Raw genomic sequence first — 115,343 nt, 5'->3', positions numbered from 1 at the left:
AGCTAAAATTCCAGCCATAATCATATGTTTTTTATTCATGTTTCATTTCCTCCTTCTTTTGTGCTCCCCTATTGTAAACACAAAATAGAATGAAATTTTCACATAAAATATTCCAACAAAACCAATTGAATCTTTTTATCTTTAAAATCTATAAATCTAGCAAAGAATTTTGGATAACATAACCACTTTGCTAAAATATTAGCTTTTATCTTCGGTTGACAGTTTTATTAATTCCTCTTTATATAGTTCAACCATCGCTTGCTGCTGCTTGTTGGATAGCTTACTATTTTCAATCCGTTCTAATGCCATACTATATTTTTTTTGAATCGACAATCTAGCTCTTGGGTGAGTATATTCATCTAATAACTCAGAATGAATGATGGCTCTGAGCTCTTCTTCTGTCTTTATTGAACTAACTGACTGACGGTTTTGATAAAGTAATTGAAACGCTTTAATCATTTTGAGCGCTTCCTATGATAGTGATAGATTCTACTTGATCACCTATAATAACAATCTGTGGATGCATTTTAATGTATTCAGGAAGCCACTGCACCATCCCGTATGCATATTGAAATAGAAAAGGATTTTTATGACCTTTTAACGGTACATAGCCCTTCATACGATAAATAGTATCTGGAAGTTCCTTTACCCACTTTTCAAATTCATCCTTGTTTACTAGCTCTGTAAATGTGTGTAATCGCGAAGACAAGGATAGCTGTTTCCCTATTGCCGCTTGTTGTATTTCTTGACTAAAATATGTGGCTTCTAGGTTTGTAATCATTTTTAAAGGTAATTTGGCATTAGATGTCTGAATAATAGGAGCGTGACTATTTAACCCCTGAATTTGCAATGTCACCAAAGCTATTTCGTTGTCAGAAAGAAGATCAACCTTATTTGCTACTATTAAATGCGCATGTTTAATTTGCTCCATAAATAACATGCGTGTTTGAGGGGTCATTTTATCTCTATCTATCCATCTTTTACAATCTGCTACTGTAATAATACCCTTCATATTCAGCCTACTTGCAAAATATGGGGATAAAACTGCATCCATAGCTTCTACAGGATGAGCCGCACCAGTTGTTTCGATTAATAGTACATCGAATTCTTCACCTTCTAATAACATTTGTAATTGTGCTTCCATTTTTTCAGCACCAGTGCAGCAAATACAGCCTTCTAGCATTTCTTTAATAGGTACGTCTTCATCCACGGATTTACTATCAAAAGGTAATTTCCCTAATTCATTCATAATAACAGCAGGTTTTAGTCCTTCTGCTTTCAGTTGTTCTATTAAATGAGATAATAAAGAAGTTTTCCCACTCCCTAAAAAGCCACTTAGTAAATATACATCTTTCATATTCTTTAACTCCCTTAATATCGTTGAAAAAGCTGACCGTAAAGGTCAGCTCTTATTCAACGATTTATTTGTTTATCAAATCTGTTGCAATTTCCTGCGCTTTTATTAACTGTGGATCCTCTTCTAAGATTTTCGCTCTTAGCTGATCCATCAATAGGAAAGATGTTTCTCCATCTATATCACCTGATACAGCAAGTTTGTTGTCTGATTGGAACTTCTTCACAGCAGTATTCATCTGTTCGTCAAAGTTCCCGTCAACTACTCCTACATCATATCCTACTGCTTTTAACATTTCCTCTGCAGTTTGAACAGCTTCGGACGATTGGTTTTTTTTCAACGTTATAGCTGTATCTAAAGGAGGTAACATTGCATAAGATGGATATTCAACTACATGATCAGGAAGAATCCCTACGTCATGAATCCAGTTTCCATCAGGTGTTAACCATTTAGCAGTTGTAATTTTAATATTGGAACCGTCTGGTAAATCATTTACTGTTTGAACAGTCCCTTTACCAAAGGAATTTAAACCTACTAACGGTACATTTGCTGATTCACTTAATGCACCAGCAAGAATTTCTGATGCAGATGCACTACCCTCATCAATGATTAGTGTAACAGGAACTTTAACACGTGACCCAGGCGTAGCAACTGTAACTTCTTTATCGCCCTGAATTTCAATTTGCAGTAGGTTTTTACCTTCTTCTACAAATAGATTAGAAATATCAATAGCAGAAGATAGTAAGCCACCAGGATTTTGACGAACATCAAGTACTAGTGCTTTCATGCCCTCTTCCTCCATGGAGTCAATTGCTGTCAGCAATTCATCATATGTGTTTGTAGAAAAGCTGGATATAATAATATGTGCCACTTGATCATCTAACATTTCTGCATAAACAGTTTCAATCGGAATATCGTCACGTACAATTGTTACTTCCATTTGAGCATTAGTACCTCTTTGTATAGACAATGTTACTTCTGTTCCCTTACTACCTCGAATAAGCAATACTGCCTCCGACGCACTATATCCTTTAATATCTTTACCATCTACCGCCAAGACTTTATCATTTGGCATCAAACCAGCTTTTTCAGCAGGTGAGTTTTTGATAGGTGACACAATGTTAATATAACCATCTTTTTCTTGTATCTCTGCACCTATACCTTGAAAACTAGACGAAATATTTTCATTGAACTGTGATGCCTCGTCTCGATTCATATAATCAGAATATGGATCTTCTAGTGCATCGATCATCCCGTTAATTGCGCCATTGATCACCGCATCTTCATCCACTTCTTTATAGTATTCTTCCTCTAATTTATCATAGGCCAAATACAATTTAGAAAACTCAGAACGCTCAGCTTGATTAGCTGTATTGATGTTAACGACTTTTTCGTCTCCCCATGTTAAAACAATCATAGTAATTGTTGCTGTTGCTACTATTAGGGCAAAAATACTCAATAGGAAAACAAATGGTTTCATTTTTATATATTTGGATGCTGGTTTTACCTCAGTAATGTCTTCTTCATTATTTTGTTTTTGATCGTCCAAATTCTTTCACCCTTTTCAGAAAAAACTTTCCTTAATATGATATGTAGTATTTAATACTTTAAGACATAGTTTCATTTTAAAAATAGACTGTCATATATATGACAGTCTATTTTTAATTGTTATCATATTCTTAGTCTTGAATTGCTGCTTCTAATGCAACAACAATCATATCATTAAACGTTGTTTGACGTTCCTCAGAAGAAGTTGCTTCTCCTGTGATTATATGATCACTAACTGTTAAAACAGCTAATGCTTGACGACCGAATTTCGCAGCAAGTGTATATAGAGCTGCTGATTCCATTTCTACAGCAAGGACACCATAGTCAGCCCATTTCTCATTTTGAGCGTTTTCATTGTAGAATAAATCTGCTGTAAATACGTTACCTACTTTTAAGTTTAGACCAGCTTCTTTACCTGCATTATACGCTTTGTATAAAAGGTCAAAGTCAGCTGTTGGTGCATAACTAATATCATCCAACAACACTTTATTTAATGTAGAGTCAGTTGATGCACTTTGAGCAAGAATTACGTCACGAACTTTTACATCTTTTTGGATTGCTCCACAAGTTCCTACACGGATTAATTTTTGTACATCGTAGTCATTCATTAATTCATGAACATAAATAGATATAGAAGGTACACCCATTCCCGTACCTTGTACAGAAATTCTTTTTCCTTTATATGTCCCTGTATATCCGAACATATTACGAACCTCATTATATTGAACTACATCCTCTAAAAATGTTTCAGCAATATACTTTGCGCGTAATGGATCTCCTGGAAGTAAGATTGTGTCTGCAATTTCACCTTTTTTTGCACTAATATGAATACTCATTTAAATAACCTCATTTCTTATACGTTTCGGCTTAATGATACCGTTTTTTTCCTTCAATTGCAATGAACTACCTACTTTGAATCTTCTATATAATACTCCCATATTTCATCAAAGACCGTTGCAGGCATATTCGGGTCAGCAAGCTCCTCAATATATAACGATATTTTATCAAAAGAAGTTTCCGCCTTTGGAAAATCGTGATGGTTAAACATACTATTGGCGAATTTTACCTTTTCATCTTCCTTTTGACCTCCCCGGAATTTTAAAGTAAACAAATAAAACGATTGTCGCATAAAAATAACCCTCCTTTAGTCATGAAGACTTATAAAAATCAAAAAAGTGTAGATAATTCAAACTAAAACAAGTAAACTTAAAAATGTTAATAGTTTGACATATTGAAAGGATTGATATGGTTGAGAAAAAACTTTGCAAGAAACTTAAAATCAATGAATTTCCCAAAAATAAAGACCCGTAAAAAGAACGAAGGAAAAACTAAAAGAAGCAAACCTATCTTCCTATTTAAGAAGTCTAAGAAGGAGGATAAAAAGCTAAATCTAAACCGTACCGCCAAGGCAAATTTTCTGCATTCGATTCGTGGTCGAGTTCTTATAATTTTTACAGTTCTTATTGTTGTTTTAATATCGATGCTCGTCCTAACGTCTACAAAAATGTTTTCTGCTCAACAAGCATTAGAGAAGTTCACTAATGTGGACATTAAAGAACAGATGATGGTAAATCAAATTGCAACTGAGATTGCACAGCTTGCTAATGCAGAACAAAGTTATATTATAACTGGTAAGAGTAATTATATGGCAAGCTATAGAAAATATAAAGATTCAACTATTACAAACATAAAAGAACTATACAAAACATACGAAAATCGTCCAGAAGAGTTACAGAAAATACAATCTATTGACCAATTTTTTACAACTTATTTACAATATTCTGACCGAGTTATCAGCATTCGTGATGAAAAAGGTATAGAGTCAGCACAAAAGTTAGTGAATACTGGCAACGGTAAAACTGCCATGAATTATGTTGATGTACATATCGCTGCAATGAATGAACTTCTTGAAAAGAATAATGCAAATCAGATTGCTTTATTGAAAAAAGAGAATAACACATCTCTAATGATATTTATAGCACTAACTGTTTTCTCTGTAGTTCTAACCTTATCTTTCGGTATTTTCTTGTTCTTTTCGATTAAACGCAGTACGAATGCTATTAACCGATCCATCTTAGATATCGCACAAGCTGGTGGTGATCTGACGAGACGAGTGAAAGTAAGATCTAAAGATGAATTTTCAGAGATTGCGAATAGTACAAATATCCTGATAACATCAATTGCCGATCTTGTAAGAAGAGTCAGAGAACTTACAGTGAATGTTTCTGCCAGTGGTCAAGAATTGATGGCATCATCAGATGAAACAGCTTTAACAATACAATCTATCGCTGATTCTACGAATGAAATTGCTGCTGGAAGTGATCAAACATTACGAAGCATGACAGAAGCAATACAAAAAATGAATTCATTAGAAGAAGCAACAAGATACTTAAACAATGACGCACAATCAGTGAAAGAAGCTACGGACCATATGATTGAGGCAGCCCAAAAAGGTGGAGAATCTGTACAGCATTCTTCAAATGTCATGATGAGTATCGAAGAAACAATGGCAAATACTACTCAAACTGTTGAATCACTTGGGACCAAATCAACTGAAATTACCTCAATCATCAAAACAATTACAGCTATTGCAGAGCAAACGAATTTACTAGCTTTAAATGCTGCTATCGAAGCTGCTCGTGCTGGTGAACATGGTAGAGGTTTTGCAGTAGTTGCAGATGAGGTAAGAAAACTGGCAGAACAATCCCAGAAAGCAGCAAAAGAAGTTACAGGGATTGTTACTTCAATACAGTCAGAAGTTACTTCAATTGTTAAACAAAATCACGAGGGTGTCGAAAGTGTAATACGAGGAGTGGAAGTTGCAAATGAAACGAATGCTTCTCTTGACCAAATCATGAATCAAACAAATGAAACGATTTCTATTATTGATAAGATGGTGAAACAGATTGAAGAAACGCTAAACTTTAGTCAGGAAGTTGCCGCATCGTTTATAGAAGTAACTCAAATTGCAGAGAATACAGCTTCTAACACCGAAACTTCTGCTGCTGCTGCAGAACAAGGATCTGCTGCAATGCAAGAAATTAATGCGTCTGCTGTAGAATTATCCCACCAAGCGGATGAATTAAGTAAGGTAGTAAATGAGTTTAAACTATAAAATCTATCATCATAAAATGGTTGGTTATGACTTTCGTCATGACCAACCATTTTTTATCGCATATTTAACAAGTACTTTTGAAGACTCTCGCACGAAGATCCAAGGAAATACATCCTTTAAAATTATGTTTTTCGCATGAATTTTGAGTGAATTACAATAATTGATGGATAATTTTCCCGATTCGCAAGTAAATTGCCCTTAAGAGCAAGTAAAGTAAGTGTGAGGGCAAGTATACGAAGAGTACAGCAAGTAAATTCACTTAAAGCGCAAGTATTCGTTATGCCAAAGCAAGTAACGTAACATAATCACAAAGGAATTTTTCAATTGAAAAGCTCTATAATATTTTACAAAATAAAAAATCGGCAAGCGCCCTTTCGATCAGTACTTCCATCTATCGTTTCCGAGAGATGGTGGTAATTTTATAGGAGTTGTTTGTCCGACGCACTTCTACATCTTTAGTAACTGAATTATTACATTTTGTATAATGAAAGAATTGATAGAGAAAGCTCACGAATATACAATTTCGTGAGCTACTTCTTTTATTAATTTAGTGATTTCTCTTTATATCCACAGATATAAAAGAAAATATACTTTCTTTCGTGGTGCTCTAAACCCATTGTTCGCTCGATTAGCTATTAGAACATTTTGATATACTCTTCATAGCCTTCTTCTTCCAATTTATCTTTAGGTACAAAACGTAGTGCCGCGGAATTGATACAATAGCGCAGTCCTGTTTCTTCCTTAGGTCCATCTGGGAATACGTGGCCTAGATGAGAGTCCGCTGTTTTGCTTCGTACTTCAACACGTCTCATACCATGGCTATCATCAAATTTTTCTAAAACCTCATGCTCCTCAATTGGACGAGTAAAACTTGGCCAACCGCAACCAGCATCATATTTATCTTTTGAATGAAATAAAGGTTTACCAGATACTACATCTACGTATATTCCCTCATCAAAATGCTTATCATACTCACCTTGGAACGGTGGTTCTGTACCATTTTGTTGTGTAACATAAAATTGCATTTCAGTTAAGTTCTCTTTCATTTATTGCCCCTCCTTCATTCTTTCAACAAACGCAGCTCTACCAGATCCCGTGAAATAACGATTATAGTGGCCTGGGTTTTTCTTATAATAATCTTGATGATAATCCTCCGCAGGATAAAACTCAGCGGCCGGTAGTATTTTCACAGCAATTTTAACATTAAATCTGCCAGATGCATCTAAAGCATCCTTTGAGGCGATTGCTTTTTCTTTTTGCTCTTCTGTATGATAAAAAATGGCCGTTTGATAAGAAGAACCACGGTCAAAAAATTGGCCATTATCATCTGTTGGATCTATATTGAGCCAAAAAATTTCTAATAAACGATCATATGAAAATACAGCTGGATCAAAAGTGATTTGTACTGCTTCGTAATGTCCCGTTGCATTGGAGCAAACCTGTTCGTATGTTGGATTAGGTACATGTCCACCCGTATATCCAGAAACCACTTTTTCAATTCCACCGTACGAATCAAAAGGCTTTACCATACACCAAAAACAGCCGCCTGCAAAAGTTGCTTTTTCCATTGTTTCGCCCCCTATTCTGTTGGTATTACAATTTCAAGCGTAATGATATCCTCTGCTAAATTCAACTCTTTTGCTCGGACATGAACACCTGAGGTCATCGGAATATCTGACAACTGAATAAGGACCTCTTCTTCTGCTGGGTTTACAACCATCCATTTTGGAAGTTCAACTGAATCTCTCAATAGCTTTAAAATCATTTCAGGCTCCATTTTTTGTGGTCCAATTTCAACGGATGATTGCTCTAATCGAATATTCCCGTTCTCTTCTACATATGGTTCAAAAAACATTTTTACTGGCAAATTTATAGAAAAAACAGTAAACTCTGACGATAAAACAATTTGATCATCAACTGTAAGTTGAAGTGGGAGAGGCTTTCCACCTATCTCTTTTTTTATATAAGAATTTGCAATAGCTTGAAAATCCTCTTTTGTTGCATTTACAGTTAACACATTCCCTTCTGGAGGCGTGTTAGCTTCCTCTATCCAAACGGATTCTACAGGAGTTGTTATCCAATAAACGAAGGTTCCAATACTACCGATAATAATTATTACTAATATAAAAAATGCAATTTTCCATTTATTCAATCCATCAACTCCTTAAAACAACAATTCCCTACTATCCGCATCTATTAAACCACATTCTTGCATAGAACTAATTATTTCTTCAATCACAAGTTGATAACCTTTACTGTTTGGATGGAAGAAATCAGTGTGGTAAACCAAATTAGTATTAGTTACGAAAAGATGGTCGATCGGCACATAACAAGCATTGCTATCACTATAAGCAATCTCCTGTATGGTTTCATTCCAATCATTTAAAATGAAGTCAAACTCACTTTTTTCATCTGTGACAATTGTAATAGGATTATATAAACCCATTATGATAATCGGAGCAGTACTATTAATCTCCCGAATCTCCTGAATAATTTGATCATAGTTCCTTTCAAATTTACCTAATTCTTTTTCAAAAGCCTCTACTTTAAGATTAAACAAGTCTTTCTTAACAACTTTCATAATGTCATTCCCACCAATAGTTAAGGTAATGATATGGGCTTTTCGAATTTGGTGGTCAATTTCTCCATCCTTTAACATCTTTAAAAGTTGATCGCTTCTACGTCCTCTTTTTGCAGTATTGGTTAATGGAACGTCTTCTATTCCTTTATATTGTGAAAAATGTTGCTGCAGACGTCCTAAATAACCTTCTCTCTTTAATTCATCTCCTACTCCTTGTGTCAAAGAATCCCCAAGTCCAACAACTTCTATTGTTCTTGGAAAAAACTTAAAAGGAATGACATAATCCTCAAAAAGAACCTCCTGTTTTTCCGAAAAACTAACTTCCACCAGGTCATTGGAATTACATCCAACTAGAAAAATAACGCTAATAACTATTAATAAATATTTCATCAGAAACCCCTTTTTTAAAAAAGTGAAACTTCAACCAGTTGGAGATCCTTCATCCCACTGATTGTTAGGTTAGCCTATCTGGATAAAACAAAAGCAGGGATAAGTATTCCTCCCTGCCTGCCTTTTGTCTATTCAGTCGTATACATAAATCCAATAGCTCCAGGTCCTGTGTGCGTACTTATAACAGGTGATGTAAATGAAACTTGGATGTCAAGAAAACCCGATTCCTTAATAAGGTTCATCAAAGGTTTAGCCATTGAAAATCCATTTGCATGAGAAATACCAACCGCTTTGACAACCTTTCCTTTTGTATCTGCTATATATCGGTCAAATAAGTAATTGACAACTTGTTTATGGCTTCTTACTTTTGCAATTGGTGTATACTCTCCACCTGCTAAACTTGCGATTGGTTTAATAGAGAGTAAAGAACCAAGCATTGCTTTACCTTTACCAATTCTACCACCTTTAACGAGATTATCCAAAGTATCTACAACGACAAACAAATCAGTCTTTTGGCGAATATCTTCTACTTTTTGAATGATTGCTTCTTTTGTCTCGCCATTTGAAGCCATTTTAGCTGCTTCCTCAACTTGGAAAGATAACGCGAAGGAAATAAATTTGGAATCAATTACTGTAACATCTGATTCTGTCATCTCGGCAGCAGCCTGTGCCGATTTTACGGTTCCACTCATACCACCAGTCATATGTATAGAAATAACTTGATCACCATCTTTTCCAAGCTCGTCGTATAATTCTTTAAAGACCCCGGATGATGGTTGTGATGATTTTGGTAATTCTTTAGCCATCGACATTTTTTCTAAAAATTCTTCTGCTTTTATATCCACCCCATCAATAAATGATTCGCCATCAATTTGAATGGTTAAAGGTATGACATTTATATTGTATTGTTCAATCAATTCTGTTGTTAAGTCCGCTGTGGAGTCAGTTACAATGTGAACTTTCGGCATATGCTATCCCTTCCTTCCTACTTACTACTATTATAAGAAGAATACTGTTGTTCTGTAAACTATTTGCTAGTGGTTCTAATCATTTCAATTTTTCTAGCAATAGAAGTATGTAAATCCTCTATAATTTTCTTTGTATCATTTTGGTCAATACTCTCTATAGTGTATGTAGGTAAAATGCTAATTTGAACGTTTGCAGGACAGATTTTATTATTATTTTTTTCCATAATTTTTGAAGTCCCATATATCGCTATTGGAACAATAGGAACTCTCGCCTGTTTTGCGATTCGGACAAATCCAGATTTAAAAATACCTATTTCTTTTCCCTTACTTCTTGTACCTTCTGGAAAAATTAAAATAGAATGCCCATTCTGTAAATGGGTAGCTGTATCTTCAATGGATTTATAAGCGCTCTTTCTATTTGACCTATCTATGAACACACAATTCATTTCTTCCATCCATTTCGAAATAATCGGTAGTTTTTTCACTTCTATCTTTGAAATAAACCCAAATGGCTTGGGAATATAAGCTAGTAAGCTTGGAATATCGAAATTACCTTCATGATTGGCAATAAAAAGCACAGGTCCACTTGGAAGATATTCCTCTCCTTCTAAAGTAAACTGGCTTTTAGTTCTTTTTAAAATTCCACTTGCCCATAATTTTGGTACATTATGGACAAGTAGATCGTATTGCTCAGTTGAAAGTATATTCTTTTGTTCCTTTATTTTTTTATATTTAAGTAAAGAAACTGGTAAATATCCAAATAAAAAACCAAAAGTTCTTAGAGAAGAAAACAACTTATTCACTAACCTTTCTTTCATAAACCAAATAAACATACGTAGTACCATCTGGAGTTTGCATATCTGCAGTTGTGTCTACTAACACCCATTCATCATAACTGTATGATGGGAAATAGGTATCTCCTTCAAAGGTTTGTTGAATAAACGTTATATAAAGTCTATCCGCTTTTGGCAAAATCGCACGAAAAATTTGTTCACCGCCAATTACCATTACTTCCTCATGGTGGGCTGTAGCTATTTCAATGGCTTTCGCTAAATCTGTCACTACCTCCGCGCCTTCTACTTGATAATCTGCATTCCTTGTTACAATAATATTTTTACGGCCAGGTAATACTCTTCCAATTGATTCGAAAGTTTTTCTCCCCATTACCATCGCCTTGTCCATAGTCTGTGCTTTAAAATAAGCAAGGTCCCCTGGTATATGCCAAGGCATTTTGTTTTCAAACCCGATAACTCTGTTAGGATCATGTGCAACAATAAGTGATATCATATGCTTCCTCCTTTAACTTATTTAAACAGCAATTGGTGCCTTAATTCGAGGATGTGGATCATATCCTTCTAATTTAATGTCATCTATTTCCAAATCAAAAATAGATTCTTTTTGGTCATTTAATAACAATTGTGGCAATGCACGTGGGTCTCTTTCTAATTGCGTTGTAACCTGGTCCATGTGATTTATATATAAATGAGCGTCCCCTAAAGTATGGACAAATTCTCCGACTTCTAATTGGCATTCTTTTGCTATTAAATGAGTTAATAAAGCATAAGAGGCAATGTTAAAGGGAACACCCAAAAATACATCCGCACTCCGTTGATAAAGCTGACAGGATAGCTTCCCATTTGCCACGTAAAATTGCATAAAGGAGTGACATGGAGGTAAAGCCATTTCATCTACTTCTGCTGGGTTCCATGCAGTGATTATATGTCTTCTAGAGTCAGGATTTTTCTGTATTTGCTCAATGACATTTCGTAATTGATCGATTGTTTGTCCATCCTTTGACGGCCAGGATCTCCATTGACGCCCGTAAACGGGACCTAAGTCACCGAACTTATCTGCAAATACATCATCAGTTAAGATTTTTTCACAAAATATATCCATTTGTTTCTGCACAACATCCTTAAAATCAGGGTCTTTTGCTGCCCGCACTCCAAAATTCGTCATATCAGGACCTGTATATTCTTCACTGTTTACCCATTTTTCAAATGCCCACTCATCCCAAATATGATTATTTGCCTGAATAAGAGTTTTCACATTTGTATCACCTTTTATAAACCATAGTAGCTCGGTTGCCACTAAACGGAATGCCGTTTTTTTCGTTGTAAGTAGGGGAAAACCTTCTGATAAGTCAAACCGCATTTGATAGCCGAAGACACTTTTCGTACCAGTTCCAGTTCGATCTCCTTTTTCAACGCCATTTTTAATAATATGTTTGCACAAAGTAAGGTACTGCTCCATGTCATATCCCTCTTTTCATTTTTCATACAAAAAGGCTCTCACTAAGAGAGCCATTTTGGTGGTGTGTTTATTGACCAAAACACAATCCGTTTAGCGATATATATAATTTTAATAACTAGACATAGAAAAATCAACGTTTTCTATCTATTACATTTTTAACTACTTAATAACTTTAGTATATTATAACATATTGTTTTGGGTATGTTTGCGGTAAAAGTAAATTGTACTTTATCAAATGAAAAACTACGTAGTATCAAATTGGTTCTTCTTCAGGATTTGTCGATGTTTTGTGCACTAAATCTTAATTCAATCCGTACTGGAACTTAAACTCGTTATTTCCATATACTGCGTGACTTAAGTAGCTTTATGTCGACCACTACGAACTGTTATATCAATTAACCCTTTATACGCTAACTGGAATTGAACATTCTTTCTCGTAAGGTATTAATAAGCTTGTCCAAGATCTGTATTTGGTTCTACACCCAGCTGAGGAGATTGCATGATTGCTGCAAAAAAGATGTTTGGTCACATCTAATAGCTTAGGTGTAGTACCGCTGTGAGTGCGATACGTGCGATTCTGACTGCTTCCATATGTTTTAACAATAGCACGTTGGATTTTTGGACCCATGCACTTTAAAAACGCATTTAATGTTTGCTCTGGAGGAACTGGTTTTTGTCCTCCACCGTTAACCCTAGTTGCTAATTGTTTCACTTGTGTATTTTTTGCCAGTACCGTTTTCCACCTATTTGATTAAGAATCTTCGTTCTGAAGTAGTATTCGAATATTTTTTAAATTCTGGTTCCTCTTCTTTTAAGCGTTTCGAATCAAAGCGTGTAACATCACTTGACTTCCAAGACACTTTCCGAGTAGCTGTAAAAGCTTTTTCGTTCACACCCATAAACGCTTTGATTTTATTTTTATATTCCTTCTCTTTTGTTTGAAGTTCAGTCAAATCAACTTTGATTTGATCTAATGAATCAATAAGTGTTTCCACTTCAGAAGGTAGATGAATTTCTGTGTCATAATCCGATTCAGGATAAAGCGCTTTTAGCAAATCTACAGATGCTTCAGTACCATCAAATGGAGGCGGAATTTGTTTCAACACGTTGTTTTCCCAAAAATCTTTTTCTATATTGATGAGGTATGTGATTAATGCCTCATCACGGTCTATTTTTTTATGGACAAATTTATTTCCTCCAACAAGTACTGCTATGTGCCACGCCGTAAAACCTGTAACCGCCATGTAATGCTGACATTGGAGTTTATAAGCTGTTGGTATTTCTTCACAATCCCACTCACCTTTTAGGTATTCAGAAGTTGTTTTACACAGCAAACCTTCTCGTTTACCAATTATCAAACGATCCACATTAGCTAACATGAAAGGATAATCTGGGTGTTTCAATATTGCATTTCTCCTCCGAACCTTTAAACCAGTTCGTACAGTAAATTCTTTAGCAACTATGTCTTTCATAACATTGCCCCAGTATGCAGCTTCCCCAGCCAAATCCTCATGAGGTGTTTGACCGAGCTTATCTAAATAAACTCCAACCAGAGATTTCCACTTGCTTAAACCTGCAATTGCTGAAACATCACTACCACCAATACCAAGCCGTCTTGCTTCTAACCACTCTTCACGGCTCAAATCAACTGTTTGTATTAACGTTTTCGCTTGCAAAATACTCCTCCTTGAATTTCTGAATCCTACCGATAAAATACAATTATAAATTTAGTTCCAGAGTCCTTTATCAATCAAGAATAGTGGATTTTCTTATTTACTTAGATCGGTTGCCTCGCCTACTTCGATAAGATGCTCACCCATGCATCCTGTAGAGCAATATAAGTTACCATGAAGTTCGTATCCTTCACCTTCGTACAGTTCTTCTCTACAATGTTTGTAGATGCATTGACCAACCTTACTAGGTTGTTGTAATGGTTCTTCGTATCCATAGCCTGCTACCATTCCATTTTCCAACATGTTTCCACCTCTTTGTAATGGTTAAATCCCCTCAAGAAATCTTAGACTTCTTGATGAGAGCAAATGCACTCATGCTATAATATTCATAAGTATTCACTTTTGCTATTTGACTTTGCCGAGTCATTTAGCTTTTTTGTGCCTGAAAACTCTCTTCCACGTATAAATAAACTGATGTTATTATCGTAATAACATTTACCATTACACCTTCTGGACTACTAATCATGTCTTCTCACTGCCATCACTCTGACCCCAGCTGCAACTAACTGAACTAACAAACATAAGACTTTCTTTAAAGTCACCTATTTTCCAAACTCACAATGCTACGGGAAAGAAGTAAGCAACAATAATGAACTAAATAATTTTAACCCTTCTAGAAATTTGGTACATTTATAGAATTCAATGATAACTAAACAGAATTAGCAAAATCCAAGTGAATTTTTTAGAAAATAGAATTCTAACTTCTACAATTACAGTGATATCGTTGATTTTGAATTATTGGAAGATGCCGAATTTATCAGTTATGGTGGCTAGTAGAGTGTTAGCTAATGATGTTTTTATTCTGGGGGTAAATATAGTTAGGTGGGGTAACCGGTAAAAAGACAAATGTAATTCGATGAAATACAAAATTACTTTAAATTATACGAACAATCCTGTTGTCTATGTAGATTTGAATATTTCTGCCACAAACCTTTCCTGCCATTTGGAGTGATTTTGTTTTATATTAAAAATAGGACGCACGTTTCGAAATTGAAAAACAATAGCTTGCCGGTTAGGTGCGACAATTATTTTATTCACCTTATGAATCTGTGGTGGTCCATGTGCTAATCCTGATACATGATAGACTCACTGAATGTGAACAATGGCAAGATTTTATTATGAACTGTGCCATATCGAGTGTCTTCTTCGGAACATCAAGATGGAAAGCTGATAATTTTGCATATTATGACTAGGTACCGTCTTTTATGCTTAATCGAATGGATTTACCTTCTTCCGAAAGAAAAGGCTGTGTGATCGATCCAAGAGACGTTTTTTGTAGAACTTGAGTTTGCTGAAAAAAGGTTGCACCGATATGTAAAAATTTGTAAACAGCACAATCACCAACTTGTAAAGCTCAGTTTACAGAAAGTACAAATACACAACTAAAGGAGACCATCACAGAATTCTATCCTTGTGACAATAAAAAGGGTATTACAATCAGAAGTTTCGAGAATGTAACAGCATATGTGAAAGTAGAGTGGAGATGGCTCGCGAAAAAAATGTCTAAAATATATAAGTTAGCATTTAAACATGAAAACAATATGAAGTTTGCATATCGCTATAAGTAGTACGAGTAGAAAAGACTAATAAGACTTTGATACGAATGAAACGGATAAGCGTATCCTGATTGAGATCGAGGCCGCTGTATTAGATTGAAATGTTAGTTTAGTATAAATAAATAATTTAATAGTGATAAATTTAATCATATTTATGTCGATCCTATGAAATCGAACTGGAAACCTAAAACTGCTCGAGAAACCATGAGTATATTATGGAAAAGTATAATTAAAAGTTGTTCGGTAATAATAAGATCTAGAACGTCACTACACAACATATATGAAATTTAGAAACCTCGAAGAATAAGCGATTTTGAGGTACAGTGTCTTATTCATAATTTCTATATATGCTTAACTAAAATTTAGAATACAAACTTACCTATTAGAAACACTGATATATCAACGTTTGCAAACAAAAAAACACTCATTTTTATATGAGTGTTTTGCCTTTTTTAGGATAACCATTTTGGTGGTGTGTTTTTTGACCAATATATGTCACCCAACACATAATGTTTAGAATACTTATCTTCCGCCAAGTGATAATGGAAATTGAAATAATATCCTTCTTGTGGCTTTTTGTCCGTTCTTACATGAAAACGGATTAAATCTTTTTTAGTAGAATCATTATAAATATTAAAAATCTTTTCATGATAATCACCAGATGGCTGCTCTGAAATAGATAAAAGCGGTATTTCTTGATCGGATGTTTTGGCAATAGTCAGATCAATTGCTTCTTGCATTTTTGGAAATATAACATCGTCAAACTCATGCTGAATCACTGGTCCTATTCGATTCCCAAATTTTATGTATGCTTGTTCTCTGGCTGCATTCGCCATATGCTCATAAATGGAGGAGTCATCTGTAATTGATACTTGATCATAATCTTGTACATCAGAAGAAATAGCCCTAGAAGGACTTTTAATATCTAATATTTGTTCCCAAATGAAATGGCTAGGAGATATTAGACCAAATGTTAGTAATGCAACAGTTATAATTATTGACTTTTGGAACCACTTTTTCATCCTATTCACCTTCAATATTGGACAATTTTAGTAAAACTCTTCATTCTATTAAACGTTTTGATTAAGTAAAGGTTTCATCTTCTTACTATTCATTGTACAATAAAATGTGTAAACATACCACAGAGCTTTTTGAACAAAGGAGGAAAATCACGATGGACGCAGGATTAGTTATAGGGATCGGATTTTTATTTTTATTAGCATATTTAACATCACTTAACTTTACTGATTGATTTAAATTATTAACAAAGTTTTAGGGAGGGTCGTGGCTATCGTCATGGCTCTCTTTTCCTTATTACCTCTTTGTCATACTATAAATCAATAATTCCATAATGAAACTTAGAAGACAACCTAATTTCTCGTTTAAAACCATATTCTTCAAATAGAGTTGAACGGAAATGCGCTTTTAATACTACTCTCTTTCTTGCGAGTCTTCTTGCCTCTGACACCCACTCATCGCTCAAAGAATCATGGGCACCTGCCTCTCTTAATACATGAAAATTGGAGGCCTCCTCAATTATTTCTTCGAACATTGGATCTATATAAACTACATCATAGGTATTTGACGGTACTGTTTTCATATAAGCCACTGAATCGTGATTAATAAGACGTATATTCCGTAAGCTTTTTAGCATCGCCTGATTGTTTGTTTTGTAATTTTTTAGCCCTTCATCTACCACGTACGCTATAATTGGTTCCTTTTCACAAGCATGTACAACCCCTTCAACTCCTACCGCATAAGAGGCAATAATACTATCTGAGCACAGGCCAGCTGTGGTATCTAAAAAATGATCCCCCGCTTCTAGACTAGTTGCTTCCAAAAATGAATCTTGCTCCCCTTTTAATAGTCTCTTCATACGAAACGCAGCAGAATTAGGATGAAAGAAAAAAGGAGAAGTGGAACCGTAAGTATACAGTTCCAATCTCTCATTGCTCACAACAAGTACATTTGCTTGCTGTTCTTTTTGTATAGTAGAAACTGATTTCTTTTGCCGTTTAAAATAAGGTAAATTTAAAAGTTTAGAAATCTCTTTTGCTTTTAAAATATATTCCTCTTTTGTTCTTCCCGCTGTTGTTACTACGGTATTCATGAAGAAACAACTTGTGAAAGAACACCAGATAGATGGTCTTTAATTGTCTCCATTGAGTTGCTCTCAATTTGCTCACGTGGAATGAAATACGCTAACTGATCATCCTTCCAAATGGCAATAGATGGTGAACTTGGCGGTACTTCTTCAAAATACCCTCGCATTGTTGCAGTAGCCTCTTGATCTTGTCCAGCGAATACTGTCACTAAGTTTTCAGGTTTTACTTCTAATTCATTTAGTGCATTAACAACAGCAGGTCTTGCAAGTCCAGCAGCACATCCACATACTGAATTTATCACGATTAAGGATACTCCACTAGCAGTTGACATATGTTCTTGGACATCCTCAGGTGTTATAAGCTCTTTAAATCCAGCCCCTGTTAATTCACTTCGCATTGGTCCAACAATACCTTTCATATGCTCATCGTATGCATTCATGACTTCGCCTTCTTTCATTTAGTTTCACATAACCTATTATAACAACATTTTCACAACATAAGCTAATACCTTGTTTTCATATTTTTACATACTTTTTTAGGATTTTAACGACTTTTTCGTGAATTTTTTCTTCTTAATTACGACGTTTGCACGACTTTTGCTTATATTACCATCAAAATACGTATACTTTATTTAATCCAATAGATTACGCTCCATACCATTCATTAAAATTATACGAAAATCTATAATCCAGTTTTTTGTTTATGAATGAACAACCAATTGTTCTTACAACAAGTTAATTTTGTATAGAATTCATATAAATACTAATTAATATAAATTTCATTCAAATTTCACAATTTTTTTATAACATGTAATTTGTATTAGGAAATCAAATTTATTAACAATTAACAAGGATTAATATTAGACAATGATCCTAATTGCAATTTTGAAGTATATATAGGTTGTGAGAATCATTAAATTATGGGGGAAAAAATTTGAATAATAACAAGAGATTCTATAATATTTTTTGGCGTTGGCACTTTTATGCGGGGGTATTTATTGCTCCATTATTAATAACACTAACATTAAGTGGGATTGGTTATTTATTTTATACTAATGTTGAAAACCAAATGTATGACGATTTATTTTTTGGTGAGGCAACTATTAATGAAAGTATATCAATTGATGAAGCGATAAAAAATTCTGAAAACCAATATCATGGTTTCAATGTTACAAAAGTTATAGTTTTAAAAGAAGATTATAATACAAGATTTACAATGACCGACGCAACTGGCGAACAGAAGTATGTATTCATAGATAATAATAACCAAATAATAGGTAGTCAAAATGCCGCATCTACCTTCTCAAACGTAATGAGAAGTTTGCATAGTTCTTTGTTTGTAGGTGGAACAGTTGTAAACTATTTGGTTGAATTAGCTGCATGTTGGGCTATATTTTTACTGATTTCGGGAGTTTATATGTCATTGAAAGGGAAAGTCTTTAAAAGACATAAAGGTACTCTAAATAAAAGACAGAGACATAAAAAACTTCATGCTATAACTGGCACTATAATAGCTATACCTATGGTCATTTTGATATTTACAGGTTTACCTTGGTCCGCTCTAATGGGTAATTTCATACATTCTGTAGCCCAATCTCAACCCTCTATCGGTATTCCAGAATTACAACTAGTTCCGCCAACATCTGATATCAACGAAATTCCATGGGCTATTCGTAAAAATCAGACACCTAAATCTGAGGATCCTCATGCTCACCATAAGATGATTACGATTACTATAGATAATGATAATATGGTTAGTATGCAAAAACTGATGAAAGAGGTTGAAGAATCCCAAATCTCCGAACCGTATTCTATCATCTTTCCAATGAGTGAAGAGGATGTATATACAGTATCGAAAGGAAGCAACACTGGGGTTACTGGCTTAGATGTTAGCCCATATGAGGAAGTGACTGCTTATTTTGATCAATATAGTGGCAATTTCATCTCAAAAGTTGGTTACGAGGAATATGGTATTTTAGGGAAATGGTTTACATGGGGGATTCCATTACATGAGGGGCATTTATTTGGTTGGCCAAATAAAATTATAAATCTACTCGTTTGTTTAGCCTTTCTAGCAGTAATTTTTTGGGGCTTCAAAACATGGCTAGATAGAAAAGTAAAACATCAAATATCAGCTCCACCAAAAACCCCGGTTGGAAAGAGTTTTGCCGGATTCATAGTTCTATTAATAACTTTAGGTATAATTATGCCGCTTTTTGGTCTTTCTCTGGTGGTAATAGCTTTAATTGAATTAACTATATATGTATTAAAAAAAGATAAAAGTAGAAACATTAACGAACTTCTTTAAGAATTTTAGAACTATAAAAGATTTTTATAATGCGGGCTTACGATATCAACTGTAAGCCGCTTTTTTATTGTTTTATTGCCTCAATTGTTAAGTGAAATATTTTTTTGTTTTTTCACACTAAAACACCATATTAATTGAACAATATTTTCCAAACGTATTTTACAAGAGAAAGAAATAAAAAAGCCCCACTCAAATTAATTGCTTAATGAGAAGGTCGCTTTTTATGAAGAGAAAATAAATCTGAATTTTTTACTAACCAATTGCCCTGAAAGAACTTGGTACAGTAGACAAATTATATCCCATGAACAAAACGGATGTTGGCAAAATTAAAAACACCCTTTTAATTTACAACAGATTTGTTTAGTAATTCATAAAACTTGCTCCTACGATAATAAGTAAGATAAATAATACTACAATTAATACAAAAGTAGACCCGCTATTACCATAGTCGTTATTACATTCGCCTCCACCATATCCAAACATCTTATTCCCCCTCCTTTCCAATTACTACTTTTTATAGATTATGCAGTGTTTAAAAATGGTTAAGGTAATTTATCTCGTATGAAGAATTTATTTTTATCTTTCTTTGGTATTCCGTTCAACAAAGAATTTTTCACACAAAAAAAACCACTCAAATGAGCAGGAAATAGTGCTAGTTATATTACTTTTTTCTTGAACTTTTTTATCCCTATAGTTACCGGATTCGCCCACAAAACGTTCAATTATTTTCCTATAGGCTCACATGCCCAACCATCTTTGTCCCCATCATATTTAGATGCATATGCAGGATGCCCTTTTTCTACTCCATCTGGATAGTACTCTTTCAATGCATACAATTCTTATAATCGGTAGGTGCTCCTGAAATAACCGCTAATCCATCTTCGACATTTGAAATGTTTAGGTATTTGTGTAGGTTCTGGATATTCACTAATCTCTTTTAATAAAGCTAATTTCGATTTGGAAATAGTGAAGTCTATAGTATTAGAAGCAAAATAAAAAGCCCCACTTCTTCAACAGTGGGGCTCCAATCTAATTAAGATTGTCTGAGAATCACGAAGGGAGAACTTCAGCTTCTCATAGACTTAAATTACCCGAAACGCTCAAGAAATAACCTGGTAATTATATCTAAATAACTTTCACTATTTTCATACACCGTTTTTTCTAAATCTCTTACCATGGTAGCTTGAATTATAATTGCGCGAACATTTCTCCACTATACACCTTAAAATATTTCGACATAGTGCTCCGTCAAACTCAAACATCTTTGTTTTTTAGTTGATAGAGCTCCAAAGAATTTGCATATACCTTGTACGTGTTCCTTAACTACTTTCTTTTGAAAATATTTGTCTAACATTTGTCTTGACTCACTCGGACTATCCATGAAACATTTTCGGAAGGTATGGAATGCATCTTGTTTTTCTAAGAACCTGGAAATTTTGCTCTTTAATACCCTATCATTTAGTCTCCCACTATACATTCGGCTTTTACTATATGAGTATTTTATTATTAGTATCAGATACCACTTCTACAGCAAGCTAGACTAACATAAAACATACCCATAGTTATTGTATGCAGCAAAATCAATTAGTCTTATATTATTAACTTTTATTCTAAATTTCCCGAAGCCCCCTAATTCATACGGTTATATAGAAAGAGCATCCATGTGGATGCTCTCTTAGAGTGTATTATTCACCTAAACTAAAATCCATATTAATACTACTTGATTATAAATGTCTGAATTAAGCACTGTTCATCATCTACTACATTCTGTGTTTCTTCAAATTGAATATTCATTTCACTATAAATTCTTTTCCAAAACGAAACAGCAGGACTATTCTCCATTAATTCAATTACAAAATAATTCCCTTTCTTAACTTGGAATAATTCTCTTATGGCCTGTCTGCCTAATCCCATACCTTTGTATTTATTTAATATAAATAGGTCATTTACGCCAAAGTCATAATCTTTTTTTAAGAACGGTCGTTCCAATAGTAGTATAAAACCGATGATGTTTTTATCTAAAATGATGAAATATGGAGAAAGCCCTTCTGTTTCCCAAAATTCATCTATTTCCTCATATTCAAAACAACCGTCTTCTCCAATATCAATTAGGGAAGTATATTTTGAAAGGTCATGAAGATATAAAGAATAGAAGTTTCTTAAGATAATTTTTTCAGTTTCTAATACTTCCTTCAGAATAATATTCATTTGAATTTTCTCCTTTTCAAGCTATCATTTATACAATTCCTTATAAGCTAATACTTTTAAAGCGAGCATTTCTTCCTCAGTTAAGTTACTTTCTAACTTATTAAAAATCTCCTGTTTTTCTTCTTCAGTCATTCCATTTTGAGCTTTTGATTGAATTTCTTGGATTTCACCTAGGCCAAACTTTGTAACCAATGCTCTTGTAGCTTCTTCTTTTGTTTGAAAAGGTAGTTTGCTACTATCCACATCTTTACCCTCAGCTATAAATTCCTGAAGCTCAGGATCATTTTCAATTTCCTCTTTTATCGTTTCTAGCTGTCCGCTATCCTGTAACTCTATTGAAACCTTTTCCATCACTTGATCGGCAACTAGCTTTGGTCCAAAATAATAAGCGGCTACCACAAGAATACCTATAAAAATGATAATCCCAAACAGTACTTTGATAAACTTCACCGTTATTCCTCCCAGATTTTGATTAGTCATATCATACTACAATCTCAAAAATAAAAAACTAATGCGTATGACATGAACATCCTCAAAGGCTTAAGCATTGCGTGCGACATTAGCAAGTCAATATAGAATATCTTTTGTTGGTCTTTGTATAATTTCTTCATAATAGTGCAAAAAACGCAAGAATATTGTTCATATATATATATCGAACAGCATTCTTGCGTTTACAATAGAGGTTATTTTCTCTTCATGGTACTATTATTTAGTTCTATTTTCTTGCATCACTCATTTGTTTCCAAACGGATCCTTTAGCTTCTTCTCCGCCCTCAATACGAGAAATCGCCATTAACACCTGAAGTTTTACCTCATATTCTTTATCATTCATTGCTTCTTTAAGGGCTATAAGTGAATCTGTTTCGCCAACTTCGTAAAAATACATTGCTGCTCTCCAGCGAACTAATTTGTTTTTATCAAACAAAGCAATCTTCATCGCATCTGCAAATTGTATAAATCCTAAGTCACTCATTGCATCACCTGCTGTTCTCCTAACTGCTGAACTCTTGTCTTTTAGAGCCATTTCTAAATAAGGAATAACTGCTTCGTCTTCTATTAAACCAAGGTAAACTGTTGCTAGTCGTCTAATAGATACTTGCTCATCTTGCACTGCTCTTTCCAATATTGGTAGGTCTTCTATTTCTGGATTTATCAAGTTATTTAGTAATTGAAAACGTTCCTCCCATTTACTAACCTGAAATTCTTCTAATGTAAATGGAACTCTTATAGCTTTTTTATCTTCTTCATTTATATCCTTATCTGCGATAAGTTGCGCGAGTTTGCTTTCTGGAAAAGTTGCTTCTAGCTCTTTTACTAACTGTTCCCCTATTTCTTTCTGATCACCATAACGAACGCCATAATCCACCCATTTGCGCAACAAGATATAATTTTCTTTATCGCCTTCCATAGCCTCATCTAGTGCTTTAATAAAACGTTCGGATAGTCCATATCTCGATTCTGATTCACTATCGAATACCTTTACCTGAAGAGGAATTCCTTTATACTGCTGAACGTGAACGTATACTTCCCCGTAATGTTCTAATGGTTTGTCTGTGTCATTTACTTCATCGTTTTCAGCACCGAACACATTTTCAACACTAGCTAGAATTGTTTCCCAAGCGAACTTCGCGATACGTTCAATTGCAAGGAAGTCTGCCACATGGTAAACACCCTTAACGCCTTCTATACCAAAGATAGCTTGAATTTCCTTTGGAGCATCAGTTATATTTTCTTTTTTATAGTTATGGCTTTTGCCAAAAGGAAGCTCCTGATCGATTACAACTTTCATCGTATTGGGACTTGGCGTCGGTTCAATTGTTACTATTTTCATTTTATATACCCCCTGTAAGTGAAGTTAAGAAGATGCTATTTCATCTAAATAGGACCATCTTTCAATTAGTTGTTCATATTTGGTGTTAGCTTCTGCTAACTCATTCGTTATAGTTTGAAGTAATGTAAAATCAGAACCCGCAGTTTGCATCTTACCTTCTAATTCTTCGATTAACTGTTCCGTTTGTTCAATTTGTTGTCCAATTGTTTCCCATTCTCTTTGCTCTTTGTAGGAGAATTTTTTCTTTTCTTTCGTTACTTTTTCAGGAATTTCAACTTTAATTTGTTCTACTAATTCCTTTGGTGTTTCCTTTGGTGCCTCAAGCATATCTGAATAAACTCCAAGCCATTCAGTTACTGTACCATCACCATTTAATAGCCAGAGCTTTTTAGCAATGCGATCTAGGAAGAAACGATCATGGGAAATTGTAATAATTACACCAGGAAAAGATTCCATGAAATCTTCAAGTACCGATAATGTTTGAATATCTAAATCATTTGTAGGCTCATCTAAGAATAGAACATTCGGCTGCTCCATCAGCATTTTTAAGAGCACTAAACGTTTCTTTTCCCCACCAGAAAGTTTCCCAATTTGAGTACCATGTGTGTTTAACGGAAACAAGAAACGCTCCAACATTTGAGCAGCAGAGAATTTTTCTCCTGAACCAGTCTCTATTAGATCGGAGGATTCACGTACATATTCAATCATTCTTGTTTGTGGATTCAATTCTGGTAACTGTTGAGTAAAGTGCATTAACTTTACGGTGGAACCTTTTACTATCTCACCCGAATCCATCGGAACTTCGCCTGCAAGCATTTTAAGAAGCGTACTTTTTCCTACACCATTTGGTCCTACGATACCAATGCGATCTCCCGCTTGTAGCAAGAACGAAAAATCCTCCACAATGTTTTTAGTATCAAATCTTTTAGAGATACTTTTTCCTTCTAACACTTGCTTACCAAGTCTAGTAGTAACCATTTCCAACTCTAAGTTTAAGGCTGAATTGTCACGATCTATACTTGCATCTATCTCTTCGAATCGATCTTTTCTTGCTTTCTGTTTTGTAGATCTTGCCTTCGCACCTCTGCGAATCCACTTTAATTCATTACGATATAAATTTTGTAGTTTTTGCTGAGATGCAGCATTCATTTCTTCGCGTAATGCTTTTGACTCTAAATAGTCTGCGTAATTTCCTGTATGCGTATATAAGGTTTTATCTGCTAGCTCATAAATATGTGTTGCAACTGTATCTAAAAAGTACCGATCATGAGTTACAAAAATGATAGAACCTTCCACTCTTTGTAACATGTCCTGTAACCAATCCGTTGACTCTTTATCCAAATGGTTTGTAGGCTCATCTAATAATAAAAGATCAGCTGGTTCGATTAACACTTTTGCAAGTGCTACTCTTTTTTGTTGACCTCCAGATAGATGCAAGATAGATTCTTCAAACTGTGTTATACCTAATTTAGTTAAAGCAGTCTTAGCTAATGAATTAACGTCCCATGCTTGCAAATCATCCATTTTCTGCTGTAGATCCATCAATTTATTTTGAAGTTCCGTTGAATCTGAGTTTTCCATTAATGCTAATAAGGCTTCCTCGTATTCTCTATTAATCTTTAGTATTGGGGAATCTCCACCAAATACAGTTTGTATAACGGTTTCTTCCTTTTCAAAAATCGGTTGCTGTTCCAAATAGGCAATGCGATATTTGTTCGGGTGATCTCGTTCAATTGAATCTGCTTCTAGTTCACCAGCAATAATTGATAGAAACGTAGACTTACCCGTACCATTTATACCGATTAAACCCGCTCTATTTTGGTTATTAATAGTAAAAGATATATTTTTAAATAAGGTTTTTTCCCCTACCGTCTTTGTTAAATCAGAAATGATTAAATGACTCACAGTTGTTCACCTGTTTCTTTACGTAAATTTTCTAGAAAAAGCTCCATAAATTCATGTCTTTCTTTAGCTAGTTCTTTTCCTTTTTTTGTTTGCATACCATCAGAGAGTTTCAATAATTTTTCATAAAAGTGTGTTACGGATGCCGTTTTTTTTGTTCGATACTCTTCAACAGTCATATTATCTCTAGGTGTTTCATCACTGTCGTAAAGTAATCTTCCTTTTGCTCCTCCATAAGCAAATGTTCGAGCAATACCAACAGCTCCAATTGCGTCTAATCTATCCGCATCTCGAACTATTTTAGCTTCTAAAGTCTCTGCTTCCAATTCGTGGCCACCATTGAACGAAATGGCTTTAATTACTGCTTTTACTTGTTCAATTTTATAATCCGGTAAACTCAATTGTTGAATGATTCTATCTTCCTCTTGCTTTTCTACTGTAGAATATTTTGGATCACTAACATCATGAAGTAAAACAGCAAGCTCAATAATCTCTCTATTAGCTGAAGGTTCTGTATCTGCTATATCAAAAGCATTTTTACGTACTCTCTCTATATGCTGAAAATCGTGACTAGCATCAAAATGCATATATACTAATTTTACTAATTGTTCGCACTTCTGAATCGTATTCATATTTTACTCTCCTTACCTGACACTCTTATCTATTATAACGAAAAACAAGGAAAAAGACTGCTTATGCGGTTCGTTTCTCCTTTTTTGAAACATTTGGTTTTTTAAGGAATAAAAATTGCTAAAATTCGACATATTATTGACGAAGACTGACAATTCAAGTATAGTTTATGTATCCATTTATAGAATATTTAGTGGATTAAGGGAGGAACGTTTATGCAACAGGGGAAAGTAAAATGGTTTAATAATGAAAAAGGGTATGGTTTCATCGAATACAACGATGGAGAAGATGTATTTGTCCATTTTACAGGAATTCAAGGTGATGGATTTCGAGCATTAGATGAAGGACAACAAGTAACGTTCGAAATAGTTGAAGGAAACCGTGGACCTCAAGCTGCAAACGTGATAAAAAACGAATAGAAACGCTTCTTCCCGCGGCAAACTAGTCGTGGGACTTTTTTATTTTGAACCCTTTAGTTTACTACCAATTTGTTTAATACTCTCACCAACAGTGCATTGTTCAATACAAAATCTATATGCAGTTGTTTTGCCACTCTCTTTCCTTAATTGCTTTCGAACAAAGCATCCGTCACAATAAGTATCTGATAAATAATCAATTTCATTTATTAACTGTGTGTTTTTCATAACTTACTACTCCTCACTATTTCATAATTGTACTATTATGTTTCTTTTGTTTGCAACTATCCCTCAAATCATTCAAACTAGCTATATCCATTATTTTATTAAAAAGGGGATTATAATGTTAGAAGTATATATTGACGGTTCGACCACTGGTAATCCAGGACCAAGCGGTATCGGTGTGTTTATAAAAGGAGAAGGACACCATGTAAAAGTAAGTGAGTTTATTGGAGAATACTCCAATCACACAACGGAATTTATCGCATTACAAAGAGGTTTAGAAGAAGCAAAAAAACTATCACCTTCCCTCGTTTCAGCACGTACTGATTCACAAATCGTTTGCGCTGCAGTAGAAAAAAGATATGCGAAGAATCCTGAATTTTCGGCTATACTAGAGAACATTCTAGCCATCATAGATTCATTTGACCTGTTTTTCATTAAATGGATTCCAGACGATCAAAATAAAGCGGCCCATGCCCTTGCACGAGAGGCTGTATTAAAACAACTGCCTAAAAAGTAAAAGGCAGTTGTTTTTAGCTATATTCTACTAATTCGTTTTGTTCTTCTTTAAATCATTGTACTTCCTTGTTCTGAGAGTGTTCAAAATCTAATTCAATTGCCACCTTGGCTTTATTCAAAAAGTTCACAATAACCTCGTCACTGCCAAATAATTGAAAAATCGACAGCAGTGGATTTTTCGGTTTATTTATAGAAGTATAGATGAATTTTGTTATATTGTCACTTTGACTTACTAATTCGTATTCTGTCGTCATTTTAAAGCGATTATTAAGAAGGAAACTTTCTTGTATTGCTTTGTAGTTAGAATCATTGGTATATTTTTTTATCGTAATTTCATACTGCTCGATCAAAGATCCATTTTGATAGCTTTGATTTATAATTGTACCTATAATTGTTTCTGTTTGTTTAATTACTTCTTCATCTACTACTTTCGGAAATATCCTTTTCTTTTTTGAAATGTCTCCATAGAAGTAAAGCCATGCAAATTCTATAGGTACATTAAGCAGAATTTCTTTTTTCCATTTTTTCATTGGTTTTTCATCCTATCCTATCTTCGATAACATCTTTTCAAGTTTGACTCTCCATTCATCTGCTAGCTCATCTACTTTGAGAATATTTTCAATTCCTTCTTTTGAATCTTTTTGATAAAAATAAATTGAATGAGCGTAAGAAACAGTTACTTTTTCTGGGTGTTCAAAAATTCGTTCGATACGATCAGTGTTAGTAATTCTTCCTTCTTTAATAACACGACATAGATAACCAGTATGTCCAGTTTCTATCATACGTTTCATCAAAGGTTTTATACCAGTTCTTTGGTTGATAGTATTGCACGGTATTCTGCCTTGTGTTACCTCTATAATTGCCTCGCCGATGGAAAATCGATCTCCTATATGTATGTTCTCTTCTAGCATATTTTCTACTAGTAAATTTTCTCCAATTGCACTTACTGGAAAATCCATTCGAAATTCTTTTGACCAACTTCTGTAATGTTCCATGCTATACACGCAAACGGCTCTGTCAAGACCACCGTGATGCTTTAAATCTGCAACTCCGTCGTTATCAAAGCCATCATTTGCCAAATATGCTTCAGTCACCTGAGTTTTGAAAATTCCTGATCGAAGTTCTTCTCCTAACTCATTCTTCACAGTTTTAGGTTTCCCTACTGATATTGCAATTAGTTTCATTTTCTCCAATTTTCAAACACCTCCAAAATATTACTATAATCATAGCATATTAGTTGAAACAAACGGCTGATTTATATGCAAAAAAACAGACTCTCTGATGAGAGCCTGTTAAAGTTAAGTTTTAGGTTTAAAATTAAGCTTTAACTACGTTAGTAGCTTGAAGGCCACGTTGACCTTGCTCGATTTCAAAAGTTACTTCTTGACCTTCGTCAAGAGATTTGAAACCTTCGCTTTGAATAGCTGAGAAATGTACGAATACGTCGTCTCCGCCTTCACGTTCGATAAATCCGAATCCTTTTTCTGAGTTAAACCATTTTACTTTACCTTGTTCCATGTGTATTTCCTCCTCGTATGCAGCAGCTGCACACATTGTGTTACTATCCTTGCTCAACACTGTTAAGTAAAAGTGTTGCCACCTACTAACTAACCGAACAAAAATAATCCTCTTTAAATATAACACGCATTTTCTGATAATGCAACAATTATACCTAATATTTTTTAGTGTTTTCTAATAATGCTCCTATTGCTCCGCTATAGCCATGCTTAGCTAAAAAGGTCGGTTTTTTTAGCTTTAATACTGTATAGGATTCAATGATTTGCTGGAGTAATTCATTGTCCTCCAATGTTGTACCTATGTATATTATATCTTCCACTTGATGAGCATCTGCAACTTGAATACAAAGAGAAGCAACTACTTCACCAATTATCCCTTGGACACCAGCTAACAAGTCGGAAGAGCTTCTATTGTTGCTATTATTTAATGAAATACCGCCAAAATTACTCGCTGTTAAAGTACCTTTTATTGGAAGCTTATTGTTCTTATATATATCGCTTACTAAGACATCAATCTCAGTCCTGCTTCCTTCTCGAGATTGTTTTATGATTTCCTCAAAATCGGATATACCTGTTAAAGCCATTCCCAAGCCAAGAAGGGTTCCACCGCCGATTCCAGTACCACCTAATCGTTTATGTATATTATTTTGCATAATATGTATAGAGGTGCCAGTACCTATATTCGCTATAATTGCTGCTTTAGGTTCGATTGACCCTTGCTTCATTTGATACATGACACCATTCATAGTTGCATCAAATTCAACTATGTATGGTATGTCCTCTTTAGAGCTTAAATGAACTTTTAATTGCTCAGCACGACCACCAGTGACGCAGATAGAAGCATTTGGATGATTAGATTCAATCCACTCCTTAACCTTTTGGAAATCTGATGAAAGAAATCGTTCAAAGACCATTTCATTATTTTCATTCCAATAAGCTATTTTTGTTAATGTTCCACCTGCATCAATACCGATTCTAGTAGTCATTCTAATTCCCCTTTATGTTATGACACCTACTTTATCCATGACCCTACAATAGGATAGTTAAATGTGTCTCCCGTAATCGCTTTAACAATTCCAATAATCGGAACTACAAATGCCATTATACCAAAAATAATGAGCATCGGAATACCAATTAGAATTAAAATTAAAAATGCAGATATAGTCAGCAATACCGCCATAATTAATTGAAACAGTACAGCTTGAATGGAAAGCTTTTTAATTTCTTCATCATTTACTACTAGAAATAAAATAAATGGCACTAGAAAAGGAGCAAACCATGTACTTGCATGTAGCAAGATTTTTAAACCTGTGTTTTCCATTTCTTTTCCCTCCTCTCTTAATATTTATACGTTGAAACTAGATGAATAGTTTCACTTTTCCTTCTGATACACAATTTCCCCTGCTACAACTGTCTTTACTACCGAAGTAGAAAGAATGTTATCTTTTTCAAGTTTATTATCTAAAATAGTAAAATCCGCATCAAAACCAGGTAATATCAATCCTCTCTTGCATTCCCTCCCAATAGCTTTCGCACTACCGGATGTATAAAGCGATACAGCTTCAAAAACAGTTAACTCCTGTTCTGGTAAGTAGGAATTATTAACTGCTGCATCTATCCCAATTAATGGGTCTGCAAGTTCTATTGGCGAGTCAGACCCTCCTGAACAATCGAATCCTTGCTCCAGTAATGATTTCCAAGCGTATGCCCATTGTAGTCTTGAAGGTCCGAGTCTTTCTTTTACCCAAGGGAAATCGGATGCGACAAATATTGGTTGTAAATCTAGGACGACGGGGAGCTTTTTCATTCGCTTAACAAGATCAGGACGCAATACATTCACATGAATTAACCGATCCTTTTTCCCATCTGTTACAGGATACTCTTCTATTAAATCTAAAATCTTTTCAACTGCAAGATCACCTATTACATGGACTGCAATATTCTCATTATAGCTACGAGCCAATTTCACTAAGTTCACTAGCTTTTCCGAACTATGGACCTCCACGCCTTTATTCCCTGGTTCATCAGTGTAGTCTTCCCCTAGTAATGCTGTTCTGCCACCCAAAGAACCATCTACAAATATTTTCATCGCTCCAAATTCGATAAAAGAGGAAGATTCTTCTCCTTGCATTTGTTCAAAAACATCATGATGCCTTAGAAGGTGAACTCTAAAATCATTTTGAACAACCTCACGATATGCTTGTAATGGAACTTCATAGTGTCCGTAATAAGCCATATCCTCAGAATGGACACCAGTTATCCCTTTGGACTTTAAATCCTTCAAACTAGAGCTAATAATGTTCTTCAAATATGATGTAGTTGGTAATGGTATATGCTCTGTTATTAGACTTTGTGCTTCATCGTAGAACAGTCCATTAAGCTCACCCTTTTCATCTCTACCTATTACTCCTCCTACTGGGTTAGGGGTTTCTTTTGATATGCCAGCTAATTTCATTGCGGCTGTATTTGCTACTAAAACATGTCGGCATACTCTTTTTAGCACTACCGCTGTTTCGGTTATGAAGTCGATATCAGTACAAGTTAATGGTCTGCCTTCTTCTAATTTATTGTCGTCCCAACCTTCTGTCATATACCATTCTTCATTAGTTATATGAGAAGCTATCGTTTCTTTTATTTGTTTTATAGAAGAGAAAGTAGATAAATCTAAATAAGATAGTTTCTCACCATGACCAATCAAGTGAATATGGCTATCTACAAAACCCGGATACATGACACATCCATCAAGTGATTCCACGTTATTTGCTAATGGTAGTAGATCTTTTTCCAATCCAGTATGCAAAATTAACCCATCTTCTACCAATATTGCTTCGACGAATTTGTCTTCAGCTTCCATCGTGAAAATCTTTCCATTTGTCCATAGCGTCCTCACTACTTTGTCCCCTTTCTTAGTTCCGTTAATTCATCTACCAGCAATTCTGCCGCTTTTCGATAAGCATTACTCATATTCGAAAGAGAAGCTATAAGTAAAATTAGCTTATCAATTTCTTCAGTTTCCTGATTTTCAACTTCTACTTCATGAGCCTTCATTTCATTAAGGAAATTTTGAGCATTTTTTTGTTGCAGTTTAACCCAGGAATTATAAAAATTTGCTAGCGGAAAATCTTCTACATCCATTTTTTCATTTATCGGCTCTAATACAGATTTAATATCTTTAATAGTTAGTGCCCCTTTTAACTGATATATCAAGCTAATCAGCATTATATGGCTTTTGGAATATTTTTTATTTTTAATGGGTATAAACAATTTTCCCTTGGCATAATTATTGATCATCGTTTTAGTCAATACTTTTTCATCTTCATTACGTAAAGACTCATTATAAGTTGCATCAAATAACTGAATCACTTGGTCCATATACAGATCAATAGCGGGTATATCCTCTTCATGTATTGTGGACTCCAAACTCAACTTTTTTGTAATTTCTTCTGATTTACTCACTAATATACCTCCAGTTTGTGCATTACGTTTATCATAACTTATAAAACACCCAAGGTAAACCTTGACTAAGTGTTGTAATAGTAATACATTTATATGTAGTTATAAAAACCATATGGAGAGGTTGAGGTATTTACATGAATAAATATATAAGAGAGCCGTTTAATAGTCTTTCGCATTTGTTAGGAGCAATATTAGGTCTATTAGGACTAATTCTAATGTTAATAAAAGGAATAGTAATCGATAGTTCCTCATTAACTTTAACAGCAGTTATTATTTTTGGTATTAGCATGATTTTACTTTATACTGCATCCGCTACTTATCACTGGTTGATAGGGAATGTTCACCATATACAATTCTTAAGACGCTTAGATCATTCAATGATTTATATTTTAATCGCAGGCACCTATGCACCATTTTGCCTTATCACGTTAAATAACACTGCTGGATATATCTTATTTACTATTATTCTATTCCTAGCAGCTAGTGGAATTTGTTTTAAAATGATTTGGTTTGCTAGTCCGAGATGGGTTTCTACTGCTATTTATATCGGCATGGGATGGATGATTATCTTCTTGGCACCTACACTAGCTGACTCTCTAGGGTCTGCAGGATTATTTTATCTAATTTTGGGTGGAGTTTCCTATACTATTGGAGGAATTATATACGGGATAAAACCAAACCTTCCATTTATTAAGAAGTTAGGATTTCATGAAATATTTCATATTTTTATATTGTTGGGGACTGTATTTCACTTCATCTGTGTTTATAGATATGTATTGTAAGAGAACAGGGCATTGCTTGGTCCATTAAGTTTAAAAACTGTTTCTATCGTTATAGAAGTGCTTAGGGCAGACGTTTTACTTAAGGAATACCAGGGTGAATTTTTAGCGAGTATTGGTGGTGCCAGATGTTACAACCAATACTTATCTTTTTCGTTAATCTTATGGTAGCATCCTGAGCATCACTCTCCTACAACATTGAGAAATAGGTCTGTACGTTTTAAGATAACTAGAAAACTAATAATCCCTAATTATAGAGAAAGCTCACGAAGAGGTAATTTCGTGAGCTACTCCCTTCACTATTCAACTTTTCAACTATTTTTCTTTATTCCACTAGGTAAAGAGAACTCTCAGCATTCCTCTGTAATTGAATTACAGCTTTCACATTCATCCGCGATTACAAATGATTTGTAACTAAATAAAACTCGGCTAATCATTTCATCAAATCGATATGCTCTTCCAAATTTTATAGTCGAGTATGCTTGTTGTGACCTCAGATACAGAAAATAGCTATTCCCTCTTTCTTATAGCGTTTTAACTCCCACTAGAAGTGTAGGCTCAAGCACTATTTCTACATTACCTTTGAGAGCTTTACTAATCATACAAGTATCTTCAGCCTTCAATAGTAATCGTGTAGCCATTTTGAAATCTTTTTCATTTACTATTACTAACGTTGGTCGATGTATTATTTTTTTATATGTAAAAATACCATCCGTCACATCTACTACAGCAGATGACTCAACAACTAGAGATACTTTTTCTATCTTACTTCTCTCTAGCATGGCAGCAAGTGTGATAATATAGCATGTTGTGGCAGCACCAAGCAGCATTTCGTCTGGATTTGTACCTACTCCTGGTCCATCCATTTCTTCTGGAATCGAAATTTTAGTTTGGAGATTTTGAGCATGTATAGATCCTATATCATTGCGATTACCTGGCCAATTAGCTTTTAAATGAAAATAATGTTCCGTCATAAATATCATTCCTCTCGTTTTTTTTATATTCTAATGGAAATATTGTCATGTTCTTAGTATGATTAGGTAGTGAAAGTAGGCGAATTAATTGTTTAAAAATTATGGTAAAGTTGCAATTTCAATTATATTTATTTCAATGTTTTTACTTATTTTAGGAGTTAAATATGTACTAGGTCAAGATTTAGTTATTATGAACTTGCTTGCATTTGCTGCATTTTCAGTAGTAATTGGCGTTTTAGCAGGTGCCATGTTATTGTATAATTTACAAAAAGCGTTTTATATGTTTGCCATCGGTTTAATAATTGGTTTTTTTGAAATGTACCGCTCCTTTATTACTGGACCCGAGGAATTTGGAGACTTAGCTGGTATCCTCTCCTTATTTATCTTCACTGCTTTTGGTTTTGTTATAGGGTTAATCGTTGAAGCCATATATTATTTACTAAGAAAGAACGAGCAAAAGGACTAGCTGTCAGAATCCTTTCTGCTCGTCTTTTTAGTTCTGTGCTTATTCTAATTTTGCAATCACTGTATTATTACGTCCATTTGCTTTTGCTTCGTAGAGAGCCAAGTCAATTCTGTTCATAAATTGTGTTTGTGTTTCACCGCATCTATACTCACCAACACCTAAGGAAACAGTAAGTTTTGTTTGAATAGGTGGAACCGAATTTTCTATAGTCATTCTTATATGTTCCCCCAGAATATATGCTGCTTGAATATCCTTTTTTGAAAGTAGTACGAGAAATTCCTCGCCTCCAAGTCTAATACACTCTCCTTGTTCAGAACATAAATCTTTCAAAATAATGGAGATAAACTTAAGAACGTCATCACCAGCAATATGCCCATATTTATCATTAACTTGTTTAAAATGATCAATATCTAGCATGATTATAGAAAAATTAGTCTGTTGATCGAATAATTTACCGAATAATATATCTGCATATCTTCTATTCTTCAATCCTGTCAATGGATCTGTGACGGATATTTCCTTAATATTTTCAACTGTTTCCCGCTGACGTTTCCTATAGTTTTCAATAGTCATAGTTAGTTGTTTCGCCTCGAAATACCAAGTTGGTACATCGATTACCTCTTCTTGATCATCCACATCTCTTAGCGTGTAAATAGCGAGCTTTCTTAAAGGTGAGGCCAACTTAGTTGAGACATAAAACGCGGAAACTAAAAAGATAATAATAAACGGCAATGAAAATATAAATATTGTTAACATTATTCCTGATAATGGTTTTAATGCGCTAGTAAATGGTGTTTGTGATACTACTCCCCACTTACTTTTTTCTATGTATGTATAACCTGCTAAAAAGTTAGTCCCAAGTGTATTGTCTAGTTGTAAAGCGCCACTTTTTTCTTCTAATAACTTTTGTACAACTAAGTTACTTTCAACTGATTCGCCTATTCTAGTTTTATTAGGATGATAAATTAGAGTTCCATCTCGATCAACCACATAAACATAGGATCCGTCCTTAGAGTAATGTTCGGCAAGAATATCTCTGATAAAATTGTCTTCCTCCAAATACACAGTACCATTTAGCATACCTAAATATTCACCACTATCTCCAAACAAAGGAGTGGTTATTAGTATTAAGAGTCTACCAGTTTGTGCATAATATGGCTTAGAAATAAACGCTTCTTTCCTTGAAAAGGCTTCTTTTACACCATATGAGGAGATTTTACTACCTACGATTCCAATATTCGGGGTAGTTGCGATTGCAATTCCTTGGTCATTTATAACCGATAAAGAGTTAAAATTTTCACCGCTTATATTAAGCTGTTGTAATATGTTAGTTACTGTTTTAGGATCATTCAGATGTTTTACCACATCAGATTTTCGAGCTTCCAGGTTGCTTTGCATATATGAAAACACCTCATCCGTCATATGAGCTAATTTCATAGAATAAACTCTATTTTGCTCTAAAGAGTTTTCAACCAATATTTTTTTCGTCACAAAATAACTTGAAGAAAGAGTACTAACAATTATCCCAAACATAATAAAACAGATCAATGACAGAATCCAGAATCTTAAAGTTTTCAATAAAACCCTCCTAAACAAAGGAACTGCAATGTAATTCCGAAAAATATTTGTTTCTAATCATATAACATTAACACAAAAAAACTACGACTAATATAGTCGTAGTTTACTATTAATGTCCACCAAGGTAGGCAAGTTTAACTTCTTCACTATTTTGTAATTCCGCAGCTGAACCAGATAGTACAACCCTTCCCGTTTCAATAACATACCCCCTACTTGCTATAGATAGAGCCATATTGGCATTTTGTTCAACCAATAAAACAGTTGTACCTTCACGGTTAATATCCTCAATTACTTGGAATATTGTTTTGACCATCAATGGAGCAAGTCCCATAGAAGGTTCATCTAATAACACCAGTTTAGGCTTTGCCATAATAGCTCTTCCCATAGCTAACATCTGTTGCTCCCCACCTGAAAGAGTTCCAGAATGCTGTTTTTTACGCTCTAATAATCTCGGAAAGATTTCATATACTTTTTGCATATCTTGATGAATTCCTTGTTTATCTTTTCTAAGAAAAGCTCCTAACTCCAAGTTTTCTTCAACAGTTAAATTCGCAAAAACACGTCTTCCTTCCGGCACATGAGATATCCCTGCCTTTACTATCGTTTGTGCCTGTTTACCTGAGATTGACTTATCCAAAAACTCTATTTTACCTTTTTTGGGTTTCAACAGCCCAGAGAGAGTTTTAAGTAATGTACTTTTCCCTGCTCCATTAGCACCAATCAACGAAACAATTTCTCCTTCATTAACAGTAGCAGAAACATCACGAAGCGCTTGAATATTCCCGTAAAACACATCTATATTTTCTACTTTAAGCATTGTCATCGTGAACTTCCTCCCCTAAATAAGCCTCAATAACCTTAGGATGGTTACGGATCTCTTCTGGTGATCCTTCCGCAAGAAGTTGACCATGATCGAGTACATATATTCTTTCACAAACTCCCATTACTAAGTTCATGTCATGTTCTATCAACAATATAGTCAAATCGAATTTTTCACGAACAAAAGCAATTAAATTCATTAAATCCTTTGTTTCCTGTGGATTCATACCAGCAGCAGGCTCATCAAGTAAAAGTAATTTTGGTCCTGCAGCTAGAGCTCTTGCAATTTCCAACCTTCTTTGCTGACCATATGGTAGATTTTTCGCTAGTTCATCTTTGTACTTTTCAAGCTTGAAAATCTTTAGAAATTCTAATGATTTTTCTTCCATCTCTTTTTCACCTTTGAAATGAGATGGTAAACGAAGTATAGAGCTTAACATTGTATGTTTAGCAAGAGAATGGTAAGCAACTTTAACATTTTCTAATACAGATAATTCATTAAAGAGTCTAATATTTTGGAAAGTACGACTTATACCTTTTCTAGTTACTTTAAAAGGTTGCAAACCATTTATTCTCTCACCATTAAATAATATATCCCCTTCTGTAGGAACATAGACACCTGTCAATAAGTTAAAGCTTGTAGTTTTACCGGCACCATTAGGACCAATTAAACCAACAAGTTCTCCCTGATTCAATTTTAAGTTTAAGTTCTGTACAGCCTTTAAACCACCAAACTGAATGCCAGCATTTTTAACTTCAAGTAAAGGTTTATTTTCCATGCTGATCGCCTCCTTTTGGCGTTCTCCAGAGCTTGAAATAATCTGTAATTTCCATCGTACCCATTAATCCTTTCGGACGATATAACATTACTAGAATTAATACAAGACTATAAATTATCATTCGAGTTTCTGGATATCCTTGAAGATAAGTAGAAACTACAGTTAATAAAATTGCAGAAAGTACGGCACCAGAAAGACTTCCTAAACCGCCTAGAACAACAAATATTAATATATCAAATGATTTTAAAAATCCGAATTGACTCGGTTGAATGATATAAAAGTTATGAGAATACAAAGCACCGGCAACCCCAGCGAAAAAGGAACCAATCGCAAATGCAGCTACTTTATAATAAGTAGTATTAATCCCCATCGCATCTGATGCAATTTCATTTTCCCTAACAGAAATAGAAGCAATCCCATGTCTTGAATTAGTAAAGTTCACTATTACTATAATGGTAATGACAAGGCAAACAAACGCATATGTCCAAGTCGTTAGATGAGAAACCTGCATTCCAGCAGCCCCACCAACATAGTCAATATTTAGAAAAACAATACGTATAATTTCAGCAAAACCAAGCGTCGCAATTGCCAAGTAATCCCCTTTTAATCTTAAACTTGGAATACCGACAATCAGTCCCGCTAACGCAGCAACAATTCCACCGACAATAATACCAACGATAAAGGGAAGATCCAATTTCATAGTCACTATTGCCGACATATATGCTCCTACAGCTAAGAAACCAGCATGACCAATAGAAAATTGTCCCGTAATACCAATTACTAGATGTAGGCTGACTGCTAAAATTATGTTGATAGCTATAAATATAAGTGTATTAGAATAAAATTGATTCATCATTCCATTTGCTATAAAAATTTGAACCACTGTGTATACTAATACTGCAGCTATAATAAATAGCCAAAACTGTTTTGACTTTTTCATAATTATGTATCACCTACACTTTCTCTCGTGTATTTTTTCCAAAGATTCCCGATGGTCTAAAGATAAGAATTAATATTAAAATGACGAATGCTGCAGCATCTCTCCATAAAGAGAATCCTAAAGCACTAACGATCGTTTCAACAACTCCAAGTACCAATCCACCAACCATTGCTCCAGGAATTATACCAATTCCTCCAAGAACAGCAGCAACGAACGCTTTTACTCCTGGGATAACACCCATCAGTGGGTCAATCTTTGTATAATATATACCGAATATAACACCAGCTGCTCCAGCTAAAGCTGAACCAATTGCGAAAGTTGCAGATATTGTATTATCAACGTTTATTCCCATCAACTTAGCAGCTTCTGTATCATGAGAAACGGCTCTCATGGCTTTTCCTGTTTTGGTTTTGTGCACAATGAACTGTAACAGGATCATTAATACAACAGAAACAGAAAGAATAAGAATAGATTGAATGCTAATTTGTGCCCCTAAAAATGCAAACGAACGATTGGAGAAAACATCTGGATATGCTTCTGGTTGTGCCCCTCTAATATAAATTACTCCATATTCGATTAATAACGATACACCGATTGCAGTAATAAGTGCAGCTATTCTTGTTGCATTTCTTAAACGTTTATATGCAATTCGTTCAATTATTACACCGAATAAGGCACAAGCTGCCATCGATAGAATAAGCGCTGGAAAAAACCCTAATCCGAAAACGGTAATAGAATAAAATCCAATGAACGAACCTACCATGAACACATCCCCGTGCGCAAAGTTGATCAGTTTAATAATCCCATAAACCATCGTGTAACCGAGGGCTATTAAGGCATATATACTCCCGAGTGAAATACCGTTTATCAATTGTTGTATCCATTCCATAAATTTTCACTCCTATTACTTAAGATTTCAAATATTTTAGAATTAGAAAAGGAGGGATATCAATCCCCCCTATAATCATAAGAATCTTAAGGATTAACTTTCGTTTTAAATACTTGTGCACCATCAACATATTCAATAATTACAGCTGATTTGATTGGATGATGATTTTCATCAACGGAATATAAACCAGTTACTAATTCCAATTGATCTGTAGCTTCTATTGCTTCTTTAATTTTCGTACCGTCAGTTGAACCAGCACGTTCAATCGCGTCTTTTAATAGATAAACCGTATCGTATCCAAGTGCATTGAATGAGTTAGGGTCTTTTCCATACTTTTCTTTAAACTTTTCAGAGAAATCTTTCGCTTTACCGTCTGGATCTTCAGATGAAAAAGCAGTAATGATGAATGAATTATTCAAAGCATCTGCTCCAGCTAAGTCAACAAGTGTAGGTGAATCCCAACCATCAGCACCCATTAATGGAACAGTAATTCCTAATTCACGTGCTTGCTTAACAATAAGACCCACTTCTTCATAATATCCTGGGATAAAGATAAATTCCGGATTAGAAGATTTAATATTTGTTAAGGTTGAACGGAAGTCAGTATCTTTAGCAACATATGATTCTTCTGCAACGATTTTACCTCCAGCTGCTTCAAAATCTTTAATAAACGAAGCAGCAAGACCTTTTGCGTAATCACTCGCATTGTCAGCATACACTGCAGCAGTTTTAACTTTTAACTCATTAGCAGCGAAATTTGCTGCTACAGTTCCTTGGAATGGATCGATAAACGCTGTGCGGAATGTGAATGGATTAACCTTTCCATCATCTCCTACAGTAACTGTTGTACTTGTTCCTGAAGGTGAAATCATTGGTGTTTTTGTGTCTGTTGCTATTTGAACTTGAGCAACGGAGTTACCACTAGTTGCTGCGCCAATAATAGCTGTTACTTTGTCTTGACTTGTTAATTTAATAGCAGCATTTGTCGCTTCAGCTGCATCAGATTTATTGTCTACTTTGATAAGTTCGATTTTTTTCCCGTCAATACCTCCAGCATCATTGATCTCCTCAACAGCTAAATCAATTGCATCTGCTTCTGATGTACCATAAGATGCCGTCGCTCCAGAAAGCTCAAGATTTGCTCCAATTTTAATCGTGTCTCCGCCTTCTGAACTACTTCCTTCTTCTGCTCCGCACCCCGCTAAGATTCCGATCAATAAAGAAGATGACAGGAAAAGTGAAGCAAATTTCGATTTCTTCATAAAATAACCCCCATTTTGTTTGATAATTCTGAATTTATAAGTTATACTACTTGCCCTTCTCTTTTTAGCAAGCATAAACTCAAAATCTATCATTTTGTAAGAACAACCCTATTGTAAAACAAACTTTTAATTCAGTCTACACTAATTTTTCGGTATTATTAGAAAATTTATAATATTACACTAGTATAATTTTTATTTACAGTCGATAAGTCCTTATTAAATAAGGATTTATAGGCAAAATTCCCCTCCCGACATTCCCACTATTTACATAAAATAATTTTGATTTAAGATTATGCAATATATTTTATTATTTATACTAATATTTCTTACAATTCATCAATTTCTACGAAATAATTAATTGTTTTTACTTTTCTATTAACTTTATATATACTATTCAATAGTTCGAAATCCGTAATAATAAGGAGAGATAAAATGGTAAAAGAAATGCCAAGTCGTGATCAAGTACAAGTAGAAGAAACGTGGAATTTAGTAGATTTATTTAAAACTGAAGACGATTTTGAAGTTGCATTAAAAGAAATCGAAGTTTCTTCATCAGATTTTAACAAACGTTTTAAGGGGTCCATCCAAACCGCGTCTGATGTTGGTGAAGCACTTCACGAATATACGAAATTATACGAAAAAATTGTACCAGCTGGAGCATTTGCTAGTCTTTCCTTAAGTACAGATCAAACAAATACAGACGCTCAGATGAGAGCAAGTAAATTTGGTTCTCTTTCCGCAAAAGTTAGCAGTCAATTGTCGTTTTTAAATAGTGAGCTAGTGGAATTACCTGATATTATAATTGAAGAAGCAATTTCTAAATTCCCTCCCCATCAGCTTTACTTAGAAAAGTTATTAAAGAAGAAAAAGTATCAATTACATCCAGAAGTAGAAAAAACACTTGCTGCCTACTCTGCTTCGTTTGGTGCTCCTTATAAATTATATGATACGACTAAAATGCTCGATATTTCGTTTGATAACTTTGAGGTAAATGGTCAAGAGTATCCTCTTAGCTATGTGTCATTTGAAAATGACTGGGAAGCCGAATCAGATCCAGAAAAAAGAAGAGCAGCCTTTGATGCATTTTCCAAAAAATTAAGAGAATATCAACATACAACCGCTAAAACCTATGATATGCACTTGCAAATGGAAAAAACAACTTCAGATTTACGAGGTTATAGCTCTATATACGATTACTTATTATTCAACCAAGACGTGGACCGTTCCTTATATAATAGACAAATTGATTTAATTTCTAAAGAACTTGCACCTCATATGCGTAGGTATGCAAAATTACTTCAAAAAGAACATGGGTTGGACAAAATGACGTTCGCGGATTTAAAAGTATCTTTAGATCCTGAGTTTGAACCTAAGATTTCTGTAGCAGAGTCAAAAAAGTATATAGATGATGCTCTTTCAGTGATGGGTGAAGAATATATAGATATGGTCAACCGCGCTTATGATGAACGCTGGATTGATTTCCCCCAAAATGTCGGAAAATCAACGGGCGCTTTTTGTTCTAGTCCGTACGGAAGTCACCCGTATATTCTAATTTCATGGTCTAGTCGGATGAATGAAGTGTTTGTTCTTGCACATGAATTAGGTCATGCTGGTCACTTCTATTATGCAAATAAAGAGCAGAACATCTTTAACGCTCGCCCTTCTCTTTATTTCATCGAAGCTCCTTCCACAATGAATGAAATGCTAGTGGCCAACCATTTACTGAAGAATTCGGATGATCCTAAATTTAAACGATGGGTGATTTCTTCTATAGTAGCTCGAACGTATTATCATAATTTTGTAACTCATCTATTGGAGGCAGCATATCAGCGTAAGGTTTATGACCGTATTGATAAAGGCTTAAATGTTAATGCACAAATTCTAAACGATTATAAACGCACTGTATTAGAAGAATTCTGGGGAGATACGGTAGAGATTACGGAGGGAGCAGAACTCACTTGGATGCGCCAACCACATTATTATATGGGTTTATACCCGTACACATATAGCGCAGGATTAACTATCTCCACTCAGGTATCTAAGCGAATATTGAAGGAAGGTCAGACTGCAGTAGATGAATGGACGGAAGTATTGAAAGCTGGTGGTACCAAATCACCGGTAGAACTAGCACAAATGGCTGGTGTTGATATTACAACTGATGAGCCTTTAAAAGATACAATTGCTTATATTGGTTCGTTGATAGATGAGTTAGAATCGTTAACAGAAGAAATAAATCAAAACGCCTAAGAAAAAACGGTCAAAAGACGCCCGGTCCTTTAAGAACTAACCTGTTTCTAAAGTTTTCGATGTGCTTTGGAAAGCCGTTTTGAAATATTATTACCGAGTGAATTTTTAGTGATATTGGTAGTGACGTCCGTCGCAACCAATATCACTTTTTTTTGCAATCTTAGGGTGTTTGTCTGTCCCTCACCCTCCTGCAACTCCTAGAAACAGGTAAGTGCGTTTTTGGATAACTAAGATAAGTTACTTTCCAATAAATAGAGTAAGCTCTCGAAGATACAATTTTGTTGGCTATTTTACCTCTTTTTTAGTAAACACTTACTATTTCACTTATTAGTAAAATAAAATCTACTTCCATCCTCTATTATTGGGTAGACTTATTTCTAATTCAAATCGATTACAAATCATTTATTACTCTCTAAAATTCTACCTAACCTTATCATCTTGGCCATAAGCTCTGCGGAAGTACTACACACTAATGGATTGTAGTGGAAGTTGGCGACTCCAGCAGGATCAGTGAGACAGATGAAACATCACAACGTACCCGAAGGGGCGGTGATGGTTCATCGCTCCCCCTGCGGAACGCGTCCACCTAGAACGAAAATCGCTGTACTATCCCTAGCATAAAACAAAATATGCTTACCTACTCTATCATTGAATAAACTTATTTTTAATACAAAAGCGATTACAAAAAATTTATCACTCGCTAAAATTCTATTCAATCTTATCATCTAAGCGATAAGCTCTGCGGAAGTACTACACACTAATGGATTGTAGTGGAAGTTGGCGACTCCAGCAGGATCAGTGAGACAGATGAAACATCACAACGTACCCGAAGGGGCGGTGATGGTTTATCGCTCACCCTGCGGAACGCGTCCACCTGGAACGAAAATCGCTGTACTATCCCTAGCATAAAACAAAATATGCTTACCTACTCTATCATTGAATAAACTTATTTTTAATACAAAAGCGATTACAAAAAATTTATCACTCGCTAAAATTCTATCCAATCTTATCATCTAAGCGATAAGCTCTGCGGAAGTACTACACACTAATGGATTGTAGTGGAAGGTGGCGACTCCAGCTGGATCAGTGAGACAGATGAAACATCACAACGTACCCGAAGGGGCGGTGATAGTTCATCGCTCCCCCTGCGGAACGCGTCCACCTGAAACGGAAATCAGCTGTACTATACCTAGATAATACAAAACCAGCTTCCCTAACCTATCATTGGATAAACTTATATTTAGTTCAAAAGCGTTAAAAATTATTTTCCTAAACACAAAAAAGCACTTGCTTACGCAAGCGCTTTTTCATGTTTATTTTACGTTAGTTGGTTTTTTAGAAACATCCACTCTTTTTACAAATAGCGATAACACTAATGCAAGAACCGTAACAAGCGTAGCAATAAAGAAAGTGAAATTAATCCCTTCTAACATTGCTTGACCACTAATTTGCAATTTAAATTGCTCTAATGCATCTGCAGCTGTTGGAACATTCCCTGCTTTCGCTGCCTCCGCAAACAAACTAGCTCCTTTGGATTCCATTCTTGCATTCATAATTGTGATGAATATTGCAGAACCTATAGCACCCGATACTTGTTGTAACGTATTATTGACAGCAGTTCCATGCGGATTCATCTTCATTGGCAATTCATTAAGACCATTTGTCATGATAGGCATCATTACCATAGACATACCAAACATTCGTATTGTGTAAACAATCATGATGTAGTAATAATCTGAGTCCGCAGCTAAATTACTCATCATATATGTCGCGACCGCTGTTATTGTTAACCCGATAATTGCTAACGAGCGAGCACCGTATTTATCAAACAACTTCCCTGTAACTGGAGACATTAACCCCATAGCTAAAGCACCTGGAAGCATTAATAGACCAGAATCTAAGGGTGAAATACCTCGAATTGTTTGCACATACAGTGGGGTTAGAATCATACCTGAAAACATTGCAGCTGAAACAACTACAGAAATAACGGATGATAAAGCAAACATTGGGTACTTGTAAATACGTAAATCTAACAATGGTTCATCTAGTTTTAATTGTCTAAGGACAAAAATTACTAGAGCAATTACTCCAATTGCAATTGTACTATATACAATTGGTGCATCCCAGCCTTTATCTCCAGCTGTACTAAATCCATATAGAAGACCACCAAAACCTATGGTCGATAAACCTAAAGAGAAAACATCTAGTTTCATATCTTTGTTCGGTGTAATATTTTTTAGTTTAAAAATGGATAGTAACAATACTATTACAGCCAATGGTAATATTAGCTCAAACAATACTCTCCAAGTATAATGCTCAATGATGAAACCAGAAAGTGTGGGTCCGATAGCTGGAGCCATAATCATTACTAAACCAAATAACCCCATCGCTGTCCCTCTTCGTTCAATAGGGAATGCAGTTAACATAACATTCATTAGTAATGGCATCATTACCGCTGAGCCCGCTGCTTGAATCATACGAGCTAAAATTAGCACCCAAAACTCTGGTGCTATAGCTGCTAATAATGTACCTAATGAAAATAATGACATTGCAGTAATAAATAATTTTCTATTTGAGAACTTAGTTACAAAATACGCACTTGCCGGTATTAATATACCGTTTATAAGCATATATCCAGTTGTTAACCATTGAACAACAGAAGCTTTGACTGCAAACTCTGTCATAATAGTAGGTAAAGCTACGTTTAATAGCGTATTATTTAAAAAAGCTATGAATGCCCCTACAAAAAGGATTGCAATCATGGCATATGGTGGTTTTTGTTGCGTTTCGTTCATTCTTTTTTTTCCTCGTAATATTTCGGAACTATATTTGCACGAGTTGTACACTACTTTGAACATTTTATACCCTTGGTCCAAAAAATGCAATATCGAAAAACGCTTACATTTAAAATTTATTGATTTAACAGCTATTATTTTGTATTATATTATTTAGACTTGTAGTATAAAGGTGAGTGAATATGAAGAATAGGAAGCATCAAGTATTATTGACTGCTCAAAAATTATTTATAGAAAAAGGTTTTGCAGCCACTTCTGTTCAAGACATTATAAATGAGAGTAAAATATCGAAAGGTACATTTTATAATTATTTTTCATCAAAAAATGAATGTATTATTTCTATTATAGATAACGCTAAGGAAGAAACTGTTCTTAAACGTAGAGAATTATTAATTCATCAAGACATATCCAATAAAGATATACTTATAAAACAATTAATAGTACGCATGGAAGTATACAAAGAACGAAATTTGGTTCCCATTTTCTTGGTCATCTTCCACTCTCAAGATTCAGAGCTGAGGGATATTATTAAGAATAATCATTACGAAGAAGTAAAATGGTTATCCAAACGAATAGTTGATATTTATGGGGCAAAATCAAGGAAATATTCAGTAGATAGTGCAATTTTGTTATTGGGAATGATTCAACAGATGCAGCACCCTTGGACAGTTAAGTCTAAAGAGGTTTCTTCTATTGAATTGGTAAATTATGTTATAAATCGATTGGATTCATTAATGACAGATTTAGTAGAGTCTGATGAAGTTATTATAGACACATTTGTTTTTAATCACTTTTATGATGAAGTACGAATAACCAAAGATCATGTAATTCAGCTAATTCAAACATTTAAAGAAACAAATTTAAAAGAGTTGAAGGCACAAGAAATTGAGTTAATAAACTTTATTATAGAGGAACTAAAAAGCAACCATCCTAGGAAATTTCTACTGGAAACTGTAGTAAATAGCTTCTCAAATACAATGATTAATACTGCTCAATCTATAGAAATAAAAGAAATATCCTCGAATATATGGCAAGTAATCGATTCTCTATAACGGGAGGTATAAAATGAAAAATAAAGTAATTGAACAATATGAAGCAGATGAAAATATGATGATACAAATCTATGTACAATGGTGTGTTAATCATGATATTAATCCCGTAGATCTTTATAGTAGAGCATACCCTAACCAAGCTTCAAATGAGGTTATTTTAGAACTAATGGACAGCACAGAGAAAAATTCTACCTTAATCGACATAGGGACCGTTTTATATGTACTTCAATTATTTGGAAATGACGATCTTGCTTTTGTAGTTTCAGAAGTGGAAAAAAGTAATTTACATTAATAAATACTAATATTTCTTTCAAAATAAAGGAGCTGAAACCAATGGATTCAGCTCCTTTACCTATTCTTCTGGTATATACTTTAGTGACCTTTCTAACAAAATTTGCTGACTATCTAATTTGCATTTAGTTTTGTCTTTATAATGATATTTGCCACTTTGATCTTGGAATCTGGCTTTAACAGTATCTCGCAATTCTAAATCTAGAATTTCCATCACTCTCTTTTTTATAGGAGGAGATAAAACAGGAAATAATATCTCTACACGTTTCACCATATTTCGAGTCATCATATCCGCTGAGGAAAGGTATAATTTAGAATCACCATTTCGATGGAACCAATAAATTCTAGAGTGCTCTAAAAACCTACCGACAATACTCGATACTGTTATATTTTCACTTACTCCTGGGATTTTAGGTAGTAAGCAACATGTCCCCCTTACTATTAGATCCACTTTTACTCCCACAGATGAAGCTTCGTAAAGCTTCAATATCAAATCTTTATCTGTAAGAGAATTCATCTTTAGTTTAATATGACCGTTATGAAATGCCTGATGGCACTCAATTTCTTCATCTATCAAACTAATAAATTTATCTCGTATATCATATGGCGAAACGACTAATTTATCATAATTTGGTTTATCCGTATATCCGCTAAGAAAATTAAAAAATTGCGTTGCATCTGAACCAATATTTTTATCTGCCGTAATAATTCCCATATCAGTATACGTTCTCGCAGTTTGGTCATTATAATTTCCTGTCCCAAGATGGACATATTGTTCGATTCTGTTATTCCTTCTTCGAACAACTAATGTTATTTTGGAATGAGTTTTTAAATTATGCATCCCGTAAATTACAAGACAGCCAGCTTTCTCTAACTCTTTTGCCCACTGCACGTTATTTTCCTCATCAAAACGAGCTTTTAACTCAACCAAAACGGTTACCTGTTTTCCATTCTCAGCAGCACGCTTTAAAGCTAGTATAACAGGAGAATTCCCACTAACTCGGTACAAGGTTTGCTTAATAGCCAAAACAGATGGGTCTTCAGCTGCTTTTTCGATAAAATCTATTATTGGTTGAAAGGATTCATAAGGATGATGAAAAAACAAATCTTGCTTTTGAACTTTCGCAAAAATTTCCTCATCACTTGATATATCTAATGGAGGTTGCGGTATAAAAGGTTCATAGAATAAATTTATATACTTTCCTTCAAAAGATTTAATAAAGGAAAATAGGAAAGTCACATCTAAGGGACCATCTAATTTATAAACATCTTCTGGCATAATTTCTAACTCATCCAGTAAAAAGTTTAACAGTTTCGGTTTGATTTCACTTACTTTTACTTCTAATCTGCTTACCGCTCCCCACTTACGCTTTTTCAACTCTTTTTCAATTTCAATTAGTAAATCTCGAGCTCCCTCTTCATGAATTGTTAAATCGGCATTACGGGTAATTCTGAAGGGGTTTGCATGTTTTACATGATACCCGTGAAATAGATTGGAAATATGTTCAACGATGACATCCTCCAAAAGAACAGCTACGAACGAACCATCCTCTGTCGAAACTTGGATAAACCGTTTTAAAACCGACGGCACCTGAACTATAGCAATCTTATTTTGTTCGGTGTTTGCATCTTGGTTGTCTTCTATCATTACTAAAATATTCATTGTTTTACTTAATAAAATTGGAAATGGTCGATATGTATCAACTGCAATTGGTGTTAAAACGGGAAAAATTTCTTCCTCAAACAGCTTCTGCAATTCCTGTTTTTGAGGAATTGATAAATCAGCATACTTTACTAAAGAAATACCATGCATAGGAAGTTGTTTTTCAATCAGCTCTTTATAAATTTTCATTTGTCTGCTTACTAATTCTTTCGTAATTAAAGCTATTTGATTTAACTGCTCTTTTGGTGTTAATCCTGCTTTATTTTCAGGTTTATTGAATCCAGCTCTAACCTGATCCTGTAAACCTGCTACACGTACCATAAAAAATTCATCTAAATTGGAACTAAAAATAGCTAAAAATTTCAATCGTTCCAACAGGGGATTCGTTTCATCTTCAGCTTCCTCTAGTACTCGCTCATTAAAGGCGAGCCAGCTTATTTCTCTATTATTATAATAGGCATAGTTGTTAAAAGGATGTTTTTGTACCGCTCCGTCATTCATTCCTGAATTTCCTCCATGTCTACAAACTTCAACTTAACTTCCATATCAACTATTTTTTCAAGATGTCTTTTTAATTTTTCCGCTTGGTATTGTTCTAACATGTATTTTTCAGAAACTAAAAATATAAATTCGATAGTATTTGCAGCAGTTTTTGTGAGGAATACATCTTTTATAGGAGATCTTCCTAGTACATTTATTCCTTTTATAAAGCGAATTAATGCTCCAACATCTCGAAGCTTTTTACTTTCCATAGTACTAATAATATGTTGATAGGGTTCAATATATTGTTTAAATGTACCCTTATTTTTATATGAGGCAATTAAGGCAATTTTTAAACGATCTTCATTAGATATACCATCTATTGTTAAGTTGGTTATAATATGAAAAGTTTGCTGACTATACGCATCTTGCTCAATTTCCTTACCAATATGAAATAGTTGGAATGCATGTAGATGTAACTTCTTATTGTCAAGTGGTGCTATAAAACCCCACTGCATGAATTTATCATATATAGAAGAAAATATTCCAAACAAATGAAGTGATTCATTTTCATTCATATTAAACTTTCCTAACACATGACGGATAGCATTCTTAATCACATCATTTACTTTAAAATCATCAGGAAATTGATCGATAAGATGAGCTAAAATAATTCCTTCCCGTAAACCCTTTTTGCTATAAATAAAAGCTGAACTTTTTACTACCTCCATAAATATCCGAAAGGTTTCTAGTGCAGGCACAATAATATCCGCTCGATCTGCGGAAAGACCGTCTAATTTCTTTAAACGTTCGAAGGAAAATTGAGCAAATTCATAGCTAATCTCCTGTAAATCCGATGCACTTAACTCATATTGATGTATCCCATTTAGTGCAAAGTTCTTGCGTTGCTGATCCACCTGCGCTAAATTTCGTGCACTACCACCGATAGCAACCACAGGTGCTTGTAAGTTATGTAACCAAGGTAATCCTTGAAATTGTTCCCACACATAAGCAATAAGATTTTCCTTTTCTTCCAATGTAATTGAACTACCCTGTATAAATTTCTTTTTTAAAGAGACAGCTCCGAATGAAAAACTGTGTGAAAATTTTATCTTTTTGTTTTCAAAATATGTAACTTCCGTACTTCCTCCACCCATATCTATCGTTACACCTGTAGTTATATTAGTTGAATGAATAACAGCTAAATAACCATAATAAGCTTCCTGTTCTCCAGATAATAAAGAAATTTGAATCCCCGTATGTTTCTCGGCCACAAGTAAGACCATTTCACAATTGTTTGCTTCTCTTATAGCAGCCGTAGCAGCTGCAAACACGTTCGTCACAGAAATATCGTTTAATATGTCCTTAAATTTTAATAAATTTTCGATTAAAATATGTATACCTTCAGAACTTAAGTTTCCTTCTTCATCAATATGCATACTTAATCGTGCTACAGTTTTAATATTTAGATGCTCTATTAAACCCTTGACTCTACTATAGCTAAATACCACTAAGCGGATGGAATTGGACCCAATGTCTATTATTGCTTTCTGCTCATTTTTAGTTTCCATATTTTCTACTCCTCCAAATATAGTTTATTCCTAATTTCACCCGTCGAATGTTAAAAGTATGTAAATTTTGATTGGAAGGTGACAATGTTCATGTAATTATTTTTAACTTTCTTTGTAAAATTTAGGTTATTTTTCTGAATTATTCTACTAAGCCTGTTTTGTTTGATGTACAATAATTTATAACAATGATTGGAGGGATGAATATATTGAAAAAATTCACAAAAGAAGAGAATAGTTGGTCTCTTTATGATTGGGGCTCTTCCGCCTATTCAATCATCATTACTACAGCTGTTTTCCCTATCTTTTATAAAGAATCTGCTACAGCAGGCGGGGTAAATGCAGCAGATTCCACAGCTTATCTTGGATATACGATTGCAATTTTCACTTTTATATTAGCCATGATAGGCCCAATTCTAGGAACAATCGCAGACTATCGTGGGATGAAAAAAAAGTTTTTTACTTTTTTCTTTGTATTAGGTGTTACGTTTACTACAATGCTAGCATTCGTACCTTTTGATAATTGGCTATTATTATTAATCTTTTATACACTTGCAGCACTTGGTGCAACAGGAGCGAATGTCTTCTACGATGGCTTTATCGTAGATGTAACTAATAATGAACGTATGCATAAAGTATCTTCACGTGGTTATAGTTTTGGCTATATAGGGTCCACTATTCCCTTTTTACTTAGTATCATTATTATTTTGCTAGCCGGAAAGGAAATTATCCCTATTTCAACAACGAATGCTAGCCGACTAGCATTCGTTATAACAGCAGCTTGGTGGGTAATATTCTCTATTCCGATGTTCAAAAACGTGAAACAAATTCACTTTGTCGAAAAAGAAGGAAATATCATCTTAGAAAGTTTCAAACGATTAGGAAATACCTTTAAAGAAATACGACAATACCGGGCTCTTTTTTTGTTTTTACTTGCTTACTTTTTTTATATTGATGGCGTAGGTACTATCATCTCCATGTCTACTGCATATGGTTCTGATTTAGGTTTGGAATCTACTAGGTTGCTTATAGTTTTATTTGCCACACAAGTTGTTGCTGCACCATTTGCTATACTATATGGAAAATTAGCTACTAAATTTTCTGAAAAGAAAATGCTTTATGTTGGAATAATAGTTTATATAATTATATGTACATATGCATTTTTCTTAGATACTATTGTAGATTTCTGGATTTTAGCAATGCTCGTAGCAACTTCTCAAGGCGGTATTCAAGCGCTAAGTAGATCCTACTTTGGTAAATTAGTTCCAAAAGAGAATTCAAACGAGTTTTTTGGATTTTATAATATTTTCGGAAAGTTTGCCTCTATCATTGGACCATTATTAGTAGGAATCACTGCCCAGTTAACCGGAAACTCAGCATATGGGGTATTTAGTCTAGTAATCTTGTTCATCATCGGATTTATCATTTTAACAAAAGTTCCAGAACCGAAAGAAGCAGTTCCTATCGATCAAATTGTAAAAGCATGATTTTTTTAAGACATACTAAAATTTAGTATGTCTTTTATATTGAAACTATTTAACATTTAGCTCATTTGTTATAAAACGTCTCTTAGTCCATATCAAAGTAAATATCAAAAATAATTCAAATGCATTCGTCACTGCTCCACTTTCTACATCTATAGGTATTGCACTTCCAAAAGTCATAACTACGGCACCTACAAAGAAAACTGGCCATTTGGTTTTTTTCCACAAGATTGCACTTGCTACAATGAGAATGATAGTAACTAATAACACCATTACAGGGGGACCAGTTGATTCTTTAACATTTGAATAGCTTATTACCCCGTATTCTTTCACTACTTCAATGTCTAATCCAACAACCTCTTTAGAAAATTCTAATATCATTAAACCAATCGTATATATAATACCTGAAATAAATAACCACTTTTTCTTTGCCCATTTGATACCACTTTCCTGCAATGTCCCTAAAGAATACATAACAAGTAATGGTGTGATTAAAGCATGTAAGCAAAAACGAGAAAAGTTTAAGCTTTCCAATAACTCCCCTTCTCCAATCCACTTACCTGTAGCAAGTATTGCGTTATCATAGATCAATGGTAGGATCACTAAATAGATGACACTTGTCCATTTTGCTAAATCCTGCTTTCTTATGCCATATAACCCCCAAATTAATAGCGCAGTATATAAAACTACATAAAGAAAATATAATAATGTATCCATTAAAATCAACCTCCTATTCCTTTCATTCCCAAATTTTGAATGTTTTAATCTTAAGGATTAGCTTGATAATAAATAGAAAATCAAATGAAACGTACTTAATTTCGAACTATTTATTTCAATTTCATAATGAAGTGATTATCAGTAAATTACGTGCCCCATTTAAATAATTCAACTTTAAATAAACAATATTATGGCCGACCAACTATGGTACCGTAGAGCACATTGTTAGTCTAACTCCAACGACCACGGCACATCACAGACTGGCGCACTCTATACCAGGAGCACTCATGAGTGATTAATCCTACTCTGATTATGGCACCAGTCCAATCTCATTTTTATTATGTAATTTTATAGATCTTGAAAGCTTTTTAATTTTAACTCTGTTCCTCAAGAACTTCATAATTTACGACAAAAAAGCTAACACCATGTGCTAGCTTCCTCAATCGTATAATGTAAGTTACTTTGTCTTTAGGATAAATTAATTCATTGAACTTTCATCCATGAAAAAAAGCTCCCAAAGATGCCCGTCAATATCCTCAAAACTCCACCCATACATAAAACCATGGTCTTGTGGTTCCATTGAAGGTTTTCCACCTGCTTCTAAAGCCTTGTTTACAATCTCAACGACTTTTTCTTTACTATCAACAGATAATGCCAATATTGCTTCGTTACTTGTTGTAGAATCGGAGATTTCTTTTTTCGTAAAAGTCTTAAAATGTTCTTCAACTAACAACATAGCAAATATATTATCATTAATAATCATGCTTGCTGCAAGCTCATTGGTAAACTGAGCATTGAATTCAAACCCCAATTTAGAGAAAAACGCCTTAGACTTATTTAAATCTTTTACTGCTAAATTTACGAATATCTTATCAGCCTGAAACCCCATGTTACTCACCTCTACTATAGTATTGTCATTCACTTTATAATTCTCTATTCCACAAATGAATTCCTTCCAAGAATAAAAATATTTTATAGAATCCGTAATGCGACATAAGTGGCTAGCTTTTCTTCTTCAATTAATCTGCTGTGCTTGTTAAAGTGAATATTTCAATACCACCTCACGGAAAATCAACACTTTCTTTTTAACATAGCCAAAATAAAAAAGAACCTGCTAATAAAAACAATTTGTTTATTAGCAGGTTCTATATAATTTATTGTTTCCCAAAAGATGCAGGCATTAGAACAGCGATCACTTCACCACGAGCGCAGAGAACTTCTCCTGCAAATACTTCTGTAGTAACTTTGAATTTTTTAGGATGAATTTCTTCTACCTGGCCAATTGCTTTTAGAACAATTTTCTGCGGAGTTGGTTTTAGGAAATCTACATGCAAGGAACCAGTAACAAAGCGAGGTGGTGTTTCTCCACTACCTGGTTCAAATCCATTCTTTCGATGTAGAGCAAGCGATGCAGAACCTGTACCATGACAGTCGACTAATGCCCCAATTAGCCCGCCATATACGAAACCAGGTATCGCTATATGCCCTTCCTTCGGTTCATAAATAGTTACTGTTTGCTCTCCATCCCATACTGTACGAAAGTGATGCCCTTCTTTGTTCATTCTCCCACAACCATAGCACCAAGCAAAATCCTCCGGGTACTCATCTTGAATCGCGCGAATTATTTCTACCATTTTAATTCCCCCTTTAGAAAACCATACAAAAAAGCTATCTGTACGTCAATACAGATAGCACTATATCTTTTAATATAGGTCCACTCTACGGTCTTTAAAAACCGGAATCCTTTTTCTTACTTCTTCCACATCATCCATGTTTACATCTACTAAACCTATTGTTTCTTCATCAGCTCCAACCCAAAGAACCTCGCCCCATGGTGCGATTACCATCGAATTTCCGTTAAATGAATTGTTAGGATCTTCTCCGACCCGGTTTACTGCAACGATGAAACATTGATTTTCAATCGCCCGAGCTTGTAATAATATTTTCCAATGATCAACTCTAGTAGCCGGCCATTGAGCAGGTACAAAAATAATTTTCGCTCCTGCCAATGAATGGGCACGGAACCACTCTGGAAAACGCAAATCATAACAGATAACGCCACCCATTTCGACATCATTCAGCGTGAAGATATTTTTGCTTGTTCCTGCCTCTAAGTATAGATGCTCATCCATTAATTTAAACAAATGCGCTTTATCATATTCAGCAATCAGCTCTCCAATATTATTTACTACGTACATCGTATTAAAGAAATGATTGTTTTTTTTTGTTGAAACGGAGCCTCCAATAATATGAATATGTAACTCACTAGCTAACCGAGTTAGGAGATTTTTAGTTTCTTCTCCGTTTATATCAGCTGTTACTTCAAGGTTTGTTAAGTCATAACCAGTATTCCACATTTCAGGCAGTACGACGATTTCTGCATTTAACATCGCTGCTTTCCGAATCTTTTCTTCTACTTTTCTAAAATTTTCTTTTGGGTTACCAAAAGCTATATTTAATTGGACACATGCAATTCTCATTTTTGACACCCCTATAGACATAATAATAAAAAGGTTATAAGATTTGACTAACAAATGCAACTTATTAGAAAACGAGGTTACGAACATGGAATTTTCAAACCGTTTAAAAAATCTACCTTCACAGTTTTTTGCTACACTAGTAAAAAAAGTTGGAGACGCAGTTTTAGAAGGTAGAGATGTGATTAATCTTGGACAAGGTAATCCTGATCAGCCTACTCCTGAGCATATTGTACAAGCACTGCAGGAAGCGGCAGCCAATCCATTAAACCACAAGTATAGTCCATTTCGTGGAACTGGAGAATTTAAAAAAGCGGCAGCCAATTTCTATAAACGAGAATATAATGTTGACATTGACCCTGAAACTGAAGTAGCGATATTATTTGGCACTAAAATTGGCTTAGTAGAGCTCCCGTTGGCACTGATGAATGAAAATGATTTAATGCTACTTCCTGACCCAGGCTATCCTGATTATTTATCTGGGGTAGGACTTGCTAATGTAGCGTTTGACACGATGCCATTACTCAAGGAAAATAATTTCCTTCCTGATTACAGTTCCTTAACAGAGGAGCAAAAACAAAAAGCTAAACTTATGTACTTAAATTATCCAAATAACCCCACTGGCGCTATCGCTAATTTAGACTTTTTCCAAGAAACTGTTTCGTTGGCAAAAGAAAAGGACATTGCCATTGTCCATGATTTTGCATATGGTGGAATAGGTTTTGATGGAGAGAAGCCAATTAGTTTCTTACAAGCTGATGGTGCAAAAGACGTAGGTATTGAAATGTACACATTGTCCAAAACGTATAATATGGCTGGCTGGAGAGTTGGTTTTGCTGTTGGGAACGCTAAAATTATTGAAGCTATAAATATAATTCAAGACCACTTATTTGTTAGTCTCTTCCCTGCCGTACAGGATGCTGCAACGGTTGCACTCAATAATAGTCAAGAATGTGTAAAGGAATTAGTGGATTTATATGAGGGCAGACGAAATGCTCTTATTGAATCTTGTAACAGTATTGGTTGGCAGGTGAATGCACCAAAAGGTTCCTTTTTCGCATGGTTACCTGTTCCCGATAATTTTACAAGTGAAGCTTTTGCTGATTTACTTTTGAACGAAGCCGATGTAGCAGTTGCTGCTGGTAATGGGTTTGGTGGATACGGCGAAGGGTATGTTCGCGTGGGTTTATTAGTGGATGAAGTTCGATTAAGAGAAGCAATTACACGCATTGGAAAGCTTAATTTATTTTAAAAAAGTGCAGCCCATTAATATAGGGCTGCAATTTTCATTTATGTAGATGATTAGGTTTTTCTTTATTCGTTTCTACAGGATAAAACTGATTAGCTCCTGTTTCTTCGTCAAACTGTCTCTTAAACTCCATATCAACAGTTTCTGCCAACACTAGGTCTACTGTAATAACAGGATTTTCACCTTTAATAAAATGACCACCAAAAATATTGCCATTTTGGTCACATATTGTACCGTGGAAATGCGTTTCAAATTGATCATCTCTTTGGCATACAACTCCTGTACCCTGCAAGAACTCAATTGGCCCCTCTTTCACAACAAGATTATTGTATCCTACACCTATAGGGGAATCTTCATTTGGTACTAAATACACAAATCCACATCTTTGAAAACTACCAAAACAACTAAGAATTGTAGCGGATTGAATTCCATTTACTTTACACAATTCCTCTATCCCTTCCAGCAGATCAGTTCCATAAACTAAACGTGCGCTCACTATCTTCCCTAGCTGCCCTACAGCATAATTTGCTCTAATTTTTGACAACGCTTACACACTCCCTATGTATAATTATTTATTGTTATTAAACATAAACTAATTCGAATGATATATGCAACTATAAAAAAAGTCTGTTGACTTTAATAATTTGATGTAGTAAATTATATTTTATGAACTGTTGGAAAACTTAATAGCTGATATCTCTTATCAAGAGTAGCTGAGGGACTGGCCCTATGAAGCTCGGCAACCATCCATATATTTTTTGTATATGGAAAGGTGCTAAATCCTGCAAAACATTTTGTTTTGATAGATAAGAGAGGACAAACGTATGTATGCGCCTCTCTTTCTACTGGAAGAGAGGCTTTTATATTTATACAACGTTCTTAATAATTATTCGGAGGAATGACAAATGAAAAAGATTGGTTTTTTATTATCAACGGTATTATTAACTGGAACTCTTGCAGCTTGTGGGTCTGACGCTGCGTCAGAAGCTAAAGCAATCAATGAAGACAAAATAGTAGTAGGAGTAACTGCCGGACCACATGAACAAATTGTAGAAGTAGCTGCAGAAGTGGCAGCTAAAGATGGTTTAGAAGTAGAACTTAAAGTATTCTCTGATTATATTCTACCTAACACTGCATTATCAGAAGGTGATTTAGATGCGAATAGCTATCAACACGAACCTTTCCTAGACACGTTTAACGAGGATCACAGTACTGACTTAGTACCAGTAGGAAAAACAATTTTAAATCCAATGGGTGTATATTCAGAAAAATATAAGTCAATTGATGATCTACCAGACGGTGCAACTTTTGGTTTGCCAAATGATCCAACGAATGGCGCGCGTGCACTATACATTTTAGAAGAACATGGCTACATCAAAATTAAAGAAGACAAAAGAGAAACAGCTAGTATTTATGACATTGAAGAAAATCCAAAAAACCTGGAATTTATTGAACTAGAAGCTGCTCAAATACCAAAACAATTAAGTGAAGTAGATGCAGCTGCCATTAATACGAACTTTGCACTTGAAGCAGGAATTAGCCCAAAAGAGGACTCTATATTATTAGAATCTTCTAACTCACCTTATGTAAACTTTGTGGTTGTTCGTGCGGAAAATAAAGATGATCCAACGATTCAAAAATTTGTAAAAGCATATCAATCGGAAGAAGTACGAAAGTTTATCGAAGAAGAGTTTAAAGGTTCTGTATTAGCTAGCTGGGACGAATAATGGACTTGAAAACGTTACCGACTTCGGTAGCGTTTTCTTTAGAAAGGAAGATAGTAAATGATTGAGTTAGAAAATGTATCGAAAGAATTTAAAAGCAAGAGTGGAATAGTAAAGGCAGTAAACCAAGTAAATATTCAGGTAAATAAAGGAGAAATTCATGGAGTCATTGGATATAGCGGTGCTGGTAAAAGTACACTGATTCGATGCGTAAATTTACTCGAACAGCCAACGGAAGGCAAAGTTTTTATTAACGGTGTTGAACTTACTTCCCTTCCCCTCCCTAAATTGCGTGAAACCCGCAATAAAATTGGCATGATATTTCAAGGATTTAATCTATTAAAAACAGCAACTGTTTATGATAATATCGCCATTCCACTTAAGCTACTTGGATATAATAAAGCGCAAGTAAAAAAACGAGTGGATCAATATTTAGAAATAGTTGGATTAACTGACAAGCATACAAACTATCCAAACCAGTTATCTGGTGGCCAAAAGCAGCGTGTTGCAATTGCCCGTGCACTAGCGCAGGAACCCGAAGTATTGCTTAGTGATGAAGCAACAAGCGCACTGGACCCAGAAACTACTGATTCCATATTAGATTTGCTTCTAAAGATAAATCGAGAATTAGGTATTACTATACTTTTAATCACGCATGAAATGAATGTCATTCAAAAAATTTGTGATCATGTATATGTCATGGAAAATGGAGAAATTGTTGAACAAAATACAGCTATTAATCTATTTACTAACCCTACACACCCTACAACTAAAAAGTTTTTAAATACAATAAGTCAGCGTAATTTATCCACTTCTTTAATTTCTCAGTTAAATGTTACGGGTGCAGTCACTCGCTTAACATTTGTCGGAGAAAGCACTGGAAAACCTTTATTAGCTGAAGTAAGTCAAAAATTTAATGTCCAACCGAACATATTAACTGCCAATATTATCGAACTTAAAAATGGCATTGTCGGAAATATAGTGGTCCATTTAATTGGCGACAAGGACCAGGTTAGAAATGCTATACACTATTTAGATTCTCAAGGTGTAGCAACGGAAGAACTGGAGGGACAGTCTCATGAGTAGAATCGATCAATTTATAGAACAATGGCTACCGATTATTGGTGAGTCTGTTGTACAAACATTTCAAATGGTGGGTATCTCCCTATTTTTCTCTGTATTAATCGGGATTCCATTAGGTATTTTAATCGTCCTGACTAGACCTGGCCAGGCATTAGAAAACAAATTTATATATCAAATTACTAATTTAATCATAAATATTGTACGTTCTGTTCCCTTTATCATTTTACTATTTTTCATAATTCCTTTTACAAGATTAATAGTTGGAACAACTATTGGAGTTCAAGGCGTTATCGTGCCATTAGTAATTTATACAGCACCATATATTGCTAGACTAATGGAATCTGCTCTTTTGGAAGTGGAAAATGGTGTCATTGAGGCTTATACCGCTATGGGTATTAGTACACGCGCAATCATTTGGAATGTCTTACTTCGAGAAGCTCGACCTTCTATCGTTTTAGGATTAACCATTTCAACGGTCAGCTTAATCGGTGCTACAGCAATGGCAGGTATGGTTGGTGCAGGTGGTTTAGGTGACTTGGCATATCGTTTCGGACATTTACGTTATGAAGTTGATGTAATGTATGCAACAGTAGTAATTTTAATCATCCTAGTACAAAGTATTCAATCTATCGGAAATCGTATTGCAGCAAATATTAAAAAAGACTAGCAGGAGGCGAACTTATGACGAATCTTTTATATGTGGAACGAAGTGGATCAATCGCAACACTTGTATTTAACAGAGTGGATAAGAAAAACTCTTTCTCCCTTGCTATGTTCAAAAAGCTCGGTGAAACATTAAATGATTTAGAGAATGATCAGCAAGTTAAATTGTTAATCCTTAAAGGTGCAGATGAAACTGCTTTCTCCTCTGGTGCAGATATAACAGAGTTTCTAGAAAATCGCTTTTCTGCCCAAAAAGCAAAGGATTATAATGATGCAACACTTGAATCAATTGAAAAATTATATCGTTTCCCCAAACCTACTATTGCCCTTATTAAGACATTAGCAATTGGGGGTGGATTAGAACTTGCTAATTCCTGTGACTTCCGATTCGCATCTTCTGGTAGTAAGCTTGGTATAACCGCTGCAAACATCGGCATTATTTATAACCTTGTAAGTACAAAACGATTAGTTAACCTTATCGGAATTACAAAAACAAAGGAATTATTGTATACTGCAAAACTAATCACAGCAGAAGAAGGAAAAGAAATTGGCTTAGTTGACTATATTTATCCGATGGAAGAGATAGAGGAAAAGTGTCATGAGTTCGCTCATCAAATTATCCATAAGTCTTCCGTTGCAAATAACGGTATTAAACAAGTAATTCAAGCAATTATTGATGGTGATAAGGAAGAAACAAAACAAATTGAAGAACTTATCTTAGATTCTTTCAGCTCCGATGACTATAAAGAAGGCATCCAAGCATTCTTAGAAAAAAGAAAACCAAATTTTACATAAGAGGTGTTTCATATGTCCACGAATGATCTATTATTAAAAAATATTGGAGCAAACTCCCATTATCCTATTAACTTTGCAGAATTAGAAGAAGGAGCAAAACAAATATTAGAACCCGGTCCATTCGGATACATTCGTTCCTCTGCTGGTGGTGAAGAAACATATAAAAAAAATACAGAATCTTTTTTTAAGTATTCTATCATCCCACGTTTTTTAACGGATGTATCTACTTTAAATACAGAAGTCACGATTCTAGGCCATACATATCCCCACCCCCTTCTCATTGCTCCCGTCGGGGTGAATAAAATTGCACATGAAGATGGCGAATTAGCGGTATCTAAAGCTGCAGCAAAATTCGGATTTTCTTATATTCAAAGTACGGTATCCAGCTATTCTATTGAAGAAATTGCAGCCGAAACAAATGGTAGTTCTAAATGGTTCCAATTATATTGGTCTTCTCAAAATAAAGAAGTTTCCTTTAATATGGTAAAAAGAGCAGAAGCAGCGGGCTATGAAGCAATTGTATTAACAATAGATACTACGATGCTTGGCTGGCGAGAGGAAGATATTCGCAATCAATACTCTCCGTTGAAACACGGATTCGGACAAGGAAATTATGCATCAGATCCAGTATTCATGGCTTCACTTAGCGATCATTCTCAAGAGACTATCGTAAATAATATTCTAGAAAATATCTACCACCCTACTTTAAATTGGATGAATATTTCTGAGTTACGCGAGCATACAACTCTACCAATTCTAATAAAAGGAATACTTCACCCAGAGGACGCTAAACTTGCTGTTGAAAAAGGGATGGATGGAATAATCGTCTCGAATCATGGAGGACGCCAATTAGATGGTGTTATTGCTAGCATAGATGCCCTCCCAGAAGTCATCCGAGTAGTAAACGGGAGAATTCCTGTTTTATTTGATAGTGGAATTAGAAGAGGATCAGATGCAGTAAAGGCTTTAGCACTTGGAGCCACTGCAGTCTGTATTGGTCGCCCCGTCATATGGGGATTAGCTACTGGGGGCCAAATCGGTGTGGAACGTGTATTAGAGAACTTCCTACAGGAGTTTAGAGTTTCGATTTCGTTAAGTGGTGCTCGTAATTTAGAGGAAGTTAAAAATCTTCAGCTATTAAAAGATTAACGGAAAATATAAGGTGGTAGATAGACGATGGAACAAGCATTAAAAGGTATGAAGGTACTCGATTTATCGCAGGTTCTCGCTGGACCCTATTGCACAATGGTTTTAGCGGATATGGGTGCTGAAGTTATTAAAGTGGAAAAATTTCCAAGTGGTGACGACACTAGAAGTATGGGACCATATATAAACGAAGAAAGCTATATGTATATGATGGTAAATCGTAACAAACGCGGGATATGTCTTAATTTAAAAACAAAACAAGGACTAGAAGTATTATATAGACTTATTAAAAATGCGGATGTTTTTATCGAAAATTATCGACCTGGTGTTACGAAGAAACTTGGAATTGATTATGATACGCTGAAAGCTATAAACCCGGCGTTGATATATTGTTCTATTTCCGGCTATGGCCAAACAGGGCCTTATAAAGACAAAGGTGGCTATGATATTATGGCCCAAGGACTTTCAGGGCTGATCGATATGACTGGAGAAAAAGCTGGAAAACCTGTCAAAGTAGGCATTGCAATACACGACATTGCAGCTGCACAAACCGCCATCCAATCTATTTTATCCGCCTATATTTATCGGTTAAAAAAAGGTGTTGGACAATATATCGACGTCTCCCTAGTAGATTCTGGTCTCGCATGGACTGTGTGGGAAGCAGCAGCATATTTTGGCAAAGGTGAAGTACCACAAAGAAATGGTACAGCACATCGTGTTTCTGCTCCATATCAAGGCTATAAAACACAAGATGGATTTATACTTATTGGAGCAGGTAATCAGAAACTGTGGGAAAAATTTTGTTTACACGTCGTTCATAAACCGGAATGGCTCACGGACGAACGATTTTTAACAAATAGTATTCGAGCAGAAAATGCTAGCCAACTAGAAATAGAAATAGAGGAAGTTTTAAGCGAACACCACTCCTCCTACTGGCTAGATTTACTAGATTCAAGTGGCGTCCCTTCTGGACCTATCTATTCGTATGACCAAACATTGAATGATGAACATATTCTATCAAGAGAAATGATAGTAGATTATGTACATCCGATAGCAGGTCCAATGAAAACACTAGGTTTTCCAGCTAAATTTTCCGAGACACCAGGACAATTCAGAACTGCAGCTCCCCTACTTGGTCAGCATAACAAAGAAATACTTTCGGAGCTTGGATACACAGAAGATGAAGTAAGAACACTATTGTCCGATAAAGTTATGAATGAGTAATTGTTGTTATCGGTCGTTGTATTGCTTTAATGGGCTATGCGCTATAGTTTAAGAGCTATTTCCAAATTTTTATGGGCTATTAGGACGCTCTCAAAGTCTATAGAGACTTTTATGGGCTATCTCCAGCATTTTATGGGTTATATCAAAAGCGCAAGCTCCTATGTCAGCCCCGACAAGGGCTGGAAGAATAGCAATAAAGGCGTTCTTTGCCTTTATTCGCTAGTCTGAAGCGACTCGAGCGGCTATGCGCTGGAGTCTGGACAGAGATTCACTTGTAGAAAGTTATCTACATGTCAAAAATTCCATAATTTCCTAAAGTATAAAAAAAGACCGATTGCAACGTGCAATCGGTCTAAATAATTGGCTGCAATAGTGTCCAAATTACTTTTCCCTCTTCTGGACTATCGGGAGTGATAGCCCTAGAATGTGGATAGGCTAAAGCGGGAAGTTTTAAACGATAATAATTTGCCACGTAAGCATTATCTTCGCTTGCCAAATCATACGCGTCCTGTGTTTCTTTAGAAAAAAAGCTTTTCTTTTTCTCTATTGCCCAGCGGAACCAGCTAAAAAATGCATTATCTGAATCCTGGTAGTGACTCATTAAACTTTCCGCTTCCTCTAATCTATTTAAAGCGATTAGTGTGGCAACTGAGGGATAGCGAACCCCTTGATTGTCCGATGGATTTAATTGTAAAATTTTATTGAATAGATTAAAAGCTTCTTTAAACATTTTCTGCTCAAAACACCATAATCCGTATTTAAACAGGGCTCTCAAATAAGGTCTGTTCGGTAAATATCCCCATACGGACTCAAAATTCGGATCAAACTGTTTTTCTCCAATGCTAATCGCTTCTTCAAAAAATACAGACCGTTCCTTTTCATTATCTACTTTTAACAAGATTGCATCAATATTTTGAGGATCGAGCTCAAAAGCAAGTGAAGTTAGTCGTTCCCGTTCAATCAAATCCCTAGAAATATACGCCTCATATGCATACTTTTGTGAAGCTTCTTTATCATTTACAGGGTTAAATTCTTTATCTTTATAAATATCTATATATCTACTCATCTCTTTCTCATTTTTAATAGAAACCTTGCTAAGATGCATACCCATTTTCCAGTTTGAAAATTCTACTAGATTTGCATCTGTTCCTACTTCAAAGGCAAATACAGTATTCTGAGTTAGTTCTTCTTTTGAAATTTCATGCTCATAAAACTCCTTGAATAATTCTTCATATTTGTTAGCCGTAGTAGTTGAAACTTCTAAAAACGATGAGATTTCTTTCTTTGTCCAGATATAAGAAATGATAGAATTTAGCATACCAAACTGCAAGGCCCCTGCCACTAACGCAGTAGGTTTTTTAATCCCCTTAGGAATACCTTTTCTTTGAATATATTCGATAAAGATGTACATTAGCTTATCACTCTTGATATCCATTTCTACTAGACTACTATGTAAAATAGAAATTAGCTCCAGCTCTTCTTCACTAAATAGCTCCTCGATGGAAGTTTCTTTATCTCCTAAAATTACATAGCATTCAATAATATACTTATTATAAAAATCAAGTACTGATTCACTCTTGCTGTTGGTATATAAAGCCTTTACACGTTCAACAAGTGCTTCATCTTTCGCAGGGAATACGATTAAAGAATTTAATAATTTATAGTATCGTTCTTGTTGCCTGGAATCTAATAGAAAATGCCCAAAAATAAAATCTCCCACTCCTCCTTCGAATGGATTTGGAATTTCTATCATTACCTTTTCTTCAGAAAATACATCCACAACTTCCGCACTATTATTACTTATTTGCAAGATAGTTCCAAGGATTATATTAGGATTCATCCAACCTTCTAAAACAGTTTGAACTCTTGGTCTTTTCGATTTGGCTGATTCTCTTTCTAAATGCATTTGCCAAATATCTACACGATGATTGAAGTAATAACAATCTCCCATAATAGCACTCACTTTATCATTATCGAATCGATCTGATAAATATTCTTCTCTGTCACCAATCCACTCATAAATTTCGTTTGTTTCCTTTTTAGTCGGGTGAGCATGAAAAAAGTTTAGTAGCACTTGTTCTAAATCTTTATTTAGTTCTTCATCTATTGAAATAATATTTTCTTTCTTTAAACAACAAGCTTTATATTTTTTCCCACTATTACAGGGACAAGGGTCATTTCTACGAGTCATTTGTTAAACTCCTTTTCATCGAACCATACTTTCATATCGTTCCAATTTCTATTAGAATAAAAGACGTTCTTCGTCTCTACTATGAATTTCGTTGACTGTTAGAAGTGCATAAAATCGTTGGATTACAGCCTCATTTAAACCGTGCTCGTTTCGAATTTCCTTAATGTCTTTAGAGATAATCCGGAGTAAATCATGATCTCTTTCAAGTTTTATAACAACATCTCTTAAAGCCGGATTCTCCTCCACTTTTTCTTGGTAGAATCCTGATTCCTCAGCATCTGCATGGCTAATAACTCTTGTTTCCCAGTAATCTAATAGGTCGTCCGCAGCTAAATTTGCTGCTTCTAGCTCACGTGATCTCAATAATTCTAAAAAGTTATTCGTTTTTTGTATGGCACCTGACAATCCTCCTTCATGTATAGCATGGTGTGAATGCAACTGTTTCAATGCTGGTCCGGGTTTAGTCATTTTCATGCTCCTTTCTTATCCACCAATATAAGACATATTTATTTTTGTACGGTTTTTAGCAGTTTCTTCTGTTCTTTCATCTGAATACCGATCCGTTCTAAGCTCCCACACATTCTTGATAGCATCTGATAACTCATCATCTGTTGCTCCATTTCGTATGAGTTCTCGTAAGTCAAATCCATTTGTAGCGAATAAGCATGTGTAAAACTTTCCATCAGATGATAGTCGTGCTCTCGTACAAGACGAGCAGAAAGATTCCGATACTGATGTGATAAAGCCTACTTGAGATTCAGTTCCTACATATCGATAACGTTCAGCAACTTCACCAAAATAATCTTTATCTACGGGCTCTAAATCAAATTCTTGTTGTAGCATCGTTAAAATTTGTTTTTTTGTTATTACTTTTTCAAAACTCCAGGCGTTATCATTTCCAACATCCATAAATTCAATAAAGCGAAGAGTAATTCCTTGTTCTTTAAAATACTTAGCCATTGGAATAATCTCTTGATCGTTCTCATTTTTTTGGACGACCATATTTACTTTAACTTCAAAGCCAAGATTCTGTGCAAATTGTATATTTTCTAAAATGAAAGAAGATTTAATCCCTCTTCCATTGAGATTTCCAAATAAGTTTTCATCTAATGCATCAAGACTTATATTGAGTCTTGTTAATCCAGCATCTTTCAATTTTTGACCATATTGCTTCAATAATACTCCATTTGTAGTTAGACCTACGTCTTTAATATTGTCCAAAGTGAGCAGTTTTTTAACCAGTTCATCTATATTTCTTCGCATTAACGGCTCTCCGCCAGTTAATCGAATTTTTCTAACACCAAAACTTTCAAAGATCTTTGCTAATCTTTCCATTTCTTCAAACGTTAATAGTTCCTCTCGAGGTAAAAACACATAATCATCACCGAAAATTTCTTTAGGCATGCAATATGAACAACGGAAATTACAGCGATCGGTTACTGAAATTCGCAGATCTTTCATTGGTCTATATAATCGATCTTGCAATATATTCACCGACATACATTTCACTTCCTTTTCATAGTGGTTTATTTATATTTTGGAACACAGAAGCTGGATTATCACTAATCTGATCTGCAAGAATCCACATTGTACTTACAGTTGACATAAACTGCATTACACTAAAATTTTTGTTCATTAAACTTTGATATATTTTTTCTTTCAAACTTCCACTCCATATGCTTACAAGCGGATGAAATATTTCTCCTTGTTTTACGGCTTTAATGTCTCCAGTAGAACGATAAAGCATTAACCGTTTTAACTCTTCACTTGTTATAAATGGCATATCACACGGAAGCACTACAAATTGATCAGCTTTTATGTTGTTCATACCCGTAAAGATACCAGCTAATGGTCCATCCCCAGAAAACCTATGATCATCAATAAGTAGGGAAAGATCCTTTGGAAATAAAGGCAATAACTCTTCTCTAGTAATAATAATCACTTCATCACATACTTTATCTAATGCAGCATAAGACAAGTTATAAAAAAACTGATTGTTCCATGTTGCGAACGCTTTGGGAGAACCAAATCTCCTAGACATTCCCCCAGCAAGTAAAATCCCAACTGTTTTCATCAGCCACCACTAACCGGAGGAATCAATGCAATTATGTCTTTTTCTTCAATAATATCTTCTGGTAAAGCATATTCCTCATTGATAGCTACCTGGATTATTCCATCTGATAGTCCTTCATATTTACGTTGAAGTTCCTCTAATAATTGTTTTACAGTTTTTCCCGAAAATATAAACTCTTCTTTATCTAATCCAGTCTTTTCCTTCAAACCTGCAAAATACAATACAGTAATCATTTTAGCTCTCCTTCCACTATTGGCTTCTGTTTTTGTTCTCCTATCCATTCCTGACCATTTTCCCAAATTTCTTTCTTCCATATTGGTACAATTTCTTTTATGCGTTCAATTGCATATTCATTTGCCTCATAGGCGACCTTACGATGAGGAGATGAGACGGCGATAACAACTGCAATATCCGATATTTCCAATTTTCCAATTCGATGGGCTATAGCAACTTTAGTGTTGGGCCATTGTTCTTCAATTTCTTTCCCAATTTGAGCAAGTTTTTTTTCCGCCATCGGTATATATGCCTCATATGCCAAATAAATAGTTCTTATTCCCTTAGTCCATTCCCGAACATGACCCGTAAATACTGTTACTGCTCCAGCAGATGCATGTATCACCGCTTTTCTATAAGGTTCTGGGTCAATCACTGTTTCTACGATTTCAAATAATTTCAAGCTTATCTCCACCAATCCAATCTATTAACCATTCTTTTAATAGAACTGTATTTTCAATATGTATCATTGGATAATTTTCTATTTTCAGGTCACCGTGTACAATTACACAAACGATATTCGTCAGATACTGAAGTGTCTCCCAATCCTTTGAATCTCTCAAAATAACTACTTTCTCATAATGTTCCTGTTTGTATCCTTCTATGAAGATAACCTCGGGTTCACTGATTTTTGCTATTTGTACTAATTGCTGAAGCGTCCAATTATTCTTTGCTTGATGCATTTGAATCGTTTGATCATCTACAGCAATCGAGCATGTGGCTCCAGAAAGGAAAAACTTCATACTATCTGTTTCGCTATTAGGAAGATTTAGACCATTTGCATGTCCATGGTGCTTGATAACGGAAACTACTTTATCAGTTGAAATAAGTTCTTTAACCCAATTATCTATTAAAGTAGTCTTTCTACTATTTTTATACCCTACAACTTGTAAAATACTCACGACATCCATGAAGAAACACCATTTTCATTTCCCAATAATAGAACATCTACTATGTCACCTGCTACAAAATTTCTGGTGCCACCTGGGAGCACCATCAACGCATTACCTCTTGCAATCGACGACACTGCGTTAGATTTGTTAAAACCTGCGGGAGTAATAATTGCTTCATTCCCCTCAAACCTATACACACTTCGAACAAATCGAGTGAATGGATTAGGCTTTAAAAAGTCCTCTGTCAATTTTGCCTTTATATGAGGAGTATAGGGACAATTATTTAGCATCATATTTTCAATAGCTGGTTTTACAAACAATTCATAGCCCGTAAAACAAGCGGATGGATTACCAGACAGTCCAAACAGTAACTTACCATCTGCAAATGCTGCAGTTGTCACACTACCAGGACGCATAGCTACTTTGTTAAATAGTACCTCAGCCTGAAGTCTACGATAGATTTCTGGTAAATGATCGAAATCACCTACTGAAACTCCACCAGTAGTTATGACACAGTCAGTCTCCTCCAACACTTTTTTTACAAGTTGGAAACAGCTTTCTAAATCATCCGAGAGAGTTCCATAGTAACGAGATTCAATACCCCTTCTCTTTAACTGTGCTTCTATCATTGGTCCATTGCTATTACGAATTTTTCCTGGTGCTAATTCATCTTCTACCTTTAAAAGCTCTGTCCCAGTGCAAAGAATACCGACAATCGGTTTTTTTCTAACCTTCACCTTTGCATATCCAAAAGTTGCTAAAAGCGCTATAGTTCCAGGATGGATAAAAGTACCTAATGGAATCAATATTTCTCCCTTTTTCGAATCTTCACCCTGTAAAGAAATGTTTTCAAGCTGTTTAAATGGCTTGCGAATAGTAAAAATGTTTTCACTTTCTACTGTTTGCTCTAACATGACAACTGCATCTGCACCTTCTGGAATAGGAGCGCCAGTCATAATTCGTACTGCCTCATACCTTCCAAGAGCATGTTTAGAAACTTGTCCAGCACCTATATGATCTATCACTCTAAAATGAATTCGATTATCTCCACTGGCACCAATCGAATCCTCTGAACGGATCGCAAAACCATCATATGGCGAATTATTAAATGAAGGCACATCATGCATTGCAATAATTGGTTCTGCCAAAATGTATCCATAACTTTCTTCAAGAGTAATTTCTATTATTGGCAATGCATTCGCTTTGTCCATTACACGTTTTATAGCATCTCTTACCGCAATTGGTTTTCTGATTTCTACCATTTTTAACAACTCCTTCTACTACACATGCTATAATTTGTTTATCCCACTTGAAAGGATGTAAATAATGTCAGAACTTACACACTTTAATGAACAAGGTCGAGCAAAGATGGTAGATATTTCGGATAAAAACGAAACTACTAGAACTGCCGTTGCCGTTTCCTCTATCACTGTAAATGATACTATTAAAAGCCAAATCACCGATGGAACTAACAAAAAAGGAGATGTATTTGCCGTCGCACAAGTTGCGGGTATAATGGCTGCAAAAAATACTTCTACTATAATACCAATGTGTCATCCAATTCTCTTATCAGGAATAAATATTACATTCGAATGGTCTAGTAATGAAGAAAATGTAATTAATATCCGATCCGAAGTGAAAACTATCGGTTCAACAGGTGTCGAAATGGAAGCCCTTGTAGCGGCATCTGCTGCTGCCCTAACTATTTACGATATGTGTAAAGCGGGTGGCAAAGATATGGTTATCGGATCTACTATGCTAGTATCCAAAACTGGTGGCAAAAATGGCGATTATCAACGGGAAACTAGTGTCTAGTTTCTCGTTTTTATTTCGTCAATTCGAATACAATATGTTCAAGCTCCGGAACAATTAGCTTATTTACCGCTAACTTAATAGCTCCGACAGATCCTGGAAGAACAAACACAGCTTTTTCATTTACTACTCCAGCAACCGCACGACTAAGCATTGCTTTCGTTCCAACATCCTCCGTAAAACTTAGAAAACGAAAAAGTTCTCCAAAACCAGTAATCTCTTTAGTAAAGCTTGGTAATATCGCTTCAATAGTACAATCTCTTTTTGCAATACCTGTCCCACCAGTTGTAATTATGGCATCTATATTGTCATTACTTGTCCAAATTTTGAGTATAGCCTGAATTTCATTTATTTCATCCTTACATATTAACTTCTCTACCACATGTACAGATGCCTGCTCCAATAATTGAGAAATTAGTAATCCACCTTTATCCGTTTTCTCTGTTCTAGTGTCGCTTACTGTTAATATTGCAATGTTTAAAGTACGATTTAATGCAAATTGAGTTGACAATTGACTAGTCCCCCATCATTTATCCGAAAATTTCTGTATATAGTCTTCTACCTAGGTTTATATCTTTTATACCGTGTATTAGCAATCTTCCATCTGCGAATAGTACCATTCTATGTTGTTCTCGTTGGAATTCTACAAAGTAAGGGGTTCTTCTCTTGAATGCTTTAATACTTTTTGTTAATTTTTCTGCGTCTTGTAACGTAACTTTCCTACCTGGACTTGGTAAAACTTGAACCGCATCTCTTCCACATAACACAGCATATTGTGATTGCTGTTCTCTATCTAGAGATGGATATGTAGCATGTTCACCACATGTTTCACAAGTTTCTTTTTTAAGCTTCGAAATACCAATATCTAAAAACGTGTTATTCCAACAGTCAAAATGATGCACCTTTGAACGAATAGCTCCATCATTTCCAGTCAATAGTTTAAGAGCTTCTGTACATTGTGTAGCTGCAGTAATTTGAACTGCAGGAGAGATTATTCCAACGGTATCACAGGTTTCGTTGACAGTTGGCAAGACTGGTAGCAGACATCTGAAACACGCTGTTTGTTTCGGTATAAAGGGAAATATAACACCAGAGCTACCAACGCACGCTCCATAAATCCAAGGTATATTATGTTTGTATGCTGCATCATTGATCAGCTGTCTTGTTTCAAAGTTATCGGTGGCGTCCATAATTACATCTACTCTAGCAGCTAAATACTCTATTTGCGTATAATCTACGTTTTGTAAGTAAGTGTGCAAAACTATATTGGAGTTAATCGATTTTAATCTTTTCTCAGCCGCAACTACTTTTGGAAGCATTTCCACAGCATCTTCCTCTGTAAAAAGTTGTTGTCTTTGAATATTTGATAACTCTACATAATCACGATCAACTATATAAATTGTACCAACTCCTGCTCTCACCAATGTTTCAGCAATTGCAGAACCAAGTGCTCCACAACCAATAACCGCCACTTTTGCATCACTTAAATGTTTTTGACCAGATGCTCCTATATGTTTAAATAATAGTTGTCTTGAATATCGCGATTCCATTAAAACACTTCCTTTTAAGAAAAGCGCAAGCGTCAATGTTAGCCCCGACTATCGCTGGAAGGACTTTACGCAAAGGCGTTCTTTGCCTTTTCTAAAATCCTAAAGCGACTCGAGGGGCTAGGCGCTGGAGCTAGACATATACTGAGTAAAAAGCATATTTAAAATAGGGGAAGGCCCCCTATCTTTACGATTGGTTGCCCTCGTTGGTCCGGTGTTCAGTTATATCAGTAAAGGTTCCAACATATCTAACATCTTCTCCTGTTTCATCTTTAACTGCACTAATATTTAACCATTCCAAAAATACTTCCCCATTTTTTTTGGTATTCCAAATCTCACCTTGCCACATCCCATCTTTTTGAATACACTTCCACATTTCATCATAAAATGCTTTTTCTTGACGATTAGATTTTAAGATTCTAGGAGTTTTCCCAATAGCTTCTTCCTCACTAAATCCTGTCAATTGTGTAAACGATGGGTTAACTGTAACAATTGTACCAGCTGTGTTTGTTACCATAATTCCTTGACCAGTTGATTTGAAAACTTCCTGAGCTAATTTTAATCTATCTTGATAATACATAAATACTACTAAAACTAAACTTGCCAAAGATACAGAAGATAGTAGCATAAATCCTATTGAGTACTGTCCAGTTATTGAGAAAATCGTCGCTAATAATAGTGGTGGGAAAAATCCACCTAAACCACCCATCATCGAAACAATACCATTGGCAATACCAGCTTGTTTATTGAAATAAAATGGTACTAATTTAAATATTACACCATTTCCTATTCCTGCACTAATTCCTATAACAATACATCCAATTGTATATAGCATTATAGATGGAGAGAAAGCTAATAATATTGCAGCTATTGTATAAACAGAGAATACCCCCATCAATAGGAATAGCGGTTGAAATTTATCACCTAACCACCCACCAACTGGTCTAAAAACTGTGGCTACTGCGATAAATCCAGCAGTTCTTAAACCTGCATCGACTTTATCTAATTCAAAGTTACTCACTAGGAAATTCGGTAGATAAACAGTAAATGCCACAAACGAACCAAAAGTTATGAAATAGAATAAAGAGAAAAACCAAAGCTTATCATTTTTCCAAACACCTTTAATCTGTTCGATTATAGGTGTTTTTACTTTCACCTCATGTTTATCTCCAAGAAAAATATTAATAACTATAAATACTAATAGTAATATTAAATATAATTTAACTGTCAAAGACCAACCAATTTGAGTCGCAATCATTGGAGCTGCAAAAGTAGAAATAGCAGTACCTATATTTCCTGCTCCGTAAATACCATTTACAAAACCATGTTTTTCTTTCGGAAAATATTTAGGTAATGATGTAACACCTACAGAGAAAACTGCTCCCCCAACCCCTAAAAATAGACCCCCGATTATTAAATCTATATAACTTGAAGCTTCACTTATATAAAACACGGGGAACATTAGTAGTACAAAGCTAATAAGAAATACAAGTCTTGCACCAATTACATTTGCATAATAACCAAGCGGTATACGTAATATAGATCCCAGTACTACAGGTATAGCAGTCAATATTGCTATTTTATCAGCTGGTATATCAATATCTTCTTTAATAAATGGAAGTAATGAAGAAATGATTACCCAAATCATAAAGCCTAAAACTAAGTTCATTGTCTGTAACGGCAATTGGACTTTCTTTATCATTCATATCACCTTTTCTAATTTGGTATTGAATGATTCACGTATTGATTCCCTACTATTATTTTAACTAAAATATGAAAAGTTTCTAATAGGGGACTCCCCTTAACGGCCAAGGGTATTCCCTAAAAAGATTATATTAATGTAGTTTCTTGATTTTACGGTAATTACTGAATGCTCATTCTTTGAAAATGACTCCTGTTTTAAAGTTTAAAGTATGTATTCATACGATTGTTTGTTTACTTAACACCATCATTTTAACAATAGTAACCAGGAAAAATGAGGTCGGTCCATTAAGTTCAAAACCTGTTTCTAGCGTTTTCAATATCATTGGCAGGAACTAAAAAGTAATTCGCATCCACACTCAGTAATTATTTTCTTATATTTTAAGAATAATTGAATCATATTTTATCTTTACTTGCTCTCACCTTTTAATTACTTACTCCCATCTGTGGATTACTTGCGGTCGTATAGAATTTACTTGCTCAAAGCCTATATTTACTTGCGGACTATTACCTTTTACTTGCGGAATGGATAATTTCACCAAATTACTTTCCCATTTCACAGACTGAATGTGTAGAATTGAATTACTTTTGTTTTGTTCTCTATTCACGTGGGAGAATGCAAAGGATAGTGTTTACTTGTATTTCATCGTGTTTACCATTAAGCACAAGGGATTGAACCCGTGTCCATGGAAATCGATGTGTATTTTAGTTTTCATCACTCTGTGGTGAATTTAATACAAATAGAAAAAAATAACCCATAGAGTGAAATGAGTTATTTTAAACAATTAAAGTATTCAGTTGTTCTAATAATTTATCTTGGTCCACTGCTTTCATCACTCGATCAGTCATAGGAAACAATACAGATTCTTCTTTTACAAAATGAACCATTAACACTTCGAAGGCTTCACCTGCGTCCTTCGCTATTCGTTTCATATCATCTAGGCTTAAATGATCTATACCTGCTCTAGTATGATGTAAAAAATGACCTATATATGCATCTATTTCTTCATGCTCTGCTTCGATAGTTACTATTGGACCTTGTTCTGTTCCAATATAATGCCCTAATAACGGGAAAAAGAACTTTTCTTCCTTATCAGTATGATTTTTAAGAGGCTCTAAGAAATCGATTAACAGCTTACGTAGCGCCGAGAACTCTGCACGAGCTTCAATTTCCTCATATACATCGTTTTCAAAGTTTAAAACGATCGCATGCCATTCATTCATTAAGTGCATTAAATATTGATGTTCGTTTTCTAATATTCTCATAGCTGGAACGGGACTTTGGAAATTAGCATTAGCCATTATTAAAGACCTCACTTTTTAAAATTCTAATAATTTCTTTTTCAGTGCATACTCAACTAGCTCTGGACGACTTTTTAAATCTAATTTTTCCATTATTTTTGCTTTGTGTGCTTCTACCGTTTTTACTGATATAAATAGTTTTGCAGCAATATCTTTATTGCCATAGCCTTTTGCAACTAACGGTAGAATCTCTATTTCTCTTTTGGAAAGTACTCTAAATGGATCGTCGTCTACTATATTTTGATCTTTTTTTATGAATTCTTTTACGAGAGAAGTTGCCATTTTGGGATGTATATATGTTCCCCCTTTATAAACCATGCGTATAGCGCTCAAAAGTTCCTCATCTGGTGCATTCTTTAATATGTATCCCGAAGCACCATTTTTCAATACATGGAACATATACTCCTGATCGTCATACATTGTTAAAATAAGAATTTTTGTATCCGGAAAGTCTTCACTAATTTTCCCAGTCGCTATTAACCCACTCTCTCCAGGTGGCATACTCAAGTCTAGAAGAAGAATGTCGGGTTGATGCTTTGCGACCATCAAATGTGCTTCTATTCCGTCGGCAGCAGTTGCAACAACTTCCATATCCTCTTGATAGTTTAGTATCATTGAAAATCCACTTCGTACAACTGCATGGTCATCTGCAATAACAATTTTCATTCGTTTAGCGCTCCTTTAGTGGGATGTATAGTAGAACTTCTGTCCCTTTACCCATAGATGACATAATAGACAATTTACCACCTACTAGTTCAGCTCTTTCCTTCATGCCAAACAATCCTAGGCCAGTACCCTTAAATACTCTCTGTGAAGTGTCAAAGCCAATACCGTCATCAACAATTTTCAATATTAAATTATCATCTTTCTCATATAGTTCGACGTTAACCTCGTCCACATCAGCATATTTTAGTGCATTTAAAATTGATTCCTGGCATATTCGATAGACAACCGTTTCAATTTCATTAAGGAAACGTTTCCCTTTGATTTCAGATGTATAATGGACAACTAATCCATAGTTTTTTTCAATCCATTTAATATGTGATCTTAGTGCTGCTTCAATGCCTAGATCATCTAATGACGAAGGTCGTAATTCTACAGCCATATTCCTTATTTCATCTAGCAGTCTTGTTAAAGATGCTTCCATATGCTGAACTTTCTGGGAGACTTCCTCAGGACTTTTCAAATATTTCATAAGTCTTAAATCTACTAATGAACTCAATATTTCCTGTGCTACACTATCATGAAGTTCTCTTGAAATTCTTTTGCGTTCGTCTTCTTGTGCTTTAATTATTTGCTTAATCGTTGTATTTTTAAATAGTAATTCTCTTGTTTCAAGTAACTTTGTTAAATTTCTCAAAATAAGTACTTTTGTTCCTTTTTCACTATCAATAGTATGAAAACTTGCTACATAGGGAAGAACCCCTTTATCTTTCGTATCTAGATATACTTGAAATGAACTGAAATCTTGTTTTGGATCGGAGAAATAACAGTTTTCACAGGAAATTAACTCTGTTGTATTCGTATAGCCTTTACATGTTTGACAAATAGACCTTTCTTGACCTTCCAACATAGCATCTAATGCATCTGTATCTACTATTTCTCTCGCAATCGGATTCAAATGTAATAATTTATTATCTTTATTAAAAAAGAAAAAGGCTTCAGAACTGTTTTCGTACATTCCTATTAAGCTATCAACTAACTCTGAATGTGCATTATTTGTCAATTCTTAGCCATCTCCTTACCGTAATATTTTGGAAAATCAATATGGATATTATAAATTATTTTTTCAAATAATTCATACGTCATCTTATCCTCTTCCCTATATCCCAACAATAATACTCCTTGAACTTTATTTTTTTTATAAAGTGGCAGAGCACAAAAGCTTTTAATCTTTTCAGAAACAATTATTGGGTAATTAAACAAATCTCTATCAGGATACTCAGTCACAACATTTGGTACATGCATAGGCTTTCCAGATTTAAAAACTTGACCTGCAATACCTTTGCCGGATTGTAGAACAATTCTTTTCAAACGATTATTAATATTTCCAATAGCGTACTGCCATGTTAGCACATATTCAAGCTGTGCTGGTTGGATAAAGGCTAATGCCACTAAATCTACTTCATACTTGTCTTTAAAAGCGGTTATCACTTTTTGAAAATCAATATCATTTTTCATATAAATACCCCTTATGGATAAAAAAGAAGACCGAAGTCTCCTTTTTCTTTATTCTGATCGATTCTTTCTATATAAGATATAGCTTCTACCTACGTAGTTTAATGGTACACTCCATACGTGAACTAATCTAGTAAATGGCCATAATGCAAATATTAAAAACCCTGTTACTACATGGATTTTAAAAGACATAGGCACATTTAACATATAGGATGCATCTGGCTGTAAGATAAATAAGTTTCTAAACCAGACCGAAATGGAGGTTCTATAGTCAAAATCAGGTTGAACTGCATTTGTAACCAGCGTTGCATACATCCCCATAAAAACGATAAATAATAAAATCACATTTACTATTAAATCTGACGTACTACTCAATTTACGAACAGTTGACTTTGTGAATCTACGAGATGTCAAAATGATCATCCCTGCCAATGTCACAAATCCAAAGAATCCACCAATGTAAATTGCTCCAATATGGTATAAGTGATCATTTACACCAACTGCATGAAGCCATGATTTCGGTATTGCTAGCCCAGATACATGCCCCATTATTACGGGAATAATACCAATATGGAACAGTAAGCTTCCAATCATTAATTGTTTTTTCTCTATAAATTCACTCGATTTTGCCGTCCAGCTAAATTGATCTGTTCTATATCGAAAAATATGACCTACAATAAAAACTGCTATACAAATATACGGAAATATAACCCATAAAAACTGATCAATCATGTTCATGATTTACAGCCTCCCTTTCTATACAGGCTTTGAAGGTTTCTCGTAAGCCTCTGACAAGCCGGAGATATGGGCTATTAAACTTTTCCAATGCTTCAATTAAATTATATGTCCCATCTTCCAGTACAGCAAATAGAATATTAAAACTATCTTTCGCTCTAGAATCACCTATCCATTCTGCGGCGTATAAAAATTCACAGATAAGTGGTAGATAATCGGAAAGCTCCTCTGCTGGCATGTCTAAACCAAACATCTCATACATTACTTTTAACTTTGCAAGCATTTGACCTCTCTCTTTTGCATCCTCAAATTTAAAATAAGTCATATATAAAGTTGCACTTTTTTGAAAGTCAAATGTCTGAACATATAGTTCCTGTATATCATCCAAACTATACGTATGAATTTCATCCCAGTACGCTTTCACTAATTCGTACGCAGGATCATTTGGTGAAAATGATTCTTCGATTAGGGTAGGGTGAAAGGTTAGTTTTTCTGGATAAGTTAATTGCTGCGCAAAAAAGCCGAAAGCCGGTTTATGTTTATATAGCTTATCTAAATCAATCACGCCAAATCCCTCCGTAGAAGTTCTCTTCATAAATTTCCTTACCCGTTTTAGTTGCTGTCTGGTTAGGAGAAGCTGGTCCACATCCGTCGCAGCCCATATCATAACCCATTGATCCTTGTGCACGATAAGGATCCATATATCCTTCTCGATGAGAAGTAGGAACGACGAAACGATCTTCGTATTTAGCAATTGCCAATAATCTATACATTTGTTGTGTTTGATGTGCTGTTAATCCTACACGTTCTAAACGACTTTCATCAAATTCTTTACCAGAAGAAATTGCACGCATATAAGAGCGCATCATGGCCATTCGTTGAAGAGCACCTTTTACCGCTGGTGCATCACCTGCTGTTAACATATTTGCTAAATATTGAATTGGTGTACGCATCTCTTCAATTGCAGGGAAAATCATATCCGGATTTTTGATGGAATCTTTCCCTTCAAAATAGTTCATGATAGGGCTTAAAGGTGGAACATACCATACCATTGGTAATGTTCTATATTCCGGATGTAATGGGAATGCTAACTGGTATTCTATTGCTAGTTTATAAACCGGAGAGTTTTGTGCACCTTCAATCCACTCTTCTGCTATTCCATCTTTCCTTGCCTGTTCAATGACTTCAGGATCATTTGGATTTAAGAAAATTCCACACTGTGCTTTATACAAATCTTTCTCATCTGGGGTTGAGGCTACTTCTAGTACACGGTCTGCATCATATAATAGTACCCCTAAATAACGAATACGCCCTGTACAAGTTTCAGAACAAACCGTCGGAAGTCCTGATTCAATACGAGGATAACAGAACGTACATTTCTCTGCTTTGTTTGTTTTCCAGTTAAAGTATACTTTTTTATACGGACAACCAGTCATACAATAGCGCCAACCACGACATGCTTCCTGGTCAACTAGAACGATCCCATCTTCTTCGCGTTTATACATAGCTCCTGATGGACAAGATGCTACACAACTTGGATTTAAGCAGTGTTCACACAATCTTGGTAGATACATCATAAATGACTGTTCAAAATTGAACTTAATCTCTTCCTCAATTTTTTGGATGTTTGGATCAGTAGGTCCCGTAATATGAGCCCCTGCCAAATCATCCTCCCAGTTTGGTCCCCATTCTAAATCCATATATTCACCAGTAACTACTGATTTTGGACGAGCAACAGGGGAATGCTTCACCTCAGGTGAATTTGTTAACTTTTCATAGTCATATGTCCAAGGTTCATAGTAATCTTTCATTTCTGGCATATCGGGATTGTAGAAAATTTTTCCTAATGCTATTTTAGAAAGCTTTGAACCGGATTTCAGTTCCAACTTTCCATTTCGCATTTGCCATCCACCTTTGTATACTTCTTGGTCTTCCCAGCGTTTAGGATAACCAATACCAGGTTTAGTTTCTACGTTGTTAAACCACATGTATTCGGCACCCTCACGATTTGTCCAAGTACTTTTGCAGGTAACACTACATGTATGACACCCTATACACTTATCAAGGTTCATCACCATTGCTATTTGCGCTTTAATCTTCAAGCCAATTTACCTCCTTCATCTTACGAACAGCTACGTATCCATCTCTTTGGTTACCTATTGGACCATAATAGTTAAACCCATAGCTTAATTGTGCGTAACCACCGACCATTTGAGTTGGTTTAACATGAATTTTAGTAGGTGCGTTATGACTTCCCCCTCGTTCTTCTGTTATTTCAGAACCAGGTACATTAATATGCTTATCCTGTGCATGGTACATGAACATAGTTCCTTTTGGCATACGATGACTAACAACTGCTCTAGCTGTTACTACACCATTTCGGTTATAAACTTCTAACCAAGCGTTATCTTCAATGTCATGCTCCGCTGCATCGTCATTATTAATCCAAACAACTGGTCCACCTCTAAATAATGTGAGCATATGCAAATTATCCTGATAAGTACTATGAATATTCCACTTTCCATGTGGTGTTAAATAACGTAAAACTAGTGCATCTTTCCCGCCGACAATAGGTTTATCCTTAGTACCAAAGACCATTGGCGGCAATGTTGGTTTGTAAACTGGTAGCGATTCACCATATTGCAAGAATATTTCATGATCAATATAGAAATGTTGGCGACCCGTTAAAGTTCTAAAAGGAACTAATCGTTCTATATTTGTTGTAAATGGTGAATATCGTCGACCTAATTTATTCGAACCACTAAACACAGGTGTTGGAATTACTTCTCTTGGTTGAACGGTTATATTTTGGAACGTAATTTTTTCAGCTGCACGATCTGCAGAAATATCCTTCAGCTGCACACCTGTATCTTTTTCTGCTGATTCAAATGCTTTTTGAGATACCTTACCATTTGTTGCTGATGATAAGTGAAGTACAGCGTTTACTGCCTGTCTTGCTGAGTGAATCATTGGAAGACCGTTTTTAATAGTGTCATCAAAATGAGTCCCGTTTATTTTTTTCATATCCTCGTATTCTTCTGCTACAGAGAAACTTACACCATGAGCTCCGATTTTTCCTTTTTCAGTTAAAGGCCCAAGCGAAACAAACTTATCATAAACCTTTGTATAATCTCTTTCCACGACTATAAAGTTAGGCATAGTTTTACCAATGACTGGTTCAACCTCACCTTTTTTCCAATCCTTCACTAATCCCATTGGTTGAGAAATTTCACTCTTCGAATCATGTGCTAGCGGAGACGTAACTACGTCTTTATAAACTCCTGGTAAATGTGATTCCGCCATTTTAGAAAATGTTTGAGCTAATGAGCGGTATACATCCCAGTCGGAACGTGATTCCCATAGTGGGTCTACTGCCGGATTGAACGGATGAACAAATGGATGCATATCAGTAGATGAAATATCTGTTTTCTCATACCAAGTTGCAGCAGGTAATACAATATCTGAGTACAATGGAGTAGTTGTCATTCTAAAATCAATAGAAACTAACAGATCCAACTTACCTTCTACATCATCTCTCCACTTTATTTCTTCAGGTTTTTCATCTTCATTTGGAGTCGCTAATAATCCATCACTTGCACCTAGTAAATGCTTCATAAAATATTCTTGTCCTTTGGCAGAACTAGAAATTAAGTTTGATCTCCAAACAAATAAGGATTTTGGGAAGTTTTCAGGTGAGTCTGGATCTTCGATTGCACCTTTTACTTCGCCTGAAACTATTTGGTCATATGCCGTTTTTATTATTTCTTCATTTGTTGTTTTCCCTTTTGCCGCTGCTTCTTCAGCAAAAAATAAACTATTTTTGTTAAACTGTGGATAAGATGGCAACCAACCAAGTCTTGCAGCTAATACATTATAATCTGCAGGATGTTGGTACTTAAGCTCCCCAGCTAGAGGAGATTTTAGTGAGTCATTACCCATTTCTTCATACTTCCATTGGTCCGTAGCAAAGTAGAAGAAGGAAGTAGCATTTTGAAGCCGCGGTTGTGCTTGCCAGTCTTTAGCAAATGCAATAGTGCTCCAGCCTTCAATAGGACGAACTTTCTCTTGACCAACATAATGGGCCCATCCTCCACCGTTAACTCCTTGAGACGCTGTCAGTATAACTAGGTTTAAAATAGATCGATAGATTGTATCACTATTGAACCAATGGTTAATACCCGCCCCCATAATAATCATTGATCTACCTTCTGTATCAATAGCATTTTGAGCAAATTCTCTAGCTACTTGTACAACTACCGATGCTTTTACGCCAGTGACCTTTTCTTGCCAAGCTGGTGTGTAAAATGATTCGGCATCATCATATCCTTTTGCGTTAAATTCACTTTCCGCGCGATTGATACCATACTGACTTAGCATTAAATCATATACAGTAACTGCTAGACGAGTACTTCCATCAGCCAAAGTAACTTGTTTAGCTGGGATATGTCTATTAAATGTTCCATTTGCAACATTATCAAAGAACGGGAAAACTATTTCTGTTTGACTTGATTCATAATTTTCAACACTCATTGCTGGATCAATTCTAGTTCCATCTTCATTTTCTAAAATAAGATTCCAGTTTTTATCTTGTTCCCAGCGTTGCCCCATTGTCCCATTAGGTACAATTATTTTAGATGTAATTTCATCAATAATTACAGGTTTCCACTCAGAATTCTCTGTTGTATCTCCAAAGTCACTTGCGCGTAAGAACCGTCCAGCTTTGTGAATACCTTCATGTTCATCCAATAAAATTAAAAATGGCATATCTGTATATTGTTTTGCATAGTTAATGAACATTTCTTCTTTACGTTGAACGTAAAACTCATCCAAAATAACATGTGTCATCGCTTGAGCTACAGCAGCATCTGTTCCAGGATGTGGAGCTAGCCAGTTATCTGCAAATTTCACGTTTTCTGCATGGTCAGGAGCAACCGAAACAACTTTTGTTCCTTTATAACGAACCTCAGTCATAAAGTGGGCATCTGGTGTACGAGTTAATGGGACATTTGAGCCCCACATGATTAAATAACCCGAATTGTACCAATCAGATGATTCCGGTACATCTGTTTGCTCTCCCCAAATTTGTGGTGAAGCTGGTGGTAAATCAGCATACCAATCATAGAAACTTAACATTTCCCCACCAAGTAAACTGATAAATCTCGAACCAGCAGCATAGCTGATCATTGACATTGCCGGAATTGGTGTAAATCCAGCTATTCTATCAGGACCATACTTACGAATCGTATAGATCAATTGTGCACATATCAATTCCATTGCATCCTGCCAGGAAACTCGGACATGTCCACCCTTACCTCTGGCTCTTTTATAAGTAAATGCTTTCTCTGGATCTTCAACAATACTTCCCCAAGCATCCACTGGATTTGTATGTTCATGTAAAGCAGTTTTCCAAAGTCTCCATAGTCGACCTCGCATATATGGATATTTCACACGTAATGGGCTATATTCATACCATGAAAATGATGCTCCACGAGGACATCCTCTAGGTTCAAATTCTGGCATTTCAGGACCACATGATGGATAATCTATTTGCTGATTTTCCCATGTAATAATTCCGTTTTTCACAAATACTTTCCAACTACAAGAACCAGTACAGTTAACTCCGTGTGTTGTCCGAACTACTTTGTCATGTGACCAACGTTCACGGTACATATTTTCCCAGTCTCGGTTTTTTTGCTCAAGAATCGACCAGCTTCCTGAATATTTTTCTGTAGGCTTAAAATACTTCAATCCAAATTTACGTTTCATTAGTATCGATCACCCTTCCTATTCGAATGACTAGCATGACGGGAATCAATTACTTGCTCATTCTTATACTATTATTATGAAAGACTATGACAATATTCGACATTAGGGAAAGTCCTAAACACTACCGGGTTTTCCCTAGAGCACAAAATTCTAAGTGGAGAACACAGAAAATGAGAGCACATTCCAGACGATATTTGATAATTTATGGGTTTAATCCCCGTCTTGACTATGGGCTACATTCGTAGCATCCTTTTTGGCGACTTTAAGTCGTTAATGAGTCATTTACACAGAGTATTGGCTGTATTAGTATCCTTATGAGCTATCATCTCAGAGTAGAAATCAATAGTATTTTTATTCAAAAAAAGACTTAAGCAATTAAGCTTAAGTCTAAAATAGTATTCAATAATTCTGGTTACGCTGTATAATCATCAACATGATAAAGGATATAAATATAATAGAAGTAACCCAGAGCCAAGCTAATTCCATATTTCCAGAATCTATCGCAGTATAAATTGCTGTAGGTAGAGTTTGGGTTTGACCTGGGATATTACCTGCAAACATTAATGTGGCACCAAATTCACCAAGCGCGCGTGCAAAACTTAAAATTGCCCCTGACATAAGTGATTTAGATGCAAGCGGTATAGATAAGTAATACAAAATCTTCCACTCACTAGCGCCATCAACTCTAGCAGCCTCTTCAATGTTAGTATCGATTGCTTGAAATCCGGACTTTGCAGATTGATACATTAGAGGGAAAGCTACTACTACCGAAGCGATCACCGCCGCCCACCAGGTGAAGATTACCGGCTGGTTGAACAACCTTTCGATCACTTGCCCAAAAATACTATTTCGACCAAATATAACAATTAACAAAAATCCGACAACAGTAGGGGAAAGCACCAATGGTAGTAATAGCAATGTTTCCACTATCGATTTTCCCTTGAAAGAATTTCTCGCTAGAAGTCTTCCTACTAATATTCCTGAAATAATCACAATAACGCTGGCTATGATAGTAATTTTTAGGGATAACCAAATAGGATTAAAAAACTCGTATAATGTAATGTTAGTTAATAGTAAATCCATAATCTTCAAAAACCTTTAAACCTTTCTCACTCTGAAGATAATCATAAAAATCTTTCGCTTCTTCATAGTGTTTGGTATCTTTAATGATCCCAAGTGGGTAAATAATTGGAGTATGCATTTGCTCTTCCACTGAAGCAATTACCTTAATTTTTTTAGAAGAAATTACATCTGTTTTATAGACGATTCCAGCTACAACATTCCCCGTCTCAACATATGATAGTACCTGTCTAACATCTTTAGCAAACACTATTTTATAATCTATATCATTCCAAATCCCTAAGTTTTGTAACGACTCTTTTGCATATTTCCCAGCAGGTACTGTTTCAGGCATTCCAATAGAAATTTTCTCTACTTCTTGCTTGTTTAAATCTTGAAAGCTTTTTAAAGTTGTTTTCCTACCATTTTGAACGATTAATACTAACTCATTTCCTAATAAATCTGTAACATCATTTTTATCCATTAAGCCCTCTTTCACTAATAAATCAAGTTTGTCCTCCGCAGCAGAAAAAAAAAGATCTACTGGAGCACCCTGAGAAATTTGTTGCTGCAGGGAACCGGAAGCTCCAAAGTTAAATCGTAGTTTAATATGAGGGTTTTCTTCTTCATATGTATGTTGTATATCCTCCATCGCTTCCTTTAGACTAGAAGCGGTTGAAATGACTAATTCTGTTTTTGCTTCTTCTCCAGCTGTATTTGAACAGGCTGCTAAAAATGGGACAATTAATAAGAAAACTATGATTATTTTGATAAATTTGTTCATAATATCCTCTCCTACCTTACCTACATATCTATCATTATAGCTTCTATACATCTAAATAAAAATAGTCGCTATATTTGTCAATGTATCTTCGACTAAATAGCGACCTTTCTATTAAATTGCTGTCCTTACATTTTCAAACAATATATTATTCTCCAAATGAATATGTTCAAATGTATCTTTTTCGAGTTGTTCCAGACGTTGGTATACCAATCTAAATGTACCGCAAGCACTTTCTGGAGGTGTGAAATTATCGGTAATTACTCGGAGTTCTTTCAGTAAATTACCTGCATTTTCGTGTTCTTCTTCCAATTCTAGTACATGTGGTTGTAATTGTTTTGCGTGTTCTTCCGTTGGGTTTTCTATAAATTGATTTATTAGTGGAAAAACAACATGATCTTCATCGTCGGTATGATCGATTAACTCACGTTTTAAAACGGTGAAAATCTCTTTAACTCTCAAAAGATGAGGATGATTTTCCCCATGCACTTTTGATACTTTAGTTATATACGGTGTTAAAGAAGGTAATTCTTCACGTAAATATGCATGATGTTTTGTTTGTATATGTTCGATCAACGCTTTCTCGTCTAAAGAAGTTGGTAGCAATTGTTTATATTCTGTTTGTTTCGATTGAATGCCTTTCACTTTTTCAAAAACCTCATATGGATCTAAATGTTGATCTATTGCGGCAGTTCTAAGAGGTATTTTCCCTCCACAACAAAAATCTATACGTAGTTTTCTAAACAAATCACCGGTCTGTGGTACTTCTTTTACAATCTCTGAAACATTTGTTTCTACGGATAACTCAGTCATTTTACTTCATTCCCTTCTTAGTTAGCTACAAACTAATTGTAAATTGTTAAAGAAAAATAAATATTAGGGAGTTCCCTCTTCCTACAATAATTTTCTCTATCGTTTTTAAAGTCATACGAGATAAGATTTTATATGGGTAAAGGAACATGCTATGATAAGTAGGGTGATATAATGATTAAAAGATTGTTAATAACAGGTTATAAAGCACATGAATTAGGCATATTTAATGATTCTCATAAAGGAATTCCTATTATTAAAAGAGCTATAGAAAATCAACTACGTGTTTTATTGGACGAAGGATTAGAATGGATTATATTAGGTGGCGTCCAAGGTGTGGAAACTTGGAGTGCTGAACTAATTCTAGAACTAAAAGCCGAATACCCAGATGTGAAATTCGCCATTATTACCCCTTTTTTAGAGCAAGAGAAAAATTGGAATGAACAAAAGAAAGAAAAGTATGAACGCCTATTAATGGAAGCTGATTATCATACTAGTGTGACTAAGAAACCGTATGAAGCTCCCTGGCAGTTTATCGAGAGAAATAAGTTCGTTGTCCGAAATTCGGATGGCATGTTACTAGTTTATGATGAAGAAAATGAAGGATCACCGAAGTTCATTAAAAAATTAGCTGAGCAATATGCTGAAAAAAATGATTATCGAATAATCGTTATAGATGCATACGACCTTCAAGTAATGGCAGAAGAAATAGCAGAAGAAGAGAGGAATCAATTTCTATGATTAAAAATAAACTCACTAAAAAAATTGAAGAAACAACAGACCAGGAATTAATACTGACGGAGGAGGAAAAAGATTTTGCAGAGAAAAATCAATTACTTCCTGCAGGATTAAATGTCATCCAACAAAACTTATTTAGCGAGGCAATTATTGAACGATACAACAAAGAAACAGATGAACTGATATCTAAAGAATCAATAGCATTTTTACAATCACCTATTTCATATTTTAAGGACAATATTCAAGAGTATACTTTTTTAGAAACTAAAGTATTGGACATTGTTAGTGTTGATGCAATTGCAGTTGAATACGATGAAGTATTTGAAGTATATACTGCAATGTTCGGGCTATATATTCAAAAAAAATATTCAGCTGAAATAAGAGCTTTTCTAGATGAGCATTATAATTCAGAGAAAATGCAATATAGTATGATGTTTGCAGCTAATGAAGGTTTATGGGAAATAAATTTACCTATCAATTATTTAAATGGATTTAATGACTCCTCTTCAATCGAAGAAACGTATCAATTTTTATATTCCCTAATATTTAGGTTAGCAGCGACTATCGAATAGTTTTAGACAATTAAAGAATTTTAGTCACATAGACAAAGCCACATGTGACGCTTTCTGTCTAAGTACTTGGCTGTTTTACGTACAATTGTCACACACTTATGCTTTTTTTACTTCGTCCAAGCCTTGATCGGAGTATTACTACTCGTTAATGCGAGCTAAATTCAAATCGACAGACAATCCCAAAGAAACTTAGGTGGGATTGTCTTTTTATTTTTTTTGCCCTGCATATTATGTATCATTTTGTTCAATCTATAAAGGATGTTTCATCACATTTTCTAAAAGGAGGAAAAATTGGAATGACACAAAACCCATTTGGACAAGGTCAAGGGCAAACTCATCAAAATATGCAAACAGGTAGCATACCGCAGAATATGAATCATGGTGGTCATGAGGTTTTTGACGTTCATGAAGTACTTTCAACAGCTATTTCTGGTTTGAATTTAAAAACGCTTCTACGTCCACATGTCAAAGATCAAGAATTGCTCAATATTTTAGACCGACAATACGCATTCGCAGTAGATGAGTATAATATTACTGTAGAATGTTTTAAAACCGGTAAAGATCCGTCACATCCTACAACTAGCTATAAAATGCAAACAGAAAATGATTTTATATATGGCATCAAACCTTCACAGCCCAAAAAACCTATCCAATCTGCAAATGAGCTTTCGGATGAGATAATCTCAGGTTATCTTCTTGATGCTGCTAAAGCCTCTGCCACTGCTAAAACTACCGCAGCATTAGAAACAACCAATCCAGTTGTCCGCCGTGTACTTGCAGACTCAATTCCAAACTGTATTGAAATGGCTTATGAGCTTTCCATTTATCAAAATAAACATCATTATTATCAAGTTCCACAACTAGACGAGCAAAGTATGCAGGCAATCTTGAACGCTTATGCTCCAGCACAAGGCAAAATGATGAGCTAAATTATAAATCTCGCCCCGTTAGTTTGGGGCGATTTTTTAATTATTCATGTGAGTCAATTCATAATTACTTACGTAATATCGAAATTTGGGAATAGTGAGAGCTAAAAGCCCCCTAGAAACGTAGTAATGAGGGGATTGAAACCGTGCCCGCAGAAAGCGCCCTTCCAGAGTAAAAATCATCGTTGTTCGGATCTCACTATTTTATATCCTTTTATGAAATTGATTCATGTATAATAATTTTATAAATTATTATTTGAGAAAAGGGTGGAACTTATGCGAGTAGCTATATTTGATTTTGATGGAACTCTCTACGAAGAAGAAACATTTACAATACTAATGAAACATCTAAAAGAACACCCTATCTATCAATCTTCATATAAAAGCTTTTATCGTGCAATTGTTCCGCCATACATAGCAAATAAACTTAAACTATATCCAGCTAGCAGGATGAAAAGACGTTCTATGCAATTATATTTAGAAGCTTTCGAAGGTCTTTCAAAACAGGAAATGGATGCATATTTCGAGGAAATCAAAGGTGTCATGCAACAGGATTTTAACCAAAAAGTGTTGGATAGACTAAAACTTCATCAAGAAGAGAATCTTCACATATTACTAGTATCTGGAGCTTACACACAATTTTTAGAGCGGGTAACAGACGGACTTGTGTTCAACCAGATAATAGGAACTGATATTTTGTATAAGGATGAAAAAGTTTATACCAAAAATATTATTAACCATATAAATGGCGAACAAAAAACATTGAAGGTCCATGAAGTATTGAGTGGTCATCAGATAGACTGGGAAAATAGTTATGCATATGGCGATAGTTTTTCAGACTTGCCTGTTTTAAAGTTAGTGGGTAATCCTGTAGCAGTTAAACCTGAGGAGAAACTACGGAAACTGGCTACTGAACGTGGATGGGAGATAATCGAATAAGATAGCCTTCAGAATCTGCAGGACTTATTGATCGATTCTTAAACCTAGACTAGTGATTCTTTCAAACATTCGAGCGATTCTTAAACACATTCTAGTGATTCTCCCAAACATTCTAGCGATTCTCATACACATTCTAGTGATTCTCCCAAACATTCTAGTGATTCTCTCAAACATTCGAGCGATTCTCAAACACATTCTAGTGATTCTCCCAAACATTCGAGCGATTCAACATTTCCCCACCAACATTCATCTAAAAATTCAAGCCAGAAGAAATGACTTAGTCTCAGTAAAGACTAAGTCATTTCTTCTATTAAGTAAGTCGTACATTCACATTTTTAGTTTGCAAATAAGATTTGATCTCTCCAATTGTATAATCACCGTAATGAATCATAGATGCAACTAAAGCCGCATCTGCTTTCCCCTCAGAGAAGACTTCCTCAATATGTTCGATCTTTCCTGCTCCACCTGAAGCGATTATTGGGATATTTACTTTTTCAGATAATAACTTTATTAGTTCTACATCATAGCCGTTTTTCATGCCGTCTTTGTGGATACTCGTACAAATTATTTCTCCAGCACCTAAGTCAGCGGCTTGCTGTGCCCACTCAACAACATCCAATCCGGTTTTCTCATGGCCAGAATGAGTGTAAACTTCCCACCTAACAATCTCCCCTTCATCATTATAAATTGGCATGGCATCTAAGCCTAATACGACACATTGTTTGCCGTAAATATCTGCTGCTTCTTTAAGTAACTCAGGACGCATTACTGCAGCAGAGTTTACCCCTACCTTATCTGCCCCAGCTCGTAGTAAATTTTTGAAATCTTCTACCGTACGCACACCACCGATTACGGAAAATGGAATATTTACTTGTTCAGCGACACGCTGTATCCATTCCAGTTTTAAATCTTGGTTTTTCAAGGATGCCGTAGTATCAAGATAGATTAATTCATCTGCACCATCTTCGGTATATTTTTTTCCAAGCTCTGCGGGGTCCCCTATAATAGTAGGGTTTCTAAATTGAACATACTTAACTGCTTGATCATTTAATACATCAATGGCTGGTACAATTCGTTTTCTAAGCATATTATTTACCTCCTTGCTTGCAGAAATTATCTAAAAGCTGAATACCATACTTACCACTTTTTTCAGGATGAAATTGTACACCCATCACTTGTGAATTACCAATAACCGAAGCAAAATTAATACCATAATTTGTTTCACCTAATATTTCTTCTTGTAACTCTGGTTTCGCAAAATAGGAATGAACAAAGTAAAAGTCCGTTTCATCTGGAATATTTTCAAATAGAAAATGACTTTGAATATCTTTCACTTGATTCCAACCCATATGTGGAATTTTCTCCGATTCGTCGGTAAATTCAGGTACTGCTCCTTTGAGTAATCCTAGACAAGGAACATTCCCTTCTTCGCTCGTTTCTAATAAAAGTTGCATACCAAGACAAATACCCAATAATGGAATCCCTTTAGAAACCCTCTCTTTTAGATAATCACTTAGGCCTGTACTATTTAAAACATCCATAGCCACTTTTGCGTTTCCAACACCAGGGAGTATAATCTTTGTAATATCATCAGTATGATCACTATCACTCGTAATGAGTTTCGTTTCATATCCAAGTTGTTTTGTTGCTTTTAATACACTATGTAAATTTCCTGCACCATAATCTATTATACCAATCATGTTATTGCCTCCATATTCGTTATGTAACTATTATGACATCTTATGGGCAAAAACGGAACAAAAACTTTAGTTCACTAGCACAGTAAAAACCGGTCATGAGACTATGACCGGTTTTTTACTAACATATTCATTTACTCGTTTAGCTACTTCCTGGCCTTCCTTAATAGCCCAAACAATTAGGCTTTGTCCTCTTCTAGCATCGCCAGCTGTAAAGATTCCCTCCATATTTGTTTGATAATCTTTTGAAGATGCAGCAATCTTTTTATTGGTAATTCGTACACCTAATTGTTCGGCCAAAGTAGTTTCTGCTCCTTCAAAGCCAATAGCGATAAATACAAACTGAGCAGGCCATACTTTTTCTGTACCTGGCACTTCTTTAAAAAAGTAGAACCCATCTTCACCAAGAATTTTCTCCATTTGTATAGTATGCAATTCTTTTAAATTACCATTTGCATCCGCGATGATTTTCTTCGTTTGAATTAAATACTCTCTTGGATCTTTTCCAAACTTTGCATCAGCTTCTTCGTAAGCATATTCTAGTTTAAAAATAGTTGGGTCAGTTGGCCATTGATTATCTTCCGCACGTGTTAATGGGAGTTGTGGATGCTTACCAAATTGAACTACACTACGGCACTTTTGCCGAAGGGCTGTCGCCACACAATCAGAACCCGTATCTCCTCCACCAATAACTATGACATCTTTACCTTTTGTATTGATAAACTGGTCGTCCTTAAAATTTGAATCTAACAAACTTTTAGTAGTCGTAGTAAGATAATCCATCGCAAGATGTATTCCTTTAGATTCGTTACCCTCCATATGAAGAACACGTTGTTTTTGAGCTCCAATACACAAGATTACTGCATCGTACTGTTCCTTTAAATAGTCTGCTGAGATATCCACCCCAACTTCTGTATTAAGTACAAAATCAATTCCTTCTTGCTGGAGCAATTGAATTCGACGTTCAACAATATCTTTTTCCAGTTTCATATTTGGAATCCCATACATGAGAAGTCCTCCCGCTCGGTCTGCACGTTCGAAAACTGTAACAGAATGACCTGCCTGATTGAGGTCATCTGCACTTGCAAGACCAGCAGGGCCAGAGCCGATAATAGCGATCTTCTTACCAGTTCTCGATATAGGAATTCTAGGGACTATCCATCCATTCTCAAATCCTTTATCGATAATAGTGCGCTCAATATTTTTTATGGAAACTGCTGGATCTGAAATAGCCAAAGTACACGAACCTTCGCATGGTGCAGGACAGACTCTTCCAGTAAACTCCGGGAAATTATTTGTCATTTGTAAACGCTCAAGCGCTTCTCTCCATTGTCCTTTGTATACTAAATCATTCCATTCGGGAATCAAGTTATTAATAGGACAACCTGAAGTCGCACCCCTTACCTCTATTCCCATATGACAAAACGGAGTCCCGCAGTCCATACATCTTGCGCCTTGCTTTTGTAGAGACTCATCAGTTAATTTAGCTGAGTATTCCTTCCAGTTATTAATACGTTTGAGAGGGGCCACCTCTTTACCTTTTTCACGCTTATATTCCATAAATCCTGTAGGTTTTCCCATTAGTATCTCCCCTCTCCTTATTTTTTTGCTAGAACTTTCGTTTCTTGTTTCATCACATTTGAAGTTGCCAAAAATGCTTGCATGGCAGCAGCATCATCTGTTAAGCCTTGAATTTTAAATGACTGAATCCTATCCACCATTTTTTTATAGTCATTTGGTACAACCTTCACAAATTTACTAGCTGCGTCATCCCAGTTATCTAATAAATTCATCGCTTTTGTACTCTTCGTGTAATAATAATGATCCATTATTAATTGTCGTAAAGCATGTAGTTCATCAGAAGTTTGAATTTGTTCAAATCCAATCATTTCTGTATTACATTTTTCTTTAAACCCGCTCACATCATCGACAAGAACATATGCTATTCCTCCAGACATTCCTGCTCCGAAATTCTTTCCTACATCTCCTAAAATGACAGCACGACCACCTGTCATGTATTCACATCCGTGGTCACCAATACCCTCTACGACTACATCTACCCCACTGTTACGAACTGCAAAGCGCTCCCCAGCACGTCCATTTATAAATACAGTTCCACTTGTTGCCCCATAAAGTGCGACATTTCCAGCAATTACATTTTGTTCAGCCTTACCTTGTATAGGTGCTGTCACAATTAGTTTTCCACCTGATAATCCTTTTCCAAAATAGTCATTTACATCGCCTGTAATATACATCGACATTCCTTTTGGTATAAATGCACCAAAGCTTTGCCCTGCTGCTCCAGTAAATCTTAAAACGATGGAATCATCCGGTAACCCTTGTGCACCATATTTTTTAGAAATTTCACTTCCAATTACTGTTCCTACAACACGCTCTCTGTTAGTTATAGGGAAATATAGCTCCGCCTTCGATTGAGTTTCTATTACTTTTTTCAATTTAGGCAGTAAAACTCTCATGTCAAATGATTCATTAATTTTATGATCTTGCTGTGTCTTCCAAGTTCTTGTTCCTTCTGGTTGGAATAATAGGGCATCTAAATTTAGTTGTTTTGCTTTCCAGTGCGATTTGGCACGCTCACTAATCTCTAATACATCTGTTCGACCTACCATTTCTTCCACTGTTCTAAATCCTAATAATGCCATGTATTCTCTAACTTCTTCCGCTACAAATTTCATAAAGTTAACTACATAATCTGCTGTTCCTGTAAATTTATCACGTAACTCTGGATTTTGTGTTGCTATCCCAACTGGACAAGTATCTAAATGACATGCACGCATCATAATACAACCCATTACAATAAGAGGTGCTGTTGCGAATCCATACTCTTCTGCACCAAGTAGAGCTGCCATTACAACATCTTTACCGGTCATTAATTTCCCGTCAGTTTCTAACACTACACGATCGCGTAAACCATTTAACATTAACGTTTGATGTGCTTCAGCAAGTCCCAGTTCCCAAGGAAGCCCGGTATGCTTAATGCTTGTTTTAGGTGATGCACCTGTTCCACCATCATATCCACTAATTACAATTACATCAGCCGCTCCTTTTGCTACACCAGCAGCAATAGTACCTACTCCCGATTTTGCTACAAGTTTAACACTAATCCTTGCTGCTCTATTTGAATTTTTTAAATCATGGATTAGTTGGGCCATATCTTCAATGGAGTAAATATCATGATGAGGCGGTGGGGAGATTAAGCCAACCCCAGTTGTAGAACCACGGACATCTGCAACCCAAGGATATACTTTGTTGCCTGGTAATTGACCACCTTCTCCTGGTTTTGCACCTTGTGCCATTTTAATCTGTAATTCATTTGCTTGAACAAGATAATGACTTTTTACACCAAATCGTCCTGATGCAATTTGTTTAATAGCGCTTCTTCGGCTATCACCATTAGCATCTAGCTTATAACGGCTTGGATGCTCTCCCCCTTCTCCACTATTGCTTTTCCCACCGATTCGATTCATCGCAATAGCCAATGTTTCGTGTGCCTCTTGGCTTAATGATCCATAAGACATGGCACCTGTTTTAAAGCGTTTAACTATTTTATCAACAGATTCCACTTCCTCAAGAGGAATACTTTTAATTTCTTTATCGAAAGTGAAAAGATTTCTTAAAAATCCAATTCGTTCCTCATTGGCCATCTCTGCATATTGTCTATATAATCCATAATCTCCTCTTCTAGTTGCCCATTGAAGTGTATGAATTGTTTTAGGATTGAATGCGTGGTGTTCTCCAGTACTTCTCCACTGAAAATCACTACCTGATTCTAAAGATTTATCTGAAGCAATAACTGCTTGTTCATGCCTATTAACAGTTTCCATTGCAATAGTTGATAAATCGATTCCACCAAGTTGTGATACTGTACCTGTAAAATAACGCTCAATAACGTCTTTACTTATACCAACAGCTTCAAATATTTGTGCGCCTCGATAACTTTGGACAGTAGAAATCCCCATTTTGGACATGACCTTAACTACACCATCTGCAATTCCTTTACTATATTTAGCGACAGCCTCTGAATAACTACTCGTTAAATGTCCATCTTGGATAGCCTCTCCAATCGTCGCATAAGCAAGATAAGGATTGATAGCATCTACACCAAATCCGATAAGTGCAGCAAACTGATGTACCTCTCGCACTTCCCCAGATTCCACAATTATACTTACTTTCGTGCGATTTCCATTACGTAATAAATGTTGGTGTACATGACTTGCTGCTAATAATACAGGAATTGTTTGCTGCTGTTCTGAGATAGATCTATCCGAAAGTATAAATAGGCAGGATCCTTCTTCTACCAACTCATCCACTTTTTTTGTTAGAAGATTTAAATCTAATTCTAAATCTTCTGACATATCAAGTGAAAGAACAGCACTTGTAAATGTTTTTATTTTATTCTCTTTTAAGTGTGCTAATTGACTATTTGTTAATATAGGTGTATCTAAGAAAATCCTTTTCGCATTATTGGCGTTCGGATGTAATAAATCCCCTTCCGCTCCAAGCAGTGTCATCGTTGAAGTTACAATATGTTCTCTAATAGAGTCAATTGGAGGATTAGTAACCTGGGCAAAAAGCTGTTTAAAATAATTGAACAATGACTGAGGTCGATCAGATAATACCGCTAATGGTGTGTCGTTCCCCATCGACCCGATTGGATCCTTACCATCCATTGCAATAGGAATTATATACTTATGCACATCTTCAAATGTATAACCAAATGCTTTTTGTCGAAATAACAAATCATCTATTTGTTCAACTTTTTCCTTAGTTACTGGAAGCTTATACATATTTTCTGTTAACCATTGTTGATAAGGCTGAGTTTGCGCCATTTCTGTTTTTATTTGTTCGTCAGAAATTATCCTACCTTCTTCCAGATCAACTAACAGCATTCTACCAGGGCTTAGACGTTCTTTATATAGAATTTTTTCTTCGTCTATGTCCACTACTCCAACTTCAGATGAGAACACAATATAATCATCTTTCGTAACTAGGTAACGAGCAGGTCGCAATCCATTTCGATCTAAAATGGCTCCTATTTGTTTTCCGTTAGTGAAGGAAATTGCTGTTGGACCATCCCACGGTTCCATTAAACTGCTATGATATGCATAGAAAGCTTTTTTTTCCTCTGTAATATGTGGATTCTCAGTCCAAGGCTCTGGAATAAGCATCATAGCAGTATGGGCTGGTGTTCTGCCAGCTAAAACAAATAATTCAAATGCATTGTCTAGCATGGAAGAATCACTCCCATTTGTATCAATAATGGGTAATAATTTTGCTAAATCATCACCAAAAGCTTTTGATACAAATTGTTTTTCTCGAGCTTTCATCCAGTTGATATTTCCATGTAATGTGTTGATTTCACCGTTGTGGACAATATATCGATTAGGATGTGCACGCTCCCAGCTTGGAAACGTATTAGTACTATAGCGAGAATGCACAAGTGAAAATGCAGAAGTGAATAATTCGTCCTGTAAATCGATATAAAATGAATCGACTTCTTCTGGAGTAAGCAATCCTTTATATACGATCGTTTGACTAGAAAGACTCGCACAATAGAATTTTAGACCTTGACGTTCAGCCCAATGCTCAGCTTGTTTGCGAATAAGATATAATTTACGTTCAAAAGCTAAAGATTCCATTTCGTCATTCGATTGTATAAAAACTTGTCGAATAAAGGGTGCCGTCTCCTTCGATTTATCACTTAACTCACTTGCATCAATTGGTACAGTTCTCCAACCAATGAGAACTTGACCTTCCGCAACTATCAATTCGTTTATTTTTTGTTCGATTAATTTGCGTTCATCAGAATCGTTTGTGAAAAATAACATACCTACTCCGTACTTCCCTTTTTCGGGTAAGACCCATTCGTTACAAACAACCCGAAAGAAAATATCAGGTATTTGAACCATTAATCCAGCTCCGTCACCTGTTTTACCATCGCCACCTCTCCCAGCGCGATGCTCTAAACGACATAACATCTCAAGTCCTTTTTTTACGATATCGTGTGTTGCATTACCTTTTATATTTGCGTATAAACCTATCCCACATGCGTCATGTTCAAAAGACGGGTCATACATACCTTGTGCTTGTGGTAGTTGGTGAAATGTCATGTTTATACCTCCCTTTAAACTGAAAAAGTGTCTTAGGAATATTGTATGTTTTCAAAATAATATAAACAATATATAATTTGGATATAAATCATCTAATATTGAGATAGATAAGGAGAATACGATGGAACTACGCCAATTGAGATACTTTATAGAAGTTGCAGAAAGAGAACATATTTCGGAGGCAGCGATCCATTTACATGTTGCACAGTCTGCTGTCAGTAGACAGATAGCTAATTTAGAAGATGAACTTGAGGTCCAATTATTTGAGCGAATTGGTAGAAATGTAAAATTAACACCAATCGGCAAGATTTTCTTGGAGCATAGTGTCTCTGCAATTAAGGCAATTGACTTTGCAAAGAAACAAATTGATGAATACTTAGACCCAGAAAAAGGTACTATTAAAATAGGTTTTCCTACTAGTTTAGCTGGTCACTTATTGCCAACAGTAATTTCTGCTTTCAAAAGAGAGCATCCAAATGTGGCTTTTCATTTGCGCCAAGGATCATACACTTACTTAATAGAAGCAGTTAAGAACCGAGAGATTAACTTGGCATTTTTAGGCCCTCTACCTGCTAAAGATAGTATCCTAAATAACACGATTCTATTTACCGAGAACTTCTCTGTTCTTTTGAATGCAAACCATCCGTTTGCTAAAAAAGATAAGATTCCTCTCATTGATTTACGAAACGAGGATTTTGTACTATTCCCTGAGGGATACATTATGCAGAAGTTAGTGGTCGAGGCATGTAATTCTGTTGGTTTCACACCAAAAGTTTCTTCTGAAGGTGAAGATATGGATGCTATCAAAGGATTAGTTGCCGCAGGAATAGGACTAACACTACTACCTGAAAGCACCTTTTATGACTCTACACCGAGATTCACAAAAAAAATACCAATTGAATTGCCTAATATACGAAGAACGGTAGGAATTATAAGCCCAGCTACCCGGAATCTCTCCCCTTCTGAAAAGGTTTTTCATGATTTTGTAGTACAATTTTTCTCGCTTCTGGGCCAATATCAATAGATTATCAATTCTTTTAACTAATAGCACACAACCAGTTCGTACGATAAACGAAAAAGAGCGATGCGTTTTAAAGCATCGCAACTAATCTTGATAAATATAGGCCTGGAAGTTACAGAATGCTAACAATCATAATTCAATGGTACTCCATTCACGAAAGTTTACATATTCTCTACGTTTGAGGATTCTGCCACCTTGGTTAAATAATATTTTTCCTCTCTTGCCATATGATCAGCCATCGATACGGTAAAAGTCCCAAGCACTTCTGCACTTAGTTCCATTTCTTCTAGTTCATTTAAAAAAGTTAAAAATAGATCCATTTCTACTTCTACATTATCATTAAATCTACTTAATGCTGGAAACTTGTTAATATTTGTGCGTAGGTAACCAGTCAATTCAACCGCTTTTATATAAAACTGATCAAAATGCTTGGCAAAGGTTCGACTTTTTTCCTTTAGTCTTTTTTCTACATCATCCATTCGAGCATCGATTGCTCCAGCATGACCGGAAGCGTCCATGAGCCAAATTAAATGATGGTGCAGTTCGTGAAAAATTGGCGGTACTTCACCTTTTTCCAGGTAGCTTAATACCAGTTGATACTCTTCTAATTCATTAACCATATGACTCAAGAAAGTAGGCGTGAGGTGGATACCCATGTCCCCTAGTAAATGTCTTTTAATAATAGACAGTTTAAATGATTTTAGTTGTTCCACATACTCTGCGGCAATACTCGCGAAGGAAATGGCATTTGTTTCATTCAAAGAATTTACTTGAGGAAGAAGTTGATCGAACTGCTGGATAAAATAAGTTGCCTTTGCAATGTCCTCCTTCTGCGAAGGATAAAGAGAATCATGAATAAAGCGAGAATGGTCTCCTAGCACCCGTAGCCAAAACTGATGTTCAAAGACAGCACTTTTCAAATAGTTTTCCAATCCGAATACATCTCCTTTAATTTTACCTCTACTACACTTTATTCATTTCAAATAGTATTATTAATGAAATTATGTGTAACCCAAAATGTCCTTTAGCCTCTATATAATAAATTTGCATAAAGAGGCAGGGACAGAAGTAGAAATTTTATTGGATAAGGAGAAACCTTTACTAAATAATGGATATTTAATCAAATTGATTGGAATGGAGGGGCGACTCCTACGGGAATAGCGTGACGCCTGAGACTACAAGCTCAGGCCACGCCCGTGGAAAGCGTCCCTGGAATGGAAATCAATTTCGTGTATAGCAAAAAAACAGCATTTTTCTCAGAAAGAAAAATGCTGTTTTGGGGGTTCTGTCCCAGCCTCTTAACACACTTATTTAACTTTGTTATAGAATTCCACAAAATTATTTACGACTTGATCTAAGAAATCACTTGTCGCTTTGTCTGAGATTTCATTTTGTTCATTTATCTTTGTATGAATAGCTCCAATATACACTTCATTGCCTGGCAGTAATTTTGGTTGGAGAGTTGGGTTGGAGATAATTTCTCTTAAATGCATTTGCGCACGCACACTACCTAGAACACCCATAGAAGATCCTACGATAAATGTTGGCTTGTCTTTAAGGTCATGTCCACTGCGTGACATCCAGTCAATCGCATTTTTCAATGCGCCCGGAATAGAGAAGTTATACTCTGGAACTGCAAATAGCACAGCTTCTGAATTACGAACTTTCATCTTAAATTCCATTGCTCCTTTTGGAGGATTCTCTTCTATATCTGCACTAAACATTTCTACATCATTAATGGAAACTATTTGAATATCCAATTGCTCGGAATAACGTTTTTTTATGTACTCCACTAGTTTTAAATTGTATGAACCTTTTCTATTACTTCCTATAATAGCCGCTACTTTAATTGTCATTTGAACATCTCCTCTTTCTCAGTTGTTTAAGGAATTGGTAATGTTAACTTACGGTTGTTAGTATATCACTATAATTCAAAATTATGCTGAGATTTACTCATTCACATCCATAAAAATAAGATCGCTAATATTTTAGCGATCTTATTCCAATAGTAATATTTTTAACCCACGATAGCATTAGCGGTTACTAACATGATTAATGCAGTTAACCAAGCTAACGTTGTAGGAACCGACCAAACTAAAACCTGTTCCTTCAATTTAGTAATACCAAGCATACGGTTAACAACCCAGAACATGGAATCGTTAAAGTATGAGAATAGCATTGCACCTAATGCGGCTGCTTGAGCAGCAAGAGCTAAGTTGACATCTAAATTCGCTAAAATTGGTGCGGAGATTGAAGCAGCAGTAATCATTGCAACTGTCCCACTACCTTGTATTAATCGTACAATAGAAGCAATGAAGAATGGAATTAATATTGCTGGAAGCGGCAATCCTGCAATAATTTCTGCAAGATAGTCACCAGTGCCACTCTCACGTAAAACAGTACCTAAAGCACCACCGGCACCAGTAACTAGCAAGATAATACCTGCTGTTGTCATACCTTCTTCCATTCTGTCCAACGCTTCTTCACGCTTCATGTAATTAGCCAAGCCGTAAATAGCTGCTACTAATCCTAGAGCTAAAGCGATAATTGGTTGACCTAAGAACAATACGTAATCCCAAGCTCCACCTGTAAATTCTAAAGCAGACAAAGTTGTGTTTAAGAATATTAAAATAATTGGTAATAAAATTGGGAAAAACGATTTAAATAAAGAAGGAAGTTCTTTCTCACGATCATGCGATGCTGCTAAGAAATCATGATACACTACTTCAGATGAATCTTTACGAACAAATCCTTCTCCATCTTCTTCTGGTAATTGATAGATTCGTTTCCCAAGCCACTTTGCATATAATACTCCTACAATGATAATAGGCACTGCAAAAATGAGACCCCAAAATATCATTTCCCCAATATCTACACCAAAAATACCCGCAACTCCTAATGGTCCTGGAGTTGGTGGAACTGCATGGTGAGTTGCCACCAATCCAATTGCAAGTGCAACTCCAAGTGTAACTACTGATTTACCAGTTTTACGCGATAAAGATTTAACTAAAGGATTTAAAATAACAAACGCTGAATCTACAAAAATTGGAATCGAAACGATATAACCAGCAATTGCCATTGCCCATTCTTCTTTTTTCTTACCAACTAGTCGTATTAATGAATATGCAAGTTTTTCTGCTGCACCAGTAACTTCTAAAATACGGCCCATCATTACCCCTAAACCTACTACTATACCTATAGAGGCTAACGTATTTCCAAAACCAGAGGTGATTGAGTTTACAACTTTAAGCGGCTCCATTCCTCCTATTAATCCGGTAATTGACGCAGCAATTATTAAAGCTAAGAAAGCATGAATTTTAGTTTTTAATACAAGTAATATAAGAACTGTAATACCAATTGCTAAACCAAGTAACATTTGCATTTCTAAAGTCATTCCCATGTAACCCCTTTCAAAACTCTATTTTTAAAATAGAAGGAAAGTAAATTACTTTCCTTCTATTATATTACTTACAATGATTCACGAGTAAATTTCGGCGCATACTCTGCAGCAAGTTTGATACACTCGTACATACTTACTTCAGAAGCAATGTTTTTCCAAGCAATATCAAATGCTGTACCATGATCAACAGATGTACGCAGGAAAGGAAGCCCATTTGTAATAGATATCGTACGGTGGAAATCCGTCATCTTCGCAGCAATATGACCTTGATCGTGATATAGAGAAAGAACCGCATCATATTTTCCATGAAGTGCTTGGAAGAAAACTGAATCCGCGGGTACCGGACCATAGGCATCGATTCCATCTGCTTTCGCAAGCTCAACTCCCGGTTTAATTTCTTCTACTTCTTCCATTCCAAATAGACCGCCTTCACCTGCATGAGGATTTAATCCTGCAACTGCAAGCTTACGATTTTCAACTCCAAGACGTTGCAGAGCTTTGTCACATCTATTTAAATAATCACGAACTCTTTCTTTTGTCATTTGTGTGATTGCTTCTGCTACTGACACATGACGAGTTAAGAAGAAAATTCGCATTCCATTTACTTGGAACATTGTTAGTGGATCAGGTGCACCACCTAAATCTTCTAACATTTCTGTATGTCCGATATAAGGAACTTTTGCTGCTTTTAATGATTCTTTATTGATCGGAGTAGTAGCAATTGCTTTAACTTCTCCAGCCATTGCAAGTTCTACTGAACGTTTGATAAATTCAAATGCTGCTTGACCATTTTGTGCCGAAACTTGCCCAGGCTCGAATTCTTTCATATTAATATTAGCTAAATCCATTACATCAATTGTTCCATATTCATAAGAACCTTCAGAAGGAGATGTAACAACACTAACTCTTAACTTTACTCCTGTTACCTCGATTGCTTTACGAAGTATGTTCGCATCCCCAACTACTAATGGTTTACACATAGTATAAAGTTCTTCTTTTGCTAAAGATTTCACTGTTATTTCAGGACCAATACCGGCCGCATCTCCCATAGGAATCGCAATAATTTCTCTTACTGTAGTCATTTCCTAAACACTTCCTTCTTCTTTTTTGTTTGTTAAAAATCTTACGCATTTATAAATAGAGTATTTATCCCCTACCATGCCACCTTTAGTGATTACAGGAATACCATCAAAAATTCCTCCTATAAAATGACCATATGCCGCTAAAGGAAGTACTTCATCCTGCAAACCGATAGCCTGCGCTTCGCTAACAGAACATAATGCTGCTGTTACATCTCCACCACTGGAAAACATTCCATCAATTGTGTGCTCTGTTTGGTCAATAACACTATGAGTAACCCTTGCCAAGCCTTCCGTTAACCGTTTGGCAAGCATTTCTTCCGTTACCCCTTCCCTAACGGCAATTTCTTTTAAGTTTAATTTCCCCGCACCGGGTGCATAAGTAGTGATGATTAGAACTTCTTGCTCTTCAAGTTTAATAACCGCTTCCTTCATTGCGCGCTCAATTTCATCTTCCCACGTACTACTGGTAGAAGCTAAGGCAGCAGTATTTACGTAAACCGGATCAGCGTTTTTCTTTTCAATTAAGTAATTAAGCTGTCTTCCAGTTAAAGGAGTTATACTACCTACTGTCACAATAAATTTGTTAGTCAAGACATGTTGATGCGCTTTCAAACGACTATAAGATGCGGATAATGGACCTGGATCCACTGGTACGAAAATCACACCCTCAATTGCAGCCATCGATTCTGCTATATGATCAATTTCCTCATTGGTTACAGCATCTACAACTATAATCCGATTACCTGCCTCTATTTGTCTCATCATTTCTAAATGTATACTATTTTTCCCTTTTAAAACTCTTCCTAATCCTATATGAGAAACCGGATATTGACTTTGCTCACTCATAATAGTTGGCACATGGGATATTGTAATTGGATTCATAGGATCTTTTGCAACATCAGTAGACTCCACAGGTACGCCATCTACTAATAGATAACCTCCAGATAAGATACGTCCCGAATCTGGATAAGAAGTAACTACTACTGCCACACTGTTTTCTCCTAATGCATCCAATAATGTGTCTGTTTCTACTCCAAGGTTTCCACGTACAGTACTGTCGATGCGCTTACAAAACACACTTGCTCCCCATGTTGAAAGCTGTTCGTACGCTTTTAAAACTCTTGTTTGTGCAGAACCCGGAGCGCAGTATCTGCTATCTGTATCTACACTAATAGAGGTAAATCCACCAATTGTTGGTACCTCTCCTCCAAATACTACGGTAGCGCTATTAAATCCGTTTTTAGATAACAACACCCCTGTCGCATTAGCACCAGTTAAATCGTCTGCAATAATTCCAACTTTCATTTTCTCACACCCTTTATAAAGGTAGTCATTTCGCTGTATATTTCTTCTACTTCTTCAGGTAGTGATTGATCTGTTATTATAGCCGTCACAGAATCAATACTTGCTATTTTAGCAAACGCTTTCTTTCCAAACTTCTGTGCATCTACTACTAAATAAACAACTTCACTACTGTTAATCATCTCTCTTTTAATAGAAGCCTTTTCCAACGTGGCAGACGTAATTCCTAATGTGGAATGAACTGCATGTGCACCTAAAAATAGTATGTCTACATGGATTTCTTTTAACATTTTTTCTGCATATGTTCCAAAAACGGCACCAACACCATTTTGTATTTTGCCACCAAGCATAATGACATCCACTTTACTATCCATTAATTCTGCTGCAATTTTGATATCATTTGTAACAATTGTGAGATTTTCTCTCCGTTTTAGACGTTTAGCAATCTCAAAGTTTGTTGTCCCAGAATCTAGGAAAACTTTCATGCCATCTTTTACTAGCGTAGTTGCTATTTCAGCAATTTCCATTTTCTGAGGGTGTGCCTCTGAAATTTTTTGTAGGTAGCTCTGTTCAGCAATAATAGCCTCAGCTATTGCAGCTCCCCCATGAGTTCTTATCAGTTTTTTCTGCTTTTCTAATTCATCTAAGTCTCGACGAATTGTCATAGCAGATACATTAAGTAAATTCACTAAATCTAAAATATCTACTTTACCTTTGACGGATAGTTCTTCAATTATGCGTTTCTTTCTTAATAAGGGAGTCGTCATACAATTCTCCTTTTTATAAAAACGTTTACTATGAACATATTATGTTCGTTTTTATCAATAAAGTCAACATTTTTTGTTAACTTCACGTTTTAAATGTGAATAATGAACATTAAACCACATTTAATTGTTTAATAATTTAGAATTATAAATAAAAATATTGTTGATTTAACGATGTAGTGTGTTAAAATATAGTAATCTTTATCAATAACACCTATGCGCCATTACAGCAGTCATCTCCACATTTAGAAGTAGGAGGCGTATTCAGTCGCAAGTTAAATATAAAAATGGAGGTACCGTTCCTATTATGCAATTAACAGATACGAAATCTATACAAGTCGAGAATGTTCTTATTGCACATCAGTTTTTAAAAGATGTTGTCTTCCATACTCCCTTACAAAAAAATGAATATTTATCCGAAAAGTATGGAGCATCTATTTACTTTAAACGCGAAGATTTACAACATGTCCGCTCATTTAAATTACGTGGAGCATACTATAAGATTAAAACTATTGAGGTAGAGGCAAAGGAAAAAGGGGTTGTCTGTGCCAGCGCAGGTAATCATGCACAGGGAGTCGCATATGCTTGTGCACAATTAGGAATCATTGCGAAAATTTTTATGCCATTAACCACTCCCTCACAAAAAATTGAGCAAGTGAGAATGTTTGGACGTGAGTTTGTTGAAATCATTCTTGCTGGGGATACTTTTGACGACTCTGCAAACAGTGCAACTGCTTATGCAGAATTAGAGGATAGAATTTTCATCCACCCATTTGATGATGCTGAAATCATTGCGGGTCAGGCTACTGTTGCGGTAGAACTTATGAATGACATCGATGTTCCTCTAGATTTTCTGTTTGGTAGTATAGGAGGTGGCGGATTAATATCTGGTCTTTCTACATATATAAAAAACGTCTCACCTCATACTAAAGTGATTGGCGTTGAGCCTGCAGGAGCTGCTAGTATGAAGGCCGCCTTTAATAACGAAGGCCCAGTCATGTTAGATTCAATTGATAAGTTTGTGGACGGCGCGGCAGTAAAATGTGTCGGAAATCTTTCTTATAATCTTTGCAAAAAATACGTAGATGATATTATCCTTGTACCTGAAGGAAAAGTTTGCACAACGATTTTAGATTTATATAACAAACATGCAATTATCGCAGAACCTGCTGGAGCCTTATCAGTTGCGGCATTGGATTTATACAGTGAAGAGATTAAGGGGAAATCGGTAGTTTGCGTTATCAGCGGAGGGAATAATGATATTGGTCGTATGCAAGAGATTAAAGAGAAATCATTAATCTACGAAGGATTACTCTATTATTTCATTGTAAAATTCCCTCAAAGAGCTGGAGCATTACGACAATTTCTTGATAAAGTTCTTGGACCAGATGATGATATTACGACTTTTGAGTATACAAAGAAAAACAATAAAGAAAGTGGACCGGCTCTTGTAGGTATTGAATTAAAAAATAGAAATGACTATTCTGGCATACTTTCTCGTATGAATGAGAATGGATTTTCCTTTAAGGAAGTAAATAAGGATAGTACCTTGTTTGAATTACTAATTTAACGAAAACCTATGTAACATCAACGTTTATTACGATTGATGTTGCATTTTTTTTTGTACTAAAATAAAGTTTTTTAAATCTCCACACCTCAATTCTAGCAATATATTCATCCGTTTGATATAATGATTCTTGTATTATAAATATTCTAATCTAGGGGGAAATTGAATGTCAGAAAATCAAAACAACAACAAATTGACAACTGCAGCGGGCGCGCCAGTAGTAGATAATCAAAACTCGCAATCAGCCGGACCACGAGGACCACTTTTATTACAAGATGTATGGTTATTAGAAAAACTAGCACATTTTGATAGAGAAGTAATTCCTGAACGTCGTATGCACGCAAAAGGATCAGGTGCTTATGGTAAATTTACTGTAACTCATGATATTACTCAATATACTTCAGCAGCTCTTTTCTCTGAAATTGGAAAAGAAACAGAAATGTTCGTTCGTTTCTCAACTGTAGCTGGTGAACGTGGCGCAGCAGATGCTGAACGTGATATCCGTGGTTTTTCTATGCGATTCTACACTGAGCAAGGTAACTGGGATCTAGTTGGTAACAACACTCCTGTATTCTTCTTCCGTGATCCACTTAATTTCCCAGATTTAAACCATGCTGTTAAACGTGACCCACGTACTAATATGCGTAGTGCTAATAATAACTGGGATTTCTGGACGTCATTACCAGAGGCTCTTCACCAAGTTACTATCGTAATGAGTGACAGAGGAATTCCGAAATCTTACCGTACAATGCATGGCTTCGGTAGTCATACATTCAGTATGATCAATGCTAATAACGAACGCGTTTGGGTAAAATTCCATATGCGCTCGCAGCAAGATATCGAAAACTTAACTGACCAAGAAGCAGTTGAAGTTGTAGGGGTAGACCGTGAAAGTCATCAACGTGATCTTTACGATAATATCGAAGAAGGTAACTTCCCTAAATGGAAAATGTACATTCAAGTAATGACTGAAGAGCAAGCTAATAATATGCCTTACAATCCATTTGACTTAACTAAAGTTTGGTACAAAAAAGACTTCCCACTAATCGAAGTTGGTGAATGGGAACTTAACCGCAATCCTGAAAACTATTTTGCAGAAGTTGAGCAAGCAGCTTTTACACCAGCTAACGTTGTGCCAGGTATTAGCTTCTCACCAGACAAAATGCTTCAAGGTCGTTTATTCTCATACGGGGACGCTCAACGTTACCGTTTAGGTGTAAACCATCACCAAATTCCAGTTAACACACCAAAATGCCCTGTACACTCTTTCCATAGAGATGGAGCGATGCGTGTTGACGGTAATAAAGGAAGCACACTTCACTATGAGCCAAACAGCTATGGTCAATGGAAAACTCAACCAGAATACAAAGAACCTCGTTTAGCACTTCAAGGAGATGCTGGTATTTGGGATTTCCGCGAAGATGATGATAACTATTATGAGCAACCTGGTAAGCTTTTCAGATTGATGAGCTCAGAGCAACAAGAAATTCTGATTGATAACACAGCACGTAATATGAATGGTGTAGAGGAATTTATTAAGATTCGTCATATCATTCACTGCTTCAAAGCTGATCCTGCTTACGGACAAGGTCTTGCAGAAGCTATGGAAATTCCATGGGGTAATGTCGAAGCTGCAATGGCTTAAGAAGAAAAACTTAGAGTGGCTATTCGTAACTAAGGTTACGACTAGCCACTCTTTTTTAAAAAAGTATATAAAGACGTCACGTGAACACCGGATTCATTGGAGTTAAAAGATTAACCCTCTGATTTCCGTTACAGGTGAGCGATGAACCATCATCTGTCTCACTTATCCCGCCGGAGTCACCACCTTCCACTCCTATTAATTGAATGTGTTGCCCTAAACAATGTAAATTTTCTTTTAACATAGTACATTCCATTATTACTAATTTTAATAAAAAAACACACCTCCAATTGTTAGATTGTGTCTAACAATTGGGGTGCACTTCATTTAGCTACTCTTTAACTTTTTTATGACGATAATAGTGTTCGGTCACTCGTAAACTTTTGACCTCTAATTCGTTGGAATTCTTCCATTAGAATTTCGATTGTTAAATTTTTCTTTTCTACTTCTCCGACCTCTAAAATAATTTGTCCTTTATCCATCATGATTAAGCGATTTCCTAAGTCTAATGCTTGTTGCATATTATGAGTTACCATTAGAGTGGTAAGATTATCTTTTTTGACCAGCTTTTCCGTTAAATTTGTTATTAATTCCGCACGAGAAGGATCAAGTGCTGCTGTATGCTCATCTAGCAATAAAATGGAAGGCTGTGTAAAGGTAGCCATCAATAAGGATAATGCCTGCCTCTCCCCGCCAGAAAGTAATCCAACCTTAGCGTTTAATCGATTTTCCAGATTTAGATGAAGTCTTTCTAATGAGTGGAGAAAAAACTCTTTTCTTTGTTTATCCACACCAATTTTTAGACCTCTTTTTCTATTTCTAGAGTATGCTATTGCTAAATTTTCTTCAATTGTCATAGTAGGTGCAGTTCCCGACATCGGATCTTGAAACACTCTTCCGATAAACTGAGAACGTTTAAATTCTGGTAGTTTTGTTACATCGTTATCACCTATTGTAATTTGTCCGAAGTCTGGTGATAATGCTCCAGATACCATATTTAACATGGTAGATTTACCAGCACCATTACTACCAATAACCGTAACAAAATCCCCTACTTTTAATTCAAGATTAATTTGGTCTAATGCAATTTTCTCATCTGCGGTACTTTCATTGAAAATCTTGTTAATATTGAGTAATTTAAGCAAGGTTCTCACCCTCCTTACTTTTTATCAAAGTTTGAGACTCACGAAGTTCATGACGTTTTGCTTTCCTAATTTTTTCACGACGTTTATCAAAATACTGAGGTAAAATTAGCGCAACAATTACAATTATCGCTGTTATAAGTTTCATATCACCAGTGTCCATTATTTCCACTCGAAGTGCTAAAGCTAATACAATTCGATAAATAATAGCACCTGCTATTACTGCAAGAGTCGTACGAACAATTGTTTTTGTGCCGAAAATGGCCTCGCCTATAATTACAGATGCAAGCCCGATCACAATCATACCGATACCCAAACCTATATCCGCTGCTTTAGAATATTGAGCGAACAAAGCTCCCGAAAATGCTACTAATGCATTTGACAGTCCAAGCCCTAATATGACGAGTGTATCTGTATTAACAGAAAAACTGCGAATCATTTTTTTATTATCTCCAGTAGCCCGAATCGCCAATCCAACTTCTGTTTTTAAGAACCAATCAAAAACTAATTTTATAATAACTACTAAAATAGCAACAATAACCACTGTACCCCAAGTTTTTGGAACGTACTGTATACCCATAGAAGTTAAGAATCCATTAATCGATTCATCAATACCTAAACTTCCCCACCAATTAAAAAACTGACTAAAAAGAGTTTCTGAATTCATTAAAGGAATATTGGGTCGTCCTACCGAATTCTCAACAGTGAATCCCATTATCCGTAAATTAATCGAATACAATGCAATCATCATCAATATCCCAGAAAGTAACGGATTAATCTTTCCTTTCGTGTGTAAAAGGCCGGTCATACAGCCTGCTAAAAAACCAGCAACAATTGCTACAATTGTTGCAATAGCTGGATGATAACCGAGAACAATCATTGCTGCGGCAGTACCTGCACCAGTCACAAAACTACCATCCACCGTTAAATCGGGAAAATCTAACACTCGGAATGTCAAATACACGCCGAGTGCCATAATTGCATATATAAATCCTTGTTCCACTGAGCCAAAGATTGCTGAAAACATAATATATCAAACTCCTATCTATTCCACAAATTCAGATTTCCACTCATCTTTCACTTCAATCCCAAGAGTATCAACAGTGCCTTTATTCAATACAAATCGCAAGTTTTGTGGATATTGAACTGGTAAATCTGCAGGTGTACTTTCACCTTTCAGAATTTTCACAGCCATCTCTCCTGCTTCGTATCCAATATCAAAGTACTCAAATCCATAAGCCCCTAAACCACCACGTTTTACCGAATCAAACTCACCAACCATCATTGGAAGCTTATGTTCATTTGCAACATCTACTACTGATTCAAGTGCTGATACTACTGTGTTATCCGTAATAATATATAAAGAATCTACTTTTCCAATTAATGATTCTGTTGCTTGTTTTACTTCTGCTGAAGTAGAAACAGAAGCTTCAACAACATTTAATCCAACTTCAGCCATCTGTTCTTTTACTGCATCTACTTGCGCTCTTGAATTTTGCTCACCAGAGTTGAAAACCATTCCAACATTTTTAGCACCAAGTTCATCCTTCAAAAATGCAATTGTGCTAGGAATAGCTTCTGGCTGGGTATCTACAGTACCAGTAACATTTCCACCCGGACTTTCCATTGAATCAACAAGCTCTGCACTCACTGCATCCGTAACGGACGTAAAGACTACTGGAATATCTTCTGTAACAGCAGAAACGGCCTGTGCGCTAGGAGTTGAATTAGCAAATATTAAGTCTACTCCCGAGCTTACTAGATTACTTGCAATTGTTGTATTGGCACTATTATCATTTTGTGCATTTTCAACCTGGTATTCTACCACTAGTCCAGCATCTTCAATCGCTTTTTTGAAACCATCATATGCTGCATTTAATGATGGGTGCTCAACGATTTGAGTAACCCCAATTTTAAATTTATTTGTTTCACCTTTTGTTTCTGATTCGGTAGATGTAGACTTATCTTCACCACATGCAGCTAAAAATAGTATTGCTGCTGATAAAATCACACTTAGCTTCTTCTTGTTCTTATTCATCTTCTAAATACCCCCTATTAGCAATACATCAGCGATTCAACTCGCTAAAGCATTATGATAAAGCAATGTTACACTGGAAATGCATAATAGTCAATAACATTATGAATTATTAAAAAATTTTATAGCGTTATGTGATCGTTACAATTTCTTAACATAGAAATCATGTGTAGGTGACAATTCTTCTTTAAACTATAAATTAGGATATTTTGCTTTATTTTAGGGGGAAATTAAAATGGCAATTTTAGAGAATGATTATTATGATCTTTTTAGTTATATTTTAGAAGAAAAAGCAATAGAAACAGTTTTTCAACCAATTATTTCACTACAAACTGGGCAAATATACGGTTATGAAGCATTAACGAGAGGACCGATTAATACCGTATTATATAATCCCGAGAATTTATTTGATTATGCATTGAAGACCGGAAAGTTATGGGAGCTTGAAAATGTTTGCAGAGCAAATGCATTGAAATGTGCACATGAATTACAAGCTGAAGGGAAACTTTTTTTAAACGTAAATCCCAACGTTATGAATGACCCTAAGTTTAAACAAGGGTTTACGAAAGAATTTTTGTCACTTTTTCAGATGGATCCTGATTCAATAGTATTTGAAATAACTGAACGGGAGGCTATCAATAACTTAAAGGATTTTATAAATACGATTGATCACTATAAAAGACAATATTATCAAATCGCTATTGATGATGTAGGATCCGGATACTCTGGACTAAATATTATTACGGATGTACGTCCGCATTTTATAAAGTTAGACATGAAACTAACCCGTAACATTAACAAAGATAGAACAAAACAATTGCTCGTTAGAAGTTTATGTGAATTTGCTAATTATTCACAAATACATATTATAGCAGAAGGCATTGAAACAATGGAGGAATTACATACACTGATTGCTATGGGAGTGCATTTCGGACAAGGATACTATATTCAAAAACCAAATTCGAAGTTATTTCCAGTTCGCAGCGAGTTAATAAGTATTATCAAAAAAGAAAATAACCGAAAAGATAGTATTATTTCTAATCGTCTAACCGACACATCAATTGAACATATCGCTACTCCCTTACATATGATTTCTAGTGATATGCCTATCTCCAAAGTTAGTAAATTAATGGAATCAAATGACTCGCTTCCTGGTTTTTGTATCAAAGAAAACAAAAAGTTAATTGGAGTAATTACAAGAAACAAACTACATTTGAAATTCAGTGGTCCCTATGGATACAGTTTATATAATAAAAAACCAGTATCAGCAATTATGAGTAGACAATTTATGAAAGTAGATGCTAGCACACCTATAGACGTTGTTGCTAAAATTGCTATGAAACGAGACCCCTTACATTTATATGATTTCATCACTATTACGAAAGAAGATAATTATTTCGGTATTGTCACCGTCAAGGATTTATTGGAGAAAAGTATGCAACTAGAAATTGATTATGCGAAGCATTTAAACCCACTTACAGAATTACCCGGGAATATTATAATTGAACAACAGCTACAAAAATGTATTGAATCTTCGAACGATCTGATTGTTCTCTATTTAGATATTGATAATTTCAAACCGTACAATGATGTATATGGATTTGAAAAAGGAGATAAGGTAATTATAGACCTTGCCAAAATATTAGAGAAAGTTTGTCCTTCTGAAGGATTCATCGGTCATATTGGTGGAGATGATTTTATTCTAATTACAGATATAGCTAGATGTAAAGATGTTTGTGAAGAGATAATTGAACAATTCAATCAATCCATTGAGCATTATTACTATGCGTATGATTATATAAAAGAATATATTATCTCAAAAAACAGGCACGGAGTAGAAGAACAATTCCCTCTCTTAAGTATTTCAATAGCAGGATTAACAAATCGAGAGAGTCATACTATTTATGAACTTTCAGAGAATGCAACAAAACTAAAAAAACAATGCAAGCAGTTGATAGGAAGTAATTATTTAATTCAGTACTAAATGAGTCAGTTTCATAATTACTTGATTCATTTAAAAATACGATTGTTTACTTAATATCGCAATATATTATTCGTTTTTTTAAAAGCGATCCAGTTGATTGGAGTGGCAGGCAGAAACTTCAGCGGGAACAGCGCGAGCTGATAGCCCCAGAGGAAAGACATTAACCGCAGGAGCATATGTTTTCGTAATCACGAGGAAATTGAAGCCGTGCCCGCGGAAAGCGTCCGCCTAGAGCGGAAATAAGTGTTGTTCGGATTTAACTATATAATATTCTTTATGAAATTGATTTAAATGAGTAAGTTTAACAAAAGCAAATTGTGGAATCTGAACAACATTTGATATATTCTTATGCTATGATGTAGCTAACAACTCATTATTAGGAGGATCTTGCATGATTACCGTAATAATCATTGGTATATTTATATTCCTAATTGTTTTAGGGCTCACAATTTTCACTATAAATAAAGGATACGCATTTAAGCATACAATTGACGAAATACCTGCAAAAGATGATAAGAAAAACCAGTCAAAAAGCGGTCCGGTCCTTTAAGTTCAAAACCTGTATCTTACACTTCCGAAGTGACTTGGACATACTTGTAGCTATATTATTACCGCTAGATTTTTTGGATAACTCGAGAAATGCCGCTTTCTTATTCATGAAAAAACCTACAGGAATGCAGTGACGAAGGGATTAAAGCAGTGCATGCAGAAATATAAAACCCCATGAACCCAGTGTTCACGGCACATTTTTATAAATTTTCTTGTCTTTAAAAAAACGCATAGCCACAATGGCTAATGCGTTTTTTCGTTCATATAAAATTCTTAATTGGAAACTTTTACTTTATCTTTTTTAATTTGTTTACTTCTCAATTGTCCACATGCAGCATCTATATCTGTACCCTGCTCCATCCGAACACCACAATTAATACCTTTGTTTTTCAATGTTTGGAAGAAAGCACTAATAGATTTTTCACTACTGCGTTGATATTGACCGTGCTCATCTACTGGATTGTACGGGATTAAGTTTACATACGAAAGATGACGTTTGTTTTCTAGAAGTTTTGCAAGTTGTTGCGCTTCTTCTACATGATCATTCACATCTTTTAGTAGTATATACTCAAATGTTATACGGCGATTTTTCTTCTCTAAATAATAGTCCACTGCAGCCATTACTTTTTCAATTGGAAACGCTTTGTTGATGACCATAATTTTCGAGCGCAGTTCATCATTTGGTGCATGCAAGGAAACTGCAAGATTTACTTGGATATCTTCTTCTGCGAAATCCATGATTTTCTTCGCAAGACCACTTGTCGAAACGGTAATATGACGAGCACCAATAGCAAGTCCTTTTTGATCATTTACTGTTCGCAAGAAATTCATAAGGTTTTTATAGTTATCAAACGGCTCCCCAATACCCATTACAACGATATGGCTAACACGTTCTTCTTTTTGAATTTTGTCTAAATGGAATTGCACCTTCATAATTTGTTCCACAATTTCCCCTGCATCAAGATCACGGCTCTT

At 35.3% G+C, this 115,343-nt stretch carries 112 protein-coding genes and 1 riboswitch (2 of these 113 cut by a window edge); of the genes, 27 read left to right on the top strand and 85 right to left on the bottom strand.

The window, feature by feature from the left end; translation table 11 throughout:
- The 6 genes from MKY60_RS09155 to MKY60_RS09130 all read right to left on the bottom strand — a co-directional run.
- Nucleotides 1–39, bottom strand: partial view of a CAP domain-containing protein gene (locus MKY60_RS09155; protein WP_340929570.1) — the beginning only. 837 nt of this gene lie to the left of the window's left edge; 39 of the gene's 876 nt are visible here — the first part of the coding sequence; the start codon lies at nt 37–39; its stop codon lies beyond the left edge, outside the window.
- A 159-nt stretch (nt 40–198) separates the two neighbouring features.
- Nucleotides 199–459: a hypothetical protein gene (locus MKY60_RS09150; protein ID WP_340929568.1), complete on the bottom strand. Its 261-nt coding sequence runs from the start codon at nt 457–459 to the stop codon at nt 199–201.
- Complete coding sequence (locus tag MKY60_RS09145; protein ID WP_340929567.1) at nt 452–1,357, bottom strand: CobW family GTP-binding protein; 906 nt, start codon at nt 1,355–1,357, stop codon at nt 452–454. Before MKY60_RS09145 ends, MKY60_RS09150 begins: the two co-directional genes overlap by 8 nt.
- Before the next feature lie 64 nt (nt 1,358–1,421).
- A complete protein-coding gene (locus MKY60_RS09140) occupies nt 1,422–2,903 on the bottom strand; it encodes a lmo1851 family serine protease (RefSeq protein WP_241599821.1) in 1,482 nt (493 codons plus the stop codon).
- A 130-nt stretch (nt 2,904–3,033) separates the two neighbouring features.
- Nucleotides 3,034–3,738: a purine-nucleoside phosphorylase gene (gene deoD / locus MKY60_RS09135; RefSeq protein ID WP_090561451.1), complete on the bottom strand. Its 705-nt coding sequence runs from the start codon at nt 3,736–3,738 to the stop codon at nt 3,034–3,036.
- 71 nt (nt 3,739–3,809) lie between these two features.
- Nucleotides 3,810–4,031 (bottom strand): YozE family protein, encoded by a 222-nt coding sequence (locus MKY60_RS09130; protein ID WP_093494772.1) that lies wholly within the window; start codon nt 4,029–4,031, stop codon nt 3,810–3,812.
- Nucleotides 4,032–4,151: 120 nt separating this feature from the next.
- On the opposite strand from MKY60_RS09130, the gene MKY60_RS09125 reads away from it, so the two are divergent.
- Nucleotides 4,152–6,017: a methyl-accepting chemotaxis protein gene (locus MKY60_RS09125; protein WP_340929566.1), complete on the top strand. Its 1,866-nt coding sequence runs from the start codon at nt 4,152–4,154 to the stop codon at nt 6,015–6,017.
- Nucleotides 6,018–6,652: 635 nt separating this feature from the next.
- Here the strand turns inward: MKY60_RS09125 and msrB are convergent.
- The 13 genes from msrB to MKY60_RS09060 form a co-directional block, all read right to left on the bottom strand.
- Nucleotides 6,653–7,063 carry a peptide-methionine (R)-S-oxide reductase MsrB gene (gene msrB / locus MKY60_RS09120; protein ID WP_093494771.1) on the bottom strand — a complete coding sequence of 137 codons (411 nt, stop codon included), beginning with the start codon at nt 7,061–7,063 and terminating at the stop codon, nt 6,653–6,655.
- A complete protein-coding gene (gene msrA, locus MKY60_RS09115; RefSeq protein WP_340929565.1) occupies nt 7,064–7,585 on the bottom strand; it encodes a peptide-methionine (S)-S-oxide reductase MsrA in 522 nt (173 codons plus the stop codon).
- An 11-nt stretch (nt 7,586–7,596) separates the two neighbouring features.
- A complete protein-coding gene (locus tag MKY60_RS09110) occupies nt 7,597–8,169 on the bottom strand; it encodes a YpmS family protein (protein ID WP_093494769.1) in 573 nt (190 codons plus the stop codon).
- 12 nt (nt 8,170–8,181) lie between these two features.
- Nucleotides 8,182–8,988 (bottom strand): GDSL-type esterase/lipase family protein, encoded by an 807-nt coding sequence (locus MKY60_RS09105; RefSeq protein WP_340929564.1) that lies wholly within the window; start codon nt 8,986–8,988, stop codon nt 8,182–8,184.
- A 128-nt stretch (nt 8,989–9,116) separates the two neighbouring features.
- Complete coding sequence (locus MKY60_RS09100) at nt 9,117–9,956, bottom strand: DegV family protein (protein ID WP_340879553.1); 840 nt, start codon at nt 9,954–9,956, stop codon at nt 9,117–9,119.
- Between the two features lie 59 nt (nt 9,957–10,015).
- Nucleotides 10,016–10,789, bottom strand: coding sequence for a lysophospholipid acyltransferase family protein (locus MKY60_RS09095; protein WP_340929563.1), 774 nt, complete (start codon nt 10,787–10,789; stop codon nt 10,016–10,018).
- On the bottom strand, nt 10,752–11,243 hold the full coding sequence (locus MKY60_RS09090) for a dihydrofolate reductase (RefSeq protein ID WP_241599816.1): 492 nt from the start codon (nt 11,241–11,243) through the stop codon (nt 10,752–10,754). The genes MKY60_RS09095 and MKY60_RS09090 overlap by 38 nt, the downstream gene beginning before the upstream one ends.
- A 21-nt stretch (nt 11,244–11,264) precedes the next feature.
- The gene (locus MKY60_RS09085; protein ID WP_340929562.1) at nt 11,265–12,209 is read right to left on the bottom strand and encodes a thymidylate synthase; all 945 of its coding nucleotides are present in this window, start codon (nt 12,207–12,209) and stop codon (nt 11,265–11,267) included.
- Between the two features lie 743 nt (nt 12,210–12,952).
- Nucleotides 12,953–13,885, bottom strand: a complete 933-nt coding sequence (locus tag MKY60_RS09080; protein ID WP_340929561.1) for a YqaJ viral recombinase family nuclease — start codon at nt 13,883–13,885, stop codon at nt 12,953–12,955.
- Nucleotides 13,886–13,978: 93 nt separating this feature from the next.
- The gene (locus MKY60_RS09075; protein WP_093494763.1) at nt 13,979–14,185 is read right to left on the bottom strand and encodes a hypothetical protein; all 207 of its coding nucleotides are present in this window, start codon (nt 14,183–14,185) and stop codon (nt 13,979–13,981) included.
- A 1,765-nt stretch (nt 14,186–15,950) separates the two neighbouring features.
- Complete coding sequence (locus MKY60_RS09070) at nt 15,951–16,520, bottom strand: YpjP family protein (RefSeq protein ID WP_093494762.1); 570 nt, start codon at nt 16,518–16,520, stop codon at nt 15,951–15,953.
- Between the two features lie 308 nt (nt 16,521–16,828).
- Nucleotides 16,829–17,608 (bottom strand): class I SAM-dependent methyltransferase, encoded by a 780-nt coding sequence (locus MKY60_RS09065; protein ID WP_340929560.1) that lies wholly within the window; start codon nt 17,606–17,608, stop codon nt 16,829–16,831.
- On the bottom strand, nt 17,605–18,042 hold the full coding sequence (locus tag MKY60_RS09060) for a BrxA/BrxB family bacilliredoxin (protein WP_340931082.1): 438 nt from the start codon (nt 18,040–18,042) through the stop codon (nt 17,605–17,607). The genes MKY60_RS09065 and MKY60_RS09060 overlap by 4 nt, the downstream gene beginning before the upstream one ends.
- Nucleotides 18,043–18,536: 494 nt before the next feature.
- Between MKY60_RS09060 and MKY60_RS09055 the strand changes: the two genes are divergently transcribed.
- Nucleotides 18,537–19,910 carry a PepSY-associated TM helix domain-containing protein gene (locus tag MKY60_RS09055; RefSeq protein WP_340929559.1) on the top strand — a complete coding sequence of 458 codons (1,374 nt, stop codon included), beginning with the start codon at nt 18,537–18,539 and terminating at the stop codon, nt 19,908–19,910.
- Nucleotides 19,911–20,270: 360 nt separating this feature from the next.
- Here the strand turns inward: MKY60_RS09055 and MKY60_RS09050 are convergent, their stop codons facing one another.
- The 7 genes from MKY60_RS09050 to MKY60_RS09020 form a co-directional block, all read right to left on the bottom strand.
- Entirely contained in the window at nt 20,271–20,393 is a 123-nt protein-coding gene (locus MKY60_RS09050; protein ID WP_090561481.1) for a YjcZ family sporulation protein, read from the bottom strand.
- A 239-nt stretch (nt 20,394–20,632) separates the two neighbouring features.
- Nucleotides 20,633–20,737, bottom strand: coding sequence for an excalibur calcium-binding domain-containing protein (locus MKY60_RS09045; protein ID WP_445677986.1), 105 nt, complete (start codon nt 20,735–20,737; stop codon nt 20,633–20,635).
- A gap of 889 nt (nt 20,738–21,626) precedes the next feature.
- The gene (locus MKY60_RS09040; protein WP_340879551.1) at nt 21,627–22,118 is read right to left on the bottom strand and encodes a GNAT family N-acetyltransferase; all 492 of its coding nucleotides are present in this window, start codon (nt 22,116–22,118) and stop codon (nt 21,627–21,629) included.
- Nucleotides 22,119–22,142: 24 nt separating this feature from the next.
- Nucleotides 22,143–22,568, bottom strand: coding sequence for a hypothetical protein (locus MKY60_RS09035; RefSeq protein ID WP_241600340.1), 426 nt, complete (start codon nt 22,566–22,568; stop codon nt 22,143–22,145).
- Between the two features lie 265 nt (nt 22,569–22,833).
- Nucleotides 22,834–23,949, bottom strand: a complete 1,116-nt coding sequence (locus tag MKY60_RS09030) for a conserved virulence factor C family protein (protein WP_241600339.1) — start codon at nt 23,947–23,949, stop codon at nt 22,834–22,836.
- 24 nt (nt 23,950–23,973) lie between these two features.
- Complete coding sequence (locus MKY60_RS09025) at nt 23,974–25,854, bottom strand: ABC-F family ATP-binding cassette domain-containing protein (RefSeq protein ID WP_093494757.1); 1,881 nt, start codon at nt 25,852–25,854, stop codon at nt 23,974–23,976.
- Nucleotides 25,851–26,483, bottom strand: coding sequence for an HD domain-containing protein (locus MKY60_RS09020; RefSeq protein ID WP_340879550.1), 633 nt, complete (start codon nt 26,481–26,483; stop codon nt 25,851–25,853). Before MKY60_RS09020 ends, MKY60_RS09025 begins: the two co-directional genes overlap by 4 nt.
- 213 nt (nt 26,484–26,696) lie before the next feature.
- On the opposite strand from MKY60_RS09020, the gene MKY60_RS09015 reads away from it, so the two are divergent.
- Nucleotides 26,697–26,900, top strand: coding sequence for a cold-shock protein (locus tag MKY60_RS09015; RefSeq protein ID WP_090561500.1), 204 nt, complete (start codon nt 26,697–26,699; stop codon nt 26,898–26,900).
- A gap of 39 nt (nt 26,901–26,939) precedes the next feature.
- Here MKY60_RS09015 and MKY60_RS09010 read toward each other — a convergent pair whose 3' ends face one another.
- Nucleotides 26,940–27,125 carry a zinc-finger domain-containing protein gene (locus tag MKY60_RS09010; RefSeq protein WP_093494755.1) on the bottom strand — a complete coding sequence of 62 codons (186 nt, stop codon included), beginning with the start codon at nt 27,123–27,125 and terminating at the stop codon, nt 26,940–26,942.
- A gap of 115 nt (nt 27,126–27,240) precedes the next feature.
- On the opposite strand from MKY60_RS09010, the gene MKY60_RS09005 reads away from it, so the two are divergent.
- Nucleotides 27,241–27,639: a reverse transcriptase-like protein gene (locus MKY60_RS09005; protein ID WP_093494754.1), complete on the top strand. Its 399-nt coding sequence runs from the start codon at nt 27,241–27,243 to the stop codon at nt 27,637–27,639.
- Between the two features lie 52 nt (nt 27,640–27,691).
- Here MKY60_RS09005 and MKY60_RS09000 read toward each other — a convergent pair whose 3' ends face one another.
- From MKY60_RS09000 to MKY60_RS08970, 7 genes are all read right to left on the bottom strand, one after another.
- On the bottom strand, nt 27,692–28,168 hold the full coding sequence (locus MKY60_RS09000; protein ID WP_093494753.1) for a hypothetical protein: 477 nt from the start codon (nt 28,166–28,168) through the stop codon (nt 27,692–27,694).
- Between the two features lie 12 nt (nt 28,169–28,180).
- Nucleotides 28,181–28,822 carry an MOSC domain-containing protein gene (locus MKY60_RS08995; protein WP_093494866.1) on the bottom strand — a complete coding sequence of 214 codons (642 nt, stop codon included), beginning with the start codon at nt 28,820–28,822 and terminating at the stop codon, nt 28,181–28,183.
- A gap of 133 nt (nt 28,823–28,955) precedes the next feature.
- Entirely contained in the window at nt 28,956–29,156 is a 201-nt protein-coding gene (locus tag MKY60_RS08990) for a cold-shock protein (RefSeq protein WP_053589685.1), read from the bottom strand.
- 154 nt (nt 29,157–29,310) lie between these two features.
- On the bottom strand, nt 29,311–30,141 hold the full coding sequence (gene coaW, locus MKY60_RS08985; RefSeq protein ID WP_340879548.1) for a type II pantothenate kinase: 831 nt from the start codon (nt 30,139–30,141) through the stop codon (nt 29,311–29,313).
- A 26-nt stretch (nt 30,142–30,167) separates the two neighbouring features.
- Nucleotides 30,168–30,476: a DUF4870 domain-containing protein gene (locus MKY60_RS08980; RefSeq protein WP_090561512.1), complete on the bottom strand. Its 309-nt coding sequence runs from the start codon at nt 30,474–30,476 to the stop codon at nt 30,168–30,170.
- Between the two features lie 51 nt (nt 30,477–30,527).
- Nucleotides 30,528–32,045 (bottom strand): amidohydrolase, encoded by a 1,518-nt coding sequence (locus tag MKY60_RS08975; protein WP_340879547.1) that lies wholly within the window; start codon nt 32,043–32,045, stop codon nt 30,528–30,530.
- Complete coding sequence (locus MKY60_RS08970; protein WP_093494750.1) at nt 32,045–32,611, bottom strand: DUF1836 domain-containing protein; 567 nt, start codon at nt 32,609–32,611, stop codon at nt 32,045–32,047. Before MKY60_RS08970 ends, MKY60_RS08975 begins: the two co-directional genes overlap by 1 nt.
- 134 nt (nt 32,612–32,745) lie before the next feature.
- Between MKY60_RS08970 and trhA the strand changes: the two genes are divergently transcribed.
- Nucleotides 32,746–33,393: a PAQR family membrane homeostasis protein TrhA gene (trhA, locus tag MKY60_RS08965; RefSeq protein ID WP_093494749.1), complete on the top strand. Its 648-nt coding sequence runs from the start codon at nt 32,746–32,748 to the stop codon at nt 33,391–33,393.
- Nucleotides 33,394–33,914: 521 nt separating this feature from the next.
- On the opposite strand, the gene MKY60_RS08960 is transcribed toward trhA, so the two are convergent.
- A complete protein-coding gene (locus MKY60_RS08960) occupies nt 33,915–34,364 on the bottom strand; it encodes an OsmC family protein (RefSeq protein ID WP_093494748.1) in 450 nt (149 codons plus the stop codon).
- 88 nt (nt 34,365–34,452) lie between these two features.
- Here MKY60_RS08960 and MKY60_RS08955 point away from each other — a divergent pair, with 88 nt between their 5' ends.
- Nucleotides 34,453–34,830, top strand: a complete 378-nt coding sequence (locus MKY60_RS08955) for a hypothetical protein (RefSeq protein ID WP_093494747.1) — start codon at nt 34,453–34,455, stop codon at nt 34,828–34,830.
- Between the two features lie 39 nt (nt 34,831–34,869).
- On the opposite strand, the gene MKY60_RS08950 is transcribed toward MKY60_RS08955, so the two are convergent.
- From MKY60_RS08950 to MKY60_RS08925, 6 genes are all read right to left on the bottom strand, one after another.
- A complete protein-coding gene (locus MKY60_RS08950; protein ID WP_340879546.1) occupies nt 34,870–36,408 on the bottom strand; it encodes a sensor domain-containing diguanylate cyclase in 1,539 nt (512 codons plus the stop codon).
- Between the two features lie 109 nt (nt 36,409–36,517).
- The gene (locus tag MKY60_RS08945; RefSeq protein ID WP_340931081.1) at nt 36,518–37,225 is read right to left on the bottom strand and encodes an ABC transporter ATP-binding protein; all 708 of its coding nucleotides are present in this window, start codon (nt 37,223–37,225) and stop codon (nt 36,518–36,520) included.
- A complete protein-coding gene (locus MKY60_RS08940) occupies nt 37,218–38,006 on the bottom strand; it encodes an ABC transporter ATP-binding protein (protein ID WP_090561527.1) in 789 nt (262 codons plus the stop codon). The genes MKY60_RS08945 and MKY60_RS08940 overlap by 8 nt, the downstream gene beginning before the upstream one ends.
- Entirely contained in the window at nt 37,996–38,946 is a 951-nt protein-coding gene (locus MKY60_RS08935) for a branched-chain amino acid ABC transporter permease (RefSeq protein WP_093494745.1), read from the bottom strand. The genes MKY60_RS08940 and MKY60_RS08935 overlap by 11 nt, the downstream gene beginning before the upstream one ends.
- A 13-nt stretch (nt 38,947–38,959) precedes the next feature.
- Complete coding sequence (locus MKY60_RS08930; RefSeq protein ID WP_090561531.1) at nt 38,960–39,835, bottom strand: branched-chain amino acid ABC transporter permease; 876 nt, start codon at nt 39,833–39,835, stop codon at nt 38,960–38,962.
- Nucleotides 39,836–39,921: 86 nt separating this feature from the next.
- On the bottom strand, nt 39,922–41,097 hold the full coding sequence (locus tag MKY60_RS08925) for an ABC transporter substrate-binding protein (protein ID WP_093494744.1): 1,176 nt from the start codon (nt 41,095–41,097) through the stop codon (nt 39,922–39,924).
- A gap of 432 nt (nt 41,098–41,529) precedes the next feature.
- On the opposite strand from MKY60_RS08925, the gene pepF reads away from it, so the two are divergent.
- A complete protein-coding gene (gene pepF / locus MKY60_RS08920; RefSeq protein ID WP_340929557.1) occupies nt 41,530–43,344 on the top strand; it encodes an oligoendopeptidase F in 1,815 nt (604 codons plus the stop codon).
- A gap of 1,313 nt (nt 43,345–44,657) precedes the next feature.
- Here the strand turns inward: pepF and MKY60_RS08915 are convergent.
- The gene (locus MKY60_RS08915) at nt 44,658–46,139 is read right to left on the bottom strand and encodes a DHA2 family efflux MFS transporter permease subunit (protein ID WP_093494742.1); all 1,482 of its coding nucleotides are present in this window, start codon (nt 46,137–46,139) and stop codon (nt 44,658–44,660) included.
- 182 nt (nt 46,140–46,321) lie between these two features.
- Here MKY60_RS08915 and MKY60_RS08910 point away from each other — a divergent pair, with 182 nt between their 5' ends.
- Nucleotides 46,322–47,191: a TetR/AcrR family transcriptional regulator gene (locus MKY60_RS08910; RefSeq protein ID WP_241600320.1), complete on the top strand. Its 870-nt coding sequence runs from the start codon at nt 46,322–46,324 to the stop codon at nt 47,189–47,191.
- A gap of 13 nt (nt 47,192–47,204) precedes the next feature.
- On the top strand, nt 47,205–47,483 hold the full coding sequence (locus tag MKY60_RS08905) for a hypothetical protein (protein ID WP_090561543.1): 279 nt from the start codon (nt 47,205–47,207) through the stop codon (nt 47,481–47,483).
- A 60-nt stretch (nt 47,484–47,543) separates the two neighbouring features.
- On the opposite strand, the gene MKY60_RS08900 is transcribed toward MKY60_RS08905, so the two are convergent.
- Together MKY60_RS08900 and MKY60_RS08895 are read right to left on the bottom strand one after the other, a co-directional pair.
- Complete coding sequence (locus tag MKY60_RS08900) at nt 47,544–49,646, bottom strand: RNA degradosome polyphosphate kinase (protein ID WP_241600317.1); 2,103 nt, start codon at nt 49,644–49,646, stop codon at nt 47,544–47,546.
- Nucleotides 49,643–51,196, bottom strand: coding sequence for a Ppx/GppA family phosphatase (locus MKY60_RS08895; RefSeq protein ID WP_340929555.1), 1,554 nt, complete (start codon nt 51,194–51,196; stop codon nt 49,643–49,645). The genes MKY60_RS08900 and MKY60_RS08895 overlap by 4 nt, the downstream gene beginning before the upstream one ends.
- 203 nt (nt 51,197–51,399) lie before the next feature.
- On the opposite strand from MKY60_RS08895, the gene MKY60_RS08890 reads away from it, so the two are divergent.
- Nucleotides 51,400–52,680 (top strand): MFS transporter, encoded by a 1,281-nt coding sequence (locus tag MKY60_RS08890; protein ID WP_340931080.1) that lies wholly within the window; start codon nt 51,400–51,402, stop codon nt 52,678–52,680.
- A 45-nt stretch (nt 52,681–52,725) separates the two neighbouring features.
- Here the strand turns inward: MKY60_RS08890 and MKY60_RS08885 are convergent, their stop codons facing one another.
- The 4 genes from MKY60_RS08885 to MKY60_RS08870 all read right to left on the bottom strand — a co-directional run bounded on the left by MKY60_RS08885 (nt 52,726) and on the right by MKY60_RS08870 (nt 55,874).
- Complete coding sequence (locus tag MKY60_RS08885; RefSeq protein WP_340929554.1) at nt 52,726–53,394, bottom strand: phospholipid phosphatase; 669 nt, start codon at nt 53,392–53,394, stop codon at nt 52,726–52,728.
- A gap of 478 nt (nt 53,395–53,872) precedes the next feature.
- Nucleotides 53,873–54,283, bottom strand: coding sequence for a VOC family protein (locus MKY60_RS08880; RefSeq protein ID WP_090561552.1), 411 nt, complete (start codon nt 54,281–54,283; stop codon nt 53,873–53,875).
- 265 nt (nt 54,284–54,548) lie between these two features.
- Nucleotides 54,549–55,028: a PaaI family thioesterase gene (locus MKY60_RS08875; RefSeq protein ID WP_340929552.1), complete on the bottom strand. Its 480-nt coding sequence runs from the start codon at nt 55,026–55,028 to the stop codon at nt 54,549–54,551.
- Between the two features lie 69 nt (nt 55,029–55,097).
- Nucleotides 55,098–55,874 (bottom strand): carbon-nitrogen family hydrolase, encoded by a 777-nt coding sequence (locus MKY60_RS08870; protein ID WP_340879542.1) that lies wholly within the window; start codon nt 55,872–55,874, stop codon nt 55,098–55,100.
- 85 nt (nt 55,875–55,959) lie between these two features.
- On the opposite strand from MKY60_RS08870, the gene MKY60_RS08865 reads away from it, so the two are divergent.
- Entirely contained in the window at nt 55,960–57,123 is a 1,164-nt protein-coding gene (locus MKY60_RS08865; RefSeq protein ID WP_093494735.1) for a pyridoxal phosphate-dependent aminotransferase, read from the top strand.
- 34 nt (nt 57,124–57,157) lie between these two features.
- On the opposite strand, the gene MKY60_RS08860 is transcribed toward MKY60_RS08865, so the two are convergent.
- Nucleotides 57,158–57,664 carry a PPC domain-containing DNA-binding protein gene (locus tag MKY60_RS08860; protein ID WP_269915707.1) on the bottom strand — a complete coding sequence of 169 codons (507 nt, stop codon included), beginning with the start codon at nt 57,662–57,664 and terminating at the stop codon, nt 57,158–57,160.
- A gap of 153 nt (nt 57,665–57,817) precedes the next feature.
- Nucleotides 57,818–57,933, top strand: a riboswitch (SAM riboswitch).
- Nucleotides 57,934–58,025: 92 nt separating this feature from the next.
- Here MKY60_RS08860 and MKY60_RS08855 point away from each other — a divergent pair.
- Genes MKY60_RS08855 through MKY60_RS08830 form a run of 6 tightly spaced genes read left to right on the top strand, consistent with a single transcriptional unit; the run spans nt 58,026 to nt 63,755 of the window.
- Entirely contained in the window at nt 58,026–58,847 is an 822-nt protein-coding gene (locus MKY60_RS08855) for a MetQ/NlpA family ABC transporter substrate-binding protein (protein ID WP_241600306.1), read from the top strand.
- A gap of 57 nt (nt 58,848–58,904) precedes the next feature.
- Entirely contained in the window at nt 58,905–59,930 is a 1,026-nt protein-coding gene (locus tag MKY60_RS08850; protein WP_340879540.1) for a methionine ABC transporter ATP-binding protein, read from the top strand.
- Nucleotides 59,923–60,594 carry a methionine ABC transporter permease gene (locus tag MKY60_RS08845; protein WP_093494733.1) on the top strand — a complete coding sequence of 224 codons (672 nt, stop codon included), beginning with the start codon at nt 59,923–59,925 and terminating at the stop codon, nt 60,592–60,594. The genes MKY60_RS08850 and MKY60_RS08845 overlap by 8 nt, the downstream gene beginning before the upstream one ends.
- A 14-nt stretch (nt 60,595–60,608) precedes the next feature.
- Nucleotides 60,609–61,385, top strand: a complete 777-nt coding sequence (locus tag MKY60_RS08840; RefSeq protein ID WP_340929549.1) for an enoyl-CoA hydratase/isomerase family protein — start codon at nt 60,609–60,611, stop codon at nt 61,383–61,385.
- A gap of 12 nt (nt 61,386–61,397) precedes the next feature.
- Nucleotides 61,398–62,534: an alpha-hydroxy-acid oxidizing protein gene (locus MKY60_RS08835; protein WP_340929547.1), complete on the top strand. Its 1,137-nt coding sequence runs from the start codon at nt 61,398–61,400 to the stop codon at nt 62,532–62,534.
- Nucleotides 62,535–62,561: 27 nt separating this feature from the next.
- Nucleotides 62,562–63,755 (top strand): CaiB/BaiF CoA transferase family protein, encoded by a 1,194-nt coding sequence (locus MKY60_RS08830; RefSeq protein ID WP_340929545.1) that lies wholly within the window; start codon nt 62,562–62,564, stop codon nt 63,753–63,755.
- Nucleotides 63,756–64,107: 352 nt separating this feature from the next.
- Here MKY60_RS08830 and MKY60_RS08825 read toward each other — a convergent pair whose 3' ends face one another.
- The 8 genes from MKY60_RS08825 to MKY60_RS08790 are packed head-to-tail and all read right to left on the bottom strand — an operon-like array spanning nt 64,108 to nt 70,448.
- Nucleotides 64,108–65,946 carry an SEC-C metal-binding domain-containing protein gene (locus tag MKY60_RS08825; RefSeq protein WP_340929543.1) on the bottom strand — a complete coding sequence of 613 codons (1,839 nt, stop codon included), beginning with the start codon at nt 65,944–65,946 and terminating at the stop codon, nt 64,108–64,110.
- 51 nt (nt 65,947–65,997) lie between these two features.
- On the bottom strand, nt 65,998–66,414 hold the full coding sequence (locus MKY60_RS08820) for a hemerythrin domain-containing protein (RefSeq protein WP_340929542.1): 417 nt from the start codon (nt 66,412–66,414) through the stop codon (nt 65,998–66,000).
- Nucleotides 66,415–66,429: 15 nt separating this feature from the next.
- Nucleotides 66,430–67,446, bottom strand: a complete 1,017-nt coding sequence (gene moaA, locus MKY60_RS08815; protein WP_093494727.1) for a GTP 3',8-cyclase MoaA — start codon at nt 67,444–67,446, stop codon at nt 66,430–66,432.
- 16 nt (nt 67,447–67,462) lie between these two features.
- Entirely contained in the window at nt 67,463–68,020 is a 558-nt protein-coding gene (locus tag MKY60_RS08810; RefSeq protein ID WP_241600290.1) for a molybdenum cofactor guanylyltransferase, read from the bottom strand.
- A complete protein-coding gene (gene moaD, locus MKY60_RS08805; RefSeq protein ID WP_241600288.1) occupies nt 68,020–68,253 on the bottom strand; it encodes a molybdopterin converting factor subunit 1 in 234 nt (77 codons plus the stop codon). Before moaD ends, MKY60_RS08810 begins: the two co-directional genes overlap by 1 nt.
- Complete coding sequence (locus tag MKY60_RS08800) at nt 68,250–68,696, bottom strand: molybdenum cofactor biosynthesis protein MoaE (protein WP_340929539.1); 447 nt, start codon at nt 68,694–68,696, stop codon at nt 68,250–68,252. The genes moaD and MKY60_RS08800 overlap by 4 nt, the downstream gene beginning before the upstream one ends.
- Entirely contained in the window at nt 68,683–69,204 is a 522-nt protein-coding gene (gene mobB / locus MKY60_RS08795) for a molybdopterin-guanine dinucleotide biosynthesis protein B (protein WP_245402528.1), read from the bottom strand. Before mobB ends, MKY60_RS08800 begins: the two co-directional genes overlap by 14 nt.
- Nucleotides 69,192–70,448: a molybdopterin molybdotransferase MoeA gene (locus MKY60_RS08790; RefSeq protein ID WP_340929538.1), complete on the bottom strand. Its 1,257-nt coding sequence runs from the start codon at nt 70,446–70,448 to the stop codon at nt 69,192–69,194. The genes mobB and MKY60_RS08790 overlap by 13 nt, the downstream gene beginning before the upstream one ends.
- Before the next feature lie 64 nt (nt 70,449–70,512).
- Here MKY60_RS08790 and moaC point away from each other — a divergent pair, with 64 nt between their 5' ends.
- The gene (moaC, locus tag MKY60_RS08785; RefSeq protein ID WP_241600282.1) at nt 70,513–71,001 is read left to right on the top strand and encodes a cyclic pyranopterin monophosphate synthase MoaC; all 489 of its coding nucleotides are present in this window, start codon (nt 70,513–70,515) and stop codon (nt 70,999–71,001) included.
- Between the two features lie 10 nt (nt 71,002–71,011).
- Here the strand turns inward: moaC and MKY60_RS08780 are convergent, their stop codons facing one another.
- From MKY60_RS08780 to ric, 14 genes are all read right to left on the bottom strand, one after another.
- Nucleotides 71,012–71,509, bottom strand: coding sequence for a MogA/MoaB family molybdenum cofactor biosynthesis protein (locus MKY60_RS08780; protein ID WP_340929537.1), 498 nt, complete (start codon nt 71,507–71,509; stop codon nt 71,012–71,014).
- A gap of 19 nt (nt 71,510–71,528) precedes the next feature.
- A complete protein-coding gene (locus MKY60_RS08775; protein ID WP_340929535.1) occupies nt 71,529–72,548 on the bottom strand; it encodes a ThiF family adenylyltransferase in 1,020 nt (339 codons plus the stop codon).
- A 184-nt stretch (nt 72,549–72,732) separates the two neighbouring features.
- Nucleotides 72,733–74,247 carry a nitrate/nitrite transporter gene (locus tag MKY60_RS08770; protein WP_340929534.1) on the bottom strand — a complete coding sequence of 505 codons (1,515 nt, stop codon included), beginning with the start codon at nt 74,245–74,247 and terminating at the stop codon, nt 72,733–72,735.
- A 776-nt stretch (nt 74,248–75,023) separates the two neighbouring features.
- Complete coding sequence (locus MKY60_RS08765; RefSeq protein WP_241600277.1) at nt 75,024–75,548, bottom strand: hemerythrin domain-containing protein; 525 nt, start codon at nt 75,546–75,548, stop codon at nt 75,024–75,026.
- Between the two features lie 18 nt (nt 75,549–75,566).
- On the bottom strand, nt 75,567–76,214 hold the full coding sequence (locus MKY60_RS08760) for a response regulator (protein WP_090561599.1): 648 nt from the start codon (nt 76,212–76,214) through the stop codon (nt 75,567–75,569).
- A gap of 4 nt (nt 76,215–76,218) precedes the next feature.
- A complete protein-coding gene (locus MKY60_RS08755) occupies nt 76,219–77,274 on the bottom strand; it encodes a sensor histidine kinase (RefSeq protein ID WP_340929533.1) in 1,056 nt (351 codons plus the stop codon).
- A complete protein-coding gene (locus MKY60_RS08750; protein ID WP_340879530.1) occupies nt 77,271–77,729 on the bottom strand; it encodes a GAF domain-containing protein in 459 nt (152 codons plus the stop codon). Before MKY60_RS08750 ends, MKY60_RS08755 begins: the two co-directional genes overlap by 4 nt.
- Before the next feature lie 48 nt (nt 77,730–77,777).
- Entirely contained in the window at nt 77,778–78,464 is a 687-nt protein-coding gene (narI, locus tag MKY60_RS08745; protein WP_090561603.1) for a respiratory nitrate reductase subunit gamma, read from the bottom strand.
- Nucleotides 78,451–79,026 (bottom strand): nitrate reductase molybdenum cofactor assembly chaperone, encoded by a 576-nt coding sequence (gene narJ, locus MKY60_RS08740; protein ID WP_340929532.1) that lies wholly within the window; start codon nt 79,024–79,026, stop codon nt 78,451–78,453. Before narJ ends, narI begins: the two co-directional genes overlap by 14 nt.
- Nucleotides 79,019–80,563 carry a nitrate reductase subunit beta gene (gene narH / locus MKY60_RS08735; RefSeq protein ID WP_340929530.1) on the bottom strand — a complete coding sequence of 515 codons (1,545 nt, stop codon included), beginning with the start codon at nt 80,561–80,563 and terminating at the stop codon, nt 79,019–79,021. The genes narJ and narH overlap by 8 nt, the downstream gene beginning before the upstream one ends.
- Nucleotides 80,553–84,227: a nitrate reductase subunit alpha gene (locus tag MKY60_RS08730; RefSeq protein ID WP_340929529.1), complete on the bottom strand. Its 3,675-nt coding sequence runs from the start codon at nt 84,225–84,227 to the stop codon at nt 80,553–80,555. Before MKY60_RS08730 ends, narH begins: the two co-directional genes overlap by 11 nt.
- Nucleotides 84,228–84,626: 399 nt before the next feature.
- Complete coding sequence (modB, locus tag MKY60_RS08725) at nt 84,627–85,310, bottom strand: molybdate ABC transporter permease subunit (RefSeq protein WP_241600268.1); 684 nt, start codon at nt 85,308–85,310, stop codon at nt 84,627–84,629.
- Entirely contained in the window at nt 85,291–86,070 is a 780-nt protein-coding gene (gene modA / locus MKY60_RS08720) for a molybdate ABC transporter substrate-binding protein (RefSeq protein WP_340929528.1), read from the bottom strand. The genes modB and modA overlap by 20 nt, the downstream gene beginning before the upstream one ends.
- 111 nt (nt 86,071–86,181) lie before the next feature.
- Nucleotides 86,182–86,880: an iron-sulfur cluster repair di-iron protein gene (ric, locus tag MKY60_RS08715; protein ID WP_340929526.1), complete on the bottom strand. Its 699-nt coding sequence runs from the start codon at nt 86,878–86,880 to the stop codon at nt 86,182–86,184.
- 171 nt (nt 86,881–87,051) lie between these two features.
- Between ric and MKY60_RS08710 the strand changes: the two genes are divergently transcribed.
- The 4 genes from MKY60_RS08710 to MKY60_RS08695 all read left to right on the top strand — a co-directional run bounded on the left by MKY60_RS08710 (nt 87,052) and on the right by MKY60_RS08695 (nt 90,052).
- Complete coding sequence (locus MKY60_RS08710; protein WP_340929524.1) at nt 87,052–87,618, top strand: DUF1273 domain-containing protein; 567 nt, start codon at nt 87,052–87,054, stop codon at nt 87,616–87,618.
- A complete protein-coding gene (locus MKY60_RS08705) occupies nt 87,615–88,187 on the top strand; it encodes a hypothetical protein (RefSeq protein WP_093494710.1) in 573 nt (190 codons plus the stop codon). Before MKY60_RS08710 ends, MKY60_RS08705 begins: the two co-directional genes overlap by 4 nt.
- Nucleotides 88,188–88,483: 296 nt before the next feature.
- The gene (locus MKY60_RS08700) at nt 88,484–89,116 is read left to right on the top strand and encodes a spore coat protein (RefSeq protein ID WP_340929520.1); all 633 of its coding nucleotides are present in this window, start codon (nt 88,484–88,486) and stop codon (nt 89,114–89,116) included.
- Nucleotides 89,117–89,389: 273 nt separating this feature from the next.
- Nucleotides 89,390–90,052 carry an HAD family hydrolase gene (locus MKY60_RS08695; protein ID WP_340929519.1) on the top strand — a complete coding sequence of 221 codons (663 nt, stop codon included), beginning with the start codon at nt 89,390–89,392 and terminating at the stop codon, nt 90,050–90,052.
- A 310-nt stretch (nt 90,053–90,362) separates the two neighbouring features.
- Here the strand turns inward: MKY60_RS08695 and hisF are convergent, their stop codons facing one another.
- The 4 genes from hisF to gltB all read right to left on the bottom strand — a co-directional run bounded on the left by hisF (nt 90,363) and on the right by gltB (nt 97,880).
- Nucleotides 90,363–91,139, bottom strand: coding sequence for an imidazole glycerol phosphate synthase subunit HisF (gene hisF, locus MKY60_RS08690; protein WP_340879524.1), 777 nt, complete (start codon nt 91,137–91,139; stop codon nt 90,363–90,365).
- Between the two features lies 1 nt (nt 91,140).
- Nucleotides 91,141–91,752, bottom strand: coding sequence for an imidazole glycerol phosphate synthase subunit HisH (gene hisH / locus MKY60_RS08685; protein ID WP_093494706.1), 612 nt, complete (start codon nt 91,750–91,752; stop codon nt 91,141–91,143).
- Nucleotides 91,753–91,845: 93 nt separating this feature from the next.
- A complete protein-coding gene (gene gltD, locus MKY60_RS08680; protein WP_340929518.1) occupies nt 91,846–93,330 on the bottom strand; it encodes a glutamate synthase small subunit in 1,485 nt (494 codons plus the stop codon).
- 17 nt (nt 93,331–93,347) lie between these two features.
- Nucleotides 93,348–97,880, bottom strand: coding sequence for a glutamate synthase large subunit (gltB, locus tag MKY60_RS08675; RefSeq protein ID WP_340929517.1), 4,533 nt, complete (start codon nt 97,878–97,880; stop codon nt 93,348–93,350).
- Nucleotides 97,881–98,001: 121 nt separating this feature from the next.
- Between gltB and MKY60_RS08670 the strand changes: the two genes are divergently transcribed.
- Complete coding sequence (locus MKY60_RS08670) at nt 98,002–98,904, top strand: LysR family transcriptional regulator (RefSeq protein WP_340929516.1); 903 nt, start codon at nt 98,002–98,004, stop codon at nt 98,902–98,904.
- A gap of 158 nt (nt 98,905–99,062) precedes the next feature.
- On the opposite strand, the gene MKY60_RS08665 is transcribed toward MKY60_RS08670, so the two are convergent.
- The 6 genes from MKY60_RS08665 to MKY60_RS08640 form a co-directional block, all read right to left on the bottom strand.
- Nucleotides 99,063–99,833 carry a DUF2935 domain-containing protein gene (locus MKY60_RS08665; RefSeq protein ID WP_093494702.1) on the bottom strand — a complete coding sequence of 257 codons (771 nt, stop codon included), beginning with the start codon at nt 99,831–99,833 and terminating at the stop codon, nt 99,063–99,065.
- A 375-nt stretch (nt 99,834–100,208) separates the two neighbouring features.
- A complete protein-coding gene (locus tag MKY60_RS08660) occupies nt 100,209–100,757 on the bottom strand; it encodes an NADPH-dependent FMN reductase (protein WP_340929515.1) in 549 nt (182 codons plus the stop codon).
- 161 nt (nt 100,758–100,918) lie between these two features.
- Nucleotides 100,919–102,295 (bottom strand): GntP family permease, encoded by a 1,377-nt coding sequence (locus MKY60_RS08655; RefSeq protein ID WP_093494862.1) that lies wholly within the window; start codon nt 102,293–102,295, stop codon nt 100,919–100,921.
- A gap of 74 nt (nt 102,296–102,369) precedes the next feature.
- Nucleotides 102,370–103,383, bottom strand: coding sequence for a 4-hydroxythreonine-4-phosphate dehydrogenase PdxA (gene pdxA / locus MKY60_RS08650; protein WP_340929514.1), 1,014 nt, complete (start codon nt 103,381–103,383; stop codon nt 102,370–102,372).
- Nucleotides 103,384–103,386: 3 nt separating this feature from the next.
- Complete coding sequence (locus MKY60_RS08645; RefSeq protein WP_093494700.1) at nt 103,387–104,688, bottom strand: four-carbon acid sugar kinase family protein; 1,302 nt, start codon at nt 104,686–104,688, stop codon at nt 103,387–103,389.
- Nucleotides 104,685–105,452: a DeoR/GlpR family DNA-binding transcription regulator gene (locus tag MKY60_RS08640; protein WP_093494699.1), complete on the bottom strand. Its 768-nt coding sequence runs from the start codon at nt 105,450–105,452 to the stop codon at nt 104,685–104,687. The genes MKY60_RS08645 and MKY60_RS08640 overlap by 4 nt, the downstream gene beginning before the upstream one ends.
- 304 nt (nt 105,453–105,756) lie before the next feature.
- Here MKY60_RS08640 and ilvA point away from each other — a divergent pair, with 304 nt between their 5' ends.
- Both ilvA and MKY60_RS08630 read left to right on the top strand, forming a co-directional pair.
- Nucleotides 105,757–107,019: a threonine ammonia-lyase IlvA gene (gene ilvA / locus MKY60_RS08635; RefSeq protein ID WP_340929512.1), complete on the top strand. Its 1,263-nt coding sequence runs from the start codon at nt 105,757–105,759 to the stop codon at nt 107,017–107,019.
- A 163-nt stretch (nt 107,020–107,182) separates the two neighbouring features.
- Nucleotides 107,183–108,661, top strand: a complete 1,479-nt coding sequence (locus MKY60_RS08630; RefSeq protein ID WP_090561650.1) for a catalase — start codon at nt 107,183–107,185, stop codon at nt 108,659–108,661.
- A gap of 344 nt (nt 108,662–109,005) precedes the next feature.
- On the opposite strand, the gene MKY60_RS08625 is transcribed toward MKY60_RS08630, so the two are convergent.
- Genes MKY60_RS08625 through MKY60_RS08615 form a run of 3 tightly spaced genes read right to left on the bottom strand, consistent with a single transcriptional unit; the run spans nt 109,006 to nt 111,838 of the window.
- Nucleotides 109,006–109,803: an ABC transporter ATP-binding protein gene (locus MKY60_RS08625; protein ID WP_340929511.1), complete on the bottom strand. Its 798-nt coding sequence runs from the start codon at nt 109,801–109,803 to the stop codon at nt 109,006–109,008.
- Nucleotides 109,796–110,827, bottom strand: coding sequence for an ABC transporter permease (locus tag MKY60_RS08620; protein WP_340929509.1), 1,032 nt, complete (start codon nt 110,825–110,827; stop codon nt 109,796–109,798). Before MKY60_RS08620 ends, MKY60_RS08625 begins: the two co-directional genes overlap by 8 nt.
- An 18-nt stretch (nt 110,828–110,845) precedes the next feature.
- On the bottom strand, nt 110,846–111,838 hold the full coding sequence (locus MKY60_RS08615) for an ABC transporter substrate-binding protein (RefSeq protein WP_340879517.1): 993 nt from the start codon (nt 111,836–111,838) through the stop codon (nt 110,846–110,848).
- A gap of 232 nt (nt 111,839–112,070) precedes the next feature.
- Between MKY60_RS08615 and MKY60_RS08610 the strand changes: the two genes are divergently transcribed.
- Both MKY60_RS08610 and ytzI read left to right on the top strand, forming a co-directional pair.
- Entirely contained in the window at nt 112,071–113,819 is a 1,749-nt protein-coding gene (locus MKY60_RS08610; protein ID WP_340929507.1) for a GGDEF domain-containing protein, read from the top strand.
- A 391-nt stretch (nt 113,820–114,210) separates the two neighbouring features.
- Nucleotides 114,211–114,369 (top strand): YtzI protein, encoded by a 159-nt coding sequence (gene ytzI, locus MKY60_RS08605; RefSeq protein WP_340929506.1) that lies wholly within the window; start codon nt 114,211–114,213, stop codon nt 114,367–114,369.
- Nucleotides 114,370–114,641: 272 nt separating this feature from the next.
- Here ytzI and rlmN read toward each other — a convergent pair whose 3' ends face one another.
- A protein-coding gene (gene rlmN, locus MKY60_RS08600) for a 23S rRNA (adenine(2503)-C(2))-methyltransferase RlmN (protein WP_090561660.1) crosses the window boundary here: on the bottom strand, nt 114,642–115,343 show its 3' portion. It continues 372 nt past the right edge of the window; 702 of the gene's 1,074 nt are visible here — the last part of the coding sequence; its start codon lies beyond the right edge, outside the window; the stop codon is at nt 114,642–114,644.

Source organism: Psychrobacillus sp. FSL K6-1415 (genome assembly GCF_038003185.1).
GTDB classification, from domain to species: domain Bacteria; phylum Bacillota; class Bacilli; order Bacillales_A; family Planococcaceae; genus Psychrobacillus; species Psychrobacillus psychrodurans.
Note: the sequence above shows the minus strand (reverse complement) of the source record. Positions and strands in the feature narration are given on the sequence as shown.

Bases quoted from the DNA above. Each gene is read 5' to 3' on its own strand.
- MKY60_RS08910 (WP_241600320.1), top strand. From the start codon at position 46,322: ATGAAGAATAGGAAGCATCAAGTATTATTGACTGCTCAAAAATTATTT.
- MKY60_RS08895 (WP_340929555.1), bottom strand. From the start codon at position 51,196: ATGGAAACTAAAAATGAGCAGAAAGCAATAATAGACATTGGGTCCAAT.
- MKY60_RS08935 (WP_093494745.1), bottom strand. From the start codon at position 38,946: ATGAAAAAGTCAAAACAGTTTTGGCTATTTATTATAGCTGCAGTATTA.
- moaA (WP_093494727.1), bottom strand. From the start codon at position 67,446: ATGTCGGTGAATATATTGCAAGATCGATTATATAGACCAATGAAAGAT.
- MKY60_RS09010 (WP_093494755.1), bottom strand. From the start codon at position 27,125: ATGAAAAACACACAGTTAATAAATGAAATTGATTATTTATCAGATACT.
- MKY60_RS08645 (WP_093494700.1), bottom strand. From the start codon at position 104,688: ATGAAAGTTGGAATTATTGCAGACGATTTAACTGGTGCTAATGCGACA.
- gltD (WP_340929518.1), bottom strand. From the start codon at position 93,330: ATGGGAAAACCTACAGGATTTATGGAATATAAGCGTGAAAAAGGTAAA.
- MKY60_RS09075 (WP_093494763.1), bottom strand. From the start codon at position 14,185: ATGTTGGAAAATGGAATGGTAGCAGGCTATGGATACGAAGAACCATTA.
- MKY60_RS08710 (WP_340929524.1), top strand. From the start codon at position 87,052: ATGATTAAAAGATTGTTAATAACAGGTTATAAAGCACATGAATTAGGC.
- pepF (WP_340929557.1), top strand. From the start codon at position 41,530: ATGGTAAAAGAAATGCCAAGTCGTGATCAAGTACAAGTAGAAGAAACG.
- MKY60_RS08615 (WP_340879517.1), bottom strand. From the start codon at position 111,838: ATGAATAAGAACAAGAAGAAGCTAAGTGTGATTTTATCAGCAGCAATA.
- MKY60_RS08810 (WP_241600290.1), bottom strand. From the start codon at position 68,020: ATGAAAACAGTTGGGATTTTACTTGCTGGGGGAATGTCTAGGAGATTT.
- MKY60_RS09130 (WP_093494772.1), bottom strand. From the start codon at position 4,031: ATGCGACAATCGTTTTATTTGTTTACTTTAAAATTCCGGGGAGGTCAA.
- msrA (WP_340929565.1), bottom strand. From the start codon at position 7,585: ATGGAAAAAGCAACTTTTGCAGGCGGCTGTTTTTGGTGTATGGTAAAG.
- ric (WP_340929526.1), bottom strand. From the start codon at position 86,880: ATGACTGAGTTATCCGTAGAAACAAATGTTTCAGAGATTGTAAAAGAA.
- MKY60_RS08885 (WP_340929554.1), bottom strand. From the start codon at position 53,394: ATGGATACATTATTATATTTTCTTTATGTAGTTTTATATACTGCGCTA.
- modA (WP_340929528.1), bottom strand. From the start codon at position 86,070: ATGAACAAATTTATCAAAATAATCATAGTTTTCTTATTAATTGTCCCA.
- MKY60_RS08825 (WP_340929543.1), bottom strand. From the start codon at position 65,946: ATGACTCGTAGAAATGACCCTTGTCCCTGTAATAGTGGGAAAAAATAT.
- MKY60_RS09030 (WP_241600339.1), bottom strand. From the start codon at position 23,949: ATGAAAATAGTAACAATTGAACCGACGCCAAGTCCCAATACGATGAAA.
- ilvA (WP_340929512.1), top strand. From the start codon at position 105,757: ATGCAATTAACAGATACGAAATCTATACAAGTCGAGAATGTTCTTATT.
- MKY60_RS09070 (WP_093494762.1), bottom strand. From the start codon at position 16,520: ATGAAAAAGTGGTTCCAAAAGTCAATAATTATAACTGTTGCATTACTA.
- MKY60_RS09050 (WP_090561481.1), bottom strand. From the start codon at position 20,393: ATGTTTGGATATGGTGGAGGCGAATGTAATAACGACTATGGTAATAGC.
- MKY60_RS09005 (WP_093494754.1), top strand. From the start codon at position 27,241: ATGTTAGAAGTATATATTGACGGTTCGACCACTGGTAATCCAGGACCA.
- MKY60_RS08905 (WP_090561543.1), top strand. From the start codon at position 47,205: ATGAAAAATAAAGTAATTGAACAATATGAAGCAGATGAAAATATGATG.
- MKY60_RS08880 (WP_090561552.1), bottom strand. From the start codon at position 54,283: ATGGGGTTTCAGGCTGATAAGATATTCGTAAATTTAGCAGTAAAAGAT.
- mobB (WP_245402528.1), bottom strand. From the start codon at position 69,204: ATGGATGTCGTGAGTATTTTACAAGTTGTAGGGTATAAAAATAGTAGA.
- coaW (WP_340879548.1), bottom strand. From the start codon at position 30,141: ATGACTACTAGAATCGGTATTGATGCAGGTGGAACATTAACAAAAATA.
- pdxA (WP_340929514.1), bottom strand. From the start codon at position 103,383: ATGACTACAGTAAGAGAAATTATTGCGATTCCTATGGGAGATGCGGCC.
- MKY60_RS09100 (WP_340879553.1), bottom strand. From the start codon at position 9,956: ATGCCGAAAGTTCACATTGTAACTGACTCCACAGCGGACTTAACAACA.
- hisH (WP_093494706.1), bottom strand. From the start codon at position 91,752: ATGATTGGTATAATAGATTATGGTGCAGGAAATTTACATAGTGTATTA.
- MKY60_RS09150 (WP_340929568.1), bottom strand. From the start codon at position 459: ATGATTAAAGCGTTTCAATTACTTTATCAAAACCGTCAGTCAGTTAGT.
- MKY60_RS08765 (WP_241600277.1), bottom strand. From the start codon at position 75,548: ATGGCTAATGCTAATTTCCAAAGTCCCGTTCCAGCTATGAGAATATTA.
- MKY60_RS09085 (WP_340929562.1), bottom strand. From the start codon at position 12,209: ATGGAGCAGTACCTTACTTTGTGCAAACATATTATTAAAAATGGCGTT.
- MKY60_RS08845 (WP_093494733.1), top strand. From the start codon at position 59,923: ATGAGTAGAATCGATCAATTTATAGAACAATGGCTACCGATTATTGGT.
- MKY60_RS09040 (WP_340879551.1), bottom strand. From the start codon at position 22,118: ATGAATATTATTCTGAAGGAAGTATTAGAAACTGAAAAAATTATCTTA.
- MKY60_RS09060 (WP_340931082.1), bottom strand. From the start codon at position 18,042: ATGAATGCATACGATGAGCATATGAAAGGTATTGTTGGACCAATGCGA.
- MKY60_RS08995 (WP_093494866.1), bottom strand. From the start codon at position 28,822: ATGAAACTAATTGCAATATCAGTAGGGAAACCTAAAACTGTGAAGAAT.
- MKY60_RS08875 (WP_340929552.1), bottom strand. From the start codon at position 55,028: ATGGTAGAAATAATTCGCGCGATTCAAGATGAGTACCCGGAGGATTTT.
- MKY60_RS08870 (WP_340879542.1), bottom strand. From the start codon at position 55,874: ATGAGAATTGCATGTGTCCAATTAAATATAGCTTTTGGTAACCCAAAA.
- MKY60_RS08960 (WP_093494748.1), bottom strand. From the start codon at position 34,364: ATGACGGAACATTATTTTCATTTAAAAGCTAATTGGCCAGGTAATCGC.
- MKY60_RS08940 (WP_090561527.1), bottom strand. From the start codon at position 38,006: ATGGAAAATAAACCTTTACTTGAAGTTAAAAATGCTGGCATTCAGTTT.
- MKY60_RS08610 (WP_340929507.1), top strand. From the start codon at position 112,071: ATGGCAATTTTAGAGAATGATTATTATGATCTTTTTAGTTATATTTTA.
- MKY60_RS08775 (WP_340929535.1), bottom strand. From the start codon at position 72,548: ATGGAATCGCGATATTCAAGACAACTATTATTTAAACATATAGGAGCA.
- MKY60_RS08855 (WP_241600306.1), top strand. From the start codon at position 58,026: ATGAAAAAGATTGGTTTTTTATTATCAACGGTATTATTAACTGGAACT.
- trhA (WP_093494749.1), top strand. From the start codon at position 32,746: ATGAATAAATATATAAGAGAGCCGTTTAATAGTCTTTCGCATTTGTTA.
- MKY60_RS09145 (WP_340929567.1), bottom strand. From the start codon at position 1,357: ATGAAAGATGTATATTTACTAAGTGGCTTTTTAGGGAGTGGGAAAACT.
- gltB (WP_340929517.1), bottom strand. From the start codon at position 97,880: ATGACATTTCACCAACTACCACAAGCACAAGGTATGTATGACCCGTCT.
- MKY60_RS08730 (WP_340929529.1), bottom strand. From the start codon at position 84,227: ATGAAACGTAAATTTGGATTGAAGTATTTTAAGCCTACAGAAAAATAT.
- MKY60_RS08980 (WP_090561512.1), bottom strand. From the start codon at position 30,476: ATGGAAAACACAGGTTTAAAAATCTTGCTACATGCAAGTACATGGTTT.
- MKY60_RS08915 (WP_093494742.1), bottom strand. From the start codon at position 46,139: ATGAACGAAACGCAACAAAAACCACCATATGCCATGATTGCAATCCTT.
- MKY60_RS08655 (WP_093494862.1), bottom strand. From the start codon at position 102,295: ATGACTTTAGAAATGCAAATGTTACTTGGTTTAGCAATTGGTATTACA.
- MKY60_RS08930 (WP_090561531.1), bottom strand. From the start codon at position 39,835: ATGGAATGGATACAACAATTGATAAACGGTATTTCACTCGGGAGTATA.
- MKY60_RS08670 (WP_340929516.1), top strand. From the start codon at position 98,002: ATGGAACTACGCCAATTGAGATACTTTATAGAAGTTGCAGAAAGAGAA.
- MKY60_RS08620 (WP_340929509.1), bottom strand. From the start codon at position 110,827: ATGTTTTCAGCAATCTTTGGCTCAGTGGAACAAGGATTTATATATGCA.
- msrB (WP_093494771.1), bottom strand. From the start codon at position 7,063: ATGAAAGAGAACTTAACTGAAATGCAATTTTATGTTACACAACAAAAT.
- MKY60_RS08660 (WP_340929515.1), bottom strand. From the start codon at position 100,757: ATGACAATTAAAGTAGCGGCTATTATAGGAAGTAATAGAAAAGGTTCA.
- MKY60_RS09095 (WP_340929563.1), bottom strand. From the start codon at position 10,789: ATGTTTATTTGGTTTATGAAAGAAAGGTTAGTGAATAAGTTGTTTTCT.
- moaC (WP_241600282.1), top strand. From the start codon at position 70,513: ATGTCAGAACTTACACACTTTAATGAACAAGGTCGAGCAAAGATGGTA.
- MKY60_RS08945 (WP_340931081.1), bottom strand. From the start codon at position 37,225: ATGCTTAAAGTAGAAAATATAGATGTGTTTTACGGGAATATTCAAGCG.
- MKY60_RS08695 (WP_340929519.1), top strand. From the start codon at position 89,390: ATGCGAGTAGCTATATTTGATTTTGATGGAACTCTCTACGAAGAAGAA.
- MKY60_RS08630 (WP_090561650.1), top strand. From the start codon at position 107,183: ATGTCAGAAAATCAAAACAACAACAAATTGACAACTGCAGCGGGCGCG.
- MKY60_RS08640 (WP_093494699.1), bottom strand. From the start codon at position 105,452: ATGACGACTCCCTTATTAAGAAAGAAACGCATAATTGAAGAACTATCC.
- MKY60_RS09015 (WP_090561500.1), top strand. From the start codon at position 26,697: ATGCAACAGGGGAAAGTAAAATGGTTTAATAATGAAAAAGGGTATGGT.
- MKY60_RS08700 (WP_340929520.1), top strand. From the start codon at position 88,484: ATGACACAAAACCCATTTGGACAAGGTCAAGGGCAAACTCATCAAAAT.
- modB (WP_241600268.1), bottom strand. From the start codon at position 85,310: ATGGATTTACTATTAACTAACATTACATTATACGAGTTTTTTAATCCT.
- MKY60_RS08835 (WP_340929547.1), top strand. From the start codon at position 61,398: ATGTCCACGAATGATCTATTATTAAAAAATATTGGAGCAAACTCCCAT.
- MKY60_RS08820 (WP_340929542.1), bottom strand. From the start codon at position 66,414: ATGACTAAACCCGGACCAGCATTGAAACAGTTGCATTCACACCATGCT.
- MKY60_RS08925 (WP_093494744.1), bottom strand. From the start codon at position 41,097: ATGAAGAAATCGAAATTTGCTTCACTTTTCCTGTCATCTTCTTTATTG.
- MKY60_RS08840 (WP_340929549.1), top strand. From the start codon at position 60,609: ATGACGAATCTTTTATATGTGGAACGAAGTGGATCAATCGCAACACTT.
- MKY60_RS08850 (WP_340879540.1), top strand. From the start codon at position 58,905: ATGATTGAGTTAGAAAATGTATCGAAAGAATTTAAAAGCAAGAGTGGA.
- MKY60_RS09020 (WP_340879550.1), bottom strand. From the start codon at position 26,483: ATGAATACGATTCAGAAGTGCGAACAATTAGTAAAATTAGTATATATG.
- MKY60_RS08770 (WP_340929534.1), bottom strand. From the start codon at position 74,247: ATGATAAAGAAAGTCCAATTGCCGTTACAGACAATGAACTTAGTTTTA.
- MKY60_RS09065 (WP_340929560.1), bottom strand. From the start codon at position 17,608: ATGAATACCGTAGTAACAACAGCGGGAAGAACAAAAGAGGAATATATT.
- hisF (WP_340879524.1), bottom strand. From the start codon at position 91,139: ATGCTTAGAAAACGAATTGTACCAGCCATTGATGTATTAAATGATCAA.
- MKY60_RS09090 (WP_241599816.1), bottom strand. From the start codon at position 11,243: ATGATATCACTTATTGTTGCACATGATCCTAACAGAGTTATCGGGTTT.
- ytzI (WP_340929506.1), top strand. From the start codon at position 114,211: ATGATTACCGTAATAATCATTGGTATATTTATATTCCTAATTGTTTTA.
- MKY60_RS09000 (WP_093494753.1), bottom strand. From the start codon at position 28,168: ATGAAAAAATGGAAAAAAGAAATTCTGCTTAATGTACCTATAGAATTT.
- MKY60_RS08830 (WP_340929545.1), top strand. From the start codon at position 62,562: ATGGAACAAGCATTAAAAGGTATGAAGGTACTCGATTTATCGCAGGTT.
- deoD (WP_090561451.1), bottom strand. From the start codon at position 3,738: ATGAGTATTCATATTAGTGCAAAAAAAGGTGAAATTGCAGACACAATC.
- moaD (WP_241600288.1), bottom strand. From the start codon at position 68,253: ATGATTACTGTATTGTATTTTGCAGGTTTGAAGGAAAAGACTGGATTA.
- MKY60_RS08790 (WP_340929538.1), bottom strand. From the start codon at position 70,448: ATGGTAGAAATCAGAAAACCAATTGCGGTAAGAGATGCTATAAAACGT.
- MKY60_RS08990 (WP_053589685.1), bottom strand. From the start codon at position 29,156: ATGGAACAAGGTAAAGTAAAATGGTTTAACTCAGAAAAAGGATTCGGA.
- MKY60_RS09105 (WP_340929564.1), bottom strand. From the start codon at position 8,988: ATGAAATATTTATTAATAGTTATTAGCGTTATTTTTCTAGTTGGATGT.
- MKY60_RS08865 (WP_093494735.1), top strand. From the start codon at position 55,960: ATGGAATTTTCAAACCGTTTAAAAAATCTACCTTCACAGTTTTTTGCT.
- MKY60_RS08750 (WP_340879530.1), bottom strand. From the start codon at position 77,729: ATGAAAAATGATATTGATTTTCAAAAAGTGATAACCGCTTTTAAAGAC.
- narI (WP_090561603.1), bottom strand. From the start codon at position 78,464: ATGAACATGATTGATCAGTTTTTATGGGTTATATTTCCGTATATTTGT.
- MKY60_RS08900 (WP_241600317.1), bottom strand. From the start codon at position 49,646: ATGAATGACGGAGCGGTACAAAAACATCCTTTTAACAACTATGCCTAT.
- MKY60_RS08760 (WP_090561599.1), bottom strand. From the start codon at position 76,214: ATGAAAATTGTTATTGCAGATGACCATGCAGTTGTACGAAGTGGATTT.
- MKY60_RS08705 (WP_093494710.1), top strand. From the start codon at position 87,615: ATGATTAAAAATAAACTCACTAAAAAAATTGAAGAAACAACAGACCAG.